Source organism: Aeromonas intestinalis, from assembly GCF_054052485.1.
The window spans coordinates 1-114916 of the sequence record NZ_JBSTYK010000012.1 but is presented as its reverse complement, the minus strand read 5'-3'; the positions used below and the strand labels follow the sequence as shown (position 1 = coordinate 114916).

Genomic DNA, 114916 nt, shown 5'->3' with positions numbered 1-114916 from the left:
CGTTTCTGACGCCCATAGCATACCTCAAGCAGGGGCCGTGTGGCACATACCCATATTCTCGCGAACTTCCCGCCTAATAGATCGAAATCAACATTTTCTTGCCGTCTCTTGCCTAGAATGGCCGGGGCAACGCAACAGGACGAAACAAGAGGCGACTCGCAAAAGTCCCCGAAGCCTTGTCAGCACCGACAAAGGCTCTTATTCTACTGCGACCCGATACAAGGAATGGCAAGCATGGCACCTTGCCCGGACGCACGAGTCCACAAAAATGACACTACAGAGGAAGTCTCATGATCATTGGCAAACCGCAAAGCGATCCCACCCTTGAGTGGTTCTTGTCGCATTGCCACATTCATAAGTATCCCGCCAAGAGCACCCTGATCCACGCCGGCGAGAAGGCAGAAACCCTCTATTACATCGTCAAGGGTACCGTCGCCGTCCTGATCAAGGATGATGAAGGCAAGGAGATGATCCTCTCCTACCTGAACCAGGGTGACTTCCTCGGCGAGATGGGCATGTTTGAAGAGAACGAGAATCCGGAGCGTTCCGCCTGGGTTCGTGCCAAAGGCGCCTGTGAAGTCGCCGAGATCTCCTACAAGAAATTCCGCCAGCTGATCCAGGTCAACCCGGACATCCTGATGCGCCTCTCCGGCCAGATGGCCAAGCGCCTGCAGCACACCAGCCAGAAGGTCGGCAACCTCGCCTTCCTGGATGTGACCGGCCGGATCGCCCAGACCCTGCTGAACCTGGCCAAGCAGCCGGATGCCATGACCCACCCGGATGGCATGCAGATCAAGATCACCCGTCAGGAGATAGGCCAGATCGTCGGCTGCTCCCGCGAAACCGTCGGCCGCATCCTCAAGATGCTGGAAGAGCAGGAGCTCATCTCCGCCCACGGCAAGACCATAGTGGTGTTCGGTACCCGCTAAGCGGGTTCACAGGCGGCCCTGCAACGGGCTGCCGGATAAAAAAGGCTGCCACGGCAGCCTTTTTTGATCGCCTCCCCTATAATCCCGAACGCCTTTCCCTGGCTGCAACCAAGCGAGTACTTATGCATCTTCAATGCCCCCTTTGTCGCGGCGCCCTGCATCTTCATGAAGCCTCCCGTGGCGTCTATTGCGACAAGAAGCATCATTTCGATCCGGCTCCGGAAGGCTATCTCGATCTCATCCCGGGCACCAAGAACCCGAAAGACAGCGACAGCCGCGCCCTGCTGCGCGCCAAGCGACGCTATCTGGAGCAGGGGCACCAATTGCCCGTGATAGAGGCCATGGCGGCCATGCTGGCCCCTCTCGGCGCCCATGAACTCATCCACCTCGGCTGTGGCGAAGGCTATTACTGCCGTGCCTTGGCAGAGCGACTGCCGGGCTGGCGTGTCGGCGGCTTCGATCTGGCCAAGAACGCCATCTTCGCCGCCAACAAGGCCCAGCCAGACGGCCAGTTCGTCATCGCCGATCCGGCCCGTGCCCCGCTGCAGGCGGGCACGGCCCAGGTGCTGCTGGTCAACGACCTCAAGGTCAAGACCGAACTGCTGGTCAACTGGCTGGCACCGGGCGGCTATCTGCTCTATCTGCAGCCGGGCCCACGTCATCAGTGGCAGTTGAGGATCAGCCTCAACCCGGTGAGCATGGAACATCCCCTCAGCTGGCCGAGCCTCGCGGGCCTCGAGCCCGTGGCCAAGGAGCGCTGCCAGTTCAGCACCGGGCTGGATCAAAGCCTGCGGGAACACATCCTCGAGACCAGCCGCCTCGGCTGGCGCGCCAGCGGCGAACAGCGCCACGCCTTCATCCATCAGGGGCCGGACGAGCTGGAACAGGACTTGCTGCTCGGCCTGTGGCAAAAACCGCGCTGATCCATTCTCTTCAGATCAAAAAAGGCCCGAAAGGGCCTTTTTTCTATCACCTGGCGAGTCCGAAGGCATCGCCACATTCATGCACTGTCATCAGTTGCAGCTCGCAGCTCCCTGATCGACCCAGACGGCAGCCTTGCCGGGCTCGTCGCCCTTGGTCCAGTACTGCGCCTTCCACTTGCGGCCGTTATAGGTCGTGAACTCCCCGGCGTTGTAGGCCACACCGGCATTCCAGCCAAGCTGCACCGGGCTCACCAGCTTCCACTGATCCGCAGTCTGGCTCGGCTCGTTGCCCTGGGTCCAGTACTTGGCCTGCCACACCAGTTGCTTGTGGCTCACCTTGTCATTGGTGTTGTAGACGGTGCTGGCACTCCAGGCCGGATGGTTTGCCGCATCCGGATCGGTTGCCTCACAGCCACCGCCGGTGCTGACCGGTTTGACGGTCAAACGGGTAGTGGCGCTGGCATCCAGGGCACCATCGGTCACCACCAGCGTCAGGTCATAGGGGGTGTCGCTGGTGACGCTCGGGCCCGTGACCACCAGGGTCGCACTGTTCTGACCAGTGGCGGTCAGACCCGCCGGCAGGCTCCACTGATAGGTCAGGGTGTCGCCGTTGGGATCCGAAGCGGTGGCCTTGATGGTCACCTGCTTGCCGGACTCCACGGTGGCGGTGGCCGGCACTGTGACCACGGGAGCCAGGTTCGGCTGCGGCGCCTTGTTGGTCACCACCACCTGATCCTTGGCCGTGAGGTTGTGATCGTCGGTCACCGTCAGCTCGAACACCAGATTGATGTCCGCACTGACGCCGTCCAGCACCACACGAGCCTTGGCCTGGGTGGCGTCAAGCAGGGAGACCTGCGGGCCGGAGACCTGCTTCCAGGCGTAGGTCAGCACGCCGCTCTCGGGATCATGGGAAGCGGAACCATTGAGGGTCACCTCGGTCGGGCCGGTGACGCTCAGATCGCTGCCGGCGTTGGCCACCGGTGGTTTGTTGGCGGGCGGCGTGGTGCCTTCACCGTGACCGAGCCCCTCGTGCATGGCGTTGAGGATGTCACCGTTGTCCGCATCGATTTCCCAGGCGAACAGACCGCCGAGCTGGTTAGCCAGCACATACTGCCCCTTGGCCTTGACCGACCGATCGTTGTCGAAACTGATGAGATCCCCGGTGCTGGCCTTGAAGACATATGGCGCTTCGGCCACCTCGTCATAACCCTGCTCCCAGCCCGCGCCCATGCGGTTGTTGACGATGTCGCGATAATCCACCACACCGTTCTCCCAGGTGCCCTTGACGGGGCCGGTGGCGGTGCCGGTGAAGGGGCTGCCGGCCGAGTAGCCATTGACCCCGGTCCAGCCACGACCATACATGGCCGCCCCCACCACGACCTTGCCCGGGGTGACCCCCTGGCCGAGCAGCGCCTTGACGCCCTTGTCGGTGGTGTACTTGGTGGCAGGATCCCAGTTGGAGGCAAACAGGTTGGTCTGGTGAGCCAGGTTCTTCAGATCGAAGGCGCCGCTGAAGTCGTAGCTCATCAGGAAGATGTAATCCATGTACTGCTGGGCCGCCTGATAGTCGACCTTGGCAATCTTGTCGCCGCCGGCGCTGATGGCCGAAGTCAGCTCATACTGGCGGCCGGTCTCGGCTTCCAGTTCATCCAGCATGACGCGCAGCTCTTTCATCAGCACCACATAGGTGGCACCGTCAGCCGGGCCACCCAGGCTGGGGTTGGCGCCCTGACCGCCCGGGAACTCCCAGTCGATATCCACGCCATCGAAGAATTTCCAGGTTTGCAGGAACTCTTTGACCGAAGCGACGAAGGTGTCACGCTTGGTCTTGTCCCCCAGGAAGTAGAAGGGGTCGGACAGGGTCCAGCCGCCCACGGAAGGGAGGATCTTGAGGTCCGGATAAGCCTGTTTGAGGGCCATCAGGTTGCCGAAGTTGCCCTTGTAAGGCTCATCCCAGGCGCTGAGGTTGCCTTGCGACATCTGGATCGCTGCCCAGGGATCATGGATGGCGACCTTGAAGTCCTCGCGACCGGCGCACGCACGCTGCAGCGCCTCGAAGCTGCCGGAGATCTCTTTCAGGCTGTCGTTGATGCCATTACCGCCGCAGATGGGGGTGAAGCCATAGAGGATATGGGTCAGGTTCTGGGCCGCGACCTTGTCCACGGTGAACTTGCGACCATAGACACCCCACTCCACGTAGTAGGCACCCACCACCTTGCCGGACTTGTTGACGTAGGGCTTGTTGTTCTCTTGCAGCGGCGCCTTGAGGGGGACCAGATGGCTGCCGTCCGTGTCGGCGACCATCAACTCCTTCTTGTCGGAGAGGGTGCAGCCATCGGCGTTGCACAGGGCCACCTGCATCTGGTAGCGGCCACCCTTGGTGACCTTGAAATTGGCGGTACCCGCCGCGCTGGCGGCGCCGGACCACACTTCCTTGCCATCGAGCAACACCTTGGCGGTCTGGCCCACATCACCGGACCAGAGGTTCCAGGTCACGCTGACCGGGGCCCCATCCTTGTGGACGGTGACCAGCTTGTTGTAAGAGGTGGCAGCCTGATCGACTTCAACGATGGCGAACTTGGTGGGCCCCGACCCAATGGTGGGTTTACCAGGGGCGGCGGCGAAGGCGGAGGTAGAGCAGATCCCCCCGACCAGCAAGGCCAGCAGGGAATGTTTTGGACTGAACATAGTTGAACTTCCTTATTTCGTTATTGGTATGAACAACGAAAAAGGCAACGCAACCTGACAGGTAACGCAGACAACATCGTCACCATGGCTTGGCTCCATGGACGATACAACCTGTGGTGGCCCCGCTATCTTAGGTACTCGGACCCTTAGACCGGAGGCTTTGCGTCCCGGGCTTTCACCCGGTTTGCCTTTTTGCACAACTTGATTTGCGACGAAAATAATCGCCGAATGACTATAGATGAGAGAGCTGGCCCCGCCACCTAGTAAATATGACAGTGACCGGGACTCACTATTGACAGTTGGCTGCGATCAGGCAGCCAAAAGATAACAACGTCGCCGATAGTATGGATTGATAACCATTATCACCCCATCCAATCAAAGATGGATTCTGTGAATGCAGTCACGCAATGGGTAGCAGCAGGCTGTTCATCAGGGCCCTGAGCTTGAGGGGTTTGACCGGTTTGCTGATATAGCCATAACCGTGTTCACGGATCTGGGCCTGCAACTCGCTCTTGCGATCCGCACTGATGATGATGCCGTCGATGCCATTGCCATGGGCCAGCCGGATCATGTGCAGGGCCTGCAGCCCCGTCTTGCCGTCATCGAGGTGATAATCCGACAGCACCAGCCGCGGCAGGAAGCCACCTGCAATGAGATCCTCCGCCTGGGCCTGACTCTGGGCACAGCGTACCTCGCAACCCCAACGCCCCAGCAGGGAGGCCATGGCAGTGAGGATGTCCTCCTCGTTGTCGATGCAGAGGATCCTGACCCCCTCCAGCTGGCTGTCCCGCACCACGGGGGCTGCCACCGGTTGTGGCTGCACGGGGCGAGCCGCAAGATTGAGGGTGATGGCAAACACCGAGCCCACATCCGGCCAGCTGCGCAGCGAGAGCTGATGGCCCAGCACCAGGGAGATGCCGCGGGCGATGGCGAGCCCGAGGCCGAGCCCCTGCTCGCGGGCGGTGCGGGAGTGATCGAGACGGGAGAACTCGTCGAAGATGGTCTCCTGCTTGTCGTAGGGGATGCCGGGACCGTTGTCCCACACCTCGATGCGCACCTTGTTCCCGAGCCGGCGACAGCCGAGCAGCACCCGCCCCCCCGGGTTGTAGCGAAACGCATTGGTGAGGAAGTTTTGCAGCACCCGGCGCAGCAGACGCACGTCGCTGTGGACCGCGAGCCCGCTCTCCACCACGGAGAACTGGATGTCCCCCGCCTGGGCCAGCACCCCGAACTCTGCCTTGAGGTTGTCGAACACGTCCCGCAGGGCGAAGTCCAGCTTCTTCGCCTTGAACTTGCCCGCTTCGAGCCGGGAAATATCCAGCAGATCCGTGATGAGATCCTCGGTCGCCCCCAGAGCATCGTCGATGTGGCGGGCGATCCGGATCTGCTCAGCCCTCTGCTCCACTCCCTGCTCCCCTGGCAGCATCTCCAGCAGGGAGGAGGTAAACAGCTTGGCGGCATTGAGGGGTTGGGTGAGATCGTGGCTCACCGCCGCGAGGAAGCGGCTCTTGGAGTGATTGGCCCGCTCCACCTGCTGGTTCACCAGCAGCAGCTGGCTGTTGAGCGCCGACAGCTCGCGGGTACGCTCCGCCACCCGCGCCTCCAGGTGCTCATTCGCTTCCCGCAGCACCCGCTCCGCCGCCCGAAACGGGGTGATGTCGGTGAAGGTCATGACGAAGCCCCCCGCCGGCATGGGGTTGCCCTGCATCTCGATCACCCGGCCATCCGGCCGCTCCCGGGCCGAGACGTGGGGGCTGCCCCGCTGCATGAAGGCAACCCGGCGCGCCACATGGGCTTCAATTTCACCGGGGCCGCACAGCCCCTGCTCGGCGTTGTAGCGAATGATCTCCTCGATGGAACGCCCCACCTGGATGAGGCCGTGTGGATAGTGGAACAGCTCGATATAGCGCCGGTTCCAGGCCACCAGCTTGAGCTCCCTGTCCACCACCGAGATCCCCTGCCCCATGTGCTCGATGGCCCCCTGCAGCAGGCCCCGGTTGAAGCGAAACACGTCCGAGGCCTCGTCCACTATGGTGGCGATCTCCTCGAGCTGCATGTTGCGCCCCTGCAGGGCGGAGGCCAGTACCAGCCGCGCCGAGGAGGTACCGAACACCCCGGCCAGCAGCCGCTCCGTGTGGGCGATAAGTTCGGCAGAGGCCTGCATCTGGGGCGCCAGGGTACCGCCGTGTTCGCCGGCGAAACGGCCGAAGGCCCGCTTGACCCGGCTGGAGCCGACGAAGCGGGCCGCCAGCATCTCCAGCTCCTTGACCGAGACCCGCGCCTGATAGAGGGTCGCCTGATCCCGGCTCGGCTTGCCGACGAAGTTCGCCGCCTGCAATCGCTCGCTCACCGCCGCCCGCGACAGCAAGGACCCCGCCACATAGCCGATGAGGTTGAGCAGGAGGCTGATGAAGATGCACCAGGCCCCGAGGCTCAGCTCCCGGAATGCGGGCCAGTTGGGCGGCGCCAGCAGGGCCTCCAGGGGGGAGCCCGCCAGCAGGCCGCTTTCCGCCAGCAACGTCAGGAACCAGAGGCTGACCCCGAGGCCGAGGCCGAGATAGACCCCCTTGCGGTTGCCATGACGCCAATAGAGGCCGAGCAGCAGCGCCGGGGCAAACTGGGCCACGGCCCCGAACGACAGATAACCGATGCGGGAGAGGCTGGTGAGATCCCCGAGCCAGAGGTAGAGGGTCCAGGCCGCCAGCAGGATCAGCAGGATGACGCCGCGGCGCACCTGCAGCAGCAACCGCATCAGCCGCTCATCCCGCCCCTGCTGCCAGAAGCGGCGCAGCAACACCGGCAGCACCAGATCGTTGCTGACCATGATGGCCAGGGCGATGGTGCAGACGATCACCATGCCGGTGGCCGCCGAGGTACCGCCGAGGAAGGCCAGCATCGCCATGCCGTCGAACCCCAGGGACATGGGCAGACTGATGACATAGGTGTCAGACCCCAGATCCGCCCCCACCCACTGCTTGCCCGCCAGGGCCAGAGGCCAGATGAAGAGCCCCATCAGGAACAGATAGAGCGGGAAGACCCAGCGCGCCCAGTGCAGATCCTGACCCTGGTTGTTCTCCACCACAGTCACATGGAACTGGCGCGGCAGGCAGATGACGGCGCACATGGCTACCAGCGTATAGATGGCGAGCTCCAGCAGGCTGCCCGGGGAGACATCCACCACGGCATCCATGAAGTCGCTGGCCACCAGAGAGCGACTCTGGCTCGGCTCGCTGATGATGAGCCAGAGCGCGAAGCCCCCCACCGCCATGAAGGCGAGCAGCTTGACCAGGGACTCGAAGGCGATGGCCACCACCATGCCGCGATGGTGTTCGGTGGCATCCAGGTTGCGGGTGCCGAACAAAATGCTGAAAAGGGCGAGTATGATAGTGACACCCAGAGCCAACTCCCCGGTATTGCCAGTGGGTCCTGCCGGCACCGAGTTCGCCATCAGCAGATCCAGCCCGGTGACGATCGCCTTGAGCTGCAATACCAGGTAGGGAAGTATCCCCATCACGGCGATCAGGGTGATCACCATGGCCAGTCGCTGGGACTTGCCGTAGCGGGCGGCGATGAAGTCGGCGATGGAGGTGATGTGCTCGCGCTTGGCCACCAGGATGAGGCGAGCCAGCAGCCGCCAGCCGAACAGGAACACCAGCATGGGGCCGAGGTAGATGGGGACGGGAGACCAGGGGGACTCGCTGGCCTGGCCCACGGTGCCGAAGAAAGTCCAGGAGGTGCAATAGACCGCGAGCGACAGGCTGTAGAGCAGGGGCTGCCCCTTGAGGCGGCGGCGCTTGCTCTTGTCCGCCACGAAGGCGATGAGGAACAGCAGGCCCAGATAGGCGAGCGACAACCCGATCAGCAACCATCCTTGGTGCATCTGCTCAGACTCCCTTGTCCAGATAGATGAGAGGCGCCGCCCAACCGTCGCGCCGCGAAGTGGTGATCATGAATGCCTCCCGGCAGGGGTCACATCGCGCAGGCGCAACACGAACACCGGCAGCACCACCAATATCATGAGGTAGAAGATGCCGCCACCAAGGGGCTCGAACAACACGCCGCAGAGGGTCATCAGCGCCGCCACCACCATGCCTAGGCCGAGGGCCGCATAGAGCCCCTGGGCCGGGATCATCTGCTCGGGAGGCAGTTGGCGGGTCATGAAGCGGATGGCGCCCAGGTGGCTGATGCAGAAGGTCACCGCATGGAGCAGCTGGCCGAGCACCAGCACACCGATCTCGCTGGAGGCGCCGAGCAGGGCCCAGCGCACCACGCAGCCGATGGCACCGATAAAAAACAGGCTCTGGGCACCGAAGCGCTGCAGGAAGCGCTTGTCGGCGGCGAACATGCAGATCTCCGCCACCACCCCCAGCGCCCAGAGGTAGCCGATGACGGTACCGCTGTAGCCCTCGGCCTTCCAGTAGATGGCGCTGAAACCGTAGTAGGCGGCGTGACTGCCCTGCAGCAGGGCGGTGATGAGCAGGAAGCGCCGCACCGAGGCGGACTTCAGGGTCTCTCTCAGGGAGGCCCTGGCTCGCTCCCCCACCAACTCCTGTGGCGCGGGATGGAGGGGCAGCAGACTCAGCACCAGCATCAGCAGCAGGCCCGCCGCCATGGTGTGCAACACCCAGTCGCTGCCGAAGTTGCCCACCAGGGCCCCCACCAGGGTCGAGGCGACGATGAAGGCGAAGGAGCCGCACAGCCGCACCTTGCCGTAGTCGAGGTGGGTCTGCACCACCATGCGGGTGGCCAGCGCCTCCCCCACCGGCATCAGGGTCGGATAGATGAAGTTTGCCACCAGGGTCAGCGCCACCAGCCACCAGAGATGGTGACTCAGATAGAATCCGAGGAAGGCCAGCAGACTCAAGAGGCAGAGCAGACGGATCAGCGGCAGCAGCTGCCTCGCTCCCTTGATCCGCCCCATGATCAGCAGATTGCCAGCAAAACGTATCGCCATGCCGGCACCGAGCAGCAGACCTATCTGTTCGGCGCTCACCCCGATCCCCTCCAGCCAGAGCGACCAGAACGGCAGGTAGGCGCCATAGACGAAATAGAAGGCCCCGAAGAAGAGGGCTAACCAGGAGAAGGCGGGCATAGAGACTCGGCAATGGCGCAAGGGGCATAGAGAATACCCCATCCTGGCCCAGGTATCCCTAGGGATCCCTGGGATAACCTCATCAATATCAACAAAATGGGGCCTTTGTCTCAACATGCCCACGGGACGCCCGCCCTCGATGGGACAGGCAGCCCTACTCCAGCAACGCCAATCCCTGTGCCTGCGCGATCTCAAGCTCCCCCTGGTTCAGCAGGTGCTCCTGGCTCTCCCCGAGCCGCGCGATGCAGAGATCGATGAAGCGGCGCACCCGGGCGGGCTGCGCCGTGCGGCTGCCGTAGTAGAGATAGAAGCTCAGGCTGTCGCGCACATGTTCAAGCAACAGCGGCACCAGCCGCCCGGTCCGGATATGGGGGGCGACCGTCGAGCCCGCGAACTGGCCGATGATGCTGCCGGCCAGGGCGGCACGCAGCTCCAGTTCCTCATCGTTGGTGGAGAAGGTCGGGGTGACCAGCAGCTCCTGTACGCTCTCCCCGACCCGCACCCGCCAGGGGGCGATGCGACCGTCCTGGCTGCGGCGAAAGGCGCTGCAGCGATGTTGCCCCAGATCCTGCAGACTGCGGGGCACCCCGTGCGTGCGAAGATAGGCGGGGCTGGCGCAGATGATGAGTTGCAGCGGGAACAGACGGCGAGCAACCAACCCCTCCTGGGGTGGATTGCCGAGACGAAAGCCGACATCCACCCGATCCGCCACCCAGTCGCCGAACCTGTCATCCAGCTGGATATCCGGCTGCACGGCGGGATAGAGGTGGCCGAACTCGTCGAGCAGGGGGCCGATGAGGGCGTGCAACACGGTACGCGGTCCGACGATGCGAAGGGAACCCGCATTCTCCTCCCGGCTGTGCCTGGCCGTCTGCAACGCCTGCTGCAATCCGAGCAGGGAGGGCTGGCTGGCCTCGAGGAAGCGCTGCCCCTCCTCGGTCAGGGAGAGACTGCGGGTGGTGCGGTGAAACAGTCGCACCCCGAGGTAGGCCTCCAGCTGGCCGAGGGCCTTGCTGGCCGCCTGGGGGGAGATCTGCAGCGACTTTGCCGCCTTGCTGAGGTTGCCGAGTTCGGCGGTCCGCACGAAGGTGGTGATGGAGCGCAATTCGTTGATCATGAGCTCACTCCGAGCATTTACATCATTTGGTTGTAATTCATTCCCAAGTTTACCGTCTAGTGTGATGACTATCGAGCGCCTAAAGTAGCGGTCATCAGCCTCCTGACGCGGCCCTCTATCACCGGCCACGGGCGTTGGCTTCCATCGTTGACACATCCCTTTGGCACTTAATCTTTGGCACTGATCTTGGGCATGGTGCCCGTGGACCCAGCAACATGACACAGACAAGCTCCCCAACCCATCGCGGCCCCGTGCTCGCCATCATCATGGCCAGCTACCTGATGATCGTCATCGACATCTCCATCGTGCTGACCGGCCTGCCACGCATCCAGAGTGCGCTCGGTTTCAGCCCGGCCGGGCTGTCGTGGATCCAGAATGCCTATACCCTGACCTTCGGCGGCTTCCTGCTGCTGGGGGCCCGGGCCGGCGACATCCTCGGCCGCCGCCGCATGTTCATGCTGGGGCTCGCCATCTTCACCCTGGCCTCCGTCGCCATCGGGGCGGCCCAGTCCCCGGCCTGGATGATCGCGTTTCGCGCCATTCAGGGGCTGGGGGCCGCCGTGCTGGCCCCCTCCACCCTCGCCCTCATCGCCACCCACTTTGAGGAGGGGCAGGCGCGCACCCGGGCCCTCGCCTGGTATGCGGCGGCGGCCGGCATCGGCGCCACCGTGGGACTGGTACTGGGGGGCCTGCTGGCGGATCTCGTCTCCTGGCGCGCCGGTTTTCTCATCAATCTGCCCATCGGCCTGCTGTTCATCGCCGGCAGCCTGCGCTACATCCATGAGACGGATCGCCACCGCGGACGCTTCGATCTCCCCGGGGCCCTGAGCTCCACCCTCGGCATGGGTGCCCTGGTGTTTGGCATCGTCGAGGCAGCCGAAGCAGGCTGGGCCTCCCCCCTCACCTGGGGGAGCCTGGGTGCCGGCCTCTTGTTGCTCGCCGCCTTCCTGTGGACGGAGAGCCGGGCCAGCCAACCGCTGCTGCCCCTCTCCCTGCTCACCCATCCGGGCCGCAACGGTGCCTATGCCGCCCGTCTGCTGTTTCTGTGCGGCATGGCAGGCTTCTGGTTCTTCACCGCCCAGTATCTGCAAGGGGTGCTCGGCTTCTCCCCCATGCTGGCGGGGCTCGCCTTCGTACCGGTGACGGTGCCGCAATTTGCCACCTCGGTGACGGTCCCCGCCATGGCGCGGCGCATCGGCCAGCGCACCATGCTGCTGTGCGGCCTCATCCTGTGTACGGCCGGGGTACTCTGGCTCGGCCTCGCCGCCACCCAGAGCTCGTATCTGCTCGGCGTCTTGCCCCCCATGGTGCTCATCGGCCTGGGTCAGGGCTGGGTGCTGGCCCCCCTCACGGTGGCGGGGGTAGCTGGGGTGGAAAGTCGCAACGCCGGCGCCGCCTCCGGCGTGCTGAACGTGGCCCATCAGCTTGGCGCCTCCCTCGGGCTCGCCATCCTGGTCGTGGTCTATGCCGGGGGTCAGGCTCCCGTCCACGATGTCGCCGCCATGGCCAGACACACAGGTCTCGCCCTGCAGGGTGGCGCGCTCTTCCTGCTGGCCGCCCTGCTGATCTCGGCCCGCTATGTCCGCTTCGATGCGGCGCCCTCCTCCGGCATCGCGGCCAGGGGGGAGACCCCTGCCTCCCCCCGTTCCCCGCAGTGGCTCGCCTGCGAGCAGGAGGGACAATGAATCGGGCCAGCGCCAGGACATTGTCCCTCGGCGCTCGGCACATCCGTTCATGCCCTCTTCATTCATGAGCCGGTGCGCCGCAAGCGCCCCTCACACCGGCAGGAGAGCAGCATGAAACACCGGACGCTAGGCCAGGGGTAGCCAGCCTCTGCCATCGGCCTCGGCTGCATGACGATGACGGGCACCCTGTATGGCACGGCCCCGGGCCGCCCATGGCCCATGTCAGACGACAGGCATAAAAAAAGGGGCCATCAGGCCCCTTTTCATTGTTGCGGTGTGCGCTATCAGAACACGTACTTGACGCGGGCGCTCAGGTTACGACCCGGCTCGCTCAGGTGCTCGGTGCTGCTGCTCGCGGCCAGACCCGTCATGCTCTCGTAGGTGGTGTACTCCTTGTCGAACAAGTTGAATACACCGACGTTGAGCTGCAGGTCCTGCAGGGGCTTGAACTGGGCGTAGAGGTCAACCACACCCCAGCCAGCGCTCTTGATGTAGTCGTTGCCACGGGCATCCTTGCGCACCTTGTCCATGTCATCGGCGAAGCGCAGGGCGGTGTTGATGTTCCAGGTCGGCTGTTCCAGACGCAGACCCAGGCTGCCGTTGAGCGGGCTCAGGCTGTTGATGTAGTTGCCATCCCCGTCCTTGCCTTCGATGTAGGCCAGGTTACCCCAGACGTTGACCAGATCGTTCAACCAGTAATCCGCCTTGGCCTCGACCCCCTTGGTGGTGGCCTTGTCCAGGTTCTGGTACTCGTAAACGGCGGTGCGGCCTTCGGTGCCGACCTGGGCCAGCTCGATGAAGTCGTCAAACTTGTTGTAGAAAGTGGCCACTTCGTAGCTGAAGCCGCCGGCGCTGCCACGCACCCCCAGATCGATGCCGTCGCTGCTCTCGGACTTCAGATCCGGGTTCGGCTCGATGCGGTAGCCGTATGCCTGGTGGTTCAGGGTGGAGAAGGCGTTGTCATACATGGGCGCCTTGAAGCCGTGGCTGTACTGGGCGAACAGGTTGGCCGCCTCGTGCGCCTTGAACACCAGACCCAGCTTGGGCGAGAACTCCCCTTCGGAGACTTTCTGCAGCTTGTCGCCGGTGTAGGCGGGATCTTCGTCCGGGGTCATCTTGTAGTAGTCGTAACGCATGCCCGGGGTCAGCACCCAGCGCTCACCGAACTTGATCTCGTCAAAGGCCCAGATGGCGCTGCGCTCGCTGGTGGTGGACGGGAAGCTCAGCTCGCTGTAACCGACGAAGTCACCGGGTACGGTCGGGGCCTTGAAGCGGGTACGCTCGTTGTCGGTGTGCTCATACTCCACACCCCAGGCCAGACGCTGGTTGTCGAGTGCCTTGCTGAACTTCACCTGGGCACCCAGGCTCTCCTGCTCGAAGCCGTTGTGATCCAGGGAATTCTTGGTCACATAGGGGTTGCGCGGGTTGACCGGGTACTTGGAGGAAGCGTACTGATCCAGGGTCTGCTTGGTGCGGGCATAGTAGACCTTGCTGTCGATGCGATCAGCCCAGCCAGCGTTCAGGGCGATGCCGTGATCCAGCACCACGGAGACGTTGTCGGTGTCCTTGTCGGTGATCGGCTGGTTGAAGACGGAGCTCGTCTTGCTCAGGTCGATGGCATCCGGATCCTGGCCTTCGGTGAAATAGTCGACGGTCAGCTTCAGGAACTGATCCTCGCTGAAGTTCCACTTGCTCTTGAACAGCACGGCCTGGCTGACGATGTCGAACTCGTCCTTGTCGCCATCGTAGTTCTGGGTCACACCGCCATCGCGCCAGGTGTAGCGCAGCAGGTTCTCGAAGTCGCCGGTGCGCAGGGCGCCGGTGAAGCCCGCCATGTTCTGGTGGCTGCTGGAGGCGTAGCCGGTGGTCGCGTCCAGATAGCTGTCACGACCCTTGAGGAAGTCTTCCGCATCCTTGGTGGTGATGGCGATGACGCCACCCAGGGCATCGGAACCGTAAGCGGCGGAAGCCGGCCCCTTGGCCACTTCAATCTGCTTGATCATGTCGGTGTCGAAATAGGTCTGACCAACACCGCCGTTCTTGTAGGCATCGTTCTGGCGCACGCCATCCTGCACGACCTTCACCCGATTCTCGCTCATGCCACGGATGGTAAAGGTCTGGGCATCGCCCGCGCCGCCCTGCACGCTCACGCCTGGCTCGTAGCGGAACAGGTCGGCCGCGTTGGTGACGACCTGCTCTTCGATCTGCTCAGAGGTGATGACGGCGATGGGAGCGGAGACATCTTCCAGCTTCTGCTCCATCCGGGAGCCACTGACGACCATGACTTCATCAGCTTTCTTGTCTGCGGCGAAAGCGGGGGAAACCAGGCCAGCCGCCACGGCGAGGGCAATCAATGATGGGGTGTTGTTGTGCGCCACTGCAAAATCCTTATTGAGAATTATTATCAAGCGAAAGGCATATTACTCAGCTATCAATAAAGATCAATAATAAAGTGAATCATTCTCATTTTCTTTTGTCCAAGTTCGGTTTTACACTAGCGCCCTCTGTTTTCTCTTGCTCGCCATACGGTTATCGTCTGGTGCTGCGCCTCTGCCTCTGTGAGATACCATGATCCGACGACTGCCCCTGCTCGCCCTGCCCCTGCTGCTGGCCGCCTGTGCCACTCCCCCGCAGGCGCCCGCGCCCCACACCCTCTATCACTATCAGCTCAGCGAAGGGCAGAGCGATGCGTCCCTCAGCCTCTCCCAGGCGCTGGGCAGGGTGGTCGATGCCGACATCGTGCTGGTGGGGGAATTGCACAGCCACCCGGCCGTACACCTGTTGCAGGCGCGCCTGCTGGCGGGACTGGCCGAGCGCTCCCGGGTCGATGGCCGGGGACTGGCGCTCTCCATGGAGCAGTTCACCCGGGCCGATCAGGCCACCCTGGATGCCTATCTGGCCGGCCGCATCGGCGAGTCAGCGCTGATCCGTGAGGGTCACGCCTGGCCCAACTACCCGAGCGACTATCGTCCCCTGGTGGAATTTGCCAAGGCGCAGCACCTGCCCGTCATCGCCGCCAACGCCCCCAAGCCGCTGGTGAGCTGCGTCGGCCAGGAAGGGCCCCAGTGGCTGGAGAAGCTGCCCGCCAGCCGTCGCAGCCAGCTGGCCCAGACCCTCACCCTGGGTGACGATGGCTACCGCCAGAAGTTCATGGCCTCCATGCACCACGGGGACGCCGACAGCAACGCCCGCCGCTTCGCCGCCCAGACCAGCTGGGACGACACCATGGCCGAGAGCATGGTCAACTACCTCGCCAAGCACCCGGGCCAGCGCATCATGCACATCGCGGGCAACTTCCATGTGGAAGGGGGGCTCGGCATCGCCAGCCGCATCGCCAGCCGCAACCCGGCCCTCAAGGTGGCCCTGATCGTGCCGCAAACCGATGACAAGGCCCCCGCCGGACGCGCGGCCGATGTCAGGGTTCGCATCGCGCCACTGCCGGAACGCTGGCTAAATGCCGATGAAATGAAGCAAGATATGGGCGCACTGCATCAATCCCGCAGTCGTGACTGCAGCCAGTGGCTGCAACCCTGATAACCAGTCAGGAACCTGCCCGCCGCCCGGGGCGACACGCCCATGGCCAAGGGGCTGAATCGCATAAAACCTCATTTTCATGCTGATAAATGATGGTTTTATGGTGATATATGTGGCTTGTCAGCACAGTAGTGGCGCAATGGCGGGCGGGTTCTGAGGAACCCATATGGACGTGTTACTGATCATCGACATGCAGCAGGGGTTGTTCGAGCAGCCCCGTCATCAGGACGCTCAGGTCATCGCCAACGTCAACCGGTTGGCAGACCATGTGCGGGCCCAGGCGGGGCGTGTCATCTATGTGCAGCACGAGGAGCCGGGCTCCGAACTCGAACTCCACAGCCCCGGCTGGCAGCTCCATGCCGATCTGACCCCGGCCGCGGGGGAGAGCCGGGTACGCAAGAGTGCCTGTGACAGCTTCCTCGGGACCGAACTCGGCTTCCTGCTGGCGGAACAGGCGGTGGACAGGCTGCTCATCTGCGGCTGTGCCACCGATTTTTGCGTCGATACCACCCTGCGCAGTGCCGCCGGCAAGGGCTTCGAGGTGACTGTGCTCACCGACGCCCACACCACGGCAGACAGGCCCCATCTCAGTGCGGAGCAGATCATCGAGCACCACCACTGGATGTGGCGTCACCTCAGCCTGCCAGAAGGCAGAAGCGTGACCCTGCTCACCACGGATGCGCTGCTGGCGCCTCCCCAGGCGGTGCTGGCGTGATAAGCTGCGCCCCTGTCCCCCTTCCCTGATGGAGTCTTTCGTGCGTCTATTGCCTGCCGCCCTCTGCGTGCTGCTGTTGCCGGCACTCACCGCTTGCGCCGGTCTGACGGGTTCGACCCAGGATGGCCCGCCCCCCCTGTTTCGCACCCATATCAACGAGGAGGGGAGCAAGCGCTTCACCTTCGAGGCCGCCCCCCTCGACGTTCTGCCGAGCCGCCTGCAAGACGATGATGACAGCCATCTCAGCCGCAATAATCGCAGCCTGCTGGAACGGCGCCAGGCCTTGCAGGATGAGCAGCTGACCCAGACCCTGGACGAGCGCAAATACTGCCACAGTGGCTACATAGTGCTGAGCCAGACCTCCTGGAAGATCCGGGGAGAGTGCAACGAGACCGCCACCCAGGCCGATCGCAGCGCCTTCCCCAACCGGGCCTCCTGGCAGGACTGAGTGGACGGCAACGCCGTTGTCACAAAGCGCATAACAAAACGGGCAGCTCAGGCTGCCCGTTGTTCATCTCGGTGAGACCCCATCAGACCGGGGCGTCTGTCTCGCTGGTCAACTCGGCACCGTTGTCGATGCGCTTGTGGCCCTCGACCAGATGCACGAAGTCCACCAGCTCGTCGCCGGAGACCCGGAACGCCTGACCGAAGCCCTTGACGAACAGACCCTGCTCGGGCTTGAGACGGAACAGGACGAAGTCCTTGAGGTTGGAGAGCCCTTTGACTATCTCCCCGAAACGCCCTTCCAGGGCGGCGACGGCTTTTTCCCAGCGCACGTCATCACGGGCGACCACTTCGGCGACCGCATCGAAAGTCAGGCGCTTGCGGGCGAACAGTTCGCGGGCACCGGTCTCGTCCTCGATCAGCATCAGGGACACCTTGGGCACCTGTTGCAGGTTGCGGGCGTGACGGGCGATCTCGGAGATCAGCACATAGTAGCCATCTTCCTGCAGCACGAAGGGAGCGTAGCTGGCGTTGGGATTGCCTTCGGCATCCACGGTCGCGAGCTGCAGGGTGCGGCAACCGTCACGAAACTCGCGGATCTCCGGTTGCAGGCGGTTCTGCAGACGTTCCTGACGTTCACTCATGCTTTCACTTCCTCTTGATACTGACGGCGCAGGGCCATGAAACGCTCTACCTGCTCGGGCAGCAGCTGACGCTGCTCGTCGCGACCCAGATAGACCTTGAAAATGCAGCGACCGCTGTGGCCGAAGAACTGGAAGGAGTGCCCTTCCTTGCCCATGAACAGCTTGCTGACCAGGGCGATGCCCACCACATTGTCGAGCTTGAGGTGACCGTGCATCTCGCCGTCACGGCCCATCAGGTTGTAGTAGCCGCGGGCGCTCTTGCCTTTCGGGAAGGAAGCCTTCACCTCGAAGATGGAACCATCCGACTCGACGATGGTGGTCACCGGGCCCCAGCTGGCCAGGTCCGCCAGCAAGGCTTCCGCCTGCTCGCCCGGGACCAGCGTCATCAGTTCGGCAGGCAGATGGCGTACCACCTCCCACTCGCTGACCGCCAGCTGGCTGGCGATGCTGGAAGGATGGGCGCTGGGATCCTGCTCCAGCAGCTCATGAATGCGTTGTGCGATGCTCATCGGTTCTCCTGATCTGGCTATCTCGCTCAGTCTAGCGGCGGATACTGTAATAAAGCGGCCCTCGCAACGCAATTGATAATCGCTACTATTATCAGTGCAATTTCATGGCGGGATTGCTATTCTCGGCGGCAATCCCACACTACATTAACCCTTCGGAGGTTCGCATGGGCCGTCGTTTTGCCCTCGCACTCAGCCTGCTCGGCTGCGCCACTCTTTCCCTGTCTACCCTGCCTGCGATGGCACAAGAACGCATCGTCAGCGTCGGCCCGGCCACCACCGAACTCATCCTGGCCCTGGGCGGCGAGTCCAGCATCATCGCCACCGACGTGAGCAGCCCCGAGCCAAAGAGCCTGCCCAAGGTCGGCTACCACCGAGCCCTGGCCGCCGAGGGGATACTGAGCCTCTCTCCCACCCGGGTGGTGGGCAGTGACGAGATGGGCCCGAACGCCACCCTGGAACAGTTGCGCCGCGCCGGCGTCAAGGTCGACGTCATGGCCACGGCCCCGACCCTCGCCAACCTGAACGAGCGTATCGACACCCTGTCCCAGCTGCTCGGCAACCCGGCCGCAGGCACCAAGCTGAAAGCCGACATCGCCAGCCAGAGTGACAAGCTGGCGGCCCAGGCCAAGCAGAACAAGCCCCTCAAGGTCGCCTTCCTGTTGCTGCACAAGGGTCAACCCACCAGCATCGCCGGTGGCAACACAACCGCCAGCGCCCTGATCACCCTGGCTGGCGGCGTCAACCCGGTGGCCCAGTTGCACGACTACAAGCCCGTCTCCACCGAGGCCCTCATCGAGATGCAGCCGGACCTGGTACTGGTGAGTGGCCGTGACTGGCAGCAATATCAGAACGTCGACAGCGTGCTGAGCCAGGTGCCAGCCCTGACCGCGACCCCGGCGGGCAAGAACAAAGCCATCCATGCCATCGACGGTCACGCCCTGCAAGGGGGCCTCAGCCTGCGCTCCCTGCAACAGGCCAACCAGATAGCCCAGTGGATCCAGCAGGGTTCATGATGCGTCTACCCCTGCCCTGGCTGCTCGCCCTCACCGGCGGTGCCCTGGCACTGCTGTTGGTCGGATCCCTGGCAACCGGCCCCATGTCCCTGACTCTCGGCGAGAGCCTGCAGGCCCTGTTTGCCGGCAAGGAGAGCGGGATAGAAGCCCACAAGCTGCTGATAATCCAAGAGATCCGCCTGCCACGCACCCTGCTGTGCATCGCCGTGGGGGGCATACTCGGTCTCTGCGGCGCCGTCATGCAGGGGCTGTTTCGCAACCCCCTCGCCGATCCCGGCATCATAGGGGTCTCCGGCGGGGCGGCACTGGGGGCGGCACTCGCCATCGTGCTGCTGGCCCCCCTGGGCCAGCAGTTGCAGGCTCTGCTCGGCCTCGGTCTGCTGCCCCTGCTAGCCTTCCTCGGCGGTGCCCTGACGACCACCCTGGTCTATCTGCTGGGCACCCGTGAAGGGGGCACCTCGGTCACCATCATGCTGCTGGCCGGGGTCGCCATCACGGCCCTCTCTGGCGCGGTGATCGGCCTGCTCACCTATCTGGCCGACGATCAGATGCTGCGCAACCTCAGCCTGTGGCAGATGGGGTCTCTCGCCGCCGGCAAACCCATGGATGTGGCCCTGGCCCTGGCAACCCTGGCCGCCCTGCTGCTGCTGTTCGTGCGCGATGCCAATCCCCTCAACGCCCTGTTGCTGGGAGAAGGTGAGGCACGTCATCTGGGGGTCAACGTGCAATCCCTCAAGCGTCGCCTCATCCTGCTCACCGCCGCCGGCGTCGGGGTCGCCGTCGCCGTCGCGGGCATGATTGGCTTCGTCGGCCTGGTGGTCCCCCATCTGGTAAGGCTGCTCGCCGGCCCCAACCACGTGCGCCTGCTGCCCCTCTCCGCCCTGCTGGGGGCCGCTTTGCTGCTCGGCGCCGACATGCTGGCCCGCACCCTGCTGGCCCCTGCCGAGCTGCCAGTGGGTATCATCACGGCCCTGCTCGGCGCGCCCTTCTTCATCTGGCTCTTGGTCAAGAGTCGCCGGACGCTGTAACAGGAGATCGTCATCTTGCCCGGATCCGCCCCTTCCCCCCTGCTGGATTGTCAGGATATCTGCCTCAGCCGAGGTGGCCGCCTCATTCTCGACAGGCTCAGCCTCACCCTGCAATCGGGTACCCTGACCGCCCTGCTCGGCCCGAACGGTGCGGGCAAGAGTTCGCTGCTCAAGTGCCTGACCGGGGAGCTGGAGTACGACGGCGCCATCTCCCTGTTTGGTCGGGAGCGCCAGGCCTGGGGCAGCACGGCGCTGGCCCACAGGGTCGGTGTGCTGCCCCAAAGTTCGTCCCTCAACTTCCCCTTTCTCTGTGAAGAGGTGGTGGCCATGGGCCGCCTGCCCCACACCGAACCGGGCAGCCGCCGGGACGAGATAGTCAAAGCCGCCATGACCCACGCCGGGGTCGAACACCTGGCGGGTCGTCTCTACCCCGGCCTGTCGGGGGGGGAGCGCCAGCGGGTGCAGTTTGCCAGGGTGCTGGCCCAGATCTGGCAAGCTCCCGACGAACCCCAGGAGCCCCGGCTCCTGTTGCTGGACGAGCCCACCTCGGCGCTCGATCTCAAGTATCAACATCAACTGCTGACCATGGCCCGCGCCCTCGCCGGTCGCCATACCGCCGTCCTGGTGGTGCTGCACGATCTCAACCTCGCGGCGCGCTACGCCGATCGGCTGGTGATGCTGGAACAGGGTCGGTTGATGGCGGACGGTGTCCCCACCGAGGTGCTCACACCGGAGCTTATCGCCCGGTTGTATGGCTATCCAGCCCAGGTACTGCACCACCCCGATACCGGCCTGCCCATGGTGGTGTAGCCGCCGCAATTCATCACAGACAAGAAGAGCGCCATCGGGCGCTCTTCTTGTTTTTGGCTATTCATTCAGGCTATCTGGTAGCGCCCCGGCTTGTGGTTGAGTGTCAACACCAGGTTACAGAGGATGGCCGCCACCACGGAGAGGGCCAGCAGCCAGGGGGAGACCACGAAGAAGGAGGCGATGACGATGGTGCAATCCAGTCCCATTTGCAGCTTGCCAGCGCGGATGCCGAACTTGTCCTGAATGAAGAGTGCCAGGATGTTGAAGCCCCCCAGGCTCGACTTGTGACGAAACATGATGAGCAGCCCCATGCCGATCAGGGTACCGCCGATGAGGGCCGCATAGACGGGCTCGATCTTGCCGATCTGCAGCACGGCGTTGAGGTGATCCGTCATGAAGGAGACGGTTGCCACCGATGCGAAGGTATTGAGAGTGAAGCGTGGTCCCATCCTGAACCAGGCCAGGGTGTAAAAAGGCAGGTTCATGGTGAAGAACAGCAGGCCGAAGCTCAGGCCCGTCACCTGCTGCAACAGGAGCGCGAGGCCGGCAGTGCCACCGGTGAGCAGACCCACCTGATGAAACAGAAAGATACCGAGGGAGATGAAGCCTGCTGCGGTCAGCAGGGCAAGCACATCCTCATAGACCGGATGCGCCGAGCGGGGTTTGTTGTCCATAACCAAAGTCCATAGCGAAGTAAAAGAGTGTGGGTTGCCCCTTGGGGGCGCGAGCCCAGTGTGCCGAGCTTCGTTATGGGGACAGTGTCCGATTTGAGTGAGCCGGATCACAATAGTGTCATGGAATGCGCCAAAATGGTGCGCGTCAGGGATGCGTTACAACCCTTGCACCAAAATATCTCACTAGGTCCTTTCCCAGGCTGCAGCCTCACTGAAAAACCGGACGGTTTCCGCTGCTCGTCACGCCGAATCATTCTAAAATGTCTCCCTTTCAACTGCCTGTGGAGCAACAAAGGATGAGGGTCACCCTCTTCGGGATTGGATATGTGGGTCTGGTGCAGGCCGCCGTGCTGGCCGAGATGGGCCATCAGGTCACCTGCGTGGACGTGGATGCCGCCAAGATAGCGCGCCTGAAAGAGGGCATCATCCCCATTTTCGAACCCGGCCTCTCACCCATGGTTCAGGCCAATCATCAGGCCGGTCGCCTGCATTTCACCACGGACGTGGTAAAAGGCGTGGGCTTTGCCGAGCTCATCTTCATCGCGGTGGGCACTCCGCCCGGTGAAGACGGCAGCGCCGATCTGCAACAGGTGCTGAGGGTGGCCGGTACCATAGGCCGCCTGATGCAGGCTGGCAAGGTGGTCGTCAACAAGAGCACGGTGCCGGTCGGTACGGCCCACCGGGTGCGCCGGCACATCGAGGCCGCCCTCACCGAGCGTGGCGTTCACTTCCCCCTGGCGGTAGTGTCCAATCCGGAGTTTCTCAAAGAAGGCGCCGCCGTTGCCGACTGTCTGCGGCCGGATCGCATCATCATCGGCACGGATTCCGCCCACGCCATGTCGCTGCTGGAGGAGCTCTACGCCCCCTTCAACCGCAATCACGGGCGCATCATCCAAATGGACGCGCGCAGCGCCGAGCTGACCAAGTACGCCGCCAACGCCATGCTGGCGACAAAAATCTCCTTCATGAACGAGATGGCGGGACTGGCGGAGCGGCTCGGGGCCGACATAGAGGCGGTGCGCAAGGGCATAGGTGCGGATCCACGCATCGGCTACCACTTCATCTATCCGGGCTGCGGCTACGGCGGCTCCTGCTTCCCCAAGGATGTGAGAGCACTGATCCACACCGCAGCCGAGATGGGCTGTGACACGTCCCTGCTGCGCTCGGTGGAGCGGGTCAACGATCGTCAGAAACACAGACTCATCGAGTTGTTGCACCAGCACTTTGGTGCCGATCTGACGGGGCACACCTTCGCCCTCTGGGGGCTCGCCTTCAAGCCCAATACCGACGACATGCGAGAGGCACCGAGCCGAGTATTGATGGAGGCCATCTGGGCCGGTGGCGGCAAGGTGCAGGCGTTCGACCCCCAGGCCATGAACGAGGCGCAGCGCCTCTATGACCTGCGGGACGAGCTGACCTTGTGCGGCACCCAGGAGGCTGCCCTCAAGGGTGCCGACGCCCTGTTCATCTGCACCGAGTGGCAGCAGTTCCGCGCCCCCGATTTCGAGCTGATCCAGCGCACCCTGAAGCAAGCCGTCATCTTCGACGGACGCAACCTCTATGACCCGGCCCGCCTTCGCCAGCGCGGCTTTACCTACTACGCCATCGGCCGCGGCCACCATGTGCAACCAGCGGCTAGGCAGGAACCAGAGCCCCGATTGGAGGCTACGCAATGAAGTACCTGATCACTGGCGCCGCCGGTTTTATCGGCTTCCATGTGGTCAAGCGGCTTTGCGCCGACGGTCATCAGGTGGTCGGCATCGACAACCTGAATGACTACTACGCGATGAGCCTGAAAGAGGCACGCCTCGCGCGCCTCCTTCCCCTTCCCGGCTTTCGCTTCGAACGTATCGATCTTGCGGACAGATTGGCCATCGCCGACCTCTTTGCCCGGGAGCGATTCGATCGGGTGATCCACCTCGGTGCCCAGGCGGGGGTACGCTATTCGCTGGACAATCCCTTTGCCTACGCCGACAGCAACCTCACCGGCACCCTCACCGTGCTGGAGGGGTGCCGCCAACACGAGGTCGGCCACCTCATCTATGCCTCCTCGAGCTCCGTCTACGGCCTCAATGAGCAGATGCCGTTCAAGACCTCGGACGGGGTGGATCATCCGGTCTCCCTCTATGCGGCGAGCAAGAAGGCCAACGAGCTGATGGCCCACTCCTACTCCCACCTCTACGGCCTGCCCACCACGGGGCTGCGCTTTTTCACCGTCTACGGCCCCTGGGGGCGCCCCGACATGGCCCTGTTCAAGTTCGTGCGCGCCATCCTCAACGATGAGCCCATCGACATCTACAACCAGGGTCAGCTCAGCCGGGACTTCACCCATATCGACGACATCGTCGAGGGGATAGTGCGCGTCGCCGATCGCCCTCCCCAGGCGAACCCGGCCTGGCATGGACAGACGGAGTCCAGCTCGGCCCCTTACCGGTTGCTGAACATCGGCAACGGCAGCCCGGTGCGGCTGCTGGACTTCGTCGACGCCATCGAATCGGCCCTCGGCAAACCCGCCATCCGCAATCTGCTGCCCATGCAGCCGGGGGATGTGCTCGCCACCTGGGCAGACACCGAAACCCTGTTCGAGGTGACGGGCTATCGGCCCCGGGTGGGATTGAAAGAAGGGGTAGAGAGTTTCGTCCATTGGTACAGGGCGTACCACGGAGTCTGACACTCCACAGTCCTGCTTGTGCAAGAAGGGGCAAAAGGCCCCGCTCATCCTTGGCGGGTAACACCACGGTGTCGCAACTGAAGCGTTCATCCGTGCGTGTTGCCCCTTTGGATCAACGCGGGATCCAACCCGACCGGTCGCCATGAACATGAGGGAAAAAGAGAGTTAAATCATATCAATACAATGCGTTGGATTATATTCCCCACTGTCGGCCACCAGCGACGGGAGAGAGATAGCTGTGGCGAGTCTCAACGTCCTTCCCACCCGCAGCCAGGCCCCGTTCTTTGACCTTCCACCCAATGTTTTGCTCCACTAGCCAAAGGTTCCAGACCGTTTTCATCTTTCTCAAGCCAGCACAGAACCACATGTTCCAATGCTTGGCTGGCAACCCGCCCATCCAGAACCTATATCTTGCGGATACGAAATGAGGTATCCATCATGCAGAGACTCTGCACTTGGGGCTGGGGACTCTTGCTCCTGCTGGCCAGCACATCGACCCACGCCGACACCTTTCGCCAGGCCCCCAAGGCGATGAATGCCCTGCGCCAGGGGGCGGCCATGGAGCGCAGCAATCCAAGGCAGGCCATCGCCCACTACTGCACCGCCGCCAGCCTCGGCAATCCAGAAGCCTATTTTCGCATCGGCCGTCTGCTGGCTCGTGGTCCACAGGGGATCCGCAGCGCCCGTCAGGCCAATACCTATCTCGCCATGGCCATGCGCCTGGGCAACCAGCAGGCAGCCCGCTACTACAACGAACGGGTGGGCAATGCCCCGCTCGGCACCTGCGGTGTCGGCGGCGGCTCGGGCGGCGCCCCCTGGGTACGCCCCGGCGTCCCCTTCGATCAGGATGGCTATCTGGCCCGCCAGTCCATGAGCAAGCAGAAACTCGCCGGCATGATCCGGCAGGCCGCCAAGCGCCACCGGGTCGATCCCCAGCTGGCACTGGCCATCGCCATCGCCGAGTCCAACCTCAACAGCCTCGCCGTCTCCCCCAAGCAGGCGCAAGGGGTGATGCAACTCATCCCCGAGACCCAAGCCAGGTTCGGCGTGACGCACCCGTTCGATGCGGAGCAGAACATCCGGGGCGCCATGATCTATCTGAAATGGCTGGAGAAGCAGTTCGGCCCCGACTGGATCAGGATCAGTGCCGCCTATAACGCCGGTGAGCAGGCAGTGGTCCGCTATGGGGGTGTGCCCCCCTATCAGGAAACCCAGGAATACGTGCAGCGAGTGCTCTACTACTCGGGGCAGGACCAGCCCAAGAAAACCAAGGCATCGGTACGTTGACGCTCACAACCGGTTGATCGCATCCGCTGATGCGGGTGCCGAACATCCCCCATTCAACTTGGATAAAGATACCCTCAGGCCCCAGATCGGGCAGGCGTCGACCCATCCCAGCGGCCATCTCTCCCGGCCAAGAGGGTTTCGCAGATGGGAGGCTGCTCCCGCTGTCCGCTTTGCCGCCCCCTCCCCATTGGTTTACAATCGACAAGTTTTTTGGAACCGGGTTGGCCCGCGCCGACCTGGCCCCACCACGCCATCAGTTTGTTAATGAAAAATCATTAAGTTGCTGAAAAGGAAGAGAATTAGCCAATGGCTCAATTTATTTACACCATGAACAGGGTCGGCAAGGTCGTGCCGCCCAAGCGTCATATTCTCAAGAACATCTCCCTCTCCTTCTTCCCGGGCGCCAAGATAGGTGTCTTGGGTCTGAACGGCGCCGGTAAATCCACCCTGCTGCGGATCATGGCCGGGCTGGATACTGAGATCGAAGGGGAAGCCCGCCCGCAACCCGGCATCAAGATAGGCTACCTGCCCCAGGAGCCGAAACTGGATCCCGAGCAGACGGTCCGTGATGCGGTTGAAGAGGCCGTGGGCGACGTGAAACGCGCCATGGCTCGCCTGGATGAGGTCTATGCGGCCTACGCGGATCCGGACGCCGATTTCGACAAGTTGGCCCGCGAACAGGGCGAGCTGGAGGCCATCATCGCCTCCCAGGGCGGCCACAACATGGAAAACCAGCTGGAGCGTGCGGCCGATGCCCTGCGCCTGCCGGCCTGGGATGCCCAGATCAAGCACCTCTCCGGGGGTGAGCGTCGCCGGGTTGCCCTCTGCCGTCTGCTGCTGGAAAAGCCAGACATGCTGCTGCTCGATGAGCCGACCAACCACCTGGATGCGGAATCCGTGGCCTGGCTCGAGCGCTTCCTGCACGACTACGAAGGCACCGTCGTCGCCATCACCCACGACCGCTACTTCCTCGACAACGTGGCAGGCTGGATCCTGGAGCTGGACCGTGGCGAAGGCATCCCATGGGAGGGCAACTACTCCTCCTGGCTGGAGCAAAAAGATGCCCGTCTGGCCCAGGAAGCGAGCTCGGAAGCCGCCCGTCGCAAGTCCATCGAGAAAGAACTGGAGTGGGTTCGCCAGAACCCCAAGGGCCGTCAGGCCAAGTCCAAGGCTCGTATGGCTCGCTTCGAAGAGCTCAACACCAACGACTACCAGAAGCGCAACGAGACCAACGAGCTGTTCATTCCGCCCGGACCCCGCCTCGGCGACAAGGTGGTGGAAGTGACGAACCTGCGCAAGTCCTACGGTGACCGGCTGCTGATCGACGATCTCTCCTTCTCCATTCCGAAGGGGGCCATCGTCGGCATCATCGGGCCTAACGGGGCCGGTAAGTCCACCCTGTTCCGCATGATGTCGGGTCAGGAACAGCCGGATTCCGGCGCTATCACCCTGGGCGATACCGTGGTGCTGGCCTCGGTGGATCAGTTCCGCGACACCATGAACGACAAGAAGACGGTGTTCGAGGAAGTCGCGGACGGTCAGGACATCCTGCGCATCGGCAACTACGAGTTCCCGAGCCGGGCCTACATCGGCCGCTTCAACTTCAAGGGCTCTGATCAGCAAAAGCGCGTCGGCGAACTGTCCGGTGGTGAGCGTGGCCGTCTGCACCTGGCCAAGCTGCTGCAGACTGGCGGAAACGTCTTGCTGCTGGATGAACCGACCAACGATCTGGACATCGAAACCCTGCGCGCCCTCGAGAACGCCCTGCTGGAGTTCCCGGGTTGTGCCATGGTCATCTCCCACGATCGCTGGTTCCTCGACCGCATCGCCACCCACATCCTGGACTACCAGGACGAGGGCAAGATCGAATTCTTCGAAGGCAACTTCACCGAATACGAAGAGTGGAAGAAGAAGACCTATGGCGCCGAGGCCGTTCAGCCGCATCGCGCCAAGTACAAGCGGATCGCCAAGTAAAGGGAAGTGCTGGTGCGGCCAGCCATGCCGCCGCTGCGCCCCCGAGACGGCTGGCGGACCGCTGGCCAAGCGATGCCGTACATCCCCCCATCGAGGGGATTGCACCGTGACAAGGGGAGCCCAGGCTCCCCTTTCTATTGCCTTTTGACTTACACTCTCTCCGCCTCCCCCAACCGATAGCTAGCCATGGCCCACAGCACAGACACCTCGAAGCGACTTCACATCCAGATCCGCATCGAACCCGGTTGCCTCGGGCCAGACGGCAAGGCGCACATCGACAGGTTCTGCAATGCCGCCAGCCGGATCTTCGCCACTCTGGAGCCCGAGCGGATAAGCTGGGTGCTGCTCCCGCGCCATGACAAGCAGCTGCCGGAGCAGGAGTTCTTCATCGAGGGGCGCAAGCTGAGCGAGGAGCAGGCCGGTCTGGTGCTGCAGCGCATGGGCCTGACCTTGAGTCTGCTGCAGGAGCGCAGCGACGCCCTGCTGGCACAACTGGTGGAGCGTTACTTCAAGACTCTCTAATCCGCCCAAAGAAAGTCTCTATCGACACTCATTTTTCCTGCCGCAAGAGCAAACGTTTGAATTTTTACTCTATTCATTGATCCGCCTCGCAGATCCGGGGTTTGTAAACGCGCCTGCCTGTGTAAAAATGTGCGCGCTGTCACGGTATCAGGACGAGTCTGGCGATGAAATCGCCAATGACAGGGTCAGTCTCCCTATGGATGGGTCTGCCCCCCTGCTGCTTATTTCACGTCACCCATTGGAATCCAACATGAATCAACCACATCAAGCCACCAGCCCGGCGGCCGGGCAAGGATTGCTCGATCGTCTGTTCGCCCTGAAAGGTCATGGCACCACGGCCCGCACCGAGGTCATCGCCGGGATCACCACCTTCCTGACCATGGTCTACATCGTCTTCGTCAACCCGCAGATCCTCTCCGCTGCGGGCATGGACACCCAGGCCGTGTTCGTCACCACCTGCCTCATCGCCGGCATCGGCAGCATTCTGATGGGGCTGCTGGCCAATCTGCCCATCGCCCTGGCCCCCGCCATGGGCCTCAACGCCTTCTTCGCCTTCGTGGTGGTGGCCGGCATGGGCTACTCCTGGCAGATAGGCATGGGTACCATCTTCTGGGGCGCCCTGGGTCTTCTGATCCTCACCCTGCTGCGGGTGCGCTACTGGCTCATCGCCAACATCCCCCTCACCCTGCGCGTCGGCATCACCGCCGGTATCGGCCTGCTCATCGCCCTGCTCGGCCTGCACAACGCCGGCATCGTCGTCGCGAGCCCGGCCACCATGGTGACGGTGGGCAATCTCACCTCCCTGCCCTGTCTGCTGGGGCTGCTCGGCTTCTTCCTGATCTGCATCTTCTCCGCCCGTGGCGTGCACTCCGCAGTTCTCATCTCCATGGTGGTCACCACCGGACTGGGCTTCCTGTTTGGTGACGTCACCTTCAAGGGCTTCGTCTCCATGCCGCCCAGCATCACGCCGGTGTTCGGTCAGCTGGATTTGATGGGATCCCTGGATATCAGCCTCGCCGGCATCATCTTCTCCTTCATGCTGGTCAACCTGTTCGACTCCTCCGGCACCCTCATCGGGGTGACCAACCGTGCCAAACTGGCCGATGACAAGGGGCACTTCCCGCGCATGAAGCAGGCATTGGTCGTCGACAGCGTGAGCTCGGTGGGCGGCGCCTTCATGGGCACCTCCTCCGTGACCGCCTATATCGAGAGCAGCTCCGGCGTGGCCGTGGGTGGCCGCACCGGCCTGACCGCCATCGTGGTCGGCGTGCTCTTCCTGCTGGCCATCTTCTTCTCCCCGGTCGCCGCCATGGTGCCGGCGTACGCTGCAGCAGGGGCCCTCATCTACGTAGGCGTGCTGATGTGCTCGGAGCTCACCCGCGTGAAGTGGGAAGACCTGACCGAGGCGGTACCGGCCTTCATGACCGCGGTCATGATGCCGTTCAGCTTTTCCATCACCGAGGGGATCGCCGTGGGCTTCATCTCCTACTGCGTGATGAAGGCGGGCACCGGCCGCTGGCGCGAGATCAACCCTTGCGTGCTGGTCGTCGCCCTGCTGTTCATCCTCAAATTCGTCTGGGTCGACGCGCACTGAGTCGCCCCCTTCGACGAGGATTGAATCCCCCCGCCAACAAAAATGCCCGTCTCTCGACGGGCATTTTTTATGACTGCATCTAGATGCTTTCTGGCGTGTCAGCGGATGCCGCGAGCCTCGCGGATCCACTCCCAGGCCTGCTGGATCTCCTGGGTCTTCTCCTTGGCCATCTCCATCATCTCCGGCGGCAACCCCTTGGCGGCCAGCTTGTCCGGATGGTGCTTGCTCATCTCCTTGCGGTAGGCCCGCTTGATCTCCTGATCGCTGTCGCTCTCGCTGACGCCGAGCAGCTGATAGGCATCCTTGAGCCGATCCTTGGATGGTGCCTCCTGGCGGTACTGCTGCCCCTGGCCCCCTCCCTGATACTGGCCCTGACCGTGCTTGAAGAAGTTCATCTGCGCCTCGGCCATGGCCAGGATCCGCGCCAGCTCGATGCGGCTGAAGCCCAGCTCGTCGGCGATGGTCTGCAAGATGGCCCGCTCGTCGGCCTCCACGCTGCCATCGGCGAAGGCCGCCTGCAATTGGACTTCCAGGAAGAAGCGCAGGATGTCACGCTGGCCCTGGCTCGCCTGACGGAACTCGGCCAGGGTCTCGCGCAGGGGGAAGCCGCTCTCCTTGCCCTGACGGAAGGACTCCTGGGCCCGCACCCGCTGCTCACCGGAGAGACGCATCCTGTCCATCAGGTTGGAGGCAACCCGGATCTCCTGCTCGGTGACCTGGCCGCTCGCCTTGGCGATGTGGCCCATGACGGCGAAGGTGGCGTGGAAGAAAACCGCCTGCTGTTGCTGGGTGGGGGCACGGCGGAACGACATGCCCATGCCCCGATCGAAACGATGGCCTAACCAGAGGCCAAGCAGGGCGCCAAAGATGTTGCCGAGCAGAAAACCGAAGAAGGTGCCAAGCACCTTACCCCAAATACGCATGGTTCAAGACCTCGTGATGTGTTGAGTGCTGCATCCTTGCAACTGTTCGTCCAGCTCTCGCAGCCGCGCGACGGTGCCGATGTCTCGCCACTCGCCAGGGAGCAGGCTGCCACCGACCCGGCCCGCCGCCATCCACTCCCGCAGCAGGGGGGCCAGCTTGCAAGCCCCGGCGGGCAGGTGGCCGAAGGCCTCGGGACGATAGAGGCCGATGCCGCTGAAAGTGAGGGACGGGCGGTCCAGCACCCGGCCGGCTTGCAGCGCGAAATCTCCGTGAGGATGCTGGGGCGGATTGGGCACCAGCCAGAGATGGGCGAGATCCTCCCACAGCGTCTGGTTCACCAGGGTGCCGTAATCCAGATCCAGCCAAGTATCGCCGTTGATCACCAGAAAAGGCTCAGACCCCAGCAATGGCAGTGCCTGCACTATGCCACCGGCGGTCTCCAGTGCGGTTTCTTCCGCCGACCACTGGATGCTGACCCCGAAGGCGCTGCCATCCCCGAGCGCCGCCACCAGCTCGTGGCCGAGCCAGGCGTGGTTGATGACCAGATTCGTCACCCCGGCAGCCTTGAGCTTCTCGATATGATGCACGATGAGCGGCTTGCCCCCCACCGCCAGCAGCGGCTTGGGCAGGGAGTCCGTCAGCGGTCGCATCCGCTCGCCACGACCGGCGGCCAGGATCATCGCTTTCATGCCTGGGCTCCAGCAGCAAAGCCAGGCAGCACTTTTCGCTGCAACCAGTCACCGAAACGGGACAACACATGGTATGTGCCCCCGTGCAAATGACAAACGTCCACCACATAACCCAGTGTGCGTGGAATATCCTTCAGATAACCGGATTTTCCGTCCCTGTGATAAAGGCGGGTGAAGATGCCCGCCGCCTTCAGGTGGCGCTGCATGCCGGTGAGATCGGCCTGGCGCCGGAAGCGGGCATAATCGATCCCCGCCAGCACGCCGGCCTCGCTCAAGGTGTCGAAGCCATGGCGCATTCCTTGCTCGATGACATCGTCCGGCCAGCGCACGTAGCAGTCTTTGAGCAGGGAGACCAGATCGTAGCTGAGCGGCCCGATGACCATGTCCTGGAAATCGATGACGGCCAGGGTGCTGGTTGCGGGACTGTCACCGCCACACACCATCAGGTTGCGGCTGTGGAAGTCCCGGTGCATCACCCCCTGGGGCTGGGCCAGGTTGTTCTCGGTCAGGCAGGTGAAGGTGTCATCCAGCAACTGCTGCTCATCCTCGCTCAAGGCGAGTTGCAGATGATGGCCCAGCAGCCATTCGGGGAAGATGGCGTTCTCACGGGCCATGAAGGCCGCATCGAAAGGCTCGAGAGAGAGCTCGACTGCGCCAAGCTGCGGCAGCAGGGCAATGGCCTTGTCATACCAGGCCAGCACGTTATCGGCATTCAGGCAGGTGATGAGCTGGGTATCGCCGAGATCCGTCACCGCCAGCAACCCCTGCTCGTAGTCCACCCCCTTGACCTCGGGCGCCAGCAGGCCGCTCGCTTTCAAGGCCGCGGCGTTGCGAACAAATTCATGATTTTTTTCGGTTTTCGGATTAGCATCCACCCACACCAGACCGGCACCACGGAAATAGCGGCGAAAACTGGCGTCACCGGAGATCAGGGTCAATTGAAGGTTGGCATCACCGGAAATCCGGCGCGCCCAGTGCAATAACAGGGAATCGCGATCGTGCATGAGTCGGGGACCAAATTGGAAAGCAGCTCTTGGCTGTTAGCCCTGGCCGCAATAATGCTTTATCATTGCCGGCTAACATAAAGCAATGACATGCAATGTCAACTTGATGGATCCTGACATAAAATGCATGCCCTGATTCAACCGTCTTTACCACGGATTGTGCGAGCCTTTCACATGACAAAATGGACACTGGGCACTTCTGGTCCCATCGCCCTGACTATCAGCCTTGTTCCAGCACTGAGTCCGATCACGGTACAGGCTGCGCCAATCAACGCGCCGCCGGCTACCGGCATTCTCGACAGCCTCTGCTATGACTATGTGCCCAAGATAGAGAAGCCAGCCTCCGGTCAAGATGCCAATGCCCAACCGGTCGAGGTCGATGCGGACCGCCTGGAAGCCAAACAGGGTGGCACCGCCGTCTATGAAGGGGACGTCAAGGTCCGTCAGGGGGTGCGCAAGTTTGACTCTGACTATGCTCAGCTCGATCAGAAGAGCCGGGACGTCATCGCCATCGGCAACATCTACTACAACGATGGCCAGATCACCGTCACCAGCGACAAGACCCTGAAATCCAATCTGGATACCAAGGATTCCGAACTGGAAGAGGGCAAGTATCAGGTTCACGGTTCACCGGTGCGCGGCTTCGCCGAGAAGGTGACCATGACCAATGACAACCAGAACATAGTGCTGGAGGGGGCTCAGTACACCACCTGCCCACCGGGCCAGGAGGCCTGGACTCTGAAGGCGGGCAGCATCGACATCGATCAGGCCGAAGTGTTCGGGGAAGCCTGGAACGCCAGCCTCTGGCTCTATGACTATCCGGTCTTCTATTTCCCCTATATCAACTTCCCCATCAAGGATGAGCGCAAGACGGGCCTGCTCTACCCGGGTTATACCCAGAGCTCCAAGAACGGCATGGACATCACCCAGCCGTTCTACTGGAACATTGCCCCCAACTACGACGCCACCATCACCTCCCGCTTCATGGACAGACGGGGCCTGATGGAGCAGGTAGAGTTCCGCTACATGCCGGATCCGGCCCACGTGGGCAGCCTCTACTTCGAAAACCTGGCCAACGACAAGCAGTATGACGAGACCGACAGCCTGAACCAGCATCTGTCAGATGGTCATCGCTATCTGCTCAATGCCCGTCATACCTCCATGTTCATGGATAATTCCCTGCGGGTGTCGGTGGACTACACCAAGGTCCGGGACCGGGACTACAACTACTTCAACGACTTCTCCCCCAAGGTGGGGACCCAGGTCGACAACCAGTTGCAGCAGTCCCTGATGGCGGGTTATTTCCAGCAGAACTGGAACCTCAATGCCGAAGTGCGAACCTACCAGATCCTGCTGGCCAGCGCCCAGCAACCCCACGAGCTGATGCCCCGCATCGATCACAACTACTACCACCAGGGCAGCTGGTACGATCTGGCCTGGAATACCGAACTCACCAACTTCGGTTACAACAACGATCAGGCCATCGAGCAGAACCAGGGCGAAGCCTACACCGGCACCCGCTTCTACACGGCCCCGACCCTGACCATCCCCCTCATCGATGAGGCGGGTTACTTCCTCGACAGCCAGTACAAGCTGATGTACACCCGTTACGATCAGACGGTGCCTGACAACATGAGCAGCACCTTCACCAGCAGGTTCACGCCGCAAGATGGTGGGGGAGTCACCCTGGAGGAGGGGATCATCACCCGGGTACTGCCTTCGTTCCGCCTCAAGGGGGGCATGACCTTCGAGCGCGAGCAGCAGTGGTTCGGGAAAGAGGGCGCCAATCAGACTCTGGAACCCGAGTTCCAGTATCTCTACGTCCCCTACAAGGATCAGGACAACATCGGGGTCTACGACTCCACGACCATGCGTCAGGACTACTACAGCCTGTTCAGCGACCGCCGCTTCGCCGGTCTGGATCGCATCAGCGACTCCAACCGCCTCTCCATCGGTCTCACTAGCCGTATTTATGATCCGGCTGGCGATGAACGAATCCGGCTGGCCGTTGCCCAAGCCTTCGACTTCGTGGCTCCCAGGGTCAAGCTCTACTCCAGCGATGTAGCGAGCACCAACAACCGCTCCCCGCTGTCGTTCGAGGGCGACGCCAAGATCAACGAGCAGTGGTTTGCCCACGCTGGTGCACAGTATGATTTTGACCAAAGCCAAATCAGCTCGGCCAACAGCGCGCTGGAGTACCGCCACGAGAAGCTGATCAGCCAACTGAACCACCGCTTCGTGCGCGATGCCAACTACGACCTCGAACACAAGGGAGCGGTCACCGACCTCAACCAGATCGGTCTGTTGCTGACCACGCCGCTCAATGATCAGTGGCACCTCTATGGTGGTTACTATCAAGAGCTCAACCAGAACGTGAAGTCCGACCGCAAGGTGGGCCTGAAATATGACTCCTGCTGCTGGAGCATCAACTTCAACCTGGAATGGGTCAACACCCCGGACAACGTGGATATGAGGCCGACCTCCGAGCGCAGTCTGGGCATTCAATTCGAGATGAAGGGATTGGGTAGCGTAGGGACAGGTCCGAAGGGAACCTCCCTGGATACCGAAGCACTGCCTTACATTCGTCCGTTTAACCTGCGAGACCAATAACCGGTCTGGCAAACGCCTTGAGAGATGGATATGAAGAAGACGTTGATTTCCCTGCTGACCGCAGGTCTGTTTGGAGTCATGAGCCAGGGCGCCATCGCCGCCCCCGAGCTGGTGGACAAGGTGCTTGCCGTGGTCAACAAGGACGTGGTGCTGGCCAGCCAGCAGGAAGCCCTGGTCCAGAAGGTCAAGGCCTCCGCCCAGGAGAGCGGCCAGTCCCTGCCCGATGACGCCACCCTGCGCAAGCAGGCGCTGGATCGCCTGATCCAGGAGAGCCTGCAGTTGCAGCTGGCGGATCGCCAAGGGCTCAAGATCAGTGACACCCAGCTGGAGCAGGCCATCCAGAGCATCGCCGCCGACAACAAGATGACCCTCGAGCAATTGCGCGCCCAGCTGGAGCGTGAGGGCCTGACCTATGCCCAGTACCGGGAAGAGGTACGCCGCGAGATCCTGATGAACGAAGTGCGCCGCAATCAGGTTCGCCGTCGCATCAACATCTCCGAGCAGGAGGTCAAGCAGGTGGTCGAGGCCCTGAGCAAACAAGGCCAGCAGCAGACCGAGTACCACATCGGCCATATCCAGGTCGCCCTGCCCGACAATCCCAATGCCGAGCAGCTCAATGCCGCCAAGGCCAAGATCGAGCGTATCCTCGCCTCCCTGAAAGAGGGGGCGGATTTTCGCAAACTCGCCATCGCCGAGAGTAACGGTCCCAAGGCCCTGGAGGGGGGAGACTGGGGCTGGATGAGCCCGCAAGAGATGCCGACCCTGATGGCCGAAGCGGTACAAGGGGCCAGCAAGGGTGACATCGTCGGCCCGCTGCGCTCAGGCGCCGGCCTGCATATCGTCAAGATCTTCGACACCAAGGGTCAGCAGCAAGTGATGCAGACCGAGGTGAAGGCTCGCCACATCCTGATCAAGCCCTCCATCATCCTGAGTGAGGAGAAGGCCAAGGGGACCCTGGACGGCATCTTGCACGATATCAAGAGCGGCAAGGCCAGCTTCGCCAGCATGGCGGAGAAGTACTCCGAGGATCCGGGCTCTGCGGTGCAGGGCGGTGAACTGGGCTGGTCCGACCCCAACGTCTATGTGCCGGAATTCCGCGACATGGTCAATCGTCTGCAGCCTGGCCAGATCAGCGAACCCTTCCGTACCAGCCACGGCTGGCACATCGTCCAGCTGGAAGATCGCCGCAGTCAGGACGCCACCAGCAAGGCTCAGGAGCAGCGCGCCTATCAGCTCATCTTCAACCGTCGCTTCACCGAAGAGTCCCAGTCCTGGCTGGACGAGCTGCGCGACGAAGCCTACATCCAGATCGAACCCAATTAATGGGCGATGAGCAGATGAACAGCCGCCATCCAGGGCGAGGCCAGACGCAGATGCCCTGCCGTCGCCTCGCCATCACACCGGGTGAACCGGCGGGGATAGGCCCAGACCTGGTGTTGCAGATAGCCCTGCAGGATTGGCCCCACCAGCTGGTGGCGATCGTCGATCCCGCCCTGCTGCACGCCCGCGCCGCCCTGCTCGGGCTGCCTGTCGTGCTCGAACCCTATGACGCCAGCGCTCCTGCCCGCCCCCAGCGGGCGGGGACGCTCACCGTCTGCCCCCTGCCCCTCGGCGCTCCCGTGGTACCGGGCAAGCTCGACGAGGGCAATGGCGCCTATGTGTTGAACACCCTGCAGCGGGCCTGTGACGGCAATCTGAACGGCGAATTCGACGCCGTGGTGACCGGGCCAGTCCACAAGGGGATCATCAACCAGGCCGGTGTCTCCTTCAGCGGTCATACCGAATTCTTCGCCCAGCAGTCGGGCACCGCCGATGTTGTGATGCTGCTGGCCACCGAAGGGCTCAGGGTGGCGCTCGCCACCACCCATATTCCGCTGGCCTACGTGGCCAAGGCCATCACCGAGGATCGGCTCGGCAAGGTGATCCGCATCCTGGATGCGGACCTCAAATGCAAATTCGGCATCGCCCAGCCCAGGATCTATGTCTGTGGCCTCAATCCCCATGCCGGGGAAGGGGGACATCTGGGCCGGGAAGAAATAGACGTGATCGAGCCTGCCCTGGACGCCTTGCGCCAGGAAGGGATCGATCTGGTCGGCCCCTTGCCCGCCGACACCCTGTTCCAGGACAAATACCTCAAGGATGCGGATGCGGTACTCACCATGTACCACGACCAGGGACTGCCCGTGCTCAAATACAAGGGCTTTGGCAACTCGGTCAATATCACGCTGGGACTCCCATTCATCCGCACTTCGGTGGATCACGGCACCGCGCTGGATCTGGCAGGCAAGGGCCTGGCCGATCCCGGCAGCCTGATCACCGCGATTAACCACGCCATTCAGATGGTAGAGAAAAAATAATATGAGCAGTAAGGTGCACATGGGCCACACGGCCCGTAAGCGTTTCGGTCAGAACTTCTTGCATGACAGCTACGTGATCGACCAGATCGTGGCCGCCATCAACCCGCAACCGGGTCAGAACCTGGTGGAGATCGGGCCGGGTCTGGCCGCGCTGACCGAGCCGGTCGCCGCCCAGATGGACAAGATGACGGTGGTCGAGCTCGACCGCGACTTGGCCGCTCGTCTGCGCGAGCATCCCACGCTGAAAGACAAGCTGACCGTCATCGAAGCCGATGCCATGCGCTTTGACTTCGGCACCCTGATGGGGGAAGGCCGTGGGCCGCTTCGCATCTTCGGCAACCTGCCCTACAACATCTCCACTCCGCTCATCTTCCACCTCTGCGAATTCGCCGATCGGGTGGAAGACATGCACTTCATGCTGCAAAAGGAAGTGGTGCTGCGTCTGGCCGCCGGCCCGGGCAGCAAGGCCTATGGTCGCCTGAGCGTGATGACCCAGTACTACTGCCAGGTCGTCCCCGTGCTGGAAGTGGGCCCGGGTGCCTTCAAGCCTGCCCCCAAGGTGGACTCCGCCGTGGTGCGCCTCATCCCCCACAAGAATCCCGTCCATGTGGCCAAGGACATCCGCTGCCTGAACCGCGTCTGCACCGAGGGCTTCGGCCAGCGCCGCAAGACCATTCGCAACAGCTTCTCCAACTTCATCACCGACGCCCAGCTGACTGAACTTGGGATCGATGGCAACCTGCGCCCGGAGAACCTCTCCCTCGAGCAGTTCGTCATGATCGCCAACTGGCTGGCCGATCAGCAGCAGGCCTGATCCCATGGCAAAGCCCCGGATAGCGGTTCACCCGCACCCCAGCTATGTGGCGGGCACCCAGGATCCTTACCACTTTCTCTATCTCATCGAGATAGAGAATCTGGGACCGGACACCGTGCAGCTGCTGCACCGGCGCTGGCTCATCACCGATGCCAATGGCAAGATGCAGGAAGTGGAAGGCCCCGGGGTGGTCGGTGAGCAACCCTTCATCGCCCCCGGTGAGACCTTCAGCTACCAGAGTGGCGTTCCCCTCGCCACTCCGTTTGGCGTGATGGAGGGCAGCTACCTGCTGCAAGACGAGTCAGGACAACAGTTCGAGGCTCCCATCCCTCCCTTCACCCTGGCCGTTCCCCACATCATTAACTGAGGTTTCATGGCGAACTGTTTTGTCGGCGACATTCAAGGCTGCTACGACGATCTGCGCCGTCTGCTGGATCTTGCCGAATTCGACTCCGATAACGACACCCTCTGGCTGTGTGGCGATCTGGTCGCCCGCGGCCCGGACTCGCTCAATACACTGCGCTTCGTCAAGTCACTGGGGAACCGGGCAGTCACCGTGCTCGGCAACCACGACCTGCACCTGCTGGCGGTGGCCAACGGGGTGGCGCCGCTCAAGAAGAAAGACAAGCTGCATTCCCTGATGGAGGCGCCGGATCGGGACGAACTGCTGGAGTGGCTGCGCCAGCGCCCCCTGCTGGCGGAACATCCCGATCTTCCCATCATGATGATCCATGCCGGCCTCTCCCCCGCCTGGGATGCCCGTACCGCCCGCAACTGCGCCCGCGAGGTCGAGAGTCTGCTGCGCGGGGATCAATACCAGTGGCTGCTTCACAACATGTACGGGGATCAACCGGATAGCTGGGATGACAACCTGCTGGGGATAGAGCGCTACCGCTACATCATCAACAGCTTCACCCGCATGCGTTTTTGCTACTTCGACGGACGACTCGACTTCAAATGCAAGAAAGGTCCGACTGAATCCACCCCTGGCCTGCGCCCCTGGTTCGAGCAACGGGAACACCATGTGGACGATCCCATACTGGTGTTCGGCCACTGGGCGGCCCTGATGGGCGCCACCGGCAAAGATGACATCAAGGGGCTGGACACCGGCTGTGTCTGGGGCAACAGCCTCACCCTGTGGCGCTACGAAGATGACGCCCTGATCGCGACCCCCTGCCCCGCTTACGCCAAGTGAAGCGCTTCCAATAAGACGGGCCCGGCATCGCTGCCGGGCCCGTTTTTTTATAGAAACAGCAGAGGCTAGAGTTTACGACCCAGCCGTTTCTCCACCTGCCGCCGCTCCCACTCGGGACCGAACATCTTGAACGGCTGGAACAGGTTGATGGCATGGGACATCAGCCCCAGCCCCCAACCCAGCGCCGGCCACCAGGCCCAGATGTAATCCGGGTTGCTCAGGTAGTTGATAATGAACAGTCCCGTCATCACCAGCACGTAGCTGATGAGGTGACCATAGAACCCCTTGAGCCCCTCGACAAACTTCATCGCCTCCCGCTCATCTCGCGCCACATGCACCGAACCTTGACCATCTAACTCATGCCCTTTCATCTCGCTCTCCTGCAGTTGAGTCACGTCGAGCTCAAAGACGGAGGCCAGGGCCTTGAGGGATTCCAGTCCGGGTTGCTGCCCCTGTTCGATCCGCTGTATGGTGCGCACACTCAGACCAGACAGGGTGGCCAACTGCTCCTGTGACCAGCCCCGCTGCAATCTCAATTTCCTGACTATCATCATCGGCTCCTCGTGATATTGGACAGGGCCAGCATAGGGACAGGGGCAAGGCAGCGACACGACAAAGCCCTGACATCAACCTGACTGTCGTGTTAAATCAATACCTTACAGTTAATCACGTCCACGACTCAGAGGCTCTGCATCAGCTCGGCCGCAATCTCGAACGAGTGCAATCTGGCCTCGTGGGAGACGATGGGACCGTTGAACATCAACTCGTCTGCCCGGGTCTCTGCCAACAGCGTCTGCAAACCGTGGCGCACCTTGTCTCTGTCACCCACCAGGGAGCGGGCCAGAGTCTGCTCCATCGCCATCAACTCTCGCGGTGACCACTCCTCCCCCAGATCCTGTACTGGCAGGGGCAGCTTGCCCGCATCGCCGCGATAGAGCCGCAGGAACTGCTGCTGCAAGGTGGTGAACAGGAAGCGGGCCTCCCGCTCGGTATCCGCCGCGATCACATTGATGCAGACCACGGCGTGGGGCTTGGGCCAACGGGCAGAGGGGCGGTACTGGGTACGATAGAGCTCCAGGGCCTGCAACAGCAACCCGGGCGCGAAGTGGGAGGCGAAGCCGAACGGCAGCCCCATGGCCGCCGCCAGCTGGGCGCTGTAGAGGCTGGATCCCAGCAGCCAGATGGGGACATGCAGCCCCTGACCGGGGACGGCCTGCACGGCCCCCACCTCGTCACCGAAGTAATGCATCAGCTCGCGCACATCGGCGGGGAAATCATCCACCTCGCCGCTCTTCTGGCGACGCAGGGCCTGCATGGTGCGCTGATCGGTACCGGGCGCCCGTCCCAGCCCCAGATCGATACGATCCGGATAAAGGGAAGCCAGCGTGCCAAATTGCTCGGCAATCACCAGGGGGGAGTGGTTCGGCAGCATGATGCCACCCGCCCCCAGCCGCAGTGTACGGGTGCCAGTGGCCAGATGGCCGATCAACACCGAGGTGGCGGCACTGGCAATGCCCGGCATGTTGTGGTGCTCCGCCAGCCAATAGCGATGATAGCCCCACTGCTCCGCATGGCGGGCCAGATCGAGGGAGTGGCGAAACGCGTCGGCAGGGACCGTGCCTTCGGGGACGGGAACGAGATCGAGGACGGAATAAGGGATGGCGGACATGGGACACTCCATTGCGTCGGGTTCAACAGGCTGTGGGCAATGTAGCATGAGATATCTCAATGCCCCATGCCTGACCACCCTGGAGCTGGGATCGGAGTTACCTGATACGCAGCCCTGACAGCATTGCGGGATGAATGTAACTAATTGTTATTATTTAACTTTAAAACAATTCACATTGCTTTATGTCAGTCTCTGGCCGTCGTCAAGTGGCACTTTATACACTAACGGCCAGCTTCGCACGGCACTACCCTCAGTGGGCTCGTCATCTGTTGTGGGCAGGACTCTCAACACGACCAACCGGAGAACACAGGCATGAATGCGACAACTGATACCAAGACCGGCCTCTTCCTCGCCACCTTCGACATCGGGAAATCCATACCGGGCGCCCCTCTGCTGCGTCTCAACCTCAGCGTCTATACCCCGGGCGAGACCCTGAACGGCGTCGCCCACCTGACCCAGGCCACCAATCCGCCACTGGATCAGGCCTCGGAGGTCAAGGGCCAATACACCTACATGTGTGTCATGCCCAAGCAGTGCCACATCCTGGTGACGGCCCAGGGCTACCCCATCATCAAGTGGCCACAACATGCGGGCATAGGCCCCGTGATCCTGCCCAACTTCGAGCTGCGAATGGTGCTGAGCGAGGACTGGAAGTCCGGCACCGCCAACTACAAATATCAGGATAACCAGCAGAAGTGGCACGAGGTGAAAGACGCCCCCGTCACCCTGGTGCCCGCCGCCGTACTGGCCTGATCCCGGCGGCCCCAGCGGGCCGCTTTTTTCCCTCGAATATTCTTCTGTCAGCTACTGTGTTTTTTGTCATCCTTCGAACACACTGAATAGTCGCCAAGGCGATGGATGAGAGTGGGACAAGGATGCGTCCATGACAAAATCAAAGCTCAACTGCCGGCCCTTCTATGTGCATATCGCCACCCTGTTCATTCTGCTGTTCAGCCTGCTGGGAGGACTCCTCATTGTATTGCAGTACCAGCAAGGCATGCAGCAGGGGCAGGAACACGAGCGCCAGAGCTTTCTGCAATATCGCGAACAGCTCGCGCTGACCCTCAAGCTGAACGAACGACCGGCCCGCATGTCCCTGAGCCTGCTGCGCAGCGGGCAACTGGCAGCCATGCCCGATCTGGAGGCGCGCCTCACTTATCTGCCGCAGCTCGCCGAGGTACTGGGCAACAGCAGCAGCTATGGCGCCATCTATGCGGGTTACCAGAACGGCGACTTTTTCCTGGTACGCAAGCTGACCAAACGTGCCAGGGAGCGGCTGGATCAGGCCCCACCCGCCAGCACCCTGCTGGTACAGAGCCTGAGTCAGGGCCAGGGGGAATTCCTCTACTTCGACAAGCGGCTGCATCTGCTCGAACGCAGGCTCATGCCGGACTACCGCTTCGATCCTCGCAGTCGTGACTGGTACAAGGAGGCCCGCTGGCAAAACGGCATCATTGCGACGCACCCCTATCTCTTCTTCACCACCCGGGAACCCGGCATGACGTTGGCGGTGGAGAGCGACGATCGTCAGGCGGTGATTGGGCTGGACATGGGGGTCGAGGGACTCTCCGCCCAGATAGGCAGCCTCTCCCTGCCCAGCCACTGCCAGCTGGTACTGTTCGATGAAATGGGCACTCTGCTGGCCGCCGATCCCAAGCGGCTGCCGAGTTTCGACCAATTGAGCCGTCTACCGACGCTGTCGGCGCTAGCTCCCCCCGTGCTGACCTTGCTACAGCAGCAGATAGCGACCCATCCCACTCTGCTGCACGGCCCGGACGAGCAGACCCTCACCCTGACCACAGCGGACAAGAATGATTGGCTGGTGAATCTCTCCCCTCTCGGGGAGGGTTCTCCCTTCTATATCGCCCTGCTGGCACCGATGGAGGCGTTGACGGCGCAAGCCCGTCACGAGGCGCTGCAGAACCTCATCTTGACCCTGGTCGGCTTACTGCTCCTGCTGCCCATCATCTGGCTGGTGGCCAGACAGACCGCCGCCCCGCTGCTGGCATTGACCCAGGAGGCGAAGCTTATCCAGCACTTCGACTTCAGCGAACGCAAGGTGCCCGACACCCCCATACAGGAGATCGACGATCTGGCCCGAACCATGTCAGGCATGCGGCTGACTCTCGGCAACTTCATGAACATGGGACGGGCGCTCTCCGCCGAGCGCCGCTTCGACTCCCTGCTCAGCCGCATCCTGCATGAGACGGTGGCGGCGGCACAGGCCGAAGGAGGTTGCCTCTATCTTGCCCAGGATAAACAGATGACGGCGGTACAGGCCCTCTGGCAGCAGCAGCCGATCCCTTGCGAGCGGGTACGCTGGCAGGAGGCGCTGCTCGGCGGGCTCTATCATACGGAGCGGCTCAGCCTGCCTCTGGATGAAGAGCACTGGCAACAATATCTGGCGGACTGGGGCCCCTTTCCCGGCCCCCATCAGCTGCTGGCCGAGCCTCTCTACAACCACCGTCAGGAGCTGATCGGCTGCCTGCTGCTGATCCTGCCCCGATGCTCGGCCGCCGAGCTGGCGTCACGCATCAGCCTTATCGAGGCATTGGCTGGCATGTCCGCCTCCGCCATCGAAAACCAGCGTCTGCTGGAAGAGCAGAAGCAGCTGCTGGAAGCGTTCATCGAGCTCATCGCCGGTGCCATCGATGCCAAGAGTCCCTATACCGGTGGCCATTGCCAGCGCGTGCCCGAACTGACCCGCATGCTGACACAGGCAGCCTGCAACCAGCAGCAGGGTCCGTTTGCCGACTTTCGACTCAATGAAGAGGAGTGGGAAGCCATCCATATCGCGAGCTGGCTGCACGACTGCGGCAAGGTCACCACCCCCGAGTTCGTGGTCGACAAGGCCACCAAGCTCGAAACCATCTACGATCGCATCCACGAGATCCGCACCCGATTCGAAGTGCTCAAACGTGATGCCTACATCGAGGAGCTGGCATCCCGCCTGCCAGCGCAAGAGCGGCAGACGTGCCAAGACGCAGTGGCCCCGCTCTGGTCCACTCTGGATGAGGAGTTTGCCTTCGTCGCCGAGTGCAACCTCGGGGGAGAATGGATGGCGCCAGAGAAGCTGGCGCGGCTGGATGCCATTGCCGGCAGAACCTGGCTGCGCACCCTGGATGACCGACTGGGGGTAAGCCGGGAGGAGCTGAAACGCCATCCGGATGGTGCAGCCCCCACCCTGCCCCGCCTCGAGTCCCTGTTGGCAGACAAGCCGGAGCATCTCATCCCCAGACCCAAACAAGACAAGCTCACCGAGCACAATCCCTGGGGTTTCAAGGTCAAGGTGCCTCCCCAGCTCTATAACCGGGGGGAGCGCTACAACCTCGCCATCTCCCGCGGCACCCTCACGGAGGAAGAGCGCTACAAGATCAACGACCACATCGTCCAAACCATCCGCATGCTGGAGCGCCTCCCTTTCCCCCAGCACCTTCGCAAGGTGCCGGAGATCGCCGGTGGTCATCACGAACGGATGGACGGCAAGGGCTATCCGCGCCAGTTGCAGGGATCACAGATGAGCATTCCCGCCCGCATCATGGCCATTGCCGACGTCTTCGAGGCACTGACCGCCAGCGATCGCCCCTACAAGTCCGGCAAGACGGTCTCCGAGGCGCTCACCATCATGCTGCGCATGGTGGAGGAGCATCACATCGATCCGGCGCTGTTCACCCTCTTCATCGAAAGCGGCGTCTGGCGCGACTATGCCGAGCAATTCCTCTCCCCGGCACAGCTCGATGAGGCGCAGTGCCAGACTCTGCTCACCGGCGGTGTCAGCTCCGCAAAGGTATCCAACCTGTCGCCATAAGGAAGAACCTTGGGAGCCGGGAGCGCCTTGTGGTCAAGACAGAATTGCAGGTTCAAGCGGGTGAGAAGCCCAATCTTGCCCATAAAAAAACGGCCAACCCGAGTTGACCGTTTTGAGTTGCCAGAGCGCCACTTAGAACAGCAGGTGAGCAACACCAGCGATGACCGGCAGGGTTACCAGGGTGCGCAACAGGAAGATGACGAACAGCTCCCACAGCTTGACCGGGATCTTGCTGCCGAGCAGCAGGGCGCCCACTTCCGACATGTAGATGAGCTGGGTGACCGACATGGCGGCAATGACGAAGCGGGTGATGTCGCTCTCTATGGTCGAGGCCAGCACCGCCGGGATGAACATGTCCGCAAAGCCGACCATGATGGTCTTGGAGGCCGCCTCGGCCTCCGGCAGCTGCAACAGCTCCAGCAAGGGCACGAAGGGGGCCCCCAGCCAGTTGAACACGGGGGTGTGCTCCGCCAGCATCAGGGCACAGGTACCGATGGCCATCACCACCGGTAGCACGCCAAACACCATGTCCAGGGCATTCTTCACCCCTTCCCGCGCCACGGCGCCGAGATCCGTCATGCTGTCGGCCTTGGTCAACGCACGCTGGTAGCCATAGCTCAGCACGCTGTGCTGATGGGGAATGGCCTCCTGCTTGCGACACAGGGGGGTACCATCGCTGTAGACATCCTTCTTCCAGGATAGCGGCGGCAGGCGCGGCACGACGATGGCGGCCACCACACCGGCCAGACAGACCGTCAGGTAGAAGGGCACGAACATGTGCTCCAGTTTCACCTGGGAGATCACCACCAGACAGAAGGTGATGGAGACCGCCGAGAAGGTGGTGCCGATGACGGCGGCTTCCCGCTGGGTGTAGAACTTGCCTTCATACTGCTTGCTGGTAAGCAGAATGCCGACGCTGCCATCGCCGAGCCAGGAGGCGAAACAGTCCACCGCCGAGCGACCCGGCAGACGGAATACCGGCCGCATGATGCGGGTCATCATGGTACCGACGAACTCCAGCAGACCAAAGTCCAGCAGCAGTGGCAGCAGCAAGCCCGCAAAGATGAACACCGAGAACAGCACCGGCAGCAGATCGTGCAGCACCAGGCCGCCGGTCGCACCGGAGCGCAGCACCTCGGGCCCCGCCTCGAAGAAGGTCAGCAGCACGAAGATGCCCCCCAGCACCCGCACGCAGGCCCAGAATGGGGAGACGTTGAACAGGCTGTTGAGGAAAGGGCGACGCACCAGGATGGCCGGCTTGAACAACCAGGCGACCAGGGTCATCAGCATGGTGGTGGTGATGATGGCACTGACCATGGCCACCAGATGATCGGCGAACACGACCTGCACCAGTTTCGCCAGCACGGCGACGGGGATGGTAACGTTGCCGTCATAGATGACCGGGGTCATAAACAGCAGGATCCCGATGAGAGACGGGATGAGGAACATCAGCAGGTTGCGGCGAGTATGAACCGCCGGCGCCTGCAGGGTCTTTTCCAACATGATTTACAGCCTTCTTGTGACTTTTCCTTCAGCCAGGCCGCCTGCATATTCATGCCCTCGCCCGACAAACGGGCGCAAGAATAACCCAAATAAATGCACAAACAAGCTTTTAACGGATCATTTCAAGCATAAATATTTTTACAGACAAACCATCCATAAGAACAAACCAAAACAGTCATGCATATTGATTCAACATCAAATAGTTAGCATATTGTTTCAACAAGGTTAAGTTCAGCTGCGCAGTATAAATTGTCACGAACAACAGGCAAGAAGCTGCATGGCAAATATATCTATAAGGTGATCCCGTCGAGCTTCCCATAAAAAAACCGGAGCCTGTTGCCAGGCTCCGGTCTCGTCGCGACAAGGTGAGGATCAGTCGCGCACGTAGATGACTTCGACGCCGTCGTCGTCTTCGTCATCCCAGTCATCGTCGTCATCCAGGGCGTCGTCGAAGGCCTTGGAGGCCGCCAGCGCTTCCGCCTCGGCCTGAGCCAGCTGGTTCTTGTGGTAATCATCCCACTTGAACTCCACCTTCTCGATGGCTGCCTTGGCATCGGCCTCCAGCTGACGGGGCATGGTATCCAGCAGATCCAGGATGTCGTAGCAGACTTTCTTGGTCCCTTCCTTGGTGATGGCGGTGATGGCGTAGACCGGCCCTTCGTGGTTGAGGGCGGCCTTGACTCTGTCCATCACTTCCTGGGCTTCTTCTTCCAGGATCAGGTCCATCTTGTTGAATACCAGCCAGCGCGGCTTGCTCGCCAGCTCCGGGCTGTATTTCTCCAGCTCGCGGACGATGGTCACTGCATTGTCGGCAGGATCCGAGCCATCCACCGGGCAGATGTCCACCAGGTGCAGCAGCACGCGGCAACGTTCCAGGTGCTTGAGGAAGCGGATGCCAAGGCCTGCGCCTTCTGCGGCCCCTTCGATCAGGCCCGGGATGTCGGCGATGACGAAGGAGCGGGAGTTCTCGCCCCGTACCACACCGAGGTTCGGTACCAGGGTGGTGAAGGGATAATCGGCCACCTTGGGACGAGCGGCGGAGACGGCACGAATGAAGGTGGACTTGCCGGCGTTGGGCAGGCCCAGCATGCCGACGTCCGCCAGCAGCAGCAGCTCCAGCTTCAGGGTGCGCACTTCACCCGGGGTGCCGTTGCTCTTCTGGTACGGAGCGCGGTTGACCGAGCTCTTGAAACGGGTGTTGCCAAGGCCGTGGAAACCGCCCTTGGCGACCAGCAGCTTCTGGCCGTGGGTCGTCAGATCCCCCAGCAGTTCGCCGGTGTCTTCATCGCTGGCACGGGTACCGACCGGCACGCGCAGGGTACGATCCTTGCCGCGGCGACCGGTACAGTTGGCGCTCTGGCCATTCTCGCCGCGCTCGGCGGCGTGGAAGCGCTCGAAGCGATAGTCGATCAGGGTATTCAGGTTCTCGTCGGCGATCAGATAGACATCGCCACCGTCGCCACCATCGCCGCCGTCCGGGCCGCCGTTCGGGATGTACTTCTCGCGGCGAAAACTCACACAACCGTTACCACCGTCACCGGCATCGACTCGAATCTGGACTTCATCAACAAACTTCATAGGTAACCGTCACCTTCAATTCGAAAAACCGATACGCAATTATAGTGGTACAGACCCCTGCGGGCGAGACGCATCTGGCCGACGGGCCCGTCTTCGCCAGCACTGCCGCGTGCCGTTTTTTCGTCAAACTCATCAGAAAAACAAAAGCCCCGCCTGTTGGCGGGGCTTTGGATCCTTGCGGTCCGTAATTACTCAGCAACGATGCTGACGTACTTACGGTTTTGCGGACCTTTTACTTCGAACAGCACTTTACCGGTCGCAGTTGCGAACAGAGTGTGGTCGGTGCCCAGGCCAACGTTGGTGCCAGGGTGGAACTTGGTGCCACGCTGACGAACGATGATGCTGCCTGCCAGAACTGTTTCGCCGCCGAAACGCTTAACGCCCAGGCGTTTAGCTTCAGAATCGCGACCGTTGCGGGATGAACCGCCAGCTTTTTTGTGTGCCATCTATCGGACTCCTCTAATTAAGCGCTGATGCCAGTGATTTTGACTTCAGTGAACCACTGACGGTGGCCCGCTTGCTTACGGTGGTGCTTACGACGACGGAACTTGACGATAGTCACTTTCTCGCCACGGCCGTGAGCCACAACTTCAGCTACAACCTTGCCACCTTCAACGAAAGGAGCACCTACTTTAAAAGTGTCGCCTGCAGCAACCATCAGTACTTCGTTGAAGTCGATGGTAGCGCCAGTCTCTACGTTCAGCTTTTCCAGACGAACGATTTGACCTTCGGCCACACGGTGTTGTTTTCCGCCGCTTTGGAATACCGCGTACATTTGATTAACTCCGTAAAGGCGTGTCTTTTGCTCAAGGCCAGACACGCGCAAAAACCTATAACAATGGGCGGGCATTCTACGCAGAACGATTTGCCGAGGCAAGGCCATTTTAGCAAAAAGTTTATTTTGTGCGCATATCCCTCGCCGTGAATAAACGCTTAACTGTAACCCATTGTGAAATCGTGTAGAATCCCCGCCATTGCTAAAAACGCAGTAAATGCTGCCGTCACGTTACGAGACTTATGGACCAACAGACTATCCGTGCGCTCTGTGCCGCCGACATGACGGCGGTCAATGAACTGATCCTGGCCAGGCTCCAGTCCGATGTCAGCCTGATCAACCAGCTGGGTTTTTACATTGTCAGCGCAGGCGGAAAACGGATGCGCCCCATGCTGACTGTCATGGCCGCCCGCGCTCTGGGTTATGAGGGTGAGGATCACCTGAAACTGGCCGCCATCATCGAATTCATTCACACCTCCACCCTGCTGCACGATGACGTGGTCGACGAGTCCGATCTGCGCCGCGGCCGGGAGACCGCCAACGCCCTGTATGGCAATGCCGCCAGCGTGCTGGTGGGCGATTATCTCTACAGCCGCTCCTTCCAGATGATGAGCGAGCTCTCCAACCTCAAGGTGATGGAGATCCTGTCGGATGCCACCAACACCATCGCCGAAGGGGAAGTGTTGCAGTTGATGAACTGCAACGATCCGGATACCACGGAAGAGAGCTACATGACGGTCATCTACTGCAAGACCGCCAAGCTGTTCGAGGCCGCCACCCGCCTCTCCGCCGTGCTGACCCATCAGCCCGCCGCCATCGAGCAGGCCATGACGGATTACGGCAAGTACCTCGGCACCGCCTTCCAGATCATCGACGATGTGATGGACTACTGCTCCCAGAGCGACGAGATGGGCAAGAACGTCGGCGACGACCTGGCCGAGGGCAAGCCCACCCTGCCGCTGCTGCGAGCCATGGCCGCAGGCACGCCTGAGGAGCGCCAGCTGGTACGCGATGCCATCGAGCACCGCAATGGCATGGAGCATCTGGACCAGATCCTGGCCATTCTGGATCGTACCGGGGCACTGGAGTATTCCCGCCAGCGGGCCCGGGAAGAGGCCGACAAGGCCATCGCAGCCCTTGCCATACTGCCGGACTCCGAGCACAAGCAGGCCTTGGCCACCCTGGCCGAGATGGCTGTCCAGCGCAGCGCCTAAAAAGCTCTCATCCAATAAAAAAAGAGGCCATGGGCCTCTTTTTTTATTGTCTGTTACCTGACCATCGACCTGCCGCTTCACGGCATTCAGTGGCTCAGCGCCCAGAGGATCACGGCTCCCGCCACCACCAGACAGCCACCGATGCGGCGCAACTGCTCCGGCGGCTGATCGCTCATCAACCTCAGCATCTGCTGCCAGGCCTTTGGCATCAGCAGGGGGCCCAGGCCCTCGAACAGCAGGAGCAGCCCCAGCCCCATCAGCATGGATGTCAGCATTCTCTTTACTCCTATGGACGAGCCTGCCATGGCGAGCTCATCCCGCCGAAATAAAAAGGGCCTGAATCATCAGGCCCTTGTATCGATTGTTCGTCTCTTACTGGTTGCCAGCGTGCGGCGACTTGAGGTAGCGGAAGAACTCGCTGTCCGGTTTCAGGACCATGAGGTCGTTGCCACCGGCGAAGCTCTTGCGGTAAGCCTCCATGCTGCGCACGAAGTTGAAGAACTCGGGATCCTTCTTGTAGCTGTCCGCATAGATCTTGGCGGCCTCGGCATCCCCTTCACCTCGCAACTGACGCGCATTACTCTCGGCGTCGGCGATCATGACGGTGACCTTGCGGTCGATGTCGGCACGCAAGATCTCGGCCTGCTCGCGACCCTGTGAACGGTGTTCACGGGCAACGGCGGTCCGTTCGGCACGCATCCGCTGATAGATGGAGTTGGACACTTCCACCGGCAGGTTGATCTGCTTGATCCGCACATCCACCACCTTGATGCCGAGCTCGGAGGAGCGCGCCATCTTCATCAGTGCATCTTCCATCACGGTACTGCGCTCACCGGAGACGATGTCCTTGATGGTGCGATTACCGATCTCGGAACGCAGACCGTTGTTGATCTTGCGCTTGAGCAGGTCTTCGGCCTGGATCTTGTTGCCACCACCGGTCGCCAGGTAGTACTTGGAGAAGTCCTCGATCTTCCACTTCACGTAGGAGTCGATGATGAGGTCTTTCTTCTCGGAAGTGACGAAACGATCCGCCTGGCCTTCCAGAGTCTGGATACGGGCATCCATCTTGCGCACCTGATCGATGAGCGGCACCTTGAAGTGCAGGCCCGGCTCATAGAGGCGGGGCTCGCCGGAATCGACGCGCTTCACCTTGCCGAACTGCACGACAATGCCTTTCTGCCCTTCATCGACGATGAAGACGGAAGAGAAGCAGACCATGGCGGCCACAGCGATGACACCAATAGCTATTTTCTTCATCTATTAGTTTCTCCCTGTGCTGAAACGATCACCGCCACGCAGCGGGGTCGGAGTGGAGTTGGCGCCTTCGTTGGACGGCTGGGCCGGCTCCACCGCAGGAGTGCCAGCCGGACGTGCCGGTTGCACCGCATTCGCCTTGCCAGACAACTTGTCCAGGGGCAGGTAGATCATGCTGTTGTTGCCAGCCGGCATGTCGACCACCACCTTGTTGGTTTGCTGGTAGAGCTCTTCCATTGTTTCCAGGTAGATACGGTCACGGGTCAGCTCGGGCGCGGCCTGATACTGGGGCAGCAACTCGTTGAAACGGGCGACCTCACCCTTGGCCTTCAGCACGATCTGGGACTTGTAACCTTCGGCTTCCTGTTCCAGGCGCTTGACCTGACCACGGGCCTTTGGCTCCACTTCACGGGCATAGGCTTCCGCTTCACGAATGAAGCGCTGCTCATCTTCCTGGGCGGAGATGGCATCATCGAAGGCGTCTTTCACCTCTTCCGGCGGACGCGCCGGCAGGAAGTTGACGTCGACGATCTGCAGACCCATGTGGTAGGGCTCGATGATGCCATCGATCACCTGCCAGGTCTCCTGACGCACCTTCTCACGACCGGTGGTCAGCACGTCGTCCATCTTGGTGTGACCCACCACGTAGCGCAGGGCGCTGTCGGTGGCCTGGCTCAGGCTTTCGTCCGCATTGGTCACGCTGAACAGGTACTGCTCAGGGTCAACCACGCGATACTGCACATCCATCTCGACCCGAACCACGTTCTCGTCCTGGGTCAACATGAAGCCGGAGGCGGGCAGGGAGCGCACGGACTCCACATCCACCGGGATCACCTTGTCGATGAAGGTCGGTTTCCAGCGCAGGCCGGGATCCACGTTGTGGGAGTACTCCCCGAAGCGCAGCACCACGCCACGCTCGGCCTCGCGAACGGTGTAGAAGCCGCTGACGACCCACACCACCACGGCGACCACCAGGGCGATGGAGAGGCCAAACTTGCCCACATCACCGCCACCCGACTTGCCGCCACCCAGCAGGCCACCGAAACGGCGACTCACCTTGCGCAGCATCTCATCCAAATCAGGAGGTCCCTGATTCTTGCCGTTATTCCCCCAAGGGTCACGGTCTTTGCCGTTGTTACCAGGCTCATTCCAAGCCATCAGCGTCTCCATTAATACATGCGGATGGATATCATCTCTATCGAACATCGAGGGATGACGAGGCGGCTAAGCACTCATCATCATGAACTCATCAATGTCTGATAAAGCGTTGTAAACTCTCACCTTCTTGCTTCATGAGGCGGTTCCAGTCGGCCACTTGCAAGCGCACCTCCAGGACAAAATCCCCTTCCTCGCTGAAACCTTCCTGCTCGATGCCCTTGAGCCGATAGAGCGCACTGCGCAATCTGGCGGCCGAAGGGGGTAACTGCAGGGTGTGATGGACCATGGATCCGGCCAGCAACTCGGTCAGGGCCTGGAACAGGTATTCACTGCCCTCCCCGGTCTGGGCGGATAGCCAGACCCGTACCGGGCGCCCTTCTTCATCCCGTTCCAGACCGGCGGGTCTGTCGGCCAGCTTGTCGATCTTGTTGCAGATCATCAGCTGGGGACGGTCATCCGCCTCGATCTCGGCCAGAACGGTCTGTACTGAATCGACATTTTCCTGCATCTGCTCGTCGGCACAGTCCACCACGTGCAGCAGCAGATCCGCTTCGCGGGTCTCCTGCAGCGTCGCCTTGAAGGCCGCGACCAGATCATGGGGCAAGTGTCGAATAAATCCAACCGTATCCGCCAAAATCACATCACCCACATCCTGGATCACCAATTTACGCAGGGTAGGGTCCAGAGTTGCGAACAGTTGGTCGGCAGCATACACGCTGGCATCTGTAAGTTGGTTGAACAAAGTGGATTTTCCGGCGTTGGTGTAGCCAACCAGAGAAACCGTCGGCACTTCGTTGCGGTTGCGGGCACGACGCCCCTGCTCCCGCTGCTTCGCCACCTTGTCGAGTCGACGCAAAATCGCCTTGATGCGTTCCCGCAGCAGGCGTCGGTCGGTTTCAAGCTGGGTTTCGCCCGGGCCGCGCAGGCCTATCCCCCCCTTCTGACGTTCAAGGTGGGTCCAGCCGCGGACCAGACGAGTAGAAAGATGGCGCAATTGGGCCAGTTCGACCTGCAACTTGCCTTCGTGAGTACGGGCACGCTGGGCGAAGATATCCAGGATCAGGCCGGTTCTGTCCACCACCCGGCACTGGAACAGACGCTCCAGGTTTCGCTCCTGGGCGGGGGTCAGGGCATGGTTGAAGATGACCACGTCAGCATCCAGCATCTGCACCTGGTCCGCGATCTCTTCCGCCTTGCCGCTACCGACAAAAAACTTGGCACTGGGTGCACTGCGACTGGTGGTGATCACCCCCAGCGCATTGACACCAGCCGAGCTCACCAACATCTTGAGCTCTTCCAGATCTTCCCGCTCACCCTCATCACTGAAGTTGACATGTACCAGAACGGCCTGTTCACCAGCTTCATAACGGTCAAACAAGCGCTTGCTCCTTAACAGTTTTCACGATGAATCCGAGTTGGCGAGTCTGCTCGCCGCCAGCTATCACGCCTCGGCTTCACCCTGTTCTTCACCGGCAGCGCCCGGGGCGTGCTGATGATGGTTGACGGCACGGGCCGGCACCACGGTAGAAATGGCGTGCTTGTAAACCATCTGGCTCACGGTGTTTTTCAGCAAAATGACAAACTGGTCAAACGATTCGATCTGACCCTGCAGTTTGATGCCGTTAACCAAATAGATAGAAACAGGAATCCGCTCACGGCGCAGCGCATTCAAAAACGGGTCTTGGAGAGATTGCCCCTTAGCCATCTTTCTTTTCCTTATAGTTTGTTGTTTTTTAAACACCGGAGATCAATATAACAACCTGATTATACAGGGAGTGTCAAGCCGCACCAGCACGGGTAACGACCCTTGCCAGATTGCCAGACTCACCAGATTCCAACCAGGTCAAATCAGACCAGCCGCGCAACCAGGTCATCTGACGCTTGGCCAATTGGCGGGTGGCCACGATGCCACGATAACGCATCTCATCATATCCGACTTCCCCCATCAGGTAGTCCCACATTTGGCGGTAGCCAACGCAGCGGATGGAAGGCAGATCCGGGGTGAGATCCCCCCGCTCATAAAGCCCCCTGACCTCTTGCTCGAAGCCGTTCTGCAGCATTAGATCGAAGCGCTGCTCGATGCGCTGGTGCAACACGGCGCGATCGGAAGGTGCGATGGCAAACTGGTGCACCCGATAGGGCAGCCCTTCCCCCTGCACCTGGGTCAGCTCGGTGAGCGTCTTGCCGCTGATGCGATAGACCTCCAGCGCCCGACTGAGCCGCTGCGGATCATTGGGGTGAATGCGGGCCCCCGCCACCGGGTCGATGCGCACCAGTTCGTCGTGCAGCGCCTGCCAGCCGAGGCTGGCGGCCTGTGCCTCGATGTCGGCCCGGGTGGCCGGATCCGCGGGCGGCAGGGGGGAAAGCCCTTCCAGCAGCGCCTTGAAATAGAGCATGGTGCCCCCCACCAGCAGCGGGATGCGACCCCGTCCGGCGATGTCGCTCATCTCCCGCAAGGCATCACGACAAAAATCCGCCGCCGAATAACTCAACGCGGGATCGAGAATGTCGATCAGGCGGTGCGGCGCCAGCGCCAGTTCGGCGGCCGTCGGCTTGGCAGTGCCGATATCCATGCCGCGATAGATGAGCGCGGAGTCCACGCTGATGATGTCGCAGGGCAGGGCCTTGCACAGTTCGATGGCGAGATCCGTCTTGCCGGAGGCCGTCGGCCCCATCAAAAAAATTGCAGTCGGCAACTCAGCCACGTTCATCTTCCTCTGGCACCGGCCAGTTGCGACAAGGCACAACCTCGGGGTCGTTCACTGCCCTTGGCCGCCGTCCGGTGCAAATTCTGCCAGCACGGTCGCCAGCGAAAGCGGGCGCACCATGCGAATGTCTGCCAGTTGGTCACTGAAATCGGCAACGAGTTCCGTCAGCAATCGACTAGCCGTTGAAAAATCATATATTTTTTCGGCGCTGATGCCCTGTTCCACCAGCCATTGGCATACTACCTGAGCCAATTGCTCCCCATCACAGTCAGATCCACTGTCGATCAACTGCAGCAATTCGGGCAAGAGGCGCACCAGATCGGTCTGGCGCAACAGGGCCGGCACCCGAGTCAGGATCATGGTGTCGCGCCCGCCGCTTTTCAACTCCAGCCCCACCCGTTTGAGCAGACGTTCTTGCTGCTCCACCAGGGCTATCAGGTTTTTCGGCAGCTTGAAGGAGACCGGCAGCAGCAACGGCTGGGCCGCCAGCCCCTGACCCCAGGCATCCAGCAGCCAGTGACGCAGCAGCAAACGCTCCGCTCTCACCAGGGAGAGCAGGAACAACTGCCCCTGACGCTCCAGCAGCAGATAAGCCTGCTCCACCAGGGTCAGGGCACGATAGCCTCCGGCGTCGAGGAACTTGTCCACCGATTGCGGAGCAGGAGCCGGACCGTCCGTCGCGACGGGTAGGGTCGTGAGCAGGACCCCCATGCCGCGCATGGCCTCAGCACTAGGCGGCTCGGGCGGCTGATAACCACCGCCACTCGTCACTCCCCCTTCACTCACCGACCTTGGCGCTGTGGTGGCAGGAGCCCGGTAGCTGTGCTCGGCACCATACCACTCCGGGCGGGGCGCCTGACCGGGATATTCTATTTTTGGCGCGGATGGCAATTCGATTTCACTGCCTGCAAGCGGTGCATCAACAGGATCTGCCACCACAGCCTCACGATGCAGCGCACTGAACAGGGCCTGGAAGATGAAGTCGTGGATGAGGCGAGCCTGATGGAAGCGCACCTCATGCTTGGCGGGGTGCACGTTGACGTCCACCTGGCGCGGGTCCAGCTCGATGTAGAGCACGTAGGCGGCGAAGCGATCCGGGGGCAGCAGCTCGTCATAGGCCTGGCGGATGGCGTGATTGATGAGCTTGTCGCGCATCATGCGGCCGTTGACGTAGGTGTATTGCAGATCGTTCTGCGGCCTGGCGCCGGCCGGGGTCGCCAGCCAGCCCCAGAGCCGCACGTCACTGTGCTCGCTCTCCACCGCCAGGGCGTGGTGCATGAAGGGGGTACCGCAGACGGCGGCGAGGCGCCGCTCCTGCTCTTGCACCGTGTTGGCACACTTGTACTGGCGCACCACCTTGCCGTTGTGGCGCAGGATCAGGGTGGTATCGAAGCGGGAGAGGGCGATGCGGCGCACCAGCTCATCGATGTGGGCAAACTCGGTCTTCTCGCTGCGCATGAACTTGCGCCGGGCCGGGGTGTTGAAGAAGAGATCCACCACCTCCACCGTCGTGCCCACCGGATGGGCCGCCGGCTTGATGGTGACGTTCATCTCTCGTCCCTCGGCCGCCGCCTGCCAGGCCTCACTCTGCTCCGCGGTGCGGGAGGTCAGGGTGAGACGGGAAACGGAGCTGATGGAGGCGAGCGCCTCCCCGCGAAAGCCGAGGCTGTTGATCCCCTCCAGATCGTCCAGGGTCGCCACCTTGGAGGTGGCGTGGCGGGAGAGTGCCAGCACCAGCTCGTCCCTCGGTACGCCGCCGCCGTTGTCACGGATGCGGATGAGCTTGGCGCCCCCCTTGTCGATGTCTATTTCGATCCGATCCGCCCCCGCATCCAGGCTGTTCTCCACCAGCTCCTTCACCACGGAGGAGGGGCGTTCCACCACCTCGCCTGCGGCAATCTGGTTGGCCAGGATGGGGGGCAATATACGGATCGGCATCGGTGGCTCCTGAGAGTGGATCTGGGGGATGCCCATGCGGTCATCCCCACGACAAAGGCGTCAGCAGGCAGGCATCACGCCCCCGGATGGGTATCATCGGGGGATGTAGAGCACCTGACCTATCTGGATATCCCGCGACTTCAACTTGTTGATCTCCACCAGCCGTGCCTGACTCACCCCGTGCTTCTCGGCGAGGCGGGAGAGGCTCTGGCCACGGGTGACCACGTGGCGGATCATCTTCGACTTGTCGATGCTCTGGGCGCTGCTGGCCGATGCACTCGACTCCTTGGCCGCGACTTTATAAGGCTTGATCACCCCGGCTCCCGAGGCGCTGCCCACGCTGCTGACCGGGGCACCGTCATCACTGCTGCGGCTGGTCGCCGGCATGCGGTTGACCACCTGCTGCTGGGGCGCGGCCACGGCTTTTGGCTGCACTGGCTGGCTGGCCACCACGGCCTTCTGTCCCTTGCCGGTCAGCATGGGGCCCTTGGTCGGGTGGCTGCGGTAATAGGTGCGGATCCCCTCGAAGATGGCGCGGGCCAGCTGATCCTGATAGCTGGCGGTGGCCAGCAGCTTCTCTTCCGCGTGGTTGGAGATGAACCCCGTCTCTACCAGCACGGAGGGGATGTCGGGGGCCTTCAGCACCGCCAGACTGGCGTGCTCCGGGGCCTTCTTGTGCAGCCGAGCCACCTTGCCCATGGAGCGCAGGATCTGGCGGCTCACCTCATACCCTTCGGCCCTGGACTTGTCCATGGAGAGGTCGAGGAAGGTCTGTGCCAGATAGGGGTTGGGATCGGACTCTGCCAATACCTTGCCGACGCCCCCCAGCAGTTCCCCCTGCTTCTCCTGCTTCTCCAGCCAGCTGCCCATCTCGCGGTTGGCGCGATTGGTCGACAGCACCCAGACGGAGGCACCGCGCGGAGTGGAGTTGTGGAAGCTGTCCGCATGCACCGACACCAGCAGATCGGCCTTGGCCTTGCGGGCGATCTCGGATCGCTTGTTCAAATCGACGAAGTAGTCGCCACGACGGGTCATCACAGAACGCATGCCGGGCTCCCGATCGATCAGAGCCGCCAGCTTCTGGGAGACCGAGAGAGTCACCCGCTTCTCATAGGTGCGGCGCGGGCCGATGGAGCCCGGATCCTCCCCGCCATGGCCGGGGTCGATGGCGATGACGATGGGCTTGCCGTGGCCACCCACCGGGCTGGACTGGGCCGCGGCGGCGGCGCCTTTCTCTTCATAGGGCAGATCGATGACCAGACGGTGGCCATAGGGACCCGCCGGGGCCAGCGGGAACACAACCGGCTTGATGGCGGTACCGAGATCCAGCACCAGTCGCAGGCTGCCCTTGTCGACCGGCGTGCTTTCGCGGATCTTGCGCACCAGCTCGCTCTTGTTTTCGATGCGCGCCAGATTGGTGGCGTTGCTCGCCCCTTTCAGGTCGATCACCAGCCGGCTCGGACCCGAGAGGGTGAAATAGTTGAAATTGGGCGCGCTGCTCATGTCGAGCACCACCCGGGTGTTATCCGGCGATGGCCATACCCGCACACTCTTGAGCTGATTCGCATAAGAGGGCAGGGCCAGCAGGGAAAGCATTACAACAAGGATCAAGCGCACTGAGATGACAACCGTTCCAGAATGGCTTCGCCAATAGCAGTGCGGGCCACTATCCGGGCCTCACGCTGCTCGTTTACATACGTCAGGGTAATCTCGAGATCGGGGGCGGGCAGCCAGCCCTCTCCCTTTTCCGGCCACTCCACCAGACAGAGGGTATCTGCGCCGAAATAGTCCCGGATGCCCATGAACTCCAGCTCTTCCGGATCCGCCAATCGATAGAGATCGAAGTGATAGACCTGCCAGCTGGCCAGCTCATAGGGTTCCACCAGGGTATAGGTCGGACTCTTAACCTTGCCTTGATGGCCGAGCCCTTGCACCCAGCCACGGGTCAATGTGGTCTTGCCGGCCCCGAGGGCGCCGTGCAGGAATACCGTGGTCGCCTGCTGGCACGCCTGTGCCAGGCGTCCACCCAGAGCCACTGTTGCTGCCTCGTCCGGCAGTGTCATCATCAACTGTTTTGCCATGCTCTTCTTATAACTTGTTACTGTGTCGGATTGACCAGACGGCGGATCCAGGGCAGCAGATCCGATGCCAGCATGCCACGCTCCCCATCGGCCGCGGCCAGGTCAGCCGCCTCGCCATGGATGGCGACGCCGAGCCAGGTCGCCATGGTGGCAGACCAGCCCTGGGCCAGGAGGGCGGCGATTATACCAGATAACAGATCCCCCATGCCGCCACTGGCCATGCCGGGATTGCCCTCTCTGCAAAGCACAGTCTGCCCCCCGTCACTGATGAGGGTGCCCGCCCCCTTGAGCAGCACCACGCCGCCGTAGCGTCGTTGCAGCAGGGTGACGGAGGCAAAGCGGTCGGCCTCCACCTCGGCGATGGTGCAACCCAGCAAGCGGGCCGCCTCCCCCGGGTGGGGCGTGAGCACCCAATTATCCTGATGACGGGGCTCCTGCGCCAGCCAATTCAGTCCGTCGGCATCCAATACCAGAGGGCCCGGGATCTTCATCTCGCGCTCAAACTGGGTACGGGCCCACTCATTTCGGCCAAGCCCGGGGCCCAGCACCCGTACCCTGGCCCAGCCAGGATCATCGCCGTCAGACCCCATCAGTTCGGGTTGCACCAGGCTGGCGGGAGGCAGATCCGGGTGCTGACACAGGCGCACCAACCCGGCCCCTGCCCGCAAACAGGCCTGTCCCGCCAGCAGAATGGCCCCCTGCATGCCAAGGTTTCCCCCCACCAGCAGTACCCGGCCGTTCTCCCCCTTGTGGGCCGAGCGAGGGCGCGCTGGCAGGCAGGAGAGGAGCCTGGGATAGTCGATGCGCCAGGCGGCAGGGGCCATGTCATCTTGCATCGTCACCCCCAGAGCGTCGCAATCGAGCTGACCCACCCCATCCACCCCATCAGCGGTCAGCATGCCCTGCTTGATGCCGATGAAGGTGAGTGTGCGGGTCGCCCGCACCAGCGCCCCCATGGCACGGCCGGTATCACCGTTGAGCCCTGAGGGGAGATCCACGGCCAATACGGGTGCAGCCAAAGCGTTGATGGTTGCGACGATCTTTGTCATGGAAGGGGTCAGCGGGATATGGACACCGGTGCCAAGCAGTGCATCCACCACCAGATCCGGCGTCGGTAGCAGACTGAAATCGGCCTCGTCGGCCAGCACCACGGCGCCCCCCTCACCCAGCCAGGCATAGGCGGCCCGCTTTGCATCCCCTTTCAGCAGGTGGGGAGCCCGGCTGGCAATCACTCGGGGATCGAGGCCCACCTTCTTGGCGAGGCGGGCCAGCACATAGCCATCGCCACCGTTGTTGCCGGGACCGACGAAGATCCACCAATGGTGACCATGGGGCCAATGATGACGGGCATAGTGGCACAAGGCGCCACCGGCACGCTCCATCAGCGCGTAGGTGTCGCTCTCCTCCACCTGGGCCCAGCGCCGCTCCAGCAGACGGATCTGCTCGGTGCGCCACAGGGGCTGTGCTAGACTGAGGCCTTCATTTTTGCTGATAGCACCTTCGATAACCTGCACCATGACGGCTCCTCATCCCCATCATCCTGTGATCCGGACCTGTACCGGGCCCATGACGCGGCTCCGCTCACTGCCCTGCGTGTTCCCCCGGCGCCCGTCTGCCTGGCAGAGGACCAGCGGCGCAGCATGACGACAGCCGAACTCCATCAGCTGGCCCAAGATATCAAGCTCTGGGCACGCGAGCTAGGATTTGACCAGGTCGGGATCACCGATACCGACCTGCGAGTCGAAGAGCCCAGACTGCAAGCCTGGCTGGATGCGGGCTATCACGGCACCATGGATTACATGGCGCGTCACGGCATGATGCGGGCACGCCCCCATGAGCTGCTGCCCGGTACCAAACGGGTGCTGTCGGTGCGCATGAACTACCTCCCCTTCGAAGCCGGCTTCGCCAGCACCCTGCGAGATCCCGCCCTCGGCTACATCAGCCGCTACGCCCTTGGACGCGACTATCACAAGGTACTGCGCAACCGCCTCAAGCAGTTGGGGGAGCGCATCGAACAACGCTGCCAGGCACTCGTCCAGGCCTCGGGTCTGCCACTGGATGAGGAGCCAAACTGGCGCCCCTTCGTCGATTCGGCCCCCGTGCTTGAACGCCCCCTTGCCGCCAAGGCGGGGCTCGGCTGGGTGGGCAAGCACTCGCTGCTGATCAATGAAGTGGCGGGCTCCTTCTTCTTCCTCGGGGAGCTGCTCATCAATCTGCCCCTGCCCCTGGACACACCGGTCGAGAAAGAGCAGTGCGGCAAGTGCGTGGCCTGCATCAACATCTGCCCGACCGGCGCCATCGTCGCCCCCTATGTGGTGGACGGACGACGCTGCATCTCCTATCTCACCATCGAGAACGACGGCCCCATTCCCGAAGAGTTTCGGCCGCTCATGGGCAACCGCATCTACGGCTGCGATGACTGCCAGCTCATCTGCCCCTGGAATCGCTATGCTGATGCGAGCCCGGAGGAGGACTTCAAGGCGCGCCCCAACCTGCATCGCCCTCCCCTGCTCACGTTGTGGGGCTGGTCAGAGCCTGAATTTCTCAAGCACACCGAAGGCAGCCCCATCCGCCGTATCGGCTATCAGCGCTGGCGCCGCAACCTGGCGGTGGCGCTGGGCAATGGTCTTGCCAGCAGCGAGGTCATGGCAGCGTTGCAACAGGCACTGGAGAGCGCCGACCCCATGGTGGCGGAGCACATCCAATGGGCGCTGGCAACGTTGGCTCGGCGCCAGCAGGATGAGAACAGGAAGAAGACATTGTTGATCCGCTGCATCGAAAAAGGATTGCCAGATCACGCCTGAGCGATCAAATCCTTGCCTGATGACAGCCATTTTTTCATGCTCTGCCGAATTTGATCGTCGGCACACAACAAGGAACATTCTGATGCAGATGTTGGGAGTAGATATAGGCGGATCCGGGATCAAGGGCTGCCTGGTCGATACGAAGACCGGCGAGCTCATCGGGGAGCGCTACCGTCTGGCCACCCCGCAGCCGGCCACCCCCGCCGCCATCGCCCATACCCTCAAGGCTCTGGTCGAACACTTCGAATGGAAAGGGCCGGTGGGCTGCGGCTTCCCCGCCATCATCCATAACGGCATCGCCAAGAGTGCCGCCAACATCGACAAGAGCTGGGTAGAAACCGATGCCGCCCACCTCTTCTCTGACGTGACCGGCCTGCCCTGTCACGTACTCAACGATGCCGACGCCGCCGGCATCGCCGAGATGCGCTTTGGCACTGGCCAGCACCGCAAGGGAGTCGTCATCCTCATCACGGTCGGCACCGGCATCGGCACCGCCGTCTTCGTCAATGGCCAGTTGCTGCCCAACACCGAGCTTGGCCACCTGATGCTGGAAGGCATGATTGCCGAGCACTACTGCTCCGATGCGGCCCGCAAGCGCGAGGATCTCTCCTGGAGCCGCTGGGGCAAGCGTTTCAACAAGTATCTGGCCCGACTGGAGTTTCTGTTCTCCCCGGATCTCTTCATCCTGGGGGGTGGCAGCGCCGCCAAGCTCGACAAGTTCATCGACAAGATAGAGACCCGGGCTCCCCTGGTGGCGGCGGCCAGCCTCAATCAGGCAGGCATCATTGGTGCCGCCCTCTATGCAGAAGCCCAGCAAGGGCAATGATCCCGACAAGGAAAAAATGACAGGCCCGGCCATCGCCAGGCCTGTCATTATGCAAAGCGGCCGCACCCGCGCGTCGCAACAACGGGCAATCCGCCCAGGATTGTCTGTCAACAAAGATGGCGCCTTCTCTGTCGGCAGACGAAGGAGGGCAATAATCCAGAACGCCCTTGCTCCTTTATCTCTTCATCAATGGGCCTCAATCTGCCCTCTTCTGCCATCGCATTTCCCCTGAATAAAAAGCAGGCTCGACATAATCTGGCTGTTTATTGTTCTGAATTCATGGGGATGAGAAAAAAAGAGAACGAGACAAGATATTAATATTCATGTCATCTTGGGGGCTATCGGCAGGAGCCGTGCGCCAACCATCCGACTAAAACCAGTGAAACAACAACTTGCGAGATAAAAGCCGTCATATGAACGGAAGTTTTGTTTTGGTTTCGAATTATATATTCATGCTTTTGATGACCCACTTTGCCATAGCCAGATAGCGGCAATCCTTATCCATTTTTTAGACGTCTAGACGTCAAAACATGCGTTGACATGGCCGTCCGGACATCTTAGCATCATCCACCATAATGGCAGAGCAACCCAGTGTAACCTCTGCCCAATTCACCCGCCTGTAGCGCCCTGTGCTTTAAGGCTGTTAGCACGGAAGAATCCATGATTAAGTTGATCGGTCTCAACAAAGTCTACGGTAAAGGCAGTGATGCCGTGCACGCCCTGCGTGATGTCAGCCTGCATGTGCCCCAAGGCAAGATCTTCGGGGTGATCGGTGCCTCCGGGGCCGGCAAGAGTACCCTCATTCGCTGCGTCAACCTGCTGGAGCGTCCCACCGAGGGCCAGGTCATCGTCGATGGCCAGGATCTGGTCGCCCTGCCCGAGCGGGATCTGACCCAGGCTCGCCGCCAGATCGGCATGATCTTCCAGCACTTCAACCTGCTCTCCTCCCGCACCGTGTTCGCGAACATCGCCTTCCCGCTGGAGCTGGCAGGCTGGAGCAAAGCCCAGATCCAGACACGAGTCGAAGAGTTGCTGGCCCTGGTGGGGCTGGAAGCGCGCGCCCAGGCCTATCCGTCCGAGCTGTCCGGCGGCCAGAAGCAGCGCGTCGCCATCGCCCGCGCCCTGGCGCCCGCCCCCAAGGTGCTGCTGTGCGACGAGGCCACCTCGGCCCTGGATCCCCAGACCACCCGTTCCATCCTGAGCCTGCTCAAGGAGATCAACGTCAAGCTGGGGCTCACCATCCTGCTCATCACCCACGAAATGGACGTGGTGAAAGGGATCTGTGACGAGGTTGCCATCATCAGCGACGGCCGCCTCATCGAGCAGGGGGAAGTCGCCTGGTTCTTCAGCAATGCCAAGACCCAGCTGGCCCGTGACTTCATCCACTCCACCATCCATCTGGAGGTGCCGCAGGAGTACCAGGAGCGGATGAGCCCGGATCGCGTCCCCGGCAGCTACCCCCTGGTCAAGCTCGGCTTCACCGGTACCACCGTCGATTCACCACTCATCTCCGAGGTGAGTCGCCGCTTCAACATCGATATCAGCATTCTGAGTGCGGACATCGAATACGCCGGCGGGGTCAAGTTCGGCTTCCTGCTGGCCGAACTGTTCGGGGACGAGGCCCAGTGCGAGGCGACCCAACAGTTCTTCATCGACAACCACATTCAGCTGGAGGTAATGGGTTATGTCCGAAGCCATGATTAATCTGCTGATCTCAGCACTCGGCGACACCCTGATCATGGTGTTTGCCTCCGCCCTGTTTGGCTGCCTGCTCGGCCTGCCGCTGGGTGTCGCGCTGCACGTGACCAAGGCAGGCCAGATCCTGGCCAACCCGGTGTTGAACCGGACCCTCGGCATCATCGTCAACGTCGGTCGCTCCGTGCCCTTCATCATCTTGCTGGTTGCCATCATTCCGCTGACCCGCTTCATCGTCGGGACCAGTATCGGCACCATCGCCGCCATCGTGCCGCTGACCATAGGCGCCGTGCCCTTCATCGCCCGCCTGGTGGAAGGGGCCCTGATGGAAGTGCCGGACGGTCTGCTGGAAGCCGCCAAGGCCATGGGGGCCAAGCCCCTGCAAATCATCACCAAGGTGCTGCTGCCCGAGGCCCTGCCCGGCATCCTCAACAGCGTCATCATCACCCTCGTCACTCTGGTCAACTACTCCGCCATGGCCGGTGCCATCGGGGGGGGCGGCCTCGGCGATGTGGGTATTCGCTACGGCTACCAGCGCTTCGATCCCACCGTCATGCTGGTCACCGTGGTCATTCTGGTGGTGCTGGTTCAACTCATCCAGAGCGCGGGTGAGCGCCTGGTTCAACAATGTGATCATCGTTAATCGTCGATTTCTGACAGGAGGTTTTTATGAAATTGGGCATTAAATCCGCTGCGGCAGCCCTGCTGGCTACCCTGGTTCTGGTTGGCTGCGGCCAGAAGGAAGAGAACAAGACCCTGAAGGTCGGCGCCATCGCCGGTCCCGAGACCGAGCTGGTCGAGACTGCGGCCAAGGTTGCGAAAGAGAAGTTCGGCCTGAACGTCGAAATCGTCACCTTCTCCGACTACGTCACCCCGAACGTGGCGCTGAACGACGGTAGCGTCGACGTCAACGCCTTCCAGCACAAGCCCTATCTGGATGCCCAGATCCGTGATCGCGGCTTCAAACTGGTACCGGTTGGCAACACCTTCGTCTACCCGATCGCCGGTTACTCCAAGAAGATCAAGGCCCTCTCCGAGCTCAAAGACGGTGCCCAGATCGCGGTCCCGAACGATCCGACCAACCTGGGTCGCTCCCTGATCCTGCTGGAGAAGCAAGGTCTGCTGAAGCTGAAAGAAGGCGCTGGCCTGGAAGCCACCGTACTGGACATCGCCAGCAACCCGCGCAACTTCAAGATCGTCGAGCTGGAAGCCGCGCAACTGCCCCGCTCCCTGGAAGACGTGGATCTCTCCATCATCAACAACACCTTCGCCGGTCAGATTGGTCTGACCCCGACCGAGAACGGCCTGTTTGTTGAAGACAAGGAGTCCCCCTACGTCAACCTGATCGTTGCTCGCGAGAACAACAAGGATGACGAGAAGGTCAAGGAGTTCGTCCAGTCCTTCCAGACCGACGAGGTCTACAAGAAAGGCACCGAGCTGTTCAAGGGCGGCCTGGTAAAAGGTTGGTAATCACTAACTCTGCAAAAAAGGCTGCGCCAAGCGTGGCCTTTTTTTTTACCCTCGTTATCATAGGCCCAAAGCACGGCAACACGACAAAATCAGAACAATGAAGAAATGGTATCTGGCCTACTGCAAGCCCAAGGAAGAGGCTCGCGCTCGCGCCCATCTGGCAGCCCAGGGGGTTGAATCCTACTACCCCATGGTGGAAATCGAGAAGCTGCGCCGCGGCAAACGGGTACCGGTGCGCGAACCCATGTTCCCCAACTACCTGTTCATTCTCGTGGATCTCGACGTGATCCCGCCCATCACCCTGAAGTCGACCCGTGGCATCAGCCGCATCATCCATTTCGGCAAGGAGTGGAGCTCGGTCAGCAGTCAGCTCATCTATCGCCTGATGAGCCGGGATGACAGCGACGAGGCGAGGGCTTGCTATGCCCGTCTGCCGAGTCAGGGTGACAAGGTCGTCATCGAATCGGGCCCCCTTGCCGGTTTCGAGGCCATCTATCTGGAGCCGGACGGCGAGAAGCGGGCTATCCTGCTGGTCACCCTGCTCAATCAGGAGACCAGCAGCAGCTTCGACAACCAGAGTTTCCGTCGACTGGATTGAGAGCGGATCGGGCATGTCTCGACCACATGAGCAACAAAGGCAGGCCTTGGCCTGCCTTTGTCTTATCTGAGTTCGAAGCGACTGATGGCCGAAGTCAGGCGACCCGTCTCCTGCGCCAGGCGCTCGACGATCGCCTCCCCCTGCTGGCTGTGCTCGCTGGAGTGACGACTGAGGGTAGCTATCTCCTCCACGGTCCCCGCCACCTCCTGCGCGACCCTGGACTGTTGATCCGTCGCGGTGGCGATGGTCCCGAGCTGGCTGGAGAGATCCTGTACCAGTTGCATCATGGTCTCCAGCGCACCGGTCACCGAGGTCACCACATCCTGCCCCTGTGCCACCAGACGGGTACCACTGCCTATGGTCTCGGCGGTCTGGCGGGTCTGCTGCTGGATGCAGTCGATGGTCTGATTGATCTCCGCCGTCGACTGGCTGGTACGGCTCGCCAGTTGACGCACTTCGTCGGCCACCACCGCAAAGCCCCGCCCCTGCTCGCCGGCACGGGCTGCCTCGATGGCGGCATTGAGAGCCAGCAGGTTGGTCTGCTCGGCGATGGTGGCGATCACCTCGGTGACGCGTCCCACCTGTTCGCTCTGGCTGCGAAGTTGCCCCATCGCCTGGTTGGCTTCGGTGATCATCAGGGCAATCTGCGCCATGGTGGACTCCATGCGCACCAGCGCATCGCCCCCCTGCCTGGCCTGTCGTTCGGTCTGGCGCGCCGCCTCGGCGGCTTCGGCGATGTTGCCCGCCACATCCCGGGTGCTGACCGACATCTGTTCGATAGCGGCGGCGACCGTATCCACCCGCTGATTCTGGCTCGCCAGCTCGTCCACTATGGTATTGCTGGTGCGGCCCACCTCACCGCAGGCCCCCTGCACCTGACCGACCGCCCCCTGGATTTCGCCGACCAGCTGGCGCAGCTGGCTCGACATCCGGTTGATGGAGCCGGTCAGTCCGCCCAGCTCATCCTGACGCAGTATCGGCAAGGGGTCGGCCGGCAGACGGCCATCCGCCACCAGCCCGGCACGGGCCACCAGGCTCGCGATATCCCGCGTGAGACGCCGGCTGAACAGCAACGCCACCAGGGTACCGAGCAAGATGACGCTGGTTGTCGCCAACAACAGGGTTTTGTGTATGGTCTGGCCGGCACTGGCCATCTTGCCGGCCATGGCATCCACCTCGCCCTGGGTGTGGGTCACCTGGGAGGCCAGCTGATCGGCAAGGCTCGTCAGAGCGGGCTCGATCACGGTGGCCATCAGGTGGTTGGCCCTGTCCCAGTCCGGCGCCTGGCGCTGGGCGATCACCTGGCCCACCAACTCGGCAAAGGGGGCGGACATCTGCTCGAACAAGGCCCAGATCCCCTTCTGCGCCTCGCTGAAGTTGGCCTCCTGTTGCTTGAGTTCCGCCACCCGCTGCAGGTGGAACTGGTAGTAGTCCTGGTACTTTTCCTGATACTCCTTCTCCCCCGAGATGAGGAAGTCCCGCAGGGCGGAGAGCGCGTTGGCAAGGCCGTTGTAGGCATCCCCCACCTGCTTGAGCAGCAGGCGGCGATCCCCTGGCAATTCGGTCTGCGGGGTTGCCACCTCTTCGTTGGCGAAGGATTGCAGCTGATCGAGCGCCGCTTCGGCGAGGGGGCCCGCCTCCAGCAGCATCAGGCTGTGGGCCGGCAGGTTCTCTTCCGTATGGGCCAGCGCCCACACCTTTTCCTGACTGGCCTTGAATCCCTTGAGGGACTGCGCCAGCTCCGGCTTGAACGACTGTCCCTCGATGAGTCGCCAGGCCGACTCCCACTCTCTTTTGAGGCGCTCCCCCTGCGCTGGATCCTTGCCCAGGATGAGATAGGCGCGCAGGGAGGAAACGGTTGCAATGAGCGCCTTCTGACTCGCTTCATCCCGCTGCAGGGCAGGCAGGGTTTGTGACAGCAGGGCATCCTGCGACTGCTCTATGCGGCCGAGCTGATGGTAGACCAGGGCGGAGGAGAGAATGATGAGCAGATTGATGAAACAAAAGCTCAGTAGCAGCTTGCTTGATATTTTCATGAACATCCTTGTTCTACGGCGGGCATCCAGCCCGGACTTCACATGGTGATCAGTGCCGGCAAGCGTTCCTGCCAGGTGCGGTGCCATGCCAGCAGCTCTTCCCGTGGCATGGGGCGGGCGGAGAAGAAGCCCTGACACACATCGCATCCCAGCCGGCTGAGGAGTTGCCAGGTAGGTTCATCCTCGACCCCTTCCGCCACCGACTTGAGTCCCAGCTTGCGGGCGAGTTCGATACTGGATTCGATGATAGCGAGCCGGGAGGGATCCTCATAGCAGCGATCGACGAAAGATCGGTCCAGCTTCAGTTCGGTGAAGGGCAGCAATGCCAACTGCTGCATGGAGGAGTAGCCCGTTCCGAAGTCATCGATGGAGAGGCCAAAGCCGTGCATGCGCAGACGGGTCAGTACCTCGAGGGACTTGCCCAGCTCCTTGACGAAGGCGCTCTCGGTCACCTCCAGAGTGATCAGCTCGGGGTTGATGCTCCAACGCTGGCAGTGATTGAGCAGGGTATTGCACAGATCCCCCTCGATGAGGGAGGTAGTGGAGAGGTTCATCGACAGGTTCAGCGAGAGCCCGGTGCGCTCCCACAGGTGACCATCCCGCAGTGACTTGCCGATGATGACCTCGGTCAGCGCATCGATGAGACCGTGTCGCTCCGCCAGCGGAATGAAGTGAGCCGGCGAGATGAGACCATATTCCGGGTGCTGCCAGCGCGCCAGCGCCTCCATGCCGATCCACTGGCCACTGCCGAAACTCACCTTGGGCTGATACCAGGGCAGCAGTTGATCCTGCTCCAGCGCCTGGCTGAGCTCATCCAGGGTCAGACTGTGGCGATCCTCTTCCCGGTTGCGCTCCTGACGGGGCTGCCAGCTGTCGATCAGCTGCCGGATCTGCTGATGGGTGGCGGGTTTGCCGATACGCCCAAGCACCTGCAGGCCATAGGCGGCGCTCATGCGCAGCACGGCATCGACTACATCATCCTCGAGGGCGCTGCACAGTATGATGCCCCCCCGAAAGCCCCCGAGGGAGAGCCGCCGCAGCAGCGCCATGCCATCCATGCCGGGCATGCGCAGATCGCAAAACAAAATATCGACCTGATGATGCTGACAGAGCGCCAGTGCCGCCTCCCCATCTCCGGCCTCCAGCACCTTGCCCTGGCAGAGCGTGCTCACCTGATGCATCAGCGCCTTGCGCTGGAAGCTGTGATCCTCCACCACCAGGATGGTCAACTCATGCTGGGTATTGTTCATCGAGCCATAATCCAATGTCGCCTGTGATCCCGTTCATCAATGTTTCTACTCGCTGGCACAATTGTGCCAGCCTATCCAACTGCTTCAAGCGAGCCACCGTCTCCAACTGCGCCGCCTCCGTCGCCAGGGTCGACAGTCCGACCATGCGGGCGGCCCCCTTGATCCGGTGGGCAATCTCCACCAGCCCCTGGGTATCCTGACGGGCCAAGGCTCGCGCCATCTCCTCCCCATCCTGGCGATTGGAGGCCAGATATTCCAGGGCCATCTCACGGGCAACCGCCAGATCACCAAACAGCGCTATCCAGTGTGAGGCGGACAGCGGTGCTTCCTCATCCTGCACTGCCGGGTCTGAACCCTCAGCCTCGTCGCTTGTCGCCATCGCGGCCGGCAGCCAGCGCAGCAACATCTGGCGCAGAGCCTCCAGGTTATAGGGTTTGAACAACATGTCGTCCATGCCCGCTGCCAGCATCTGCTCGCTGGCCGTCTCCGAGGCATCGGCCGTGACCCCTATGATGGGGGACGACTCCCCCGCCGCGCGCAAGGCCCGGGTCAGGCTGTAGCCATCCATCACCGGCATGTGGCAATCGGTCAGCAACAGGGAGAACCCCTGCCCCTGCCAGGTCCGCAGCGCCTTCTCCCCGTCCTCGACCATGACCGCCTCTATGCCCAGTATGGCAAGTTGTCGTGCCAGCAGGGCCCGGTTGACGGGATGGTCATCGGCCACCAGTACTCGCCCCTGCAGCTTGTCCAGCTGCAACTGGGCCGGCCGGGGAATGCCCTGGCCCGCGAGTTGATGACAGGTTTCCAGCAGCAGATCCGGGTAGAGGGGAGAGAGGCCCAGACGCCACCAGTCATCGCTCTCCATCCGGCTGCGCAAGGCCTCCTTGGTGGAGAGTACCAGCCCCTTGAGGGGGATTAGCTGCAACTGCTGCTGCCAGTCGCTTCCGAGCCGCTGCTCCAGCGCACGTTCTTCCGCGATGAGGCGTCCTCCCGAGAGGTGCTGCCACCCCTGCGCCGGCAAAGGCCGCAGCCTGGCGCCAAGCTGGGCCATCGCCTCCTGTGCCCCCCTGTCCTCTCCCAGCCACCACCAGTCCTGATCGGCCAGAGGCGGCGTGTTCCACTGGCACTCACGCAGGGGCACGCTGAAGGTGACCCGGGTACCGACCCCCAGCTCGCTTTCCAGCACCAGCGCACCGCCCATCTTCTGGCTCAGCTGATGACAGATGGCAAGGCCGAGCCCGGTGCCACCGAAACGGCGGGTGATATCGGACTCCACCTGTTTGAAGGGCGTGAAGAGATGCTCCTGCTTGTCGGCGGCGATGCCGATCCCGGAGTCCTGAACCACGAACTGCAACCGGTTGTCCTGATAGCCCACCCGGATGGCGATGGCCCCCGCCTCGGTGAACTTCACCGCATTGTTGAGCAGGTTGGAGAGCACCTGACCGACCCGGATCTCGTCCATGCAGGCCTGATCCGGAACCTCGGGTCCCCAGGCCAGCGTGACCTTGAGCCCCTTGCCATAGGCCAGGGTGGCGTGACCCCGGATGACATCGCAGACCACCGAGGTGAGGCGGCAGGCATGATAGTGCAACTGCAACTGGCCCGCCTCCATCTTGGAGAAATCCAGGATGTCGTTGACCAGATAGAGCAGACTGTTGGCCGAGGTCGAAATGTTGCGCAGCAGATAGCGCTGATCGTCGTCGAGCTGGCTCATCTGCAGCAGCTCCAGCATGCCGTGCATGCCGGAGATGGGGGTGCGCAGCTCGTGGCTCATGGTGGCGAGGAAGCGGCTACGGGCCTGCATCGCCTGCTCCGCCACGGCCCTGGCATCCCTGAGCTCCAGCTCCTGCTGCTTGAGGGCCGTGATGTCATGGATGACGCCGTTGAGGATAATGCCCTCTTCCTGGCGCAGGAAGCTGCCACGCACCTGCAGGTAGCGTGCCCCTTCCTCCCGATCCACCTTGACCTCGAGGTCGAGGGGAGCCAGCAACTCCGCATGGTAGGCGACCTTGCCGACAAACTCCTGCAGCGCCGCTTCGGTGAAGCCGAACAGCTCGCCACCCGAATCCACCGCGACCATCTGCTCGTCACTCACGCCGAGAATTTCCCCCGCCCCTTGCGAGACATAGAGGAAACGCCCCTTGCCTGGCCCGATCCAGAGGTACTGGTAGACGATGCCCGGCATGCTGTCGGTGATCTGGGTGAGCCGCACTTCTGCCTGACGGGCGCGCTCTTCAGCTTCTTTTATGCTGCTGACATCGGTTAGAACAGTCAGTACACCCAGCATATCGCCGTTCCTTGAACGATATGGCTGCTTTGCATAGATGACATGGAAGGAGGACCCATCCTGGCGTCGGCTGTAACCCGCCCCCTCCAGCATCTCGCCACTGCGCCAGACCTCCCGTTCTTCGCGCAACACCCGTTCCCGTTCGGAGGGGGGCAGATTGGCCGGGTGGAAACGCTCCTCGTCTCCCTCACCGATGAAGGTATCCCGATAGGCGTGATTGCACAGGGTGATGCGCAGCTCCTTGTCCCGCAGAACCACCATGTTGGGCAGGGAATCGAGCAGGGTCTGCACGAAGGTCAGTTGCTCGCTGAGCTGACGCTCGGCTTGCTGGCGCTGGGAGATCTGGCGGCGCAGGGTGCGATTCCAACCGATGAAGAGCAGCACGCACAGCAGGAAGATGCCGGCGCCGAGGGAGGACCAGAGCAGCACGGTCGCCGGATCTATCCCCGTCTGTATGGTCAGGGACATCCACTTGTGTTCCAGCCTGGCCAGCTCGTCCGGCCGGACCGACAGCAGCGCCTTGGTCAGGATCTGCTGCAACATGGGATCTTGCTTGTGCACCGCCATGGCAACCGGAACCCGCAGGTCGCTGCCGGAGAGCACGACCTGGTAACGATCGTTGAAACCCCGCTTCAGGGCCTGCTCCAGGGTGGTCACATTCATCAGCACATAATCCACCTGACCGCTGTCCAGCAGGGACAATAGCTGGCTGTCGCTGGAGGTGGTCACAATCTTCGCTCCCACCTTGTCCAGCAGCAACTTCTCCACCGAACCGGCCACCATCCCCACCCGGTGGCCCCGCAGGGCATCCGGCCCCTCGATTTCAGGTGTTCCCTGCCTGGCGGCTATAACTCGATGAATGAAGGCGTATTCCGGCGTGAACAGCATCAGCTCACGACGTTCATCGGTGGGGGTGATGGCGGGAATGAGATCCAGCTGTCGCTGACTGAACTGATCGATGGTCTCCACCCAGTTCTGGGTCGGCACCAGGGTAAAATGGAGGCCGGAACGCTCGCCGACCAGCGCCAGCAGGTCGGCCACAAAACCGGTGAGCTTCCCGTGTGGATCGATTTCGCTCACCGCCGGCCAATGGGGAGCAACCCCATATTTAAGGGTCGGGTGCTGGGCCAGCCAGTCCAGCTCTTCTTGACTGAACAGGGTCTGATGCGGCCCACCCAGCTTGCTGTAATCGATGCCCCCCCCGGTCTCCAGCAGGCGCCAGCGCTCACTGTCCGGGATGCTCTCCAGTACCCGCTGGGCCAGTCCCCGCAGTCCGCTCTCCCGTGCGGAGAGCGTCATGGTCAACCGGGTCGATGGTACCCAGGCCGGGGTGACCACCAGCAACTCGTTGTATTGACGCTGATGCTGCAACCGCAGCAGGGTCGGCAGATCCGCCAGATAGGCATCCACCAGCCCGCGTTTCACCAGCACGGCCGCCTCGTCGGCGTTGTCGGCATGCTCGACCCTGGTCATCCCCAGCCTGGCCAGTTCATCGCACGCCCCGAAGCCACGAATGCACACCCAGCGCCATGCCTTCGCCGCCGACAGCGAGGTGTCAGTCTGGGAGCGCATCAGCAATATGCCCCTCGGCACCCCCATGATATCCAGAGAGATCAGGGCCCTCTCCTCGGATGACTGCACGGGTGTGACTCCCAACAGCAGATCGACCTCCCCATCCTGCAGCCCCTGCTGGGCACGGACGTAATCGGGGTATCCCCGATATTGCAGGGGCAGGCCCATGTGCCCGGCCACCAGTTCGGCGAAATCATCGAGGGGGCCGTGAAAGCTGCCACGACCATCCGCATAGACGTAGGGGGGCCAGTCCACCGAGACCATGCCGATCACCAGTTCGTCGTGTTTCTTCAGCCAGCGCTGTTCGGCATGGGCAGACTCCGCCTGGTTAGAGGCGGGAACGGCCGGTGCCGCCCAGCTCCAGCAGATGAGCCAGCACAGCAAAATGAAGCGATAACAACGAGATGGCATGACTGAACCCCTTACAAACCGGGTGGAGATAATAAAGGCTTTGGCGCAATGTGTGACTAATAAATTTGTAACATTGTCAGATGACATGAAAAAAGGCAGGCCAAGGCCTGCCATTTTTCTGCATGAAGGGGGCCAGGCCCCCTGCCATCAGGTTATTCGGTTCCCGAGACGGAAGCCGGTTTGAAACTCCCGCTCACGCACATGGGCAACCTGTACATCCATCCCTTCCAGACCGATATCTTTGAGCAGGGCGGGTGAGAGGTGCAGATAACTGACGCGACGTTCCAGCCGGGTGATCCGCTTCTGGACCAGGGATTCGACGGTGCGCAGCAGTACGAGTTCGATAGACATAACATTCTCCAGTTGAACATGCGGTTCTCCCGGAGAGAGGACATCACCCTGCGGGATAACCGCGGGTGATGAAAAGACAGGTGTTACCTGTTCACTCCACGCGGTAAATAAAGAGCACGAGTCATCGCGCTGCCGATGCAGCGGTCGAACGCAACGTTTAGCATTGAATGTTGCATAGTCGTCTCCTTACCGTGTGAAAGTTGAACAAGTTGCCACAGTCTAGAAAAACACCGAATTTCGTGCAATATCCGCCCCACCCATATGGGGGGCATGGCACCGAACATCAGATCCCGGATAGCAGCCGGAACTCCTCGAGGGCATAGGTATCCGTCATGCCGCTGACGTAGTCGAGCAGCAGCCGCACTCTGTAGTACCACTCCTGTTCAGCCCTCGACACGAAGCGGGGATCCGCCGCGGCGACCGCCAGCCGGTACGCCTTGAGGTGGCGAGCCGACAGACGATGGAACAGCCTGCGGGCGAAGAACAACTCGCTGCCCCCCTTGCCCGCCAGCAACCGCTCGAACTGGGCGGCCGGCAATGCCAGCAGGCAGGCGTAGGTGGAGAGCACCCCGCGCAGGGCGGCGTAACCTTCCAGCTCGAGGGCCTCCACTTCCGGGCGCATGAAGACCTGCTCCCTCGCGACTTGCTTGAGCACGTCCAGCACTCGGGCCGCCGGCGCCTGGCCGTGCAGCAACGCCTGGGGATAAGCCCCCTTCAGCATGGCCTCGTGCTCGGTGACATAGGTCTTGGCCGCCAGATCCACCAGATCCCGGGTCAGCTGCTGACGGAAATGGGGGAAGAAGCCCCTGGTCGATGCCATGGCCTCGGCCAGCAGGCTGGTCATGTACTCTCCCCCGTCGGCCAGGCGCAGGGCCTGCTGCAGCTCCCCGAGGCCGAGGATCCGCCTGTCCACCGCATCCTCGAGATCCGCGATGCAGTAGGAGATGTCATCCGCCGCCTCCATGATGTAGACCAGCGGATGACGGCAACCCGGTGCCAACCCGAGCTGCTGGCTCAGGGACTGGTAGAGGGGCTGCTCGCTGAAAAAAATGCCGCGCTTGCTGGTCCAGCCATGATGCTGACCAAGGTGCTGCCCGGGCGCGGGCTGCTGCGGGTATTTGCACAGGGCCGCCAGCTGGCCCAGGGTCAGGTTCAGCTCGTGCAGGCTGTGCACCAGCCGCAGACTCTGGGCGTTGCCGTCGAACACCAGCAAGTCCTGGCGCAACTCGGCCCACTGGGGACTCGGCAGCTGGTCGTGGGCACGGGCAAACAGCGCGTCCAGCTCCTGGGCCAGCCACTGGCTCATCACCTGCTCGCCAAAGTGGCCGAAGGGGGGGTTGCCCACGTCGTGCAGCAGGCAGGACATCTCCACCAGGTTGATGAAGGCCCCCTCGCACACCGCATCGGCGGGCAGCCTGGCCAGGATGCGGCGGCTAATCTGGCGACCGGTCTCCTGCACCTCCAGCGAATGGGTCAGGCGGCTGCGCACCGAGGCCTTCACATCCAGCGGGAAGACCTGGGTCTTCTGCTGCAAACGGCGCACGGGGGCGGCCTGCACGATGCGGGCGCGATCCTGTTCGGTCGCCTCCAGCAGGGGCTCCTCCCCCCAGTTGTGGATACGCAGTGAGGGGATCAGGCGCTGATACATGGAAGGTTCCTCAAACTGTGATGCAGGGGTCAGGAGAGCAGCCAATGGCGCAGCCGGGAGATATCCCCCGGGTATTCCCGCCTTAACGTCTCAATCCAGTCCTCCACGTTCTCCCACCAGGCGGGATGATCCGGGCTCTGGATGAGCTGGGCGGTCTGTTGCAGGCGGCGCAGGCCGATGGAACCGGCCGCCCCCTTGATCTTGTGCGCCTCCTCCACCACACCGGCCTGATCCCGGGCCGTCATGTTCGAGTCGAGCACCGCCATGTAGTCAGGCATCATCTTCTCGAACAGATCCACGCTGGAGAGCAGCACCGGCTTGCCCACCGTACTGGCGTAATCGGTGAGGAAGGCAAGATCCAGCAGGGCATCCTGATTGCCCGCCGCCTCCTGCTCGTGCGCCTCATCGTCGGCCAGATCGGCGAACAGGTGGCCGATGACCTCCCGCACCGCCTTGGATCCGAGCGGCTTGTTGATCACATCCTGCATGCCGCGCTCCCGATAGTACTCGCGATCGCCGGTCGCATTGGCGGTGAGCGCCACCATGGGAGGCAGGCTGTCGCCGTAACGCTCAAGCAGCTTGGCCGCCACGTCGAAACCGGTCATGTCCGGCAACTGGATATCAAGCAGGATCAGATCGAAATCATCCGGATTCGCCATGGCCAAGGCCTGGGTGCCGTCGCGCGCCACCTTGACCTCGTGGCCCAGCTTGCTGAGCAGGGCGCAGGCCACGGTCACGTTCAGCTCCACATCCTCCACCAGCAGGATGTCGAGGGAAGGCAGCTCCAGCTCCGGTTCGATGGCCTGGGGCGCCACGCACTCCACTTCCAGCTCGGCGGTGAAGCAGGCCCCCTCGCCGGGATCGCTGTCCACATAGAGCTGGCCGCCCATGGCCTGCACCAGCTGGCGGGAGACCGCGAGGCCGATGCCGGTGCCGGTGGCGTGTTTCTTGCCCTGCACCTGATAGTACATGGCGAAGATCTTCTCCTGCTGGGCGCGGGGGATGCCGACCCCGGTGTCTTCCACCTCGAAATGCAGCGCCAGCTTGCCGGGTGCCTCGGCGGCGTGGGAGAGACAGCGCACCGTCACCCCGCCCTCATCGGTGAATTTCACCGCATTGCCCACCAGGTTCCACAGCACCTGGCGCAAGCGGGTGCCGTCGGCCATCACGAACTGCGGCATGTCGCCATCCCGGTCGAAATGCAGGTAGAGCCCCTTCTGCTCCGCCTGGATGCGCGACAGCGTCTCCAGCTCGTCGAGGAAGGCGGGCAGATCGATGCGGGTGGGGGCAATTTCCAGCCGGCGACGGTCCAGTTTGTCCAGATCGATGATGTCGTTGAAGATGTTGCCGAGCGTCACGGCACTCAGGTGAATGGTCTTGAGCTGCTGGTGCTGTGTTGCGTCCAGCGGCGTGTCCATCAGCATGCGACTCAGGCCCACTATGCCGTTGAGGGGGGTGCGCAGCTCGTGGCTGATGGTGGAGATGAAGGTGGTCTTGTCCCGACTCGCCTTCTCCAGCTTGTCCTGATACTGCTTGCGTTCGGTGATGTCCCGGCCGAAACCGAGCAGGCCGAGCCGCTTGCCGAATCTGTCGAAGAAGGGCACCTTGCGCAGCTCGAAGTAAGCCTTGCGGCCATCCGGGTACTCCAGCCACTGCTCATAGGTGAGCGGCTCGTTCTGGGCGAAGACCTGCTTGTCGGTCTCCACCACCTTGCTGGCGATGTCCTGCTTGTAGACGTCGAACGGGGTCAATCCGATGAGATCCGCCTCCACCCGGCCGGTCAGCTCCTCCATGGCGCGGTTGCAACCGGAGAACTGCTCCTCCTCGTTGCGGTAATAGACCAGATCCGGTGAGCAGTCGATGAAGGATCGCAGCAGGGCGGTACGCTCCCCCAGATGCAGCTGGGCCTTCTCCCGCTGGAACACCTCGTTCTCCAGATCCTCGATCGCCTGCTGGCGCAAGGTCTCGGCGCGCTGGGTCTCGGCTATCTGGGTGTTGAGACGGCGGATATTCTCCTGCAACTGGTTGTTGAGCTCGAGATCCCGCTCGCGCATGTCCTGCAACTTCGCCACCATGCGGCTCAGCCGCTGACGGGAGTCCTCCAGCTGATCCACCACGATGGAGAGAAAATAGACGGCCCAGGGGGTCACCAGCAGGCCGAAGAAGACCGAACGCACCAGGTCGACCACATCCACGGCCCCGCGCAGAAACAGGGTCACCCCCATCTGGATGGAGACCGCCAGCACTATGATGCAGGCCGCCAGCAACATGCTGAAACGGACCAGCCCCAGCTTGGTCATCAGATCGACATAATATTGCGCCCAGGATTTGATTTGCTTCATCGCGTTATTTGCTCCCCGCTATTGCGCAAACAGGATACCAGCACGGCGCACCGAACTCTTGTCAGCCGCAGTTTAAATTATTGATTAACGTCACACTCTCATTGGGGTAGCATGCCCGATTCATGCCAGTCAGCTCCAGTTCAGAAAACCGGGCCGAATCTGGCTATCACCGTCATCACCCTAATCCAGGAGCCTCATCGATGCGCACTCTCTCTCTTTTGAGCCTCACTCTGCTGGTCGCCAACGCCGCTCACGCCGATCTGGGCGCCATCCCCAAGGAGTCCGGTTGGTCCGGTTTCCTGCTGGGGGGCGTCACCGTCAGCAGCCATGAATCCAATTTCTATGCAGGCGGAGACAGCAACAGTCGCATCGACAACCTGGGTACTCCCGGCAGCGAGAGCGAGTTCTCGCCGCTTATCAACGCCGACATCCGCTACACCTTCGCCGACACCCGCACCCAGGTCTTCCTCGGCAACCTCATTCAGGACGCCATACGCTTCGACTTCACCCAGCAGCTCGGGATCCGTCAGGAGATGGGGGACAAGGGCATAGTCGCAGGCTCGGTGGTGTTCAACGTCATGCCCGTCGAGCTGTGGAGCGATCCTTACGCCACCGGGGTGGATCGCAGCTCCACCGATGCCAAGTCAAAAGGGGTGCGTTTTGCCTGGGACAAGATCTGGGGCAGCAACTTCAATGGCAGCATCACCACCCGTGAAGTGGATCTGGACGAGGAACACAGCGGCCGGCAGTACGATCAGCGCAACGGCACCAGCTATGCCCCCGTGCTCAATCGCAACGGCAAGGTCTACGACATGGAGCTCTCCTACCAGTGGCATCTCGGCGATGGTCACGTGCTGGAGCCCGCCATCCTCTACAAGCAGGCCAAGCTCGATGGCAGCGCCGAGAGCTTCAAGAACACCGGCCTGCAGCTGACCTACGCCAAGCGTGGTCCCCAGTGGTCTTTCGTCACCAACGGCTATCTGGGCAAGCGTGACTACGACGAGGCCAACCCCATCTTCGGCCAGACGGCCGATGCGGATGAGATGGCACTGAGCGGTACCTTCTTCTGGCACAGCCTGCTCGGGGTGAAGGATCTCAGCGGCGTCATCACCGCCTCCTACAGCCAGGCCGACTCCGATATCGACTTCTACGACAACAAGACCACCAGCTTCAGCACGGGCCTGCTCTACAACTTCTGAGCATGCCGCGCCCACGAAAAAGGCCACCTCAGGGTGGCCTTTTTGTTTGCATCGCCCCTCACAGACCGAGGGAGTTCAGCAGATCGTCGTGATCGTTGCTGGTCGCAGCCGGCGCGGGCGCAGGCTTGGCCGCCGCCAGCTTGGCCTGGGCGATCAGCTCGTCCGGATCGACCTCCTCCTGCACCCCGCCATCGTGGATCCGGATAAACTCCGTCTTGTCCATCGCCAGTTCCAGATAGAAGATGTTGTTGCTGGCGGTGAAGAAGGTGACGCGGCGGGTCTCGGGGTTGTCGAGGTTGGTATCCACACTCAGCATCACCTGCTTGTTCAGGGCCAGCATCTTGGGCTGGTTCTGGGTGATGTGGGTCTGCAGCTCGCGGCCCACCTTGCCGGTGAAGCTGCCGACGATCTGGTTCATCAGCTCGCCCATGACGTTGCTGACTTCGTCAGCCGTGTGGGAAATAGCGAGATCTTCTTTCGATAGCCCCATGCTTAGCATGTAACTCTGATAGAGCTCCATGGCCGCCGCCGCCGAGAAGTTGATCACCACCAGCCCGGAGAAGCCCCCGTCGAACAGCACGAAGCAGCCGATGTCCGGCTTGAGGCAGGTCTTGCTGATCCGCTGCACCATGCCGGAGAAGCGCACCTGGCTCTGGCTCGCCGCACTCAATACGCTCGTCACCGAGTTGCACAGACTCAGCAGCACATCCTCTGTGGTCAATACGGCATCATCCTCGGATCTTGTCACTATCATGGAACCTTCCTGCTGAATCGAAAAATGGGTCATCGGTCTCATCGCTCATGTCAGCACAGGGCGACCCATCGCCCTAGTACATCAGATGATCCCGATATCAAAATCGCGAGCCGCCTCTCAGTTGAGCGGTTTGTCAGGCAAGCTGCGGGACGAAACCACTCAGGGTGGCCAGACGGGCTCGCCAGTTATCGGCCTCCCGCTGCAAATCTTGCGCACTATATGGCACGGCAGGCCTGGCCCCCCAGATGGGGCCGGGCCAGGCGGGATCGGTCCCGAAACGGGCCACATGGTGCAGGTGCAGCTGGGGCACCAGGTTGCCGAGCGCCGCCACGTTGATCTTGTCCGGATGGAGAGCTTGCTCCATCAGGGCGGCCACGGCACAGGACTCCTGCATCAGCTGTTGCTGCTGGGGTGCGGGCAGATGATGGATCTCCCGCAGGTCGGCGATGCGCGGTACCAGGATGAGCCAGGGGTACTGGCTGTCCCTGGCGAGCAGGACACGGCACAGGGACAGATCCCCGAGGGACTGGGTATCCGCCAGCAGGCGGGGATGCAGTTCGAACATGAAAAACCTCGAAAGCGGGCAGATCGGATGAGCCGTCCACGTTACTGCAACCGGGGGAAAACTTAAAGGCGGGGAACGGCCCAGCCGATGAAACGCTTGCGAAGTTCGGGATCCGCCTGCAGGAAGAGCTGCTGCAATTGCCCCTCCAGCTCGCTGGCGGGCAGCACCTGTGCCGAGGTCTGGGTGGGCGCGACGGCAGCCGTGGTTGCAACGGCGCCAGTCAGTGCCGCCTTGCCCCCACCCCGGTTGTACTCCGCCAATCGGGCATTCCAGTCCATGCCTATCTGCACCCCGTTGACCACCAGCGCGTCCTGCACCAGTGCAACGGGCTGGCCGCCCCCTTGCAGGCCGACTACGGGCGCCTTGGCGTAGTGCTCCATCCCCGCCTCGTCCTTGGGTACTCTGGCCTGCAGTTGAAGACGCTGGCCGCTGGCCTCATAACGGATGATCTGGGGCTCGGAGCGGATCACCTTGTCGTTGTCGCTGCTGGTACGACTCGGGATCACCCCCTCATAGCGCACCAGCACCTGCTGCGCACCATCCGCCAGCACCGCATGCAGCTCGTCCTGCACCTTGCCGGCGCTCACCGCCAGGATCTGGAAATCCTCCGGCACCTCGACCCTGACCTCGGCCTGCGCCGCCCCGCCGCACAGCAGCATGATCCCAACCCAAATCTGATGACGCTTCATTCCCTGTCTCTCTTGATCGCGATGATGGCGCAGGGTAGCAGCCGGATATGACAGAAAAATAACGGCGCTCCACCCTCTCACCGGATCAGGTAGTGGGGCCGCTCGGCGAACCACTGGGCCAGCACCTGCTTGAACAGGCGGATCTTGCGCGGCACCCGCCGTTGCTGGGCATGGAGCACATGCAGCGGGTGCAGCCCGGTCTGCCACTCGTCCAGCACCGCCACCAGCTCTCCGCTGATCAGGCTGGCCTCCACCAGCATCAGCGGGCACTTGGCGAACCCCATGCCTGAACGGGCGAGTTGCAACAGGGTGCTGTAGTGATTGGCCCGCACCTTGCCCTGCACCGGGATCTGGGCCTCCTCCCCGCCCCGGCGAAACGACCACTGCTCCCAGGCCGGGTTGCCCCCCTGCCGCAGACAGGTGCGCCCCACCAGCTCGTAGGGGCTGGCCGGTGCCCCTTCCCGCGCCAGCAGGGCCGGGCTCGCCACCACCACATCCCGCAGGCGACCGAGCGGCAGGGCCACCAGGTTGTCAGGCACCTGGCTCATGGCCCGCAGGGCGATGTCGTTCTCCCCCTCGCTCATGTCGATCATGGCGTTGGTGAAGTTGAGCTCCACCTCCACCCCGGGGCAGAGTTCGGCGAAGCGGGCGAGCAGCTCGCTCACCATGCGATCCCCGGTGCTCACCGGGCAGGTGAAACGCAGCCGGCCGCTGTCCTCCTCGGTCAGGGCCTGGATCTCCTGCTCCGCCTGGCGGGCCAGGGCGAAGATCTGCCCCGCCTGCAGATAGAGGCTCTTGCCCGCCTCCGTCAGGCTGAGCCGGCGGGTGGTGCGCTGCAACAGCTGGGCATTGAGCGAGACTTCCAATGCGCTGACATGGCGGCTCAACATGCCCTTGCTCACCTCGAGCGACTCGGCGGCGGCGGAGAAGCTGCCCTGCTTGACCACCTCATAGAAGCTGGCCAGGTGACTGACATCCATTCATTAGCTCCAATATGGCAACAATGGGTTGATATTAAGCGCTTTTTCTTCTGTTTGTGACGACTAGAATCATCAATATCCCAAACAGGAGTGACCAAGATGAAAATCGTAATCGTGGGTGCCTCCGGCACAGTCGGATCCGCCGTCAGCGAACTGCTCGCCCGGGATCATCAAGTGATCCGGGTCGGCCACAGCCAGGGGGATGCCCGTGTCGACATGACGGACAGCGCCTCCATCGCCGCCCTGTTTGCGGGCATCGCTGAGGACATCGGCAGCTTCGATGCCCTGGTGGTGGCGAGCGGCAACGTCGCCTTCGCCCCCTTCCCCGAGATGACGGACGAACAGTGGCAGACAGGGCTCGAAAGCAAGCTGATGGGCCAGATCCGGCTGACCCGCGCCGCCATCCCGCATCTCAACGACGGCGGCTCCATCACCCTCATCAGCGGCATACTGAGCGAGGAGCCCATCAACTGGGGGGCCAGCGCCAGCACCATCAACGGCGCCATCGAGCACTTCGTGAAGGCGGCGGCCTGCGAGCTGCCACGGGGGCTGCGTATCAACGTGGTCAGCCCCACCGTGCTGGAAGAGTCCATGGACAAGTACGCCGACTTCTTCCCGGGCTTCGTGCCCGTACCCACCACCCGGGTGGCCCAGGCCTACAAGAAGTCGGTGCTGGGAGTGCAGAGCGGTCAGGTGTTCAGGGTCAACGGCTGACACCTCCTCGCTGCCAGTCAATGAAAACGGGCCCCGCGATGGGGCCCGTCCGTGCACGATGTCAAAGGTGAGATCCACTGCCTGACGCTGGAAAACGTTTGTTTTTCGGCGCCAAAGAAAACCGACCTTAGTCGATCAGACCGTATTGCTCACGCAGAACCTCGACGATCTCCTGCTTCGGATTGGCGCTGCGTGCAAGCTTATGACCGATGACCTTCTCGGCGATCCCCACATAGGTATGGGAGATGTCCATCATCACCTCGGTGGGCAACTTGTTGTCCCGGGCCAGGGCGAAGCGTTCCGGCATGCGGTTCTTGTTGAGCAAGATATCCGGATCCGGGAAGTGGTTGAGCAGCCATTGGCGGAACCCTTCCTTGGACTTCTCGACGATCTGACCTTCGCGCAGGGCGGCGCCATCCCAGATGCGGGAGCTGTCGGGCGTGCCCACTTCATCCATGTAGATGAGCTTCTCGTTGCCCGCGGCATCCTGGACGTAGCCAAACTCGAACTTGGTATCGACGAAGACCTGATCCCGCTCGGCCAGCGCTTCGCTGATCACACCAAAGCCTTCCTTGAGCAGCGCCTCGTAGCGGTCGATATCCGCCGGTGAGCGGAAACCGAAGGCCTGGGAGTGGCGTTCGAGATCGGCGCGGGAGACGTTGACGTCATCGGCTTCCGGCACCCCGTCCAGTCCCTTGAGAATGCCCTTGGTGGAGGGAGTGATGAGGATCTGTGGCAGCTTCTGATCCTTCTTCAGCCCTTCTGGCAGACGGATGCCGCAGAAGTCGCGTTCACCCTCCTGGTAGGCACGCCACATGGAGCCGGTGATGTATTGGCGGGCGATGGCCTCGATCATCACGGGGCGGGCTTTTTGCACTATCCAGACGAAGGGATGGGGGATATCGAGGATGTGGCTGTCCGCCAGTCCCTTCTCCTTGAACAACTTGAACCAGTGGCTGGAGATGGCATTGAGGGCCGCGCCCTTGCCCGGCACACCGTTCAAGCCGTTCACTCCCTGCCAGATGCAGTCGAAGGCGGAGATGCGGTCGCTGATCACCATGATGGCGAGGGGGGCATCGGCCGGCACATCATAGCCTTTCTCCCGGATGAGGCGGGCGCTGTCTGCCTGGGTCAACCAGTAGACGCTGCGCACTTTGCCGGAATGGACGGGTTTATCGGTACGGATCGGCAAATCGTCGTTCACTGCCAATACTTGATCTGCAAGACTCATGGTTGCTAACACTTCCTGTTGTGGTCCTAATAACACGGGGGCGTCAGCCCCCTCTTCAACTCGCGGGATCCATATAACAAAACAGGGGCACGAGGCCCCTGTTTTCATTCTGCTGTTGCGGCTGCCTGATCGGCCTGGCCCTTGGCGAACGCCTCGGACAGGCTGATGTACATCTGGGAGATGACCCCGGATGCCACCGGTTTCTTGTCCTTGTCGAACAGGGTGATGGAGGTCTTGCCCCCCGCCATCTCGCCGAGCTGGAAGCGGTACTTGTCCTCGTCCAGCTTGAAGGGTTCGGCACCCTTGGCCTGCCAGAACTCGCTGCCCGGCTCGTCATATTCGACGTCGATCCAGCCAAGTGACTGCTGGGTATCCTTGATGGTGAAACCGTAGCCCGGCAGCACCTGATTCAGACGACGCCATACCTGTTCGAAGGAGGCATCCACGATCCAGGCACTGAGATCGTTGTTGTCCAGACCCAGCTCCATGCCCATGCCATCGTTGCTCTTGTGCTGTTCGCGGGCCTTGAGCTGCTTGTCGTAATAGAGGGAGAACTGGTTCAGGACCCGGGTCGCGTAACGCTGGGCATCGGCCGGGGTCAGCGTGGTGCTGGTCTCGCCGTCGATGGTCTCTTCATGATCCAGCACCCGTACCGACATGTTGACGGCATGGCGCTGGGTGTCGTTGCGCAGGGTGAACTGGTAACGCTGGCGGATGTTGAAGTCGTCATCATCCTCGCCCCAGCCATCGAGGGCGGCGGTGTTGTCAAACCAGCCGGTCTGCAGCACGCCGTCCTGCTGATCCAGCTTCTCCGTGGTCACCTTGTGCTGGGCCAGGAAGTTCATCAGGAAGGCCCAGGTATCGCGCTCCACGCTCTGGCTGGTGCTGAGGGCATAGAAGGCCAGGGTGGGCTCGCCGGGACTGGCGCTGGTCACGACCTGGCTGCCGGGCACCACGGTCAGCAGCTGGGCGGGTGGGCGCACATCGACCTTGGCGCCGATGGCACCCTCACGGCTGCTCTCGGGCAGGGCCGGGATGTCGAAATTGCTGTTAAAAGCGGGGGCACTCAACCCGGCCGGCACGAGGAAGGCACGCCCTTCGAGGCGGCTCTCTTCATACTCGAAACCACGGTTGGCCATCTTGCGATCCTGGGGTGAGCTACAGGCTGCCAACACGGCAACAGTCGCCACACTCAGCACCAGACGCGCTGCATTTCCCTTTCCATTTGCTTTAAACACTCGCCATCAACTCCGCAGTCGTCAGTGCTCGCGCCATCGCCTGTTCGCCCTCGGGGGTGAGGTCGGTCAGCGGCAGGCGCAAGGTGGCCGTCGCCATCAATCCCAGCTGGACACAGGCCCACTTCACCGGGATGGGACTCGGTTCGCAGAACAGAGTCTGATGCAACGGCATCAATCGATTGTTGATGTCATGCGCCCGTCCGGCATCACCGGTCAGCGCAGCACGACACATGTCGGCCATCTGGGCCGCTGCAATATTGGTAGTGACGGAGATGACTCCATCGCCCCCTTGCAGCATAAAATCACATCCACTGGCATCATCGCCACTATAAAGCGCAAAATCCGGCCCGCACAGTTCACGCAGCAGCGGGGTCCGCGTCAGATCACCCGTGGCCTCTTTCAGACCGATGATCCCGGGTACCTTGGCCAGCCTGGCCACCGTCTCCGGTTTGAGGTCGCAGCAGGTGCGACCGGGCACATTATAGAGAATTTGGGGCAGACCACTAGCCTCCGCGATCGCACAATAGTGACGATAGAGACCTTCCTGGGTGGGTTTGTTGTAATAGGGGGTTACCGAGAGACCCGCCACTACGCCACTGTCGGCGAAGCGTCGGGAGAGGGCGATGGCGTGGGCCGTGTTGTTGGAACCGCAACCGGCGATGACGGGGATGCGGCCCGCCGCGAACTCGACGGTTCTCTCCACCACTGCGATATGTTCCGCTTCGCTCAGGGTAACCGACTCCCCCGTGGTGCCCACCGCGACAATGGCCGTGGTGCCGGCGCTCACATGATAATCGACCAGGGCCGCCAGACTGGGCCAGTCGATCTCACCCGAGGCCTGCATGGGGGTAACGAGCGCAACAATACTACCGCGTAACATGGATTTTTCTCCCGATTTTCAGGGGCGTTATGGTAAAGCTGCCCCTTTTTAAAAACAAGGGAGGCAAGGGACAAGCCGTGTTACCATCCGGCCTAAAAATGATGCAGAAGAGTCGCGCATGGCGAGGGATTTGACGACCATACCCATCCACAGGGCTCCCTGTCATCGCATTCGCAATAATGGACGAGAGACGATTTATGACTCATTACCTGGTCGTAACGGCCATCGGCACGGACAGGCCTGGCATCGTCAATGAAGTGACCCGCCACGTCAGTGGCTGCGGTTGCAACATTGTCGACAGCCGTCTTGGCATTTTCGGTAACGAATTTACCTTCATCATGCTGCTGTCCGGTGACTGGAACAGCCTGATGCAACTCGAAATCAGCCTGCCACTGCGCAGCCAGGAGTGGGATCTCATCACCATGATGAAGCGCACCGAGCGCCACCACTCACTGCAATACGACATCAGCGCCAGCGCCGATGTCCTGATCCGGGATCAGCCCGGCATCGTCAGTCAGTGCACCCAGTTCTTCAGCGACCACGGCTGGGACATCCAGGCCATGCAGACCGTTACCCTGGAACAGCGGCCGTTCAACCTGCTCAAGGCGAGCTTTCAGCTGAATCTGGCCAAGCTGGGAGAAGAGGCGGGCTCCAAGATGGCCTTCGCCGACTTCTGTCGTGAGCTGGGCGCCGAGTCCTTCGAATTTCTCGTCAACCACAAATACGCCTGACGGCACTTAGGAGATCCCATGCAACCCTTGCAAGCTGGCACCCTGGCCCCCGATTTTTCCCTGCCCGATCAGGACGGCAACCCGGTTACCCTCTCTTCCCTGCGCGGCAAGAAAGTCCTCATCTATTTCTACCCCAAGGCGATGACCCCGGGTTGCACCACCCAGGCCTGCGGCCTGCGGGACGTCAACGCCGAGCTGGCCGCCCTCAAGGTGGTCGTGCTCGGCATCAGCCCGGATCCGGCCAAGCGTCTCAAGAAGTTCGAGGAGCGCGACAACCTGAACTTCCGCCTGCTGGCAGATGAGGATCACGCCGTCGCCGACGCCTTTGGCGTCTGGGGCCCGAAGAAATTCATGGGCAGGGAGTATGACGGCATCCACCGCCTGAGCTTCCTCATCGATGAAGAGGGCAAGGTCAGCCATCGCTTCGACAAGTTCAAGACCAGCGATCACCATCAGGTGGTGCTCGAACGGGTGAAAGGCCAGTCGAAAGCGTGACTCCCCCATACCGGACAAAATGATAGAAAGAGGGCCTGCATATGCAGGCCCTCTTTTATTGATGCGCTTTATCTTTCAAGGCTCGTCTCTTGAGAGACGAGGGCGAGCAGCTGGCTGCCCCGTCCCGCCTGCAAGCCCGGGGCCGCGGAGGGATCTTTTTGAGAGTATGCACCCAAGTGAGGTGCCTTGGTGGTGGATCATCTGGCATGGGCCAAATGATGCTTCCATTCTTGCCGAGCCGGTCCAAAATGCAAGCCGTGGTGGCGACAATTAATTAACCAACCCCGTCAGGTCACCGCCTCCTTCTGCGCCGTTTTTCTCGCCGACCTCCCCTGCCAGATCAAAAAATTCATCCTGAATATGGGTTAACGTGGTGTCAGATTCATTTTCCAGCGAGACAGCCTATGAACATGAGCCATACCGAACGCCTGATCCTGAGCAATCAGTACGAGATCCTGGCCAAACTCAATCCGGAAAAGGCCGCGTTTTATCTGCGGGCCAGCACCATCATTGAGCGGGGTTACTGCCTGCAGATCCTCGAACTGGAGAAAGACTTCAGCCATCTGGATCTGGCCACCTGCCAGGAGGTACTCGACACCCTGGAGATGCATCACGCCCTTTCCATCTCCTGGGGCAATCTGGATCCGGTGACCCAGAGCGAGATCAAGGTCAGTCGGTTGACCTTCAACGGCTATAGCCGCAGCCAGGAGCGGGAGCTGGCGGACTACGTCTGCTTCCTGCTGGAAGTGGACAAACGCTTCCCCGAGCTGCCCTGCCCCTGCGACGAGCTCTCCAGCGATATCGCCATGCGCAACAAATATCAACGCATGCTGGCGGCCTGGCGCCAATGCCCACGTCAGTACAAGCTCTCCATTCAGGAGATCAGCAAGGTGCTGGCGGCCTGAAAACGGTCATGAAAAAGGCGCCCATGGCGCCTTTTGACTGTGCATCGATGTTAATGAAGCAGGCTGGCGTCCTCACTCATAGAGGAAAGACTTGTCCAACTGCTTGAAGGCGGCGCTCAATGTGTCGGCCAGCTCCTCGTAGCGCGGCTGCGCCACCAGCTGACGCCGCCCACCCTGTTCGTTCATCTTGCCGTTGATTTCCCGATACCAGCTGGCGAGGGAAGGAGGCAGCCGGGTGTCGGCACGCTGGCCAAGCCAGTAATATCCCTGCAGGGGCAAACTCAGCAGGAAGAACACGGACGCCATGACAGAGGGCCAGTAGTGCTGCTCGCCGAACTGGAATTGCACCATGACGCTGAGCACGGCGAGAGCCGGAATGATCTTGAGGGCGAACTCGGTCGCCTTGATCACCCTGTTCTCCGGAAATAGGGAATTAAGCTCGGGACGGCGCGGCCAAAGAGTCATATAATGACGGCCTTGCTGTAATTTAGTTCCAAAAATGTTCATGCTCATGCTACCTCCGAGCTCTTTTTGAACGCATTAACGGCAAAACCTCGACATTTTTTGAGGGCCAATAACAAAGGTTGAGGATACTTTGTTATTTTTCAACAATCAGGTTATCCTTTGTACGCCCAATTTTTACGCCAGTATACGATTTACTGGCCTGTCAGGGACGTCTGGATCTCGGGTCTTGTATCACTATACAAGGGGCAAGCAACAGATTGCCAACCCTCATAAGGATAAGTTGAAAGTTTTTGGACGCACCGCGTCCGGCGCATCCTCCAACCCAACCCAATCTGCGATAGGATTTATTCATGAGTAAGCTGGTTCTTGTTCTTAACTGTGGCAGCTCGTCCCTGAAGTTTGCTGTCATTGACGCAACCACCGGTGATGACCTGCTGTCCGGCCTGGCCGAGTGCTTCAACCTCGACGACGCCCGCATCAAATGGAAGCTGAACGGCGAGAAAGGCAATGCCGATCTGGGTGCCGGTGCCGCTCACCAGGAAGCGCTGGACTACATCGTTCACAAGATCCTGCCGCTCAATCCGGAACTGTCCAAGAACCTGATCGCCATCGGCCACCGCGTTGTTCACGGCGGTGAGCAATTCACCTCTTCCGTTCGCATCACCGACGACGTGATCGCCGGCATCGAAGCCGCCATTCCCTACGCGCCGCTGCACAACCCGGCTCACCTGATCGGTATCCGTGCCGCGCTGAAGGTGTTCCCGGAGCTGGCCGAGAAGAACGTTGCCGTATTCGACACCGCCTTCCACCAGACCATGCCGGAAGAAGCCTTCCTGTATGCCCTGCCGTACAAGCTCTACAAAGAGAACGGCATCCGTCGCTACGGCGCCCACGGCACCAGCCACTACTACATCAGCCTGGAAGCCGCCAAGCAGCTGAACAAGCCGGTCTCCGAGCTGAACATCATCAACTGCCACCTGGGCAACGGCGGTTCCGTCTGCGCCATCAAGAACGGCCAGTCCGTCGACACCTCCATGGGTCTGACCCCGCTGGAAGGCCTGGTAATGGGTACCCGTTCCGGTGATCTGGATCCGGCCATCATCTTCTTCCTGCACGACAAGCTGGGCATGAGCGTGGCCGAGATCAACACCATGCTGACCAAGGAATCCGGCCTGCAGGGTCTGACCGAAGTCACTTCCGACTGCCGCTTCGTTGAAGACAACTACGACAGCAAGGAAGAAGCCAAGCGCGCCATGGACGTTTACTGCTACCGCCTGGCCAAGTACATCGGCGCTTACGCCGCAGCCATGGACGGTCGTCTGGACGCCGTCGTCTTCACCGGCGGCATCGGCGAGAACTCCGCCCCGATCCGTGAGATCACCCTGAACAAGCTGGGCCTGCTGGGCTTCGACGTCGACCACGACGCCAACCTGAAGGCTCGTTTCGGCAAGGGTGGCGAGATCACCAAGGCTGGTTCCACCAAGGCCCTGGTCATCCCGACCAACGAAGAGTGGGTCATCGCCCACGATGCGCTGGAACTGGTCGGCGCATAATTTAGCTGTAGAGCAAGGCCGCCCCAGGGCGGCCTTTTCCTGATCCCAAAAATGAACAAGGGGTAATAAGTGGCACGCACTATTATGCTCATCCCGGTCGGCACTGGTGTCGGCGTAACTTCCGTGAGCCTTGGCGTCGTTCGCGCCATGGAACGTCACGGTGTCAATGTCAGCTTCTTCAAACCGGTGGCCCAGCCGCGTCCGGGTGAAACCGGTGCCGAGCGCTCCACTGCCGTGATCCGCGCCGCTGCCAACATCAACCCGCCCGAGCCGTTCACCCTCTCCTACGCCGAGAACATGATCACCTCCAGCAACACCGACATCCTGCTGGAAGAGATCGTCGCGCGCTTCGAAGAGCACGTGAAGAGCAGCGGTGCCGAAGTGGTGGTGATCGAAGGCCTGGTGCCGACCGACAAGCAGCCGTTCGCCAACAAGCTGAACTACGACGTCGCCAAGGCGCTGGACGCCGACATGGTGTTCGTGACCCATCCGGGCAACGACTCCAGCCAGAAGCTCAAAGAGCGCATCGAGCTGGCCTGCTCCAACTTCGGTGGTGTCAGCAACCCCCGCATCGTGGGCTGCGTCATCAACAAGGTGGGTGCACCGGTTGACGAGCACGGCGTGACCCGTCCCGACCTGACCGAGATGTTCGAAGCCCATCACCAGGGCGCCGACACCGGCCACAACCTGGAAGTGCTGCAAGTCTTTGGCAAGAGCCCCCTGCGCATCCTGGGCTGCATCCCCTGGAACACCCAGCTGATCGCCCCCCGTGCCAAGGATCTCGCCAAGCACCTGGCCGCCAAGATCCTGCACAAGGGTGAGCTGGACAGCCGCCGCCTGCAGACCGTGACCTTCTGTGCCCGCTCCATCCACAACATGATCGAGCACTTCCGTCCGGGCAGCCTGCTGGTGACCTCCGGCGATCGCTCCGACGTCATCGTCTCCGCCTGCCTGTCCGCCATGAACGGCGTCAAACTGGGTGCCTTGCTGCTGACCGGCAACTACCATCCGGAGCCGCAAGTCATCGCCCTGTGCCAACAGGCCATGGCCACCGGCCTGCCGATCATGATCACCGGTACCAATACCTGGCAGACCGCCGTCAGCCTGCAGAACTTCAACGTCGATATTCCGGAAGATGACCGCGAGCGTATCGAGCTGGTGCAGGACTACGTGGCCGGTCATATCGACAAGCACTGGATCGAGTCCCTGACTGCCAAGTCCACCCGTTCCCGTCGTCTGAGCCCTCCCGCCTTCCGTTATCAGCTGACCGAGCTGGCCCGTCAGGCCAACAAGCGCGTCGTGCTGCCGGAAGGGGAAGAGCCGCGGACCATCAAGGCTGCCGCCATCTGTGCCGAGCGTGGCATCGCCCGTCCGGTGCTGCTGGGCAACCCGGAAGAGATCCGTCGCGTCGCCGAACAGCAGGGCGTGGTGCTGACCGATCGCGTCGAAATCATCGATCCGGTTGAAGTACGCGAGCGTTACGTCGCCCGTCTGGTCGAGCTGCGCAAGAACAAGGGCATGACCGAAGTGGTCGCCCGCGAGCAGCTGGAAGACAACGTGGTGCTGGGCACCATGATGCTGGAGCGCAACGAGGTCGACGGTCTGGTGTCCGGTGCCGTGCACACCACCGCCAACACCATTCGTCCACCGATGCAGATCATCAAGACTGCCCCGGGTTCGTCCCTCATCTCCTCCATCTTCTTCATGCTGCTGCCGGATCAGGTACTGGTGTATGGCGACTGCGCCATCAACCCGGACCCGAGCGCCGAACAGCTGGCCGAGATAGCCATCCAGTCCGCCGACTCCGCTGCCGCCTTCGGCATCGAGCCGCGCGTGGCCATGATCTCCTACTCCACCGGGACCTCTGGCGCCGGTGCGGACGTGGAGAAGGTGCGCGAGGCGACCGAGCTGGCCAAGGCCAAGCGTCCCGACCTCATCATCGACGGCCCGCTGCAGTACGATGCGGCCATCATGGAGAACGTGGCCAAGTCCAAGGCTCCGAACTCGCCGGTAGCCGGCAAGGCCACCGTGTTCGTGTTCCCGGACCTGAACACCGGCAACACCACCTACAAGGCGGTACAGCGTTCCGCAGACCTGGTTTCCATCGGCCCCATGCTGCAAGGCATGCGCAAGCCGGTCAACGACCTGTCCCGTGGCGCCCTGGTGGACGACATCGTCTACACCATCGCCCTGACCGGTATCCAGGCTGCCCAGGCCGAGTAATCAACCCCAGCCCTGAGATCTCAAAAACCCGCCAGTTGGCGGGTTTTTTTATGGATGGTCGGCACCATTCCTTATGGGCAACGAGAGCCATGTTGATCCGCAAGATCAAATCAGGATCCCGCCGGGATCCTGCCATTTCCCCGCAGGGCTCAGCGGACAAGGGGCTGGCGATAAGCAAACGCTCACACTCTCCCTGGGGGATTGTGCAAATGCGATCCAGCCGGGATCAGATTGAAATATCTCTTTAAGATCAGTGAACTAACGCCAGACACACCGCTAATCTACAGAGTTTTCCACAGCTTTTGTGGATAGTTTACCGATCATTTGAAAGAAAATGACAGTTCCGACCAAACCCCACCCTTGCCAGCCAACCATGAAAAAAGGGCTCCGAAGAGCCCTTTTGGTTCGATATCGACATCACAGCATCATCAGGGACGCAGGGACTTGTCTGCCCGGGAGATGCCGCAGACGCCGGAGCGCACCACTTCGACGATCTCGTTGGTCTGGGCCGCCGTCTTGATGAAGGCGTCCAGCTTCTCGCTGGTGCCGACGAGCTGCACCGTGTAGAGCTCGGGGGTGACGTCGACGATCTGGCCACGGAAGATGTCCGCCAGCCGCTTCAGCTCGTCACGACCACCACCGGCGGCGCGGGCCTTGACCAGGGCGATCTCCCGCTCGATGTGCTCCCCTTCGCTGAGATCGCACACCTTGAGCACGTCCACCAGCTTGTGCAACTGCTTCTGGATCTGCTCAAGCACCCGCTCGTCCCCCATGGTGACAATTGTCATGCGGGACAGGGTGGGATCCTCGGTGGGGGCCACCGTCAGGGTCTCGATGTTGTAGCCGCGCTGGGAGAAGAGACCCACCACACGGCTCAGGGCGCCGGATTCGTTCTCCAGCAGTACTGAAATGATGTGTCTCATCGTCAGGTCCTCTCCGTCTTGCTCAGCCACATCTCGTCCATGGCACCGAACTTTATCTGCATGGGATAGACGTGCTCATCCGGGTCGACCGAGATATCCATGAACACCAGCCTGTCCTTCATGGCGAAGGCCTTCTCCATGGCGCTCTCCAGCTCGGCGGGATCACTCACCGCGATGCCGACGTGGCCATAGGCTTCCGCCAGTTTGACGAAGTCCGGCAAGGATTCCATGTAGGAGTGGCTGTGACGGCCGCCGTAGAACATCTTCTGCCACTGCTTGACCATGCCGAGGGCACGGTTGTTGATGGAGATGATCTTGATGGGCACGCCGTACTGCATGCAGGTGGAGAGCTCCTGGATGTTCATCTGCACCGAACCGTCACCAGTCACGCAGCAGACCACCGCCTCCGGGTTCGCAAACTGGGCGCCCATGGCAGCCGGAATGCCGAAGCCCATGGTGCCAAGGCCCCCCGAGTTGATCCACTGGCGCGGCTTGGCAAAGGGGTAGTAGAGGGCGGCAAACATCTGGTGCTGGCCCACATCCGAGGCAACGAAGGCCTCCCCCTTGGTCACCTTGTAGAGTGCCTCGATGACCTGCTGGGGCTTGATCAGGTTGGGAGAGGTCTCGTAGGCCAGGCAGTTGCGCGAGCGCCACTGACCGATCTGCTCCCACCACTCGGCCAGCTCCTGCTTGTCGTTGTCAAAACCACACTCGCGGATCACCTCCAGCATCTGCTCCAGCACGGTTTCCACCGAACCGACGATGGGCACATGGGCCTGGACCGTCTTGGAGATGGAGGTGGGATCGATGTCGATATGGACCACGGTCGCGTTGGGGCAGAACTTGGCCACATTGTTGGTGACGCGATCATCGAAGCGGGCACCTACGGCGAAGATGAGATCCGCGTTGTGCATGGTCTTGTTCGCTTCGAAGGTGCCGTGCATGCCGAGCATACCGATGAACTGCGGATGGATGCCGGAGAAGGCCCCCAGTCCCATGAGCGTGGTGGTTACCGGCAGGTTCAACAGCTCCGCCAGCTTGGTCACCAGGTGATCCGCGTTGGCATTGATGGCGCCGCCCCCCACGTACATGACGGGACGCTTGGCTTCCACCAGCAGCTTGGCAGCCCGCTTGATCTGACCCTTATGTCCGGCCTTGGTCGGATTGTAGGAACGCAGAGAGACGGACTCCGGATACTGGTAGGGGAACTTCTCTTTCGGGTTCTGCACGTCTTTGGGCAAGTCCACCACCACGGGCCCCGGGCGGCCACTGGCGGCAATGTAATAGGCCTTCTTGATGGCCTCCGGGATCTCGCTGGCCTTCTTGCACAGGAAGCTGTGCTTCACCACCGGGCGGGAGATACCGATCATGTCGGTCTCCTGGAAGGCATCTTCCCCGATCATGCTGGTCGGCACCTGACCGGACAGGATCACCAGGGGGATCGAGTCCATGTAGGCGGTCGCGATACCGGTGATGCAGTTGGTGGCACCGGGCCCCGAGGTCACCAGCACAGTCCCCACCTTGCCGGTGGAACGGGCGTAACCGTCAGCCATGTGCACGGCGGCTTGCTCGTGCCGCACCAGGACATGCTCCATCTTGCCGTTTTCAAAGAGAGCGTCGTAGATGTCGAGCACTGAGCCGCCAGGGTAGCCGAATACGTGCTCAACCCCCTGATCCTCCAGCGCTCTAACCACCATCTGGGCGCCTGATAACATCTCCATGATAAAGCCCTCCAGGCTTTGCTCCGTTAAGCGAAAGCTATCGACAGTCCGCTGCTTCCCGGCAACGCCTACCCGTGTGTTTATGGTTGTCTGAGTACGGATCAGGCGAGTACGGAGTCGTCGATAGTAGAAAAATCGGTTTTTTCCATCATCCACCCGAAAATAGGGTGAAAAAACAACTTAACCCGCCCGTGAACGCTTGTCCACGGCTTTGTCTGGCCATAACAGTCATAAATTTCAAACAGCTATTAACATTCAGTTACTTGCCCATGGCGACGGAAAGAAAGGGGGGATGACAGGGGAATAGGCAGTGGATCATGCTGAAAACAAGGCGGTATGCAGAAATAAATGGCCCACCGCAGGGGGTGGGCCTGTCAACCGGGCGGGGATTCACTGGTCTTGCTCGGGCTCCACCAGCCAGATCTGCTGATCCGGATCCGTCTCCTCGCACACCGAGATACTGACCCCCATGTCGAGCAGTTCGTGCAGTGTGAGATTGTCCGCCAGATTCATGGTATCGCCGTTCTCATTGGTAAAACGCATGTTGTCCACCCTCTCCTTATTGGGATCGTCTCAGTCTAGTCAAAGGCACTGAGTTGCGATAACCAGGGGCGGGGCAATGCCGGGCTCAGGGTCAACTCGCTCAGCCGATCGCACACCTCCTCCGGGAAGAGGGTACGAGCCCAGAGCCTGCGAGAGAGCGACTCTATCCCCTCCCCGGCCCCCGCCGCCAGCCAGTCTGCCAGCTCCCCCGCCACGTCCGGATAGCGAATGGCCCCGCAAGCCGCACTATCGAGCCAGTTGCGCACTTCATTGGCATCGAGCGCCTCCATCAACTGGGCCAGCCCCATCAGTTCCAGGGTCTTGCCATTGGTCAGTTGCTCGAACTGGCCCACCAGCGGCTTGACCAAGAGCTTCTTGCCAAGGGAGAGCGCCTCGGACGCCAGCTCGAAGCCCGCGTTGGTGATGACACCGCGACAACCCGCCAGCGCCTGCTTGAAGCCCTCCCGCGCCTGGGGCTCGAAGTGGATGTTGCGCCACTGGCTGGGGGAGCGAATGGACGGGTGGAAGCAGATGAAGCGCTGCTGGTTGAAGCGCGACAGCAAGGCGGCTATCTGCTCCGTCAGCTCGAAGGGGAGGTAGACCAGTATCTGCTGATTGTCTTGGGCCAGCGGAATGGGATCGATGATGGGGGGCAGCAAGGGTTGGCCGAAGTGAAACCAGTGCAGCCCCACTGACTGGCGGACGGGGGCGAAGTGGTGCATCAGCTGGCGGTTGAAGCCGCTCTCCCCCCAGCGCGGGATGTCCCAGTCAAAGCTGGCCTGATGGCTGATGGTGAGGCTGGGTTTACCCCAGCGGCGAGCAGCATGGGCGCTGATGGGCTCGAAATCGCTGATCACCAGATCGTAATCCCGGCAGTCGAGGGCCCGCATGTCCTGCCAGAAGCGCAGTGGCGAGAGCCCCTTGAGGGTACGCCAGCCCGAGACTCGTCCCCCATGGCTGATGAAGGTGATGCCGGGGAAGGTGCGATAGTCCCCGAACTCGGCCATCTCGAAGTAGCCATCGGCGGGCCGGCCGCTGAACAGATAATCGACCTCAATGCCGCGAGCTTTCAAGGCGCGGGCCAGAGTGCGGCTGCGACTGATGTGACCGTTGCCGGTCCCCTGTACGCCAAACAGTATTTTCATCCCTGACTCCAGCCCAAGGCCCAGAGGGCGCAACCACTGCCGAGCAGGGCGCCGGCCACCAGATCGCTGAGATAGTGCACCCCGAGCAGCAGGCGGGAGGCCCCCACCAGAATGGCCCAGGTAAACAACAAGGGGGCCCAGAGCGGGAAACTCGCGGCCAGCACGGTCGCCATCAGGAAAGCGGCCGCGGTATGGCCGGAAGGCAGACTGTAGCGGTCGGAGGGCGTGATGAAGACCGGCAGCCCTGCCGGGCGCTGGCGCTTCAGGGCATTCTTGAGCAACAGATAGAGCGGCAGTTCGAGGGAAAACGCCAGCAGGGCGATGAGCACCGTCTCTCGTTGTGCCCCCCCTTGCCACCAGAGCAGGGTCGCCAGCACGGCGTAGAGCGGGCCGTCACCGGTACGGGAAATGAACCGGCTGACCCGGGCTTGCGAGTGGTTGTAGGGATGGAGCAGGCAGACACGGCACACCTGCAGGTCCCATTGCTGGATCTTGTTCATCACGCCCCCCTTTCCCTTGAATCTTCAAGACAGACTAGGACGGCGCAATGACAGTTCGTTGAAGGACAGATAACAGATTGGTGAACAAGACAACAAAAAAGGGCCGAGCGGCCCTTTTTTAGTCATTCATGTGAGATGCAATGCGATCAGTTCAGGGCGCCGCGCAGCCCGTTTTCCATCAGCTGGCAGTTGTGGGCGGCCAGGCGGCTCATGAAGCGCTCGTCCACGGTCAGGCCGAACACCTGCTCGTAGAGATCCTTCATCACGAACGGCTGCCACATCATGCTGAGGAAGGAGATCTTCAGCATCTCGGGATCCAGATTGTCACCGAGCTGACCATTGGACTTCATGGATTCCAGCAGGGCATCGAATTGGGGCAATTGACGCTCCAGCAGGCGGCTCAGCACAAAATCCCGCCCCGGGCTCTTTTCGGTGGACAACGCACTGGAGATGGCAGAGGTCAGCTCGCTGTTCGGCGCCATCACCTGATAGTAGGTATTGAGCAGATCGTTGAGGCTGCGGCTGCTGGTCTCGTCGTGCCAGGCCTGATCCAGCGGCTCCGCCACATCCCCCAGCACGGCCTTGTAGAGACCTTCCTTGCTGCCGAAGTAGTAGTGGATCATCGCCAGATTGGAGCCGGCCAGTTCGGCGATCTCGCGGGTCGTCACCTTGCTGTAGGGCGTGTTGAGAAAACGTTCACGGGCAGCGGCAAGCAGCTTGTCACGAATGTCGGAGCGTCCAACCGGACGGCCAGGTCTGCGTTTTTCCATGGGATACCTCAGATAATTCAGCAAGAGCTGATAAGTCGATCTGAATCGTGTGGATGATCGAGTACAGCAGGAATGACCAGATAATCAGGCATGGACCGAATATGGGACAAGGAAATTTGCACTCCTTTACAATCCGATTAAATAATCCAGTGAATTGAACCTGTGAGTTCGAGTTGACACAGCATAAAAATCTCGATATTGGTAGAAGCGTTATCGACTGGATGGATTGAGTCATCATGCATTTTGCCGCTCCGCTACTACTGCTTTCCCTAATCGCGACTCGTCGCGCGGGATCCTTGTAGCCGGGCTCAGGCATAGCCGGAATTTACAAAAACCCGTGCACCCCGCACGGGTTTTTTTATGCCACGCGGGATGCACGTTGCGAACTTAGGAAGAGGGAAGTCACATGTCAGATCGCGTCATCATATTCGATACCACCTTGCGTGATGGTGAGCAGGCACTGTCGGCCAGTTTGACGGTCAAGGAGAAGCTGCAGATCGCCCAGGCGCTGGAGCGACTCGGCGTCGACGTCATGGAAGTGGGCTTTCCCGTCTCCTCCCCCGGTGACTTCCTCTCGGTGCAGACCATCGCCCGCCACATCAAGAACAGCCGGGTCTGCGCCCTGGCTCGCGCCCTGCCCAAGGACATCGACGCCGCCGGCGAGGCACTGAGAGTGGCCGAGGCATTTCGCATCCACACCTTTATCTCCACCTCCTCCATCCACGTCGAGAGCAAGCTCAAGAAGCGCTTCGAGGACGTGCTGGAGATGGGCGTCAGCGCGGTCAAACATGCCCGCCGCTATACCGACGACGTGGAGTTCTCCTGCGAGGATGCGGGTCGCACCCCCATCGACAACCTCTGCCGCATGGTAGAAGCCGCCATCAAGGCAGGCGCCCGCACCATCAACATCCCCGACACCGTGGGTTACACGGTACCGACCGAGTTCTCCGGCATCATCCAGACCCTGTTCAACCGGGTGCCGAACATCGACCAGGCCATCATCTCGGTACACTGCCACGACGATCTCGGCCTCTCGGTGGCGAACTCCATCGGCGCCGTGCAGATGGGCGCCCGCCAGATCGAGTGCACCATCAACGGCATCGGCGAGCGGGCGGGCAACTGCTCCCTGGAAGAGGTGGCGATGATCCTCAAAACCCGCGCCGATCTACTCGGGGTCCACACCAACATTCGCCACAACGAGATCCACCGTACCAGCACGCTGGTCAGCCAGATCTGCAACATGCCGGTACAGCCCAACAAGGCCATCGTCGGCGCCAACGCCTTCTCCCACAGCTCCGGCATCCATCAGGATGGCGTGCTCAAGGCCAAGAATACCTACGAGATCATCACCCCCGAGAGCATAGGTCTGCCCCAGAACAACCTGAACATGACCTCCCGCTCCGGCCGCCACGTCATCAAGCACCGCATGGAATCCATGGGCTATGCCGAGAGCAGCTATGACCTGAACAGCCTCTACGAGAAATTCCTGACCCTGGCGGACAAGAAGGGGCAGGTGTTCGACTACGACCTCGAGGCGCTGGCCTTCTTCAGCCAGATCCACGAAGAGCCCGAACACTTCAAGCTGGAGTACCTCGGGGTGCAGAGCGGCAGCTCCGTGCTCGCCACCGCCTCGGTGAAGCTGAACGTCGGCCAGGAAACCATCAGCGAAGCCGCCACCGGCAACGGGCCTGTCGATGCGGTCTACCAGTGCATCAACCGCATCACCGGCTACGAGATCCGCATCGACAAATACGAACTCAAGGGCAAGGGGGAAGGCAAGAACGCCCTCGGCCAGGTGGACATCGTCGCCGAATACAAGGGGCGCAAGTTCCACGGCATGGGGCTGGCCACCGACATCATCGAATCCTCGGCCCAGGCCCTGGTCCACGTGATCAACAGCATCTGGCGCGCCGACATGGTCGCCGAGCAGATGGGCCAGAAGAACAGTATCAAGACGGAAACCGTCTGAGCGGTGGCAGGGCCACTGAGCAGATGAGAAACAACGACAACACCAAGACAGAAACAGTCTGAACAGCAATCGGCCCATCGTATCGTGCCGCTGAGCAGATGGATCCCAAGAACAACATCAGGACGGAGACAGTATGAGCAGTTATCGGATCGCAGTATTGCCGGGTGACGGCATTGGCCCGGAAGTGATGGCCGAGGCCGTCAAGGTGCTGGAAAAGGTGCAGGCCAAGTTTGGTTTCTCCCTCGACTATGACCGCCACGACGTGGGCGGCATAGCCATCGACAACCACGGCACCCCCCTGCCCCAGAGCACCATCGCAGGCTGCGAAGCCGCAGACGCCGTGCTGTTCGGTTCGGTCGGCGGCCCCAAGTGGGAGCACCTGCCCCCGAACGATCAGCCGGAACGCGGAGCCCTCTTGCCCCTTCGCGCCCACTTCAAACTGTTCTGCAACCTGCGCCCGGCCCGTATCTACACCGGCCTGGAGCAGTTCTCCCCCCTGCGTGCCGACATCTCGGATCGGGGCTTTGACATCGCCTGCGTGCGCGAGCTGACCGGCGGCATCTACTTCGGCCAGCCCAAGGGGCGCGAAGGCAGCGGCGCCACCGAGAAGGCGTTCGACACCGAGGTCTATCACCGCTATGAGATCGAGCGCATCGCCAAGATAGCGTTCGAATCGGCCCGGGTGCGCAAGTCCAAGGTCACCTCCATCGACAAGGCCAACGTGCTCGCCTCCTCCATCCTGTGGCGCGAGGTGGTGGCTGAAGTCGCCAAGTCTTATCCCGACGTCGCACTGAACCATATGTACATCGACAACGCCACCATGCAGCTCATCAAGGATCCGTCCCAGTTCGACGTGCTGCTCTGCTCCAACCTGTTCGGCGACATCCTCTCCGACGAATGCGCCATGATCACCGGCTCCATGGGGCTGCTGCCTTCTGCCAGCCTGAACGAATCCGGTTTCGGCCTGTTCGAGCCGGCCGGTGGCTCTGCGCCGGACATCGCCGGCAAGGGCATCGCCAACCCCATCGCCCAGATCCTCTCCGCCGCCCTGATGCTGCGCTACAGCCTGGGGCAGGAGGAGGCCGCCAAGGCCATCGAGCAGGCCGTGGCCCAGGCCCTGGCCGAGGGTTACTTCACCGCCGATCTGCATCAGTCGAGTGCCCAGCACCCGGTACAGAGCACCGCCGCCATGGGCGATCAGATAGCCGCGCGCATCTGATCCCGCCGCGGATAACAAGGAAGAAAGCAATGTCAAAAACCCTCTATCAGAAAGTGTTCGACGCCCACGTGGTGCGGGAAGTGGAAGGGGAGACCCCCCTCATTTACATCGACCGCCACCTGGTGCACGAAGTGACCAGCCCGCAGGCATTCGACGGCCTGCGCGCCATGAACCGCCAGCTGCGCCGCCCGGATCTCACCTGGGCCACCATGGATCACAACGTCTCCACCACCACCAAGGACATCGCCGCCTCCGGCGAGATGGCCCGCATCCAGATGGAGACGCTCGCCGCCAACTGCAAGGAGTTCGGGGTTCGTCTCTACGACCTGAACCACCAGTATCAGGGCATAGTTCACGTGATGGGCCCCGAGCTTGGCATCACCTTGCCCGGCACCACCATCGTCTGCGGCGACTCCCACACCGCCACCCACGGCGCCTTCGGCTCCCTGGCGTTTGGCATCGGCACCTCCGAAGTGGAACACGTGATGGCCACCCAGACCCTGAAGCAGGGCCGGGCCAAGACCATGCGCATCAGCGTCAACGGCAAGCTGGCCGAGGGCATCAGCGCCAAAGACGTGGTGCTCGCCATCATCGGCAAGGTCGGCCATGCCGGCGGCACCGGTTACGTGGTGGAGTTCGCGGGGGATGCCATCGAGAGCCTCTCCATGGAAGGGCGCATGACGGTGTGCAACATGGCCATCGAACTCGGCGCCAAGGCGGGCATGGTCGCACCGGATCAGACCACCATCGACTACATCCGCGGCAAGGTCTTCGCCCCCGAGGGTGAGGCACTCAAGCAAGCCATCGCCTACTGGCGAACGCTCAAGAGTGACGAAGGCGCCATCTTCGACGCCGAGGTGGTGCTCGATGCCGCCGACATCGCCCCTCAGGTGACCTGGGGCACCAACCCGGGCCAGGTGATCGCCGTGGGCGAGCCCATCCCGGATCCGGACTCCTTCGCCGATCTGATGGAGCAGCAATCCGCTCGCAAGGCCCTGGCCTACATGGACCTGCAACCGGGTCAGAAGCTCTCCGACGTCACCATCGACAAGGTGTTCATCGGCTCTTGCACCAACAGCCGCATCGAAGACTTGCGCGCCGCCGCCGCCATCGCCCGTGGCCGCAAGGTGGCCGCCGGGGTCCAGGCCCTGGTGGTTCCTGGCTCCGAACAGGTGAAGGCCCAGGCCGAGGCCGAGGGGTTGGACAAGATCTTCATCGAGGCGGGCTTCGAGTGGCGTCTGCCCGGCTGCTCCATGTGTCTGGCCATGAACAACGATCGGCTGCAACCGGGGGAGCGCTGCGCCTCCACCAGCAACCGCAACTTCGAGGGTCGTCAGGGCCGTGCCGGCCGCACCCACCTGGTGAGCCCGGCCATGGCTGCCGCCGCCGCCGTCACCGGTCGTTTCGCCGACATTCGCGCGCTGTAAAGGGGGTTAGGATGAAAGCATTCAAACAACACAGACGAGCCTTTGTCGCCACCGGCATCATCTCCATTCGTGGGTTGTAAGAGGGAATGAACATGACAGGATTCAAACAACACAAAGGCATAGTGGTGCCGCTGGACAGCGCCAACGTCGACACCGACGCCATCATTCCCAAGCAGTTTCTGCAGAAGGTGAACCGCATCGGCTTTGGCAAGCACCTGTTCCACGACTGGCGCTTCCTGGACGATGCAGGCCAGCAGCCGAACCCGGCGTTCGTACTGAACCAGCCCCGTTACGCGGGAGCCAGCATCCTGTTGGCGCGGGAGAACTTCGGTTGTGGTTCCAGCCGTGAGCACGCCCCCTGGGCGCTGGCGGATTACGGCTTCAAGACCCTGATCGCCCCGAGCTTCGCCGACATCTTCTACGGCAACGCCATCAACAACGGTCTGGTGCCGGTCCGCCTGAAGGAAGAGGAGGTGGACGCCCTGTTCCAGCTGGTCGCCGCCAATCCGGGCATCGAGATCGAGGTGGATCTGGAAGCCAACCAGGTACGGGCCGGTGAGCTCGCCTTCCCTTTCGAGATCGACGAGTTCCGCCGTTACTGCCTGCTCAACGGGCTGGATGCCATCGGCCTGACCCTGCAGCATGAGGCCGCCATCGATGCCTTCGAGGCGAAGCAGCCCAGCTGGCTCTAACGGCCCGGTGCCAATAAACTGAGTAACCTCAATGGGGAGCCTGGGCTCCCCGTTTTATTGTCCGGTCCCTGCCACCTTGAGGAGACGATGATGGCCAAAGCCTGCCCCCTGCCCCTGCTCTGCGCCCTGCTGCTTGCCCTGCCGGTGGCGGCCGAGCAGACCTCTTTTCGCAACGGCGGCGGCCAGATCAAGGTCGGCTGGCAGGACAGGGAGGGCAAGGCGCAGCAGCTTGACTACCGGCTGGAGGCAGGAAGCTTGCCTCCCCTCATCGCCTATCGCCCCACCCGCATGCAGGAGGAGGTGTTGCAGCGCCTGTTGCAGCAGGCCGTCATCGACTTCCCCGAGGTGCAGTTCTCCCTGGCTCGCCCCAGCCTTGCCCTCAGCATCAGGAGCCGCAACGCCGATCAGGCGAGGGAGGCCGAGGCCTGGGTCAAGCCACAGCAGGCCAAGTTGGAGGCCGAGTGGCTCAAGCAGCACTACTTCCAGCCTTTCACGCCGCCCGATGGCGCCCCCGCCATCAAGCAGGATCACGTGCGCATCGCCCTGGAGAGCCGGGCCGAGCTGGCCCCGCTGGCCGAGCAACTCAACCAGTCTGGCGAGACCGAGCTGGCCGCCCGCCAGCAGACGGTGGCCTTCATGCTCGACTTCATTCAGGTCATCCCTTATCGCCTGCTGGACAGCCAGTCCGGCCGTGCCGGCAAGGGGTTTCTGACCCCGCGCCAGGTGCTGGAGCAGAATGCGGGGGATTGCGACAGCAAGGTGACCCTGATGGCGGCCATGCTGGCCCAGCTCTTCCCCGAGCTCCCCCAAATCATGGTGTTCGTCCCCGGTCACGCCCTGCTGGGGGTCGCCCTGCCCGCCAAGGCCGGTGAGGCCGTGCTCAGTTGGGAGGGGCAGACCTATCTGCTGATGGAGCCGACCGGCCCGGCCCAGCTCCCCATGGGCCAGCTGGCCCCCACCAGCAAGACCCTGGTCGACAGCAGGCAGCTCAGTGTGCAAGCGGTCAGGGCCAGCCCGTAAATCGATGCGGACATGGGCGAGCCGTGGGTGCAGATGAACAAAAGGCAGCGATTAATCCTGCCAGCAATATAAAAACATCGACCCGCGAGTGCGGGCCGATGAAAAAGCAGTGAAATATATCGATAAATCAGGTCTGGGGCAGGAACTCCAGCGCCAGCAAGAGCCCCTTGTCCTCCTCCAGCACCCGCACGATGCGGGCCTGGGCCTCGAAGGGAGGCAGCAGGTTGCTGCTGGTGGCCAGGCTGACCCTGAGGGGCTGGGTGACGTCGAAGTCATGCTGGTTTATCTCCACCCCCATGCCGTTGGCGCTGAGATCCCGGCAGACCCCTTCCAGCACCCTGGGCTGTTGATAGAGGGTGACGGGGGCATTGATGACCATGCGTTGAAAGGCGCGTCTTTCCTTGGTGCTGGTGATCACTCGAGGCTTCCTCCATGGATTGGATAGGCAGGACGGGGTGCGCGACACATAGTGCTGGCCTCCCTTCCAGAACGTCAATACAATGCGATTCGTTTCTCAAACGGGGTGCGGTTTACCGCTGAGATTATACCCGTGAACCTGATCCAGATAATGCTGGCGGAGGAATTTGAGGCATGGCGCTCGTTTTTTGCGCCCTCATCCGCTGGCAGCTCGCAACCCACAGGGAGTGCCATCGATGAAAACCCTTCTGCTGGTCGCCACCAGCCTGCTCAGTGCCCAGGCCTTCGCCGCCGACACCCTCACCGTCTACACCTACGGCTCCTTCGCCAGCGAATGGGGTCCGGGCCCCAAGATCAAGCAGGCCTTCGAGAAGGAGTGCAACTGCACCCTCAATCTGGTGGCGCTGGAAGACGGGGTCGCCATCCTCAACCGGCTGCGACTGGAAGGCAAACACAGCAAGGCCGACATGGTGCTGGGGCTGGACGACGCCCTGGTGAGCGAAGCCAAGCAGAGCGGTCTGTTCGCCCCCCATCACACGGATCTGGCCGCCCTCAAGGTGCCGGGTGGCTGGCAGGACGATACCTTCGTCCCCTATGACTACGGCTACTTCGCCTTCGTCTACAACAAGGACACGCTCAAGACCCCGCCCAAGAGCCTGAAAGAGCTGGTGGAGCGCCCGGATCTCAAGGTGATCTACCAGGATCCCCGCACCTCCACCCCGGGTCAGGGGCTGATGCTGTGGATGAAGTCCGTCTATGGCGACCAGGCCCCCGCCGCCTGGGCCCAGCTTGCCAAGAAGACGGTCACCGTCACCAAGGGCTGGTCCGAGGCCTATGGCATGTTCCTCGATGGCGAGGCGGACATGGTGCTCTCCTATACCACCTCCCCGGCCTATCACCTGATCGCCGAGAACAAGGCCCAGTACCAGGCCGCCGCCTTCGAAGAGGGTCACTATCGCCAGGTGGAAGTGGCCGCCAAGCTGGCGAGCGCCAAGCAAGACAAGCTGGCCGACCAGTTCCTGCAGTTCATGGTGAGCCCCGCCTTCCAGCAAGAAATTCCGGGCGGCAACTGGATGTATCCGGTGATCGACACCCCGCTGCCCAAGGGCTTCGAGCAGATGATCACCGTTGCCAAACCGCTGAGCTTCAGCTCTGACGAGGTGGCCGCCAACCGCAAGGGCTGGATCCGGGAATGGCTGCAAGCCGTCACCCAGTGAGCCATCACTTTGTGAAACCCCTGTCTCGTCCCCTCTGGTGGCTGCCGGGCAGTGCAGCCACCGCCGTCATCCTGTTGCTCTCCCTTGGGCCCCTCGCGGCCCTGCTGTGGCAGGCGGGCTCCCTCCCGGGCAGCCTGCTCACGGATCCTTATCTGCGCCACGTGCTGGGCTTCAGCCTCTGGCAGGCGCTGCTCTCCACCCTGCTGAGCCTGGGGCTGGCCATTCCGGTGGCCAGAGCCCTGGCGCGGCGCCGTTTTCGTGGCCGGAAGTGGCTGCTCAAGCTGTTCGGCCTCTCCCTGGTGCTGCCGGTCATCATCGCCATCTTCGGCATCGTCGCGGTGCACGGCACCCAGGGCTGGTTGCCCCAGGCATTGCGCAGTGCCGGACTGGATCCCGGCAACTACCTCTATGGCCTGTTCGGCATCCTGCTGGCCCACGTCTTCTTCAACATGCCGCTGGCGGCGCGCCTCATCCTGCAAGGCATAGAGAGCATCCCCGAATCCTCCTGGCGCCTCGCCAGCCAGCTCGGCATGCGCTCCTCCCACATCTTCCGGCTGCTGGAGTGGCCCATCATCCGTGGCCTGCTGCCGGGATTGGCGAGCCTCATCTTCATGCTCTGCTTCACCAGTTTCACCACAGTGCTGGCGCTGGGCGGTGGCCCCAAGTCCACCACCTTGGAGGTGGCGGTCTACCAGGCCCTGCGCTTTGACTTCGATCTCGCCACCGCCGGTGGCCTGGCCCTGGTGCAACTGCTGCTGACCGCAGGCCTCCTGCTGCTGCAACACAAGCTGCAAGGCTCAACCCCCAACCGGATCAGCGGCCGCCGCCCCTGCCTGCGACCAGACAGGCACCAGCCGGGCACCCGGCTGGTCGACGGCCTCGCTCTCGGCCTCGGTCTCGCCATCTTCCTGCCACCCCTGCTGGCCATCGTCATCGCCGGTTTCAACCCCGGCCTGCTGGCGGCATTGGGATCACCCCAGCTGTGGCAGGCGGGGGGGCAATCCCTCGGCATCGCGCTGGCGGCGGGGAGCCTGGCCACCTTGCTCGGCACCGGTCTGCTGCTCACCAGCCGCCACCTGAGAGTGCGGGATCGCAAGCGGCGAGCCGCCGCCCTGTGGGAGGCCAGCGGCTCCATGATCTTGATGATCCCGGCGGTGGTGCTCAGTACCGGCCTCTTCATCCTGTTCATGCCCTTCGCCGACGTCTTCGCCCTCGGCCCCTGGCTGGTGGTACTGGTCAACGCCCTGATGGCGCTGCCCTATGTGCTGCGTACCCTTTCCGCCCCCATGCAGCTGGTGGTGCGCCAGTACGACCGGCTGGCGGACAGCCTGGGGGTGCGCGGCCTGCAACGCCTGCGGCTGGTAGAGTGGCCCCTGCTACGCCGCCCCCTGGCGCTGGCCATGGCGCTCTCCATGATCCTGTCTTTGGGGGATCTCGGCGCCATCGCCATGTTCGGCAGCCAGACCCTCACCACCTTGCCCTGGTTGCTCTATCAGCAGCTCGGCAGCTACCGGCTGACCGAGGCGGCGGCCACCGCCCTGCTGCTGCTGACCCTCTGCTTCTCTCTGTTCTGGCTGGTGGAGCGGGGTCTGGGGGGGAAAAACCTGGATGCGTGACAGTCGAGTTCGCTGCCTGGCTGCGGCCGCACATACAGTCTGCGCTATCAGCCATATCACAGGAGTCAAAGATGCTGTTAATTGATGATTTGGCAACCAGTTACCCTGATTGGCGCGTCAGCTTCAACGCCTCCCTGCCCAAGGGGGAGATCACGGCGCTGATCGGTCCAAGCGGCGCCGGCAAATCCACCCTGCTCGGCATGATCGCGGGCTTCGTACCGGTGGAATCAGGCGCCTTGCGCTTCGATGGCATCGATCTGCTACCGCTCGGCCCCGCCGAGCGCCCGGTGACCACCCTGTTCCAGGATCACAACCTGTTCCTGCACCTCTCGGTGTTCGACAACATCGCCATCGGCCTGCATCCGGGCCTGCGCTTGACCCCGGCCCAGCGCGCCCAGGTGAAGGAGGCGGCGACCCGGGTCGGCTTGGGTAACATGCAGGACAGGCTGCCGGAGCAGCTCTCCGGCGGTCAGCAGCAGCGGGTCGGCCTGGCCCGTGCGCTGGTGCGTGGCAAGCCGCTGCTGCTGCTGGACGAGCCCTTCTCGGCGCTGGACCCCGCCCTGCGCCGGGAGATGCTGGCGGAAGTCGCTCGGCTCGCCTGCGAGCAGGGCATCACGGTGCTGATGGTGTCCCACAACCCGGAAGACGCCCAGCTCATCGCCGATCGGGTGCTGTTCGTGGACGAGGGGCGCATCGCCCTGCAGGGCACGCCGGACATTTTGCAAAACAGCGATCACCCGGGCCTGCAGCGCTATCTGGGCCACTCCCACACCTCCTGAAGCGGGATCCGGGGATCAAAAGAGGGAGGCCAATGGCCTCCCTCTTTCATATGAAGATACTGAGTGAAATCAGAGGTTTTCCTCGGCGAAGGAGGCGAGCTTGCTGCGCACCACCCCGTTCAGGAAGATGTTGGCACTGCCATCGAAATCCTTGAAGCGCTCGACGATATAGGTCAGGCCCGAGGTGACCGGGCTCAGGTAGTTGGAGTCAATCTGGGCCAAGTTGCCGGAGCAGACGATCTTGGTGCCCTCGCCGCAACGGGTGATGATGGTCTTGATCTGGGACGCGGTCAGGTTCTGGCACTCGTCCAGCAGCACGAAGGTGTTCTGGATGCTGCGTCCGCGCATGAAGTTGACCGATTTGAACTGGATGTTGGCCTTCTCCATGATGTAGCTGAGGGACCCGCTCATGTTCTCGTCCTGCTTGTGCAGCACCTCCAGGGTGTCGGTGACCGCCGCCAGCCAGGGCATCATCTTCTCTTCTTCGGTGCCGGGCAGGAAGCCGATGCTCTCGGCAATCTCCGGGGTGTTGCGGGTGACGATCACCTTCTCGTAGATCCCCTTCTCGATCACCAGCTCCAGCGCCGCCGCCATGGCGAGCAGGGTCTTGCCGCAACCCGCCGGGCCGGTCAGGATCACCAGATCGATGTGCGGATCCAGCAGGGCATCCAACGCCATGCCCTGATAGACGTTCTTGGGATGTACGCCCCAGGCCTTGCGGGACATCAGCCGCTCGCGGCCCAGATCTTTGAGGCGGATCTTGTGGCCATCGTGGCTCAGCACCCGGGCCGCGAAGAAGTTCTCCTCGTCCAGCAGGTACTGGTTGACGTGGACCCCCTCCAGCAGCTCGGCATCGATCACATGGACGGTATCCCGGCCGTGGGTCTCGCTGTCGCACTCGCCGACCCGCTCCCAGAAGCTGCCTGGCACCACCTGGAAGCCCTTGGCCAAGAGGCGGATGTCGTCGATCAGCTGGTCGCTGCGATAGTCCTCAACGTGCGCAAGGCCGGCCCCCTTGGCCTTGAGGCGCATGTTGATGTCCTTGGTCACCAGCACCACCTGGCGTTTCAATTCGTGCTTTTGCAGATAGAGGGCGGCGTTGATGATGCGGTTGTCCGCCTCCTTGTCGGTGAACACCTCGGCATCCTGGGGCAGATGGTGATCGCTGAAGATGGAGATATGACCGCTCGCCTCGCCGGCCAGCGCCACCCCCTGCACGATCTGCTCGGGGGTCGCGTCACGAAACACGTCTTCCAGCGCCCGGATGGCGATGCGCGCATCCCGGCTGACGTCTTTCTGGCGATCCTTGATGTTGTCGAGCTCTTCCAGCACCGTCATGGGGATGAGCACGTCGTGCTCTTTGAAGGAGTAGATGGCGAGGGGTTCGTGAAGCAGAACGTTGGTATCCAGGATAAACAGCTTTCGGTCCGTATTGTCCATAAGCATCCTCCTTGGCACTGGGGGTGCCACGTGTGTGAATCTCAGATGTCATTGAAACCACACGGCCGTGACAGTTTTATTACCTCCCAACGCTACGCCCGATTTTACGGACGCGCAACATTTCCCTTGGTCACCGCAACTGATTGTATATAAAGCCATCAATAAAAAAGACCGGCCAGTGGCCGGTCTTTTGCACGGGGTTATTCCCTGCTCGGCCACGTCAGCCGCACTTGGAATCGCCGCAGTTCAGACAGGTCATGCAGCCATCCTTCAGCACCAGCGCCTTGGTGTGGCACTTGTAGCAGAGCGCCGCATTGGCGGGGAAGCCGCTGCCGGCGGATGGCTCTGCAGCCACATTTTCAGCCTGCAGCTCGGCCTGCTTCTCGGCCAGGAAGGCCTGCTGGTGCTCATCCAGCCCGGGGGCCTTGAGCATGCCGATCTCGGTGAGATGGGTCTCTATCACGTTGCCAATCTCGGCGATCAGGGACGGTACATACTTGCCCTTGTTCCAGTAGCCCCCCTTGGGATCGAACACGGAGCGCAGTTCCTCCACCAGGAAGGTGACATCCCCACCCTTGCGAAACACCGCCGAGATGATGCGGGTCAGCGCCACTATCCACTGGTAGTGTTCCAGGCTCTTGGAGTTGATGAAGATCTCGAACGGGCGGCGGGTCTCGTGCACCGTGCCCTCGTTGAGAATGATGTCGTTGATGGTGATGAACAGCGAGTGCTCGGAGACATGCTCCGGCGTCTTCAGCTTGTAGGTGGTGCCCATCAGCCGCTCCGGTCGCAGCACCGTCTCGTGCATGTGCACCACGTCCTCCTGGGGCACCGCGACGTCCTGCGGCTCATCCTTGTTGCTTACCTTGTAGGCGACGATTTTCCTGTCGATCTTCTTGACCATATGTGTCGTTCTCAGAATTTGCCGTAATAGCCTTCTTTCAAGGCGTCGTAGAGGTTGGCGGCGGTGTGCAGCTCCCCATCGTATTCGATCTCTTCATTCCCCTTCGCCGTGATGACGGAGCCATCCTCCAGGGTGAACTCGTAGCTGGTATTTTCCAGATCCTTCTCCTTCACCAGCACCCCCTGGAAAGCCTCCGGGTTGAAACGGAAGGTGGTGCACCCCTTGAGGCCGGAGTCCGAGGCATAGAGGTAGATATCCTTGAACCGCTCGAACGGGAAGTCGGTGGGGATGTTGGCCGTCTTGGAGATGGAGGAGTCAATCCAGCGCTGGGCGGCAGCCTGGATGTCCACGTGCTCGGTCGGGCTGATATCGTCAGCGGTGATGAAGTAGTCCGGCAACCGGCTGCCTTCATCCTCTCCGTAAGGCATGGCGGCCGGGTTGACCAGCCCACGGTAGGCCAGCAGCTCGAAGGAGTAGACGTCCACGCTCTCCTTGCTCTTCTTGCCGGGCTTGATGACGTTGCGGCTGTAGTGATGGGCGAAGCTCGGCTCGATGCCGTTGCTGGCGTTGTTGGCCAGCGACAGCGAGATGGTGCCGGTCGGCGCTATGCTGCTGTGGTGAGTGAAGCGCCCCCCCACCTCCGCCAGCTCGGCCACCAGGGCGGGATCCACGTCGGCCACCTGCTGCATGTAGCGGCTGTAACGGGCGTGCAGCACCCGACCCTTCACCTTGTCACCGATCTTGATGCCATCGGCGGCCATCTCCGGGCGCAGGCGCAGCATCTTGCCGGTTACCTCGAACTCCTGCTCCATGATGGGGGCTGGGCCCTTCTCCTTCGCCAGGGCCAGGGATTCGCGCCAGCCGGTCATGGCCAGCTCCTGGGAGACCTGCTCGGTGAAGGCGACCGAGGTGGCGGAGCCATATTTTATCCGCAGCATGGTGAGGGTCGAGCCGAGGCCGAGGAAGCCCATGCCGTGGCGGCGCTTGTTGATGATCTCTTCCCGCTGCTTGGCGAGCGGCAACTGGTTGATCTCCACCACGTTGTCCAGCATGCGGGTGAAGATGGCCACCACCTTGCGAAACGCGGACCAGTCGAAGCTCGCCTGTTCGGTAAAGGGGTTGTGCACGAAGCTGGTCAGGTTGACCGAGCCCAGCAGGCAGGCACCGTAGGGCGGCAGCGGCTGCTCACCGCAAGGGTTGGTGGCGCGGATCTCCTCGCAGAACCAGTTGTTGTTCATCTGGTTCACCTTGTCGATCAGGATGAAGCCGGGCTCCGCATAGTCGTAGGTGGAGCTCATGATGACGTTCCACAGTTTCCGGGCAGGCAGGGTCTTGTAGACCTTGCAGGCGACCAGCCCCTGCTCGTTGATGACCACCCCCTCCTTGTTCGGCCAGTCGGCCCAGCGCACCTGCTCGGGATCGTCCAGCGCGATGCCGTCCTCCTCCACCTCTTTCGCCGTGTAAGGGAAGATGAGCTGCCAGGGGGCATCCTGCTTCACCGCCTCGACGAACTCCTCGGTGATGAGCAGGGAGAGGTTGAACTGGCGCAGGCGACCATCTTCGCGCTTGGCCTGGATGAACTCGACGACGTCCGGGTGGCGGATATCCATGGTGCCCATCTGGGCGCCTCGGCGACCGCCGGCGGACGAGACGGTGAAACACATCTTGTCGTAGATATCCATGAAGGAGAGGGGCCCGGAGGTATAGGCCCCGGCGCCGGAGACGAAGGCGCCGCGCGGGCGCAGGGTCGAGAAGTCGTAGCCGATGCCGCAACCCGCCTTCAGGGTCAGCCCCGCCTCGTGCACCTTGCCGAGAATATCGTCCATGGAGTCTTCGATGGTGCCGGAGACGGTGCAGTTGATGGTGGAGGTCGCGGGCTTGTGCTCGAAGGCCCCCGCGTTGGAGGTAATGCGTCCCGCCGGGATGGCACCGTTGCGCAGCGCCCACAGGAAGGGCGCATACCAGGTGTCCGGTTCACGCTCCTGTGCCGCCAGGGCGCGGGCCACCCGTTGGTAGGTCTCGTCGATGGAGCCGTCGATGGGGGTCCCATCCTTGCGCTTGAGACGATACTTGCTGTCCCAGATCTCGAGGGAGGTTTCCTGCAGGGGAATGAGGCCGGTGCCGGATTCACTGTCCAGCACGGGGTTGGATTTAGCCATTTTCAAGCCGCCTTATGTGAATGCATTCAGGTCAGGATGCATGTCCAAAAACACAACCAATAGATAACCACTCAAACATAAACACTATATATAGTAGTCATCACATCATGAGGACGCGATTCTAATCCTAAAAAAACGCCCCGGCCAGCGGGTTTCCGGGCCAGGGCATTTAACTGTCTCATTTCCCGAGAGATTTACCTCTCATGGCGGGATCAGGGTTTCTTGACGTAAACCGTCGGAGTCTCGCCGGCCAGGTTCAGGTAGAACTCATACACCCCATCCACCTCGGGGGAGAACTTCATGTCCTCATACTTGGAGCAGGGGTTGACCGGCACCGGCTCTCCGCCCAGCACGGCGACGCCGTCGCTCGGGCTCTTGTAGCCAAAGTTGGTGCCGCAGCTCCAGCCAGAGTCACCGAACTTGAATTTATAGGGTGCCCACTCCTTCTTGAGGGTCCCCTTGGCCATGTAGAGCTTGTCGGCCACCTTGACCGCCTTGGTCTCATCGTTGGCCATCCAGTCGTTCATCTCCCCACGCAGGTAGATGGACTTGCCGCCGAAATCGCTGTTGTCCGCCCCAGCCTGCTCGGCGCCACCGTTGGATGCGCAACCGCCTAATACCAGGGTTCCCGCCGCCAGCATCATCGTTACTGTTCTCTTGAACATGTGTCCATTCCTCAGATTATTGTGATTCCTTGGCCCAATCGAATGTGGGCAAAGGCATTAAAGCAGAGCTGGCTCGACCAGAAAGGTAGGGGTATCACATTCTGTACTTTTTATATGCAAAACAAGGGGGAACGAAGAGATGACCAGCGGCGAGATGCTGCGGTAAAGAGAGGGAACCAATACATAGGGACTTGCTTGTATCTATCTGCATGCACCCGCATCAGGCCATGGTGATGACCTTCCTCACCAGAAAGCGTTACTGACCTGATTGGCAGCGCCCGTTTCGAGCAATCGTGATGATCAATAGAGGTATGGCCGTCCGGCATACGAGCAGACGTGATGAGCAATACGGGCATAATCATCCTGCATACGAGCAGATGCGGCAGTCCGGTAGTCCGGTAGTCCGGTAGTCCGGTAGTCCGGTAGTCCGGTAGTCCGGTAGTCCGGTAGTCCGGTAGTCCGGTAGTCCGGTAGTGTGGCGCTTAAAAGAGATTGGAGACAGGTAATCGGAGGTGTAGAAGGCAGTTTGTTTGACTAAGTTGATAGGGTTTTACGATGTAGTTGTCTGATAAACGAGCCTTGACTGGACAAAACATCTGCCAAACCTCAAGTGTCAGCCAATAAAAAAGCCCGCTCGGATGAGCGGGCTTCTTCAAATTGGGTGCCTGGCAGTGTCCTACTCTCGCATGGCGAATGCCACACTACCATCGGCGCTACCGCGTTTCACTTCTGAGTTCGGCATGGGA

The 114916-nt window shown here is 61.8% G+C and carries 97 protein-coding genes, 1 rRNA gene and 2 riboswitches; of the genes, 45 read left to right on the top strand and 53 right to left on the bottom strand.

The annotated features are described in order from the left end of the window. The first annotated feature begins 290 nt into the window (after window positions 1-290). Complete coding sequence (crp, locus tag ACW5W7_RS15835) at window positions 291-929, top strand: cAMP-activated global transcriptional regulator CRP (RefSeq protein WP_010673237.1); 639 nt, start codon at window positions 291-293, stop codon at window positions 927-929. Window positions 930-1051: 122 nt separating this feature from the next. After that, entirely contained in the window at window positions 1052-1852 is an 801-nt protein-coding gene (locus ACW5W7_RS15830; RefSeq protein ID WP_456502327.1) for a putative RNA methyltransferase, read from the top strand. A 90-nt stretch (window positions 1853-1942) separates the two neighbouring features. On the opposite strand, the gene ACW5W7_RS15825 is transcribed toward ACW5W7_RS15830, so the two are convergent. The 4 genes from ACW5W7_RS15825 to ACW5W7_RS15810 form a co-directional block, all read right to left on the bottom strand. Beyond that, window positions 1943-4540, bottom strand: a complete 2598-nt coding sequence (locus tag ACW5W7_RS15825) for a glycosyl hydrolase family 18 protein (protein WP_456502326.1) — start codon at window positions 4538-4540, stop codon at window positions 1943-1945. A 112-nt stretch (window positions 4541-4652) separates the two neighbouring features. Further along, a riboswitch (cyclic di-GMP riboswitch) is annotated at window positions 4653-4739 on the bottom strand. 201 nt (window positions 4740-4940) lie between these two features. Further along, a complete protein-coding gene (locus ACW5W7_RS15820) occupies window positions 4941-8420 on the bottom strand; it encodes a hybrid sensor histidine kinase/response regulator (protein ID WP_456502325.1) in 3480 nt (1159 codons plus the stop codon). Between the two features lie 66 nt (window positions 8421-8486). After that, on the bottom strand, window positions 8487-9632 hold the full coding sequence (locus ACW5W7_RS15815; protein ID WP_456502324.1) for a 3-phenylpropionate MFS transporter: 1146 nt from the start codon (window positions 9630-9632) through the stop codon (window positions 8487-8489). A 154-nt stretch (window positions 9633-9786) separates the two neighbouring features. Next, window positions 9787-10749 carry a LysR family transcriptional regulator gene (locus tag ACW5W7_RS15810; RefSeq protein ID WP_456502323.1) on the bottom strand — a complete coding sequence of 321 codons (963 nt, stop codon included), beginning with the start codon at window positions 10747-10749 and terminating at the stop codon, window positions 9787-9789. A gap of 215 nt (window positions 10750-10964) precedes the next feature. Here ACW5W7_RS15810 and ACW5W7_RS15805 point away from each other — a divergent pair, with 215 nt between their 5' ends. Next, window positions 10965-12434 carry an MFS transporter gene (locus ACW5W7_RS15805; protein ID WP_456502322.1) on the top strand — a complete coding sequence of 490 codons (1470 nt, stop codon included), beginning with the start codon at window positions 10965-10967 and terminating at the stop codon, window positions 12432-12434. Between the two features lie 284 nt (window positions 12435-12718). Here ACW5W7_RS15805 and ACW5W7_RS15800 read toward each other — a convergent pair whose 3' ends face one another. After that, entirely contained in the window at window positions 12719-14812 is a 2094-nt protein-coding gene (locus ACW5W7_RS15800) for a TonB-dependent hemoglobin/transferrin/lactoferrin family receptor (protein WP_349921204.1), read from the bottom strand. Between the two features lie 190 nt (window positions 14813-15002). Between ACW5W7_RS15800 and ACW5W7_RS15795 the strand changes: the two genes are divergently transcribed. The 3 genes from ACW5W7_RS15795 (at window position 15003) to ACW5W7_RS15785 (ending at window position 17131) form a co-directional block, all read left to right on the top strand. Then, complete coding sequence (locus ACW5W7_RS15795; RefSeq protein ID WP_456502321.1) at window positions 15003-15968, top strand: ChaN family lipoprotein; 966 nt, start codon at window positions 15003-15005, stop codon at window positions 15966-15968. A 166-nt stretch (window positions 15969-16134) separates the two neighbouring features. Then, complete coding sequence (locus tag ACW5W7_RS15790) at window positions 16135-16683, top strand: cysteine hydrolase family protein (protein WP_456502320.1); 549 nt, start codon at window positions 16135-16137, stop codon at window positions 16681-16683. A 40-nt stretch (window positions 16684-16723) separates the two neighbouring features. Beyond that, entirely contained in the window at window positions 16724-17131 is a 408-nt protein-coding gene (locus ACW5W7_RS15785) for a hypothetical protein (protein WP_456502319.1), read from the top strand. Window positions 17132-17213: 82 nt separating this feature from the next. Here ACW5W7_RS15785 and hutZ read toward each other — a convergent pair whose 3' ends face one another. After that, entirely contained in the window at window positions 17214-17771 is a 558-nt protein-coding gene (gene hutZ, locus ACW5W7_RS15780; protein WP_349921200.1) for a heme utilization protein HutZ, read from the bottom strand. Continuing rightward, the gene (gene hutX / locus ACW5W7_RS15775; RefSeq protein WP_349921199.1) at window positions 17768-18280 is read right to left on the bottom strand and encodes a heme utilization cystosolic carrier protein HutX; all 513 of its coding nucleotides are present in this window, start codon (window positions 18278-18280) and stop codon (window positions 17768-17770) included. The genes hutZ and hutX overlap by 4 nt, the downstream gene beginning before the upstream one ends. Before the next feature lie 164 nt (window positions 18281-18444). On the opposite strand from hutX, the gene ACW5W7_RS15770 reads away from it, so the two are divergent. Genes ACW5W7_RS15770 through ACW5W7_RS15760 form a run of 3 tightly spaced genes read left to right on the top strand, consistent with a single transcriptional unit; the run spans window position 18445 to window position 21131 of the window. Then, window positions 18445-19293, top strand: coding sequence for a heme/hemin ABC transporter substrate-binding protein (locus ACW5W7_RS15770; protein WP_349921198.1), 849 nt, complete (start codon window positions 18445-18447; stop codon window positions 19291-19293). Continuing rightward, a complete protein-coding gene (locus ACW5W7_RS15765) occupies window positions 19290-20321 on the top strand; it encodes a FecCD family ABC transporter permease (RefSeq protein ID WP_456502318.1) in 1032 nt (343 codons plus the stop codon). The genes ACW5W7_RS15770 and ACW5W7_RS15765 overlap by 4 nt, the downstream gene beginning before the upstream one ends. Before the next feature lie 15 nt (window positions 20322-20336). Further along, window positions 20337-21131, top strand: a complete 795-nt coding sequence (locus tag ACW5W7_RS15760; RefSeq protein WP_456502317.1) for a heme ABC transporter ATP-binding protein — start codon at window positions 20337-20339, stop codon at window positions 21129-21131. A 65-nt stretch (window positions 21132-21196) separates the two neighbouring features. Here ACW5W7_RS15760 and ACW5W7_RS15755 read toward each other — a convergent pair whose 3' ends face one another. Further along, the gene (locus ACW5W7_RS15755) at window positions 21197-21805 is read right to left on the bottom strand and encodes a YitT family protein (RefSeq protein WP_456502316.1); all 609 of its coding nucleotides are present in this window, start codon (window positions 21803-21805) and stop codon (window positions 21197-21199) included. 296 nt (window positions 21806-22101) lie between these two features. Between ACW5W7_RS15755 and ACW5W7_RS15750 the strand changes: the two genes are divergently transcribed. From ACW5W7_RS15750 to ACW5W7_RS15725, 6 genes are all read left to right on the top strand, one after another. Beyond that, a complete protein-coding gene (locus ACW5W7_RS15750) occupies window positions 22102-23481 on the top strand; it encodes a UDP-glucose dehydrogenase family protein (RefSeq protein WP_456502315.1) in 1380 nt (459 codons plus the stop codon). Continuing rightward, window positions 23478-24476: an NAD-dependent epimerase gene (locus ACW5W7_RS15745; RefSeq protein ID WP_456502314.1), complete on the top strand. Its 999-nt coding sequence runs from the start codon at window positions 23478-23480 to the stop codon at window positions 24474-24476. Before ACW5W7_RS15750 ends, ACW5W7_RS15745 begins: the two co-directional genes overlap by 4 nt. Before the next feature lie 438 nt (window positions 24477-24914). Continuing rightward, window positions 24915-25763: a lytic transglycosylase domain-containing protein gene (locus tag ACW5W7_RS15740; RefSeq protein WP_456502313.1), complete on the top strand. Its 849-nt coding sequence runs from the start codon at window positions 24915-24917 to the stop codon at window positions 25761-25763. Between the two features lie 306 nt (window positions 25764-26069). Then, a complete protein-coding gene (gene ettA, locus ACW5W7_RS15735; protein ID WP_456502312.1) occupies window positions 26070-27737 on the top strand; it encodes an energy-dependent translational throttle protein EttA in 1668 nt (555 codons plus the stop codon). Window positions 27738-27923: 186 nt separating this feature from the next. Next, the gene (locus ACW5W7_RS15730) at window positions 27924-28259 is read left to right on the top strand and encodes a hypothetical protein (RefSeq protein ID WP_456502311.1); all 336 of its coding nucleotides are present in this window, start codon (window positions 27924-27926) and stop codon (window positions 28257-28259) included. A gap of 250 nt (window positions 28260-28509) precedes the next feature. Next, window positions 28510-29853: an NCS2 family permease gene (locus ACW5W7_RS15725; protein ID WP_456502310.1), complete on the top strand. Its 1344-nt coding sequence runs from the start codon at window positions 28510-28512 to the stop codon at window positions 29851-29853. A 98-nt stretch (window positions 29854-29951) separates the two neighbouring features. Here the strand turns inward: ACW5W7_RS15725 and djlA are convergent, their stop codons facing one another. From djlA to ACW5W7_RS15710, 3 genes are read right to left on the bottom strand one after another with little or no spacing between them, the layout of a single operon-like run. After that, window positions 29952-30776: a co-chaperone DjlA gene (gene djlA / locus ACW5W7_RS15720; protein ID WP_456502309.1), complete on the bottom strand. Its 825-nt coding sequence runs from the start codon at window positions 30774-30776 to the stop codon at window positions 29952-29954. Window positions 30777-30779: 3 nt separating this feature from the next. After that, complete coding sequence (murU, locus tag ACW5W7_RS15715) at window positions 30780-31466, bottom strand: N-acetylmuramate alpha-1-phosphate uridylyltransferase MurU (RefSeq protein WP_456502308.1); 687 nt, start codon at window positions 31464-31466, stop codon at window positions 30780-30782. Beyond that, entirely contained in the window at window positions 31463-32470 is a 1008-nt protein-coding gene (locus ACW5W7_RS15710) for an aminoglycoside phosphotransferase family protein (RefSeq protein ID WP_456502307.1), read from the bottom strand. Before ACW5W7_RS15710 ends, murU begins: the two co-directional genes overlap by 4 nt. 174 nt (window positions 32471-32644) lie before the next feature. Between ACW5W7_RS15710 and lptD the strand changes: the two genes are divergently transcribed. From lptD to ACW5W7_RS15680, 6 genes are read left to right on the top strand one after another with little or no spacing between them, the layout of a single operon-like run. After that, complete coding sequence (gene lptD / locus ACW5W7_RS15705; RefSeq protein WP_456502306.1) at window positions 32645-35080, top strand: LPS assembly protein LptD; 2436 nt, start codon at window positions 32645-32647, stop codon at window positions 35078-35080. 30 nt (window positions 35081-35110) lie between these two features. Continuing rightward, window positions 35111-36403, top strand: a complete 1293-nt coding sequence (surA, locus tag ACW5W7_RS15700; protein ID WP_349921184.1) for a peptidylprolyl isomerase SurA — start codon at window positions 35111-35113, stop codon at window positions 36401-36403. Window positions 36404-36453: 50 nt separating this feature from the next. Next, window positions 36454-37437: a 4-hydroxythreonine-4-phosphate dehydrogenase PdxA gene (pdxA, locus tag ACW5W7_RS15695; protein WP_456502305.1), complete on the top strand. Its 984-nt coding sequence runs from the start codon at window positions 36454-36456 to the stop codon at window positions 37435-37437. Between the two features lies 1 nt (window position 37438). Further along, window positions 37439-38251 (top strand): 16S rRNA (adenine(1518)-N(6)/adenine(1519)-N(6))-dimethyltransferase RsmA, encoded by an 813-nt coding sequence (rsmA, locus tag ACW5W7_RS15690; RefSeq protein WP_349921183.1) that lies wholly within the window; start codon window positions 37439-37441, stop codon window positions 38249-38251. A 4-nt stretch (window positions 38252-38255) separates the two neighbouring features. Continuing rightward, window positions 38256-38618, top strand: a complete 363-nt coding sequence (gene apaG, locus ACW5W7_RS15685; protein WP_456502304.1) for a Co2+/Mg2+ efflux protein ApaG — start codon at window positions 38256-38258, stop codon at window positions 38616-38618. 6 nt (window positions 38619-38624) lie between these two features. Beyond that, window positions 38625-39446 (top strand): symmetrical bis(5'-nucleosyl)-tetraphosphatase, encoded by an 822-nt coding sequence (locus ACW5W7_RS15680; RefSeq protein ID WP_456502303.1) that lies wholly within the window; start codon window positions 38625-38627, stop codon window positions 39444-39446. A gap of 65 nt (window positions 39447-39511) precedes the next feature. On the opposite strand, the gene ACW5W7_RS15675 is transcribed toward ACW5W7_RS15680, so the two are convergent. Both ACW5W7_RS15675 and ACW5W7_RS15670 read right to left on the bottom strand, forming a co-directional pair. After that, window positions 39512-39997, bottom strand: a complete 486-nt coding sequence (locus ACW5W7_RS15675) for a 2TM domain-containing protein (RefSeq protein WP_456502302.1) — start codon at window positions 39995-39997, stop codon at window positions 39512-39514. A gap of 128 nt (window positions 39998-40125) precedes the next feature. Continuing rightward, window positions 40126-41115, bottom strand: a complete 990-nt coding sequence (locus ACW5W7_RS15670) for a luciferase-like monooxygenase (protein ID WP_456502301.1) — start codon at window positions 41113-41115, stop codon at window positions 40126-40128. A 312-nt stretch (window positions 41116-41427) separates the two neighbouring features. On the opposite strand from ACW5W7_RS15670, the gene ACW5W7_RS15665 reads away from it, so the two are divergent. Both ACW5W7_RS15665 and ACW5W7_RS15660 read left to right on the top strand, forming a co-directional pair. After that, complete coding sequence (locus tag ACW5W7_RS15665) at window positions 41428-41868, top strand: DUF1842 domain-containing protein (protein WP_456502300.1); 441 nt, start codon at window positions 41428-41430, stop codon at window positions 41866-41868. 130 nt (window positions 41869-41998) lie between these two features. Next, window positions 41999-44923 (top strand): HD domain-containing phosphohydrolase, encoded by a 2925-nt coding sequence (locus tag ACW5W7_RS15660; protein WP_456502299.1) that lies wholly within the window; start codon window positions 41999-42001, stop codon window positions 44921-44923. A gap of 132 nt (window positions 44924-45055) precedes the next feature. On the opposite strand, the gene ACW5W7_RS15655 is transcribed toward ACW5W7_RS15660, so the two are convergent. The 4 genes from ACW5W7_RS15655 to rplU all read right to left on the bottom strand — a co-directional run bounded on the left by ACW5W7_RS15655 (window position 45056) and on the right by rplU (window position 48779). Further along, window positions 45056-46426, bottom strand: coding sequence for a YjiH family protein (locus ACW5W7_RS15655; protein ID WP_349921176.1), 1371 nt, complete (start codon window positions 46424-46426; stop codon window positions 45056-45058). 372 nt (window positions 46427-46798) lie between these two features. Next, complete coding sequence (gene cgtA / locus ACW5W7_RS15650) at window positions 46799-48004, bottom strand: Obg family GTPase CgtA (RefSeq protein ID WP_434665914.1); 1206 nt, start codon at window positions 48002-48004, stop codon at window positions 46799-46801. A gap of 188 nt (window positions 48005-48192) precedes the next feature. Next, window positions 48193-48450, bottom strand: coding sequence for a 50S ribosomal protein L27 (gene rpmA / locus ACW5W7_RS15645; RefSeq protein WP_005911261.1), 258 nt, complete (start codon window positions 48448-48450; stop codon window positions 48193-48195). 17 nt (window positions 48451-48467) lie between these two features. Further along, a complete protein-coding gene (gene rplU / locus ACW5W7_RS15640) occupies window positions 48468-48779 on the bottom strand; it encodes a 50S ribosomal protein L21 (RefSeq protein WP_005304210.1) in 312 nt (103 codons plus the stop codon). Between the two features lie 242 nt (window positions 48780-49021). On the opposite strand from rplU, the gene ispB reads away from it, so the two are divergent. Continuing rightward, window positions 49022-49993, top strand: a complete 972-nt coding sequence (gene ispB, locus ACW5W7_RS15635) for an octaprenyl diphosphate synthase (RefSeq protein WP_456502298.1) — start codon at window positions 49022-49024, stop codon at window positions 49991-49993. Between the two features lie 86 nt (window positions 49994-50079). On the opposite strand, the gene ACW5W7_RS15630 is transcribed toward ispB, so the two are convergent. From ACW5W7_RS15630 to ACW5W7_RS15585, 10 genes are all read right to left on the bottom strand, one after another. After that, window positions 50080-50268 (bottom strand): DUF2065 domain-containing protein, encoded by a 189-nt coding sequence (locus ACW5W7_RS15630; RefSeq protein ID WP_349921173.1) that lies wholly within the window; start codon window positions 50266-50268, stop codon window positions 50080-50082. 97 nt (window positions 50269-50365) lie between these two features. Then, window positions 50366-51250, bottom strand: a complete 885-nt coding sequence (gene hflC / locus ACW5W7_RS15625) for a protease modulator HflC (RefSeq protein WP_349921172.1) — start codon at window positions 51248-51250, stop codon at window positions 50366-50368. Window positions 51251-51253: 3 nt separating this feature from the next. Further along, window positions 51254-52405 carry an FtsH protease activity modulator HflK gene (gene hflK, locus ACW5W7_RS15620; protein ID WP_349921171.1) on the bottom strand — a complete coding sequence of 384 codons (1152 nt, stop codon included), beginning with the start codon at window positions 52403-52405 and terminating at the stop codon, window positions 51254-51256. 91 nt (window positions 52406-52496) lie between these two features. Continuing rightward, window positions 52497-53783: a ribosome rescue GTPase HflX gene (hflX, locus tag ACW5W7_RS15615; protein ID WP_349921170.1), complete on the bottom strand. Its 1287-nt coding sequence runs from the start codon at window positions 53781-53783 to the stop codon at window positions 52497-52499. A 63-nt stretch (window positions 53784-53846) separates the two neighbouring features. Then, on the bottom strand, window positions 53847-54110 hold the full coding sequence (hfq, locus tag ACW5W7_RS15610; RefSeq protein WP_011704864.1) for an RNA chaperone Hfq: 264 nt from the start codon (window positions 54108-54110) through the stop codon (window positions 53847-53849). 73 nt (window positions 54111-54183) lie between these two features. Continuing rightward, entirely contained in the window at window positions 54184-55116 is a 933-nt protein-coding gene (gene miaA, locus ACW5W7_RS15605) for a tRNA (adenosine(37)-N6)-dimethylallyltransferase MiaA (protein WP_456502297.1), read from the bottom strand. Window positions 55117-55164: 48 nt separating this feature from the next. Further along, window positions 55165-57051: a DNA mismatch repair endonuclease MutL gene (gene mutL / locus ACW5W7_RS15600; protein WP_456502296.1), complete on the bottom strand. Its 1887-nt coding sequence runs from the start codon at window positions 57049-57051 to the stop codon at window positions 55165-55167. Between the two features lie 93 nt (window positions 57052-57144). Beyond that, window positions 57145-58668: an N-acetylmuramoyl-L-alanine amidase gene (locus ACW5W7_RS15595; RefSeq protein WP_456502295.1), complete on the bottom strand. Its 1524-nt coding sequence runs from the start codon at window positions 58666-58668 to the stop codon at window positions 57145-57147. Continuing rightward, a complete protein-coding gene (gene tsaE, locus ACW5W7_RS15590; protein ID WP_349921166.1) occupies window positions 58659-59132 on the bottom strand; it encodes a tRNA (adenosine(37)-N6)-threonylcarbamoyltransferase complex ATPase subunit type 1 TsaE in 474 nt (157 codons plus the stop codon). Before tsaE ends, ACW5W7_RS15595 begins: the two co-directional genes overlap by 10 nt. 17 nt (window positions 59133-59149) lie before the next feature. Next, window positions 59150-60649 (bottom strand): NAD(P)H-hydrate dehydratase, encoded by a 1500-nt coding sequence (locus ACW5W7_RS15585; RefSeq protein ID WP_456502294.1) that lies wholly within the window; start codon window positions 60647-60649, stop codon window positions 59150-59152. A 123-nt stretch (window positions 60650-60772) separates the two neighbouring features. Between ACW5W7_RS15585 and queG the strand changes: the two genes are divergently transcribed. From queG to rfaH, 6 genes are all read left to right on the top strand, one after another. Next, the gene (gene queG / locus ACW5W7_RS15580) at window positions 60773-61936 is read left to right on the top strand and encodes a tRNA epoxyqueuosine(34) reductase QueG (protein WP_456502293.1); all 1164 of its coding nucleotides are present in this window, start codon (window positions 60773-60775) and stop codon (window positions 61934-61936) included. Between the two features lie 82 nt (window positions 61937-62018). Beyond that, the gene (gene ppgK / locus ACW5W7_RS15575) at window positions 62019-62762 is read left to right on the top strand and encodes a polyphosphate--glucose phosphotransferase (protein ID WP_349921163.1); all 744 of its coding nucleotides are present in this window, start codon (window positions 62019-62021) and stop codon (window positions 62760-62762) included. Between the two features lie 660 nt (window positions 62763-63422). Beyond that, window positions 63423-64466 (top strand): methionine ABC transporter ATP-binding protein MetN, encoded by a 1044-nt coding sequence (metN, locus tag ACW5W7_RS15570; protein ID WP_456502292.1) that lies wholly within the window; start codon window positions 63423-63425, stop codon window positions 64464-64466. Further along, entirely contained in the window at window positions 64447-65100 is a 654-nt protein-coding gene (locus ACW5W7_RS15565; protein ID WP_349921161.1) for a methionine ABC transporter permease, read from the top strand. Before metN ends, ACW5W7_RS15565 begins: the two co-directional genes overlap by 20 nt. Before the next feature lie 26 nt (window positions 65101-65126). Continuing rightward, entirely contained in the window at window positions 65127-65927 is an 801-nt protein-coding gene (metQ, locus tag ACW5W7_RS15560; protein ID WP_349921160.1) for a methionine ABC transporter substrate-binding lipoprotein MetQ, read from the top strand. 97 nt (window positions 65928-66024) lie between these two features. After that, window positions 66025-66525 carry a transcription/translation regulatory transformer protein RfaH gene (gene rfaH / locus ACW5W7_RS15555; RefSeq protein ID WP_349921159.1) on the top strand — a complete coding sequence of 167 codons (501 nt, stop codon included), beginning with the start codon at window positions 66025-66027 and terminating at the stop codon, window positions 66523-66525. Window positions 66526-66587: 62 nt separating this feature from the next. Here rfaH and ACW5W7_RS15550 read toward each other — a convergent pair whose 3' ends face one another. The 6 genes from ACW5W7_RS15550 to arcB form a co-directional block, all read right to left on the bottom strand. Next, a complete protein-coding gene (locus tag ACW5W7_RS15550) occupies window positions 66588-68561 on the bottom strand; it encodes a HAMP domain-containing methyl-accepting chemotaxis protein (protein ID WP_456502291.1) in 1974 nt (657 codons plus the stop codon). Between the two features lie 38 nt (window positions 68562-68599). Next, window positions 68600-69811, bottom strand: coding sequence for an EAL domain-containing response regulator (locus ACW5W7_RS15545; protein ID WP_456502290.1), 1212 nt, complete (start codon window positions 69809-69811; stop codon window positions 68600-68602). After that, the gene (locus ACW5W7_RS15540) at window positions 69792-74081 is read right to left on the bottom strand and encodes an ATP-binding protein (protein WP_456502289.1); all 4290 of its coding nucleotides are present in this window, start codon (window positions 74079-74081) and stop codon (window positions 69792-69794) included. Before ACW5W7_RS15540 ends, ACW5W7_RS15545 begins: the two co-directional genes overlap by 20 nt. A gap of 147 nt (window positions 74082-74228) precedes the next feature. Then, window positions 74229-74432: a hypothetical protein gene (locus tag ACW5W7_RS15535; protein ID WP_349921155.1), complete on the bottom strand. Its 204-nt coding sequence runs from the start codon at window positions 74430-74432 to the stop codon at window positions 74229-74231. Window positions 74433-74715: 283 nt separating this feature from the next. Further along, on the bottom strand, window positions 74716-76080 hold the full coding sequence (dgt, locus tag ACW5W7_RS15530; RefSeq protein WP_456502288.1) for a dGTPase: 1365 nt from the start codon (window positions 76078-76080) through the stop codon (window positions 74716-74718). Window positions 76081-76109: 29 nt separating this feature from the next. Continuing rightward, a complete protein-coding gene (gene arcB / locus ACW5W7_RS15525) occupies window positions 76110-78422 on the bottom strand; it encodes an aerobic respiration two-component sensor histidine kinase ArcB (protein ID WP_456502287.1) in 2313 nt (770 codons plus the stop codon). A 200-nt stretch (window positions 78423-78622) separates the two neighbouring features. Between arcB and ACW5W7_RS15520 the strand changes: the two genes are divergently transcribed. Beyond that, entirely contained in the window at window positions 78623-79621 is a 999-nt protein-coding gene (locus ACW5W7_RS15520) for a DUF2860 family protein (RefSeq protein ID WP_456502286.1), read from the top strand. Window positions 79622-79679: 58 nt separating this feature from the next. Here ACW5W7_RS15520 and ACW5W7_RS15515 read toward each other — a convergent pair whose 3' ends face one another. From ACW5W7_RS15515 to ACW5W7_RS15500, 4 genes are all read right to left on the bottom strand, one after another. After that, window positions 79680-80375, bottom strand: coding sequence for a DUF3334 family protein (locus ACW5W7_RS15515; protein ID WP_349921151.1), 696 nt, complete (start codon window positions 80373-80375; stop codon window positions 79680-79682). 133 nt (window positions 80376-80508) lie between these two features. Further along, a complete protein-coding gene (locus tag ACW5W7_RS15510; RefSeq protein ID WP_456502285.1) occupies window positions 80509-80940 on the bottom strand; it encodes an HIT domain-containing protein in 432 nt (143 codons plus the stop codon). A 62-nt stretch (window positions 80941-81002) separates the two neighbouring features. Beyond that, a complete protein-coding gene (locus tag ACW5W7_RS15505; protein ID WP_456502284.1) occupies window positions 81003-81629 on the bottom strand; it encodes a DUF2057 domain-containing protein in 627 nt (208 codons plus the stop codon). A 77-nt stretch (window positions 81630-81706) separates the two neighbouring features. Continuing rightward, on the bottom strand, window positions 81707-82609 hold the full coding sequence (locus tag ACW5W7_RS15500; protein WP_456502283.1) for a LysR family transcriptional regulator: 903 nt from the start codon (window positions 82607-82609) through the stop codon (window positions 81707-81709). 99 nt (window positions 82610-82708) lie between these two features. Between ACW5W7_RS15500 and ACW5W7_RS15495 the strand changes: the two genes are divergently transcribed. Then, window positions 82709-83323: a short chain dehydrogenase gene (locus tag ACW5W7_RS15495; protein WP_456502282.1), complete on the top strand. Its 615-nt coding sequence runs from the start codon at window positions 82709-82711 to the stop codon at window positions 83321-83323. A gap of 127 nt (window positions 83324-83450) precedes the next feature. Here ACW5W7_RS15495 and ACW5W7_RS15490 read toward each other — a convergent pair whose 3' ends face one another. From ACW5W7_RS15490 to dapA, 3 genes are all read right to left on the bottom strand, one after another. Further along, on the bottom strand, window positions 83451-84554 hold the full coding sequence (locus ACW5W7_RS15490) for a phosphoribosylaminoimidazolesuccinocarboxamide synthase (protein WP_456502281.1): 1104 nt from the start codon (window positions 84552-84554) through the stop codon (window positions 83451-83453). Between the two features lie 104 nt (window positions 84555-84658). After that, on the bottom strand, window positions 84659-85792 hold the full coding sequence (bamC, locus tag ACW5W7_RS15485) for an outer membrane protein assembly factor BamC (RefSeq protein ID WP_349921145.1): 1134 nt from the start codon (window positions 85790-85792) through the stop codon (window positions 84659-84661). Next, window positions 85785-86672, bottom strand: a complete 888-nt coding sequence (gene dapA / locus ACW5W7_RS15480; RefSeq protein ID WP_456502280.1) for a 4-hydroxy-tetrahydrodipicolinate synthase — start codon at window positions 86670-86672, stop codon at window positions 85785-85787. The genes bamC and dapA overlap by 8 nt, the downstream gene beginning before the upstream one ends. Window positions 86673-86869: 197 nt before the next feature. Between dapA and ACW5W7_RS15475 the strand changes: the two genes are divergently transcribed. From ACW5W7_RS15475 to ACW5W7_RS15465, 3 genes are all read left to right on the top strand, one after another. Next, window positions 86870-87403: a glycine cleavage system protein R gene (locus tag ACW5W7_RS15475; RefSeq protein WP_456502279.1), complete on the top strand. Its 534-nt coding sequence runs from the start codon at window positions 86870-86872 to the stop codon at window positions 87401-87403. A gap of 18 nt (window positions 87404-87421) precedes the next feature. Next, a complete protein-coding gene (gene bcp / locus ACW5W7_RS15470; protein ID WP_456502278.1) occupies window positions 87422-87898 on the top strand; it encodes a thioredoxin-dependent thiol peroxidase in 477 nt (158 codons plus the stop codon). Between the two features lie 404 nt (window positions 87899-88302). Then, the gene (locus ACW5W7_RS15465; protein WP_349921141.1) at window positions 88303-88803 is read left to right on the top strand and encodes a YfbU family protein; all 501 of its coding nucleotides are present in this window, start codon (window positions 88303-88305) and stop codon (window positions 88801-88803) included. Between the two features lie 72 nt (window positions 88804-88875). Here the strand turns inward: ACW5W7_RS15465 and yfbV are convergent, their stop codons facing one another. Next, window positions 88876-89316: a terminus macrodomain insulation protein YfbV gene (gene yfbV / locus ACW5W7_RS15460; protein ID WP_349921140.1), complete on the bottom strand. Its 441-nt coding sequence runs from the start codon at window positions 89314-89316 to the stop codon at window positions 88876-88878. Between the two features lie 302 nt (window positions 89317-89618). Here yfbV and ACW5W7_RS15455 point away from each other — a divergent pair, with 302 nt between their 5' ends. After that, a complete protein-coding gene (locus tag ACW5W7_RS15455) occupies window positions 89619-90821 on the top strand; it encodes an acetate kinase (protein WP_349921139.1) in 1203 nt (400 codons plus the stop codon). Window positions 90822-90890: 69 nt separating this feature from the next. Next, window positions 90891-93044 carry a phosphate acetyltransferase gene (gene pta / locus ACW5W7_RS15450; protein ID WP_456502277.1) on the top strand — a complete coding sequence of 718 codons (2154 nt, stop codon included), beginning with the start codon at window positions 90891-90893 and terminating at the stop codon, window positions 93042-93044. Between the two features lie 428 nt (window positions 93045-93472). Here pta and ilvN read toward each other — a convergent pair whose 3' ends face one another. The 6 genes from ilvN to ACW5W7_RS15420 form a co-directional block, all read right to left on the bottom strand. Further along, on the bottom strand, window positions 93473-93967 hold the full coding sequence (gene ilvN, locus ACW5W7_RS15445) for an acetolactate synthase small subunit (protein WP_349921137.1): 495 nt from the start codon (window positions 93965-93967) through the stop codon (window positions 93473-93475). A 2-nt stretch (window positions 93968-93969) separates the two neighbouring features. Beyond that, window positions 93970-95688: an acetolactate synthase 3 large subunit gene (locus ACW5W7_RS15440; RefSeq protein ID WP_349921136.1), complete on the bottom strand. Its 1719-nt coding sequence runs from the start codon at window positions 95686-95688 to the stop codon at window positions 93970-93972. A 390-nt stretch (window positions 95689-96078) separates the two neighbouring features. Then, entirely contained in the window at window positions 96079-96231 is a 153-nt protein-coding gene (locus tag ACW5W7_RS15435; RefSeq protein WP_100858117.1) for a hypothetical protein, read from the bottom strand. A gap of 35 nt (window positions 96232-96266) precedes the next feature. After that, window positions 96267-97376, bottom strand: a complete 1110-nt coding sequence (locus ACW5W7_RS15430) for an MJ1255/VC2487 family glycosyltransferase (protein WP_456502276.1) — start codon at window positions 97374-97376, stop codon at window positions 96267-96269. After that, window positions 97373-97876 (bottom strand): phosphatase PAP2 family protein, encoded by a 504-nt coding sequence (locus ACW5W7_RS15425; RefSeq protein WP_434668337.1) that lies wholly within the window; start codon window positions 97874-97876, stop codon window positions 97373-97375. The genes ACW5W7_RS15430 and ACW5W7_RS15425 overlap by 4 nt, the downstream gene beginning before the upstream one ends. A gap of 146 nt (window positions 97877-98022) precedes the next feature. Continuing rightward, window positions 98023-98646 (bottom strand): TetR family transcriptional regulator, encoded by a 624-nt coding sequence (locus ACW5W7_RS15420; protein WP_434665844.1) that lies wholly within the window; start codon window positions 98644-98646, stop codon window positions 98023-98025. Window positions 98647-99052: 406 nt separating this feature from the next. Here ACW5W7_RS15420 and leuA point away from each other — a divergent pair, with 406 nt between their 5' ends. From leuA to ACW5W7_RS15395, 5 genes are all read left to right on the top strand, one after another. Then, window positions 99053-100615, top strand: a complete 1563-nt coding sequence (gene leuA / locus ACW5W7_RS15415; protein WP_456502275.1) for a 2-isopropylmalate synthase — start codon at window positions 99053-99055, stop codon at window positions 100613-100615. 133 nt (window positions 100616-100748) lie between these two features. After that, window positions 100749-101834: a 3-isopropylmalate dehydrogenase gene (gene leuB, locus ACW5W7_RS15410; protein ID WP_456502274.1), complete on the top strand. Its 1086-nt coding sequence runs from the start codon at window positions 100749-100751 to the stop codon at window positions 101832-101834. Window positions 101835-101863: 29 nt separating this feature from the next. Then, window positions 101864-103261 (top strand): 3-isopropylmalate dehydratase large subunit, encoded by a 1398-nt coding sequence (leuC, locus tag ACW5W7_RS15405; protein ID WP_456502273.1) that lies wholly within the window; start codon window positions 101864-101866, stop codon window positions 103259-103261. A 92-nt stretch (window positions 103262-103353) separates the two neighbouring features. Next, window positions 103354-103953, top strand: coding sequence for a 3-isopropylmalate dehydratase small subunit (gene leuD / locus ACW5W7_RS15400; protein ID WP_434665835.1), 600 nt, complete (start codon window positions 103354-103356; stop codon window positions 103951-103953). A gap of 90 nt (window positions 103954-104043) precedes the next feature. Further along, window positions 104044-104973, top strand: a complete 930-nt coding sequence (locus ACW5W7_RS15395; RefSeq protein ID WP_456502272.1) for a transglutaminase domain-containing protein — start codon at window positions 104044-104046, stop codon at window positions 104971-104973. 127 nt (window positions 104974-105100) lie between these two features. On the opposite strand, the gene ACW5W7_RS15390 is transcribed toward ACW5W7_RS15395, so the two are convergent. Beyond that, on the bottom strand, window positions 105101-105391 hold the full coding sequence (locus ACW5W7_RS15390; RefSeq protein WP_349921127.1) for a PilZ domain-containing protein: 291 nt from the start codon (window positions 105389-105391) through the stop codon (window positions 105101-105103). A gap of 91 nt (window positions 105392-105482) precedes the next feature. After that, window positions 105483-105573, top strand: a riboswitch (TPP riboswitch). A 53-nt stretch (window positions 105574-105626) separates the two neighbouring features. Between ACW5W7_RS15390 and thiB the strand changes: the two genes are divergently transcribed. The 3 genes from thiB to thiQ all read left to right on the top strand — a co-directional run bounded on the left by thiB (window position 105627) and on the right by thiQ (window position 109002). Further along, the gene (gene thiB / locus ACW5W7_RS15385; RefSeq protein WP_349921126.1) at window positions 105627-106607 is read left to right on the top strand and encodes a thiamine ABC transporter substrate binding subunit; all 981 of its coding nucleotides are present in this window, start codon (window positions 105627-105629) and stop codon (window positions 106605-106607) included. After that, window positions 106583-108223 carry a thiamine/thiamine pyrophosphate ABC transporter permease gene (thiP, locus tag ACW5W7_RS15380; RefSeq protein ID WP_456502271.1) on the top strand — a complete coding sequence of 547 codons (1641 nt, stop codon included), beginning with the start codon at window positions 106583-106585 and terminating at the stop codon, window positions 108221-108223. Before thiB ends, thiP begins: the two co-directional genes overlap by 25 nt. A gap of 71 nt (window positions 108224-108294) precedes the next feature. Continuing rightward, window positions 108295-109002, top strand: a complete 708-nt coding sequence (gene thiQ, locus ACW5W7_RS15375; RefSeq protein ID WP_456502270.1) for a thiamine ABC transporter ATP-binding protein — start codon at window positions 108295-108297, stop codon at window positions 109000-109002. Window positions 109003-109071: 69 nt separating this feature from the next. On the opposite strand, the gene ACW5W7_RS15370 is transcribed toward thiQ, so the two are convergent. The 5 genes from ACW5W7_RS15370 to rrf form a co-directional block, all read right to left on the bottom strand. Beyond that, window positions 109072-110442 (bottom strand): PhoH family protein, encoded by a 1371-nt coding sequence (locus tag ACW5W7_RS15370; protein WP_434665825.1) that lies wholly within the window; start codon window positions 110440-110442, stop codon window positions 109072-109074. Between the two features lie 220 nt (window positions 110443-110662). Then, a complete protein-coding gene (locus ACW5W7_RS15365) occupies window positions 110663-111346 on the bottom strand; it encodes a TSCPD domain-containing protein (protein ID WP_456502269.1) in 684 nt (227 codons plus the stop codon). 11 nt (window positions 111347-111357) lie between these two features. Further along, window positions 111358-113505 (bottom strand): adenosylcobalamin-dependent ribonucleoside-diphosphate reductase, encoded by a 2148-nt coding sequence (locus ACW5W7_RS15360; protein ID WP_456502268.1) that lies wholly within the window; start codon window positions 113503-113505, stop codon window positions 111358-111360. A gap of 212 nt (window positions 113506-113717) precedes the next feature. After that, window positions 113718-114170 carry a pullulanase gene (locus tag ACW5W7_RS15355; RefSeq protein ID WP_456502267.1) on the bottom strand — a complete coding sequence of 151 codons (453 nt, stop codon included), beginning with the start codon at window positions 114168-114170 and terminating at the stop codon, window positions 113718-113720. Window positions 114171-114833: 663 nt separating this feature from the next. Further along, a 5S ribosomal RNA gene (gene rrf, locus ACW5W7_RS15350) occupies window positions 114834-114916 on the bottom strand; the annotation flags it as partial.

Coding starts and splice junctions, on each gene's coding strand:
- crp (WP_010673237.1), top strand. CDS start 291: ATGATCATTGGCAAACCGCAAAGCGATCCCACCCTTGAGTGGTTCTTG.
- ACW5W7_RS15830 (WP_456502327.1), top strand. CDS start 1,052: ATGCATCTTCAATGCCCCCTTTGTCGCGGCGCCCTGCATCTTCATGAA.
- ACW5W7_RS15825 (WP_456502326.1), bottom strand. CDS start 4,540: ATGTTCAGTCCAAAACATTCCCTGCTGGCCTTGCTGGTCGGGGGGATC.
- ACW5W7_RS15820 (WP_456502325.1), bottom strand. CDS start 8,420: ATGCACCAAGGATGGTTGCTGATCGGGTTGTCGCTCGCCTATCTGGGC.
- ACW5W7_RS15815 (WP_456502324.1), bottom strand. CDS start 9,632: ATGCCCGCCTTCTCCTGGTTAGCCCTCTTCTTCGGGGCCTTCTATTTC.
- ACW5W7_RS15810 (WP_456502323.1), bottom strand. CDS start 10,749: ATGATCAACGAATTGCGCTCCATCACCACCTTCGTGCGGACCGCCGAA.
- ACW5W7_RS15805 (WP_456502322.1), top strand. CDS start 10,965: ATGACACAGACAAGCTCCCCAACCCATCGCGGCCCCGTGCTCGCCATC.
- ACW5W7_RS15795 (WP_456502321.1), top strand. CDS start 15,003: ATGATCCGACGACTGCCCCTGCTCGCCCTGCCCCTGCTGCTGGCCGCC.
- ACW5W7_RS15790 (WP_456502320.1), top strand. CDS start 16,135: ATGGACGTGTTACTGATCATCGACATGCAGCAGGGGTTGTTCGAGCAG.
- hutZ (WP_349921200.1), bottom strand. CDS start 17,771: ATGAGTGAACGTCAGGAACGTCTGCAGAACCGCCTGCAACCGGAGATC.
- hutX (WP_349921199.1), bottom strand. CDS start 18,280: ATGAGCATCGCACAACGCATTCATGAGCTGCTGGAGCAGGATCCCAGC.
- ACW5W7_RS15770 (WP_349921198.1), top strand. CDS start 18,445: ATGGGCCGTCGTTTTGCCCTCGCACTCAGCCTGCTCGGCTGCGCCACT.
- ACW5W7_RS15765 (WP_456502318.1), top strand. CDS start 19,290: ATGATGCGTCTACCCCTGCCCTGGCTGCTCGCCCTCACCGGCGGTGCC.
- ACW5W7_RS15755 (WP_456502316.1), bottom strand. CDS start 21,805: ATGGACAACAAACCCCGCTCGGCGCATCCGGTCTATGAGGATGTGCTT.
- ACW5W7_RS15750 (WP_456502315.1), top strand. CDS start 22,102: ATGAGGGTCACCCTCTTCGGGATTGGATATGTGGGTCTGGTGCAGGCC.
- ACW5W7_RS15745 (WP_456502314.1), top strand. CDS start 23,478: ATGAAGTACCTGATCACTGGCGCCGCCGGTTTTATCGGCTTCCATGTG.
- ACW5W7_RS15740 (WP_456502313.1), top strand. CDS start 24,915: ATGCAGAGACTCTGCACTTGGGGCTGGGGACTCTTGCTCCTGCTGGCC.
- ettA (WP_456502312.1), top strand. CDS start 26,070: ATGGCTCAATTTATTTACACCATGAACAGGGTCGGCAAGGTCGTGCCG.
- ACW5W7_RS15730 (WP_456502311.1), top strand. CDS start 27,924: ATGGCCCACAGCACAGACACCTCGAAGCGACTTCACATCCAGATCCGC.
- ACW5W7_RS15725 (WP_456502310.1), top strand. CDS start 28,510: ATGAATCAACCACATCAAGCCACCAGCCCGGCGGCCGGGCAAGGATTG.
- djlA (WP_456502309.1), bottom strand. CDS start 30,776: ATGCGTATTTGGGGTAAGGTGCTTGGCACCTTCTTCGGTTTTCTGCTC.
- murU (WP_456502308.1), bottom strand. CDS start 31,466: ATGAAAGCGATGATCCTGGCCGCCGGTCGTGGCGAGCGGATGCGACCG.
- ACW5W7_RS15710 (WP_456502307.1), bottom strand. CDS start 32,470: ATGCACGATCGCGATTCCCTGTTATTGCACTGGGCGCGCCGGATTTCC.
- lptD (WP_456502306.1), top strand. CDS start 32,645: ATGACAAAATGGACACTGGGCACTTCTGGTCCCATCGCCCTGACTATC.
- surA (WP_349921184.1), top strand. CDS start 35,111: ATGAAGAAGACGTTGATTTCCCTGCTGACCGCAGGTCTGTTTGGAGTC.
- pdxA (WP_456502305.1), top strand. CDS start 36,454: ATGCCCTGCCGTCGCCTCGCCATCACACCGGGTGAACCGGCGGGGATA.
- rsmA (WP_349921183.1), top strand. CDS start 37,439: ATGAGCAGTAAGGTGCACATGGGCCACACGGCCCGTAAGCGTTTCGGT.
- apaG (WP_456502304.1), top strand. CDS start 38,256: ATGGCAAAGCCCCGGATAGCGGTTCACCCGCACCCCAGCTATGTGGCG.
- ACW5W7_RS15680 (WP_456502303.1), top strand. CDS start 38,625: ATGGCGAACTGTTTTGTCGGCGACATTCAAGGCTGCTACGACGATCTG.
- ACW5W7_RS15675 (WP_456502302.1), bottom strand. CDS start 39,997: ATGATAGTCAGGAAATTGAGATTGCAGCGGGGCTGGTCACAGGAGCAG.
- ACW5W7_RS15670 (WP_456502301.1), bottom strand. CDS start 41,115: ATGTCCGCCATCCCTTATTCCGTCCTCGATCTCGTTCCCGTCCCCGAA.
- ACW5W7_RS15665 (WP_456502300.1), top strand. CDS start 41,428: ATGAATGCGACAACTGATACCAAGACCGGCCTCTTCCTCGCCACCTTC.
- ACW5W7_RS15660 (WP_456502299.1), top strand. CDS start 41,999: ATGACAAAATCAAAGCTCAACTGCCGGCCCTTCTATGTGCATATCGCC.
- ACW5W7_RS15655 (WP_349921176.1), bottom strand. CDS start 46,426: ATGTTGGAAAAGACCCTGCAGGCGCCGGCGGTTCATACTCGCCGCAAC.
- cgtA (WP_434665914.1), bottom strand. CDS start 48,004: ATGAAGTTTGTTGATGAAGTCCAGATTCGAGTCGATGCCGGTGACGGT.
- rpmA (WP_005911261.1), bottom strand. CDS start 48,450: ATGGCACACAAAAAAGCTGGCGGTTCATCCCGCAACGGTCGCGATTCT.
- rplU (WP_005304210.1), bottom strand. CDS start 48,779: ATGTACGCGGTATTCCAAAGCGGCGGAAAACAACACCGTGTGGCCGAA.
- ispB (WP_456502298.1), top strand. CDS start 49,022: ATGGACCAACAGACTATCCGTGCGCTCTGTGCCGCCGACATGACGGCG.
- ACW5W7_RS15630 (WP_349921173.1), bottom strand. CDS start 50,268: ATGCTGACATCCATGCTGATGGGGCTGGGGCTGCTCCTGCTGTTCGAG.
- hflC (WP_349921172.1), bottom strand. CDS start 51,250: ATGAAGAAAATAGCTATTGGTGTCATCGCTGTGGCCGCCATGGTCTGC.
- hflK (WP_349921171.1), bottom strand. CDS start 52,405: ATGGCTTGGAATGAGCCTGGTAACAACGGCAAAGACCGTGACCCTTGG.
- hfq (WP_011704864.1), bottom strand. CDS start 54,110: ATGGCTAAGGGGCAATCTCTCCAAGACCCGTTTTTGAATGCGCTGCGC.
- miaA (WP_456502297.1), bottom strand. CDS start 55,116: ATGAACGTGGCTGAGTTGCCGACTGCAATTTTTTTGATGGGGCCGACG.
- mutL (WP_456502296.1), bottom strand. CDS start 57,051: ATGCCGATCCGTATATTGCCCCCCATCCTGGCCAACCAGATTGCCGCA.
- tsaE (WP_349921166.1), bottom strand. CDS start 59,132: ATGGCAAAACAGTTGATGATGACACTGCCGGACGAGGCAGCAACAGTG.
- ACW5W7_RS15585 (WP_456502294.1), bottom strand. CDS start 60,649: ATGGTGCAGGTTATCGAAGGTGCTATCAGCAAAAATGAAGGCCTCAGT.
- queG (WP_456502293.1), top strand. CDS start 60,773: ATGACGACAGCCGAACTCCATCAGCTGGCCCAAGATATCAAGCTCTGG.
- ppgK (WP_349921163.1), top strand. CDS start 62,019: ATGCAGATGTTGGGAGTAGATATAGGCGGATCCGGGATCAAGGGCTGC.
- metN (WP_456502292.1), top strand. CDS start 63,423: ATGATTAAGTTGATCGGTCTCAACAAAGTCTACGGTAAAGGCAGTGAT.
- ACW5W7_RS15565 (WP_349921161.1), top strand. CDS start 64,447: ATGTCCGAAGCCATGATTAATCTGCTGATCTCAGCACTCGGCGACACC.
- metQ (WP_349921160.1), top strand. CDS start 65,127: ATGAAATTGGGCATTAAATCCGCTGCGGCAGCCCTGCTGGCTACCCTG.
- rfaH (WP_349921159.1), top strand. CDS start 66,025: ATGAAGAAATGGTATCTGGCCTACTGCAAGCCCAAGGAAGAGGCTCGC.
- ACW5W7_RS15550 (WP_456502291.1), bottom strand. CDS start 68,561: ATGAAAATATCAAGCAAGCTGCTACTGAGCTTTTGTTTCATCAATCTG.
- ACW5W7_RS15545 (WP_456502290.1), bottom strand. CDS start 69,811: ATGAACAATACCCAGCATGAGTTGACCATCCTGGTGGTGGAGGATCAC.
- ACW5W7_RS15540 (WP_456502289.1), bottom strand. CDS start 74,081: ATGCCATCTCGTTGTTATCGCTTCATTTTGCTGTGCTGGCTCATCTGC.
- ACW5W7_RS15535 (WP_349921155.1), bottom strand. CDS start 74,432: ATGTCTATCGAACTCGTACTGCTGCGCACCGTCGAATCCCTGGTCCAG.
- dgt (WP_456502288.1), bottom strand. CDS start 76,080: ATGTATCAGCGCCTGATCCCCTCACTGCGTATCCACAACTGGGGGGAG.
- arcB (WP_456502287.1), bottom strand. CDS start 78,422: ATGAAGCAAATCAAATCCTGGGCGCAATATTATGTCGATCTGATGACC.
- ACW5W7_RS15520 (WP_456502286.1), top strand. CDS start 78,623: ATGCGCACTCTCTCTCTTTTGAGCCTCACTCTGCTGGTCGCCAACGCC.
- ACW5W7_RS15515 (WP_349921151.1), bottom strand. CDS start 80,375: ATGATAGTGACAAGATCCGAGGATGATGCCGTATTGACCACAGAGGAT.
- ACW5W7_RS15510 (WP_456502285.1), bottom strand. CDS start 80,940: ATGTTCGAACTGCATCCCCGCCTGCTGGCGGATACCCAGTCCCTCGGG.
- ACW5W7_RS15505 (WP_456502284.1), bottom strand. CDS start 81,629: ATGAAGCGTCATCAGATTTGGGTTGGGATCATGCTGCTGTGCGGCGGG.
- ACW5W7_RS15500 (WP_456502283.1), bottom strand. CDS start 82,609: ATGGATGTCAGTCACCTGGCCAGCTTCTATGAGGTGGTCAAGCAGGGC.
- ACW5W7_RS15495 (WP_456502282.1), top strand. CDS start 82,709: ATGAAAATCGTAATCGTGGGTGCCTCCGGCACAGTCGGATCCGCCGTC.
- ACW5W7_RS15490 (WP_456502281.1), bottom strand. CDS start 84,554: ATGAGTCTTGCAGATCAAGTATTGGCAGTGAACGACGATTTGCCGATC.
- dapA (WP_456502280.1), bottom strand. CDS start 86,672: ATGTTACGCGGTAGTATTGTTGCGCTCGTTACCCCCATGCAGGCCTCG.
- ACW5W7_RS15475 (WP_456502279.1), top strand. CDS start 86,870: ATGACTCATTACCTGGTCGTAACGGCCATCGGCACGGACAGGCCTGGC.
- bcp (WP_456502278.1), top strand. CDS start 87,422: ATGCAACCCTTGCAAGCTGGCACCCTGGCCCCCGATTTTTCCCTGCCC.
- ACW5W7_RS15465 (WP_349921141.1), top strand. CDS start 88,303: ATGAACATGAGCCATACCGAACGCCTGATCCTGAGCAATCAGTACGAG.
- yfbV (WP_349921140.1), bottom strand. CDS start 89,316: ATGAGCATGAACATTTTTGGAACTAAATTACAGCAAGGCCGTCATTAT.
- ACW5W7_RS15455 (WP_349921139.1), top strand. CDS start 89,619: ATGAGTAAGCTGGTTCTTGTTCTTAACTGTGGCAGCTCGTCCCTGAAG.
- ilvN (WP_349921137.1), bottom strand. CDS start 93,967: ATGAGACACATCATTTCAGTACTGCTGGAGAACGAATCCGGCGCCCTG.
- ACW5W7_RS15440 (WP_349921136.1), bottom strand. CDS start 95,688: ATGGAGATGTTATCAGGCGCCCAGATGGTGGTTAGAGCGCTGGAGGAT.
- ACW5W7_RS15435 (WP_100858117.1), bottom strand. CDS start 96,231: ATGCGTTTTACCAATGAGAACGGCGATACCATGAATCTGGCGGACAAT.
- ACW5W7_RS15430 (WP_456502276.1), bottom strand. CDS start 97,376: ATGAAAATACTGTTTGGCGTACAGGGGACCGGCAACGGTCACATCAGT.
- ACW5W7_RS15425 (WP_434668337.1), bottom strand. CDS start 97,876: ATGAACAAGATCCAGCAATGGGACCTGCAGGTGTGCCGTGTCTGCCTG.
- ACW5W7_RS15420 (WP_434665844.1), bottom strand. CDS start 98,646: ATGGAAAAACGCAGACCTGGCCGTCCGGTTGGACGCTCCGACATTCGT.
- leuA (WP_456502275.1), top strand. CDS start 99,053: ATGTCAGATCGCGTCATCATATTCGATACCACCTTGCGTGATGGTGAG.
- leuB (WP_456502274.1), top strand. CDS start 100,749: ATGAGCAGTTATCGGATCGCAGTATTGCCGGGTGACGGCATTGGCCCG.
- leuC (WP_456502273.1), top strand. CDS start 101,864: ATGTCAAAAACCCTCTATCAGAAAGTGTTCGACGCCCACGTGGTGCGG.
- leuD (WP_434665835.1), top strand. CDS start 103,354: ATGACAGGATTCAAACAACACAAAGGCATAGTGGTGCCGCTGGACAGC.
- ACW5W7_RS15395 (WP_456502272.1), top strand. CDS start 104,044: ATGGCCAAAGCCTGCCCCCTGCCCCTGCTCTGCGCCCTGCTGCTTGCC.
- thiB (WP_349921126.1), top strand. CDS start 105,627: ATGAAAACCCTTCTGCTGGTCGCCACCAGCCTGCTCAGTGCCCAGGCC.
- thiP (WP_456502271.1), top strand. CDS start 106,583: ATGGCTGCAAGCCGTCACCCAGTGAGCCATCACTTTGTGAAACCCCTG.
- thiQ (WP_456502270.1), top strand. CDS start 108,295: ATGCTGTTAATTGATGATTTGGCAACCAGTTACCCTGATTGGCGCGTC.
- ACW5W7_RS15370 (WP_434665825.1), bottom strand. CDS start 110,442: ATGGACAATACGGACCGAAAGCTGTTTATCCTGGATACCAACGTTCTG.
- ACW5W7_RS15365 (WP_456502269.1), bottom strand. CDS start 111,346: ATGGTCAAGAAGATCGACAGGAAAATCGTCGCCTACAAGGTAAGCAAC.
- ACW5W7_RS15360 (WP_456502268.1), bottom strand. CDS start 113,505: ATGGCTAAATCCAACCCCGTGCTGGACAGTGAATCCGGCACCGGCCTC.
- ACW5W7_RS15355 (WP_456502267.1), bottom strand. CDS start 114,170: ATGTTCAAGAGAACAGTAACGATGATGCTGGCGGCGGGAACCCTGGTA.